Raw genomic sequence first — 114,650 nt, forward strand, 5'->3', positions numbered from 1 at the left:
AAGATGGCGTACCGCCACAGCGGCTTCCCGGGCGGTCTCCGCTCGGTCCGCTACGACGACCTCCTGGACAAGAACCCGGAGAAGGCCGTCGAGAAGGCCATCAAGGGCATGATCCCCAAGAACAGCCTGGGCCGCCAGATGCTCTCCAAGCTGAAGGTCTACTCGGGCGACCAGCACCCGCACGCTGCGCAGCAGCCGGTGCCGTTCGAGATCACCCAGGTCGCGCAGTAATTCCGGCCACCAAGCCCCATCACTGAGAAGCTGAGGAACACCGTGGCCGAGACTGCCATCGAGAACACCCTTGAGGTCGACTTCGACGAGACCGTCGAAGAGTTCACCTCCGAGGAGAGCTACACCTCCGAGTCGCTGGCCGGCCGCTTCGGCGAGGCCATCCCCGGCGCCGGCCTCGGCCGTCGCAAGGAGGCCATTGCCCGCGTCCGGATCGTTCCGGGCACCGGCAAGTGGAAGATCAACGGTCGCACCCTGGAGAACTACTTCCCCAACAAGGTGCACCAGCAGACCGTGAACGAGCCCTTCAAGCTCCTTGAGCTCGACGGCCGTTACGACGTTGTCGCCCGCATCTCGGGTGGCGGCGTCTCCGGTCAGGCCTACGCGCTGCGCCTCGGCGTCGCCCGTGCGCTGAACGAGGCGGACGTGGACAACAACCGCGCCGCGCTCAAGAAGGCCGGCTTCCTCATGCGTGACGCGCGTGCCGTCGAGCGCAAGAAGGCCGGTCTCAAGAAGGCCCGTAAGGCCCCGCAGTACAGCAAGCGCTAAGCACCTCCACCGGGGGGCGTACCATCTCGATGGTTCGCACCCCCGGGGTGTGCTTGGACACCCCGGAGCACCCCGTGTGCTCCGGGGTGTCTTGTTTTTCTCTCCCCGTACGCCTGTGCGGAGACCGGGGAGTCGCGAGAGATTTCTTGCCTGTGGAACGGCGACGGAGGACGGAAACAGTGGGACGACTCTTCGGTACGGACGGCGTGCGCGGTGTGGCCAACCAGACCCTGACGGCCGAGCTGGCGCTCGGGCTGTCGGTGGCCGCGGCCCATGTGCTCGGTGACGCGGGGGCCTTCGACGGCCACCGACCGGTCGCCGTGGTCGGGCGCGACCCCCGGGCCTCCGGGGAGTTCCTGGAGGCCGCCGTGATCGCCGGCCTGGCCAGCGCGGGCGTGGACGTACTGCGGGTCGGCGTGCTGCCCACCCCCGCTGTGGCGTACCTCACCGGTGCGCTCGGCGCGGACTTCGGCGTGATGCTGTCGGCCAGTCACAACGCGATGCCCGACAACGGCATCAAGTTCCTGGCCCGCGGCGGGCACAAGCTGGACGACGCGATCGAGGACGCGATCGAGGCGCACTACCACCGCTACGGCGTCGGCTCGGACGAGAACTGGCAGCGCCCGACGGGTGCCGCGGTCGGCCGGGTCCGGCAGTACACCGAGGGCTTCGACAAGTACGTCGCGCACCTGATCGCCGTGCTGCCGAACCGCCTCGACGGCGTGAAGGTCGTCATCGACGGCGCGCACGGCGCGGCCGCCCGGGTCGCCCCCGAGGCGTTCGCCCGGGCCGGGGCCGAGGTGGTCTACACGCTCGGCGCCGAGCCGAACGGCCTGAACATCAACGACGGCGTCGGCTCGACCCACCTGGACAAGCTCCAGGTCGCGATGCGCGAGCACAAGGCCGACCTGGGCATCGCCCTGGACGGCGACGCCGACCGCTGCCTGGCCGCCGACGCGGACGGCAACGAGGTGGACGGCGACCAGATCCTGGCCATCCTGGCCGTCGCCATGAAGGAGGCCGGCACGCTGCGCCGGGGGACCGCGGTGGCCACCGTGATGTCCAACCTCGGCTTCAAGCTGGCGATGGAGCGCGAGGGCATCGAGCTGGTGCAGACCGCGGTCGGCGACCGGTACGTGCTGGAGGAGATGAAGCAGCACGGCTTCGCGCTCGGCGGCGAGCAGTCGGGGCACGTGATCCTGCTGGACCACGCGACCACCGGCGACGGCACGCTGACCGGCCTGATGCTCGGTGCCCGGCTGGCCGCCACCAAGCAGCCGCTGGCCGACCTGGCCTCGGTGATGACCCGGCTGCCGCAGCTGCTGATCAACGTCAAGGGCGTCGACAAGAGCCGGGTGAACACCTCGCCCGAGCTGGCCGCCGCCGTCGCCGAGGCCGAGGCCGAACTCGGCGCCACCGGCCGGGTGCTGCTGCGCTCCTCGGGCACCGAGCCGCTGGTCCGGGTGATGGTCGAGGCCGCCGACCAGGTGCAGGCGCAGGCCGTCTGCGAGCGGCTGGCCACGGCCGTCCGTACGCACCTGGGCTGAGCGCGCGGGCCGAGCACACGGGCTTGAATACACGTCAGGCGTCCCTCGTCGAGGGGCGCCTGACGTGTATTCAGAGCTTGCGCAGCAGTGCCCGGCGGACCTTGTGGTCGGCGCCCTTCTGCAGCACCAGGGTGGCCCGGCCCCGGGTGGGGAGCACGTTCTCCACCAGGTTGGGCTTGTTGATGGTGCGCCAGACCTGGCGGCCGTACTCCATCGCCTCCTCCTCCGGCACCTCGGTGAACCGGCGGAAGTAGGAGTTCGGGTCCTGGAAGGCGGTGTCCCGGAGCTTCTTGAACCGGGACAGGTACCAGCTCTCGATGTCGTCGGTGCGGGCGTCGACGTAGATCGAGAAGTCGAAGTAGTCGGCGACCGCGAGCCGGGTGCGGCCGTCGGTGCCGGGCAGCGCGGGCTGCAGCACGTTCAGGCCCTCGACGATCAGGATGTCGGGGCGCTCCACGGTGAGGCGCTCGTCCGGCACGATGTCGTAGACCAGGTGCGAGTAGACCGGGGCGGTGACCCGGTCCTTGCCCGCCTTCACGTCCGCCACGAAGCGCATCAGCGCCCGGCGGTCGTACGACTCGGGGAAGCCCTTGCGGGCCATCAGGCCCCGGCGGCGCAGTTCGGCGTTGGGGAGCAGGAAACCGTCGGTGGTGACCAGCTCGACCCGGGGGTGTTCCGGCCAGCGGGCCAGCAGGGCCTTCAGCAGGCGGGCGGTGGTGGACTTGCCGACCGCCACCGAGCCGGCCACGCCGATCACGAACGGGGTGCGGGTGCGCTCGGTGTCGGGGGTGTCCAGGAACGTCCCGACGGTGCTGCGCAGCTCGTGGGTGGCGTGGATGTAGAGGTTCAGCAGCCGGGACAGCGGCAGGTAGACGTCCCGCACCTCGTCCAGGTCGAGGGCGGTGCCCAGGCCGCGCAGCTTCTCCACCTCCTCGGCGGTCAGCGGCATCGGGGTGCGCTCGCGCAGCGCACTCCACTCGGCCCGGTCCAGATCCACGTACGGGGAGGGGGTGGGCGTCGCGGGGGCGCCCCTCGTACAGAGTTCGGTCAGCACATGGTCCATTGTGGGCCGTTCCGGGGGTTCGGGGTGCTGTGGTGTCGGTCACCAGGGGGTGGCGAGGGGTCCGGGGGTGCGCCGTTATCCTGGCGCGATGTGCGGAATCGTAGGTTATGTGGGCTCTCTTGAGGCCCAGAATGTAGTGATCGAAGGTCTGCGACGGCTTGAGTACCGGGGTTACGACTCCGCCGGTGTGGCCGTCCAGACGCGAGGCGCCGACGGGCAGTGGAGCCTCGCCACGGACAAGCGCGCGGGCAAGCTGGTCAACCTGGAGAAGGCCCTCGCGGAAACCCCTCTTCCCGGTGGCACCAGCGGCATCGGGCACACCCGTTGGGCCACCCACGGTGGTCCGACCGACGCGAACGCCCACCCTCACCTGGACGACGCGCGGCGGGTCGCGGTGGTGCACAACGGCATCATCGAGAACTTCGCGCAGCTGCGGGCCGAGCTCGCCGAGCGGGGCCACACGCTCCGTTCGGAGACCGACACCGAGGTGGTCGCCCACCTGCTGGGCGAGGCGTTCGACGGTGACCTGGCCGAGGCGATGCGGGTGGTGTGCCGTCAGCTGGACGGGGCGTTCACCCTGGTCGCGGTGCACGCGGACCAGCCCGGTGTGGTGGTCGGCGCGCGGCGGAACTCGCCGCTGGTGGTCGGGCGCGGCGAGGGCGAGAACTTCCTCGCCTCGGACGTGGCGGCGTTCATCGCCCACACCCGGGAGGCGGTCGAGCTCGGCCAGGACCAGGTGGTCGAGCTGCGGGCGGAGTCGGTGACCGTCACCGACTTCGACGGGCGGCCCGCCGAGGTCCGCGAGTACCACGTGGACTGGGACGCGTCGGCTGCCGAGAAGGGTGGTTACGACTACTTCATGCTGAAGGAGATCGCCGAGCAGCCGAAGGCGGTGGCGGACACGCTGCTGGGGCGGATCGGCGCGGACGGTCAGCTGACGCTGGATGAGCTGCGGATCTCGGACGCGCAGTTGCGGCAGGTGGACAAGGTGGTGATCGTCGCGTGCGGCACCGCGTTCCACGCGGGGATGATCGCGAAGTACGCGATCGAGCACTGGACGCGGATCCCGTGCGAGGTGGAGGTGGCGTCGGAGTTCCGTTACCGGGACCCGATCCTGGACGACCGGACGCTGGTGATCGCGATCTCGCAGTCCGGCGAGACCATGGACACCCTGATGGCGCTGCGGCACGCGCGGGAGCAGGGCGCGAAGGTGCTGGCGATCTGCAACACCAACGGGTCGACGATTCCTCGTGAGTCCGACGCGGTGCTGTACACGCACGCCGGGCCTGAGGTCGCGGTCGCCTCGACCAAGGCGTTCCTGACCCAGCTGGTGGCCTGCTACCTGGTCGCGCTGTACCTGGGCCAGGTGCGCGGCACCAAGTGGGGCGACGAGATCCAGAGCGTGATCCAGGAGCTCCGCGAGGCCCCCAAGCAGGTCGAGCAGGTGCTGCTGACCATGGAGCCAGTCCGTGAGCTGGCCCGTTCGCTGGCGGACGCCAAGTCGGTGCTGTTCCTCGGCCGGCACGTCGGTTACCCGGTGGCCCTGGAGGGTGCGCTCAAGCTCAAGGAGCTGGCGTACATGCACGCCGAGGGCTTCGCGGCGGGCGAGCTCAAGCACGGCCCGATCGCGCTGATCGAGGAGGGCCTGCCGGTGGTCGTGGTGGTGCCTTCGCCGCGCGGCCGGTCGATCCTGCACGACAAGATCGTCTCCAACATCCAGGAGATCCGCGCCCGTGGCGCCCGGACCATCGTGATCGCGGAGGAGGGTGACGAGGCGGTCGCCCCGTACGCCGACCACCTGATCCGGATCCCGGTCACGCCGGTGCTGCTGCAGCCGCTGGTGTCGACGGTGCCGCTGCAGGTCTTCGCCTGCGAGCTGGCCACCGCCAAGGGCCACGAGGTGGACCAGCCGCGGAACCTGGCGAAGTCCGTGACGGTGGAGTAGTCGGAAGATGCTTTGCTGCTCCCCTGCGGTGTGTGCCTGCCGCAGGGGAGCAGTGCTGTTTCGGGAGAGGAGCAGGTCGCGGTGATTGTCGGGGTCGGGATCGACGTGGCGGAGATCGAGCGGTTCGGGGCGGCGTTGGAGCGGACGCCCGGGATGGCGGAGCGGTTGTTCACGGCGGGGGAGTTGCTGTTGCCCAGTGGGGAGCGGCGGGGGGTGGCTTCGTTGGCGGCGCGGTTCGCGGCGAAGGAGGCGCTGGCCAAGGCGCTCGGGGCACCCGGGGGGATGCACTGGACGGATGCCGAGGTGGAGGTCGGGGAGTCCGGGCGGCCGTTGCTGACGGTGCGTGGGACGGTGGCGGCGCGGGCGGCCGAACTGGGCGTCCGGTCGTGGCATGTGTCGCTGAGTCATGATGCGGGCGTAGCGTCGGCCGTGGTGATCGCGGAAGGCTGAGCCCGGAGGTTGTCGCATGCGGTACGCCCATACGGTGGAACAGGTACGTGCGGCGGAGGCCGCGGCGATGGCCCGGCTGCCCGAGGGGACGTTGATGCAGCGGGCGGCCCACGGTCTGGCCGCCGTCTGCGGGCGGCTGCTGGGCCGGGTGTACGGCAGCCGGGTGCTGGTGCTGGCCGGGAGCGGCGACAACGGGGGCGACGCGCTGTACGCGGGTGCGCTGCTGGCCCGGCGGGGGGCCCGGGTGCGGGCGTTGCTGCTGTCGCCGGAGCGGGTGCACGCGGGCGGACTGGCGGCGCTGCGGGCGGCCGGCGGGCGGGTGACGGACGATCAGCGCGAGTTCGCTGCCGCCGACCTGGTGCTGGACGGGATCGTCGGGATCGGCGGCCGGGGCGGGCTGCGGCCCGAGGCAGCCGGGTTCGCCGGGATGGCGCGGCGGGGCACGGTGGTCGCGGTGGACGTCCCGAGCGGGGTGGTCGCCGGGACGGGCGAGGTCGCCGGGGCGGCGTTGCGGGCCGATGTGACGGTCTGTTTCGGTACGTACAAGCCGGGGCTGCTGGTCGATCCGGGCGCCTCGTACGCCGGGGTGGTGCACCTGGTGGAGATCGGGATCGAGCTGCCGGAGGCGGCGGTGACGGCCCTTCAGGAGGCCGACGTACGGCGGCTGCTGCCGGTGCCGGACGTGGAGAGCGACAAGTACCGGCGGGGTGTGGTCGGCATCGCGGCCGGGTCGGCGAAGTACCCCGGTGCGGCGGTGCTCTCGGTGGCGGGGGCGCTGCGGGGTGGGGCCGGGCTGATCCGGTACGTCGGGTCGGCGGCGGCCGAGGTGGTGCGACGGTTCCCCGAGGTGGTGGTCAGCGACGCGGGGTTGGCGGCGGCCGGGCGGGTGCAGTCCTGGGTGGTCGGGCCCGGCGGCGGGGACGGCGTGGGTGAGGTGCTGGACCAGGCCCTCGGGGCGGGCGTGCCAGTGCTGGTCGACGCGGACGGGCTGACGGAGCTGGCGCGGCGGGGGCCGGTGGCCGGCGCTTCGCTGGTGCTCACGCCGCACACGGGGGAGGCGGCCCGGCTGCTCGCCGGGGCGACCGGGCAGGCGCCGCCGGACGCGGCCGGGCTCGCGGCCTCGCGGCTGGCCACGGCGCGGCGGCTGGCGGAGCTGTACGGGGCGACGGTCCTGCTCAAGGGTTCCACCACGGTGGTCGCCGACCCCGACGGCCGCTGCCGGGTCAACCCGACCGGCACCCCGTGGCTGGCCACGGCGGGCAGCGGCGACGTGCTGGCCGGGCTGCTCGGGTCCCTGCTGGCGGCTGGGCTCGCGCCGTTCGACGCCGCCTCGGTCGCTGCGTATCTGCACGGTCTCGCGGGGCGGCACGCCGCGGAGCGGGGGACCCCGATCACGGCCATGGACGTGGCGACGGCGGTGAACCACCAGGGGCTCGGGGAACTGCGACGCCCGCCCCGGGACGGGAGCTAAGTGCGGGAGTGGTCAACCCCGGGCGTGGCTGAGGGTGCCTGGTGTGCGGGTTCAGGCGAAAGTGCCTGGCCATTTACGCGGTGATCACGTTTTCTGAGGTTGGCGTCGCCGTTCCCCGAGCCCCTGTCTTCCTAACCATGTGCCGAATGCAGAGGCTTATGGGCTGGTCTGGGAGACTGATACGCGATGACGACTGCGAACACGACCGGGACGGCCCTGCTCACCGACGGGGTCCGCGCCGAGGCGACCATCGATCTGGCCGCCCTGCGCGGGAACCTTGCTGCGCTGCGCGAGCGCACCCGCGGCCCCGAGCTGATGGCAGTGGTCAAGGCGGACGCCTACGGCCACGGTGCGGTCAGTTGTGCCCGGGAGGCGGTTGCGGCCGGTGCCCGGTGGCTGGGGACGGCGACGCCGGAGGAGGCGCTCGGGTTGCGGGCGGCGGGGATCGGGGCGGAGCAGGCCCGGATTCTCTGCTGGCTCTGGACTCCCGGCGGGCCGTGGGCGCAGGCGCTGCGCGCGGAGATCGACATTTCGGTGAGCGGGCAGTGGGCGATGGACGAGTTGCTCGCCGCCGTCCGGGAGACCGGCGTCCAGGGCCGGGTGCACCTGAAGGCCGACACCGGTCTGGGCCGGAACGGCTGCCAGCCCCGGGACTGGCCCGCGCTGGTGGCGGCGGCCAGGGCCGCCGAGGCGGAGGGGCTGATCAAGGTGGCCGGTCTCTGGTCGCACTTCGCCGCCGCCGACGAGCCGGGCCACCCCTCGATCCGGCTGCAGCTGGACGGTTTCGCCGAGGCGGTGGCCACCGCCGAGCGGGCCGGGCTGCGCCCGGAGGTTCGGCACCTGGCGAACTCGCCCGCGACCCTGCTGCTCCCGGAGTCGTACTACGACCTGGTCCGCCCCGGTCTGGCGATGTACGGGCTCTCGCCGGTGCCCGAGGTCGGCGGCCCGGCGGACTTCGGGCTCCGTCCGGTGATGGCGCTGACCGCCCGGCTGGCCCTGGTGAAGCACGTGCCGGGCGGACACGGCGTCAGCTACGGGCACCACTACACGACTTCGGGCGAGACCACGCTCGGCCTGGTGCCGATCGGCTACGCGGACGGCATCCCCCGGCACGCCAGCGGCACCGGCCCGGTGCAGGTCGGCGGCAAGTGGTACACGGTGGCCGGCCGGGTGGCGATGGACCAGTTCGTGATCGACCTGGGCGGGGAGACCGCCCAGGTCGGTGACGAGGTGCGGCTGTTCGGCAATGGTGAGCACGGTGAGCCGACCGCCGAGGACTGGGGCCGGGCCTGCGGCACCATCTCGTACGAGATCGTCACCCGGATCGGCGGCCGGGTGCCGCGCCGCTACCTGGGGGCGTCGTCGTGACCGAGAAGACGCCGGGGGTGGGCCGGGCCGCCGGGCTGATCGGGATCTCGGTCGGTCTGCTGGCCGCGGGTGCGGCGGCGGGCGTGGCGGTGGAGCGGCTGACGGTGGGCCGGGCCACCCGGCGCCGGGCGCGCGAGGAGCTGGACGCCGCCGCCCCGTACGGGTCGCTGCGCGGCCGTCCGGTGACGGTGGCGGCGGCCGACGGGACGGAGCTGTACGTCGAGCTGGACGGGGTCGAGGACGCGCCGGTCACGGTGGTGTTCAGCCACGGGTACTGCCTGAACCAGGACAGCTGGCACTTCCAGCGGGCGGCGCTGCGCGGCAGCGCCCGGCTGGTGTTCTGGGACCAGCGCAGCCACGGCCGGTCCGAGCGCTCGCGCTCGTACCTGGCGGGGGAGGCGGCCGGCATCGACCTGCTCGGCGCCGACCTGAAGGCGGTGCTGGACGCCGTCGCGCCGACCGGGCCGCTGGTGCTGGCCGGGCACTCGATGGGCGGGATGACCGTGATGGCGCTGGCCGAGCGGGAGCCGGAGCTGTTCCGGGACCGGGTGGCCGGGGTGGCGCTGGTCGGCACCCTGGCGGCGGGCTGGGACGCGGTCCCGCTGGGTCTGCCCACCGCCCTGGTGAAGCCGGTGAAGTGGATGGCGCCCGGAGTGGTGAAGCTGCTGGGTCGTCAGGCCGGCCTGGTGGAGGCGACCCGGAAGCTCGGCGCGGACGTGACGGCGGTGCTGTACCGGCGCTACTCGTTCGGGAGCGCGGACATCGACCCCGGGGTGTCCCGGTTCGTCGAACAGATGCTGGACGCCACCCCGTTCGACGTGGTGGCCGAGTTCTACCCGGTGTTCGGCGCGCACGACAAGCTGGCCGCGCTGGCGGCGATGGCCGGGCGGCCCGCCCTGGTGCTGGCCGGGACGAAGGACCTGCTGGCCCCGCCCGAGTACAGCGAGGCGATCGCCGCCGCGCTGCCCGGCTCGGACCTGGTGCTGGTGCCGGACGCGGGGCACCTGGTGATGTTGGAGCGGCCGGAGCTGGTGGACCGTCACCTGACGGAGCTGCTGGCCGCCGCCGGAGCGAAGGAGTGACCGCGGTGATCACAGTGGAGACCCCCGAACGGATGAACCGGCTCGGGCGGGCGCTGGCGGGCGTGCTGCGCCCCGGCGACCTGGTGCTGCTCTCCGGCGAGCTGGGCGCGGGCAAGACCACGCTGACCCGGGGGCTCGGCGAGGGCCTCGGGGTGCGCGGCGCGGTCACCTCGCCGACCTTCGTGATCGCCCGGGTGCACCCCTCGCTGACCGGGGGGCCGGCGCTGGTGCACGTGGACGCGTACCGGCTGGGCGGCGGCCTGGACGAGATGGAGGACCTCGATCTCGACGTCTCGCTGCCGGAGTCGGTGGTGGTGGTCGAGTGGGGTGAAGGCAAGGTCGAGCAGTTGACGGACGATCGGCTGGAGGTCCGGATCGAACGGGCGATCGGCGCCGAGGCCGAGGACGACGCGGACCCGCGCCAGGTCCGGCTGACCGGGATCGGCCCGCGCTGGGCCGGAGTCGACCTGGCGGGGCTCGGTACGGTCTGAGTTTCCGACGGAGTGTCGGCAAGGTGTTGTCGGTGGGCCGTCGGATGTGGTGGGATGGGCTCTGCGGTTAGGTGTGCCTAACTAGGGAGACACATCATGTCCAGCACGAAGCCAGCTCCGACGCCGGATCCGCAGGCCCCGATGCGGGCGCTGCTCGCCGCCGCCGCGGCCGCCCGCGCGGTCTCCACGCCGCCGAAGGCCCCGGCCATTGAGCCCGAGGCCAAGAAGGCCGCTTAGGGGATCACCACGACCTTGGTCCCGTTCGGCGCGAAGTCCCAGAGGGTCTGGCTGTCGGCCCGGCCGGAGCGGATGCCGCCGGTCTTGGTCTTCGGATCGGCCGGCGGGGTGGCCCCGTCCAGGGCGGCGCTGAAGCCGAAGACCACGGTGTTCTGCTGGGTGAACCGGACCACGTGCTCGATCTGGCGGCCGTCGGTGCCCATGCCGGTGGCCGTCCGGCTGTAGACCGTGTAGCTGCCGGGCGCGGGCTCGACCGAGCCCGGGGTGACCGGGAAGGCGGACTGGGTCGGTGGGGTCTTCTTCGGGTCGACCAGCCAGACGTAGTGGCTGCCCGCCGAGTAGACCACCCGTCGGCCGGTGCCGGAGGAGGCGGGCAGGGCGGGCGCCGTGGGGGTGGCGGAGACGCTCGGGGTCGGGGTGGCGGAGGCGCTCGCGGAGGGCTTGGCCTCGGTGGTCCTGGTGGCCGCGCCGTTGGCCTGGAAGGCCAGCAGGCCGACCGCCGCCAGCGCCGCCAGGGTCAGACCGGTGACCACCACTCCAGGACGTGACACGTCTGCTCCTGCCAGGCTCGTACCCGCTCGTGCTGTCCGCCCATGGTGCCAGGTCCGGTGCGCCCGTCCGGACCGTCGTGGCCGTGTGTTCCGGCCCGGTATGAAATACCGACCCCGGCGCACCCCTTAACCTTGACCCCGTGCTGCTGCTTGCGTTCGACACCGCCACCCCCGCCGTCACGGCCGCCGTCCACGACGGCACCAAGGTGCTGGCCGAGGCCCACCAGGTGGATGCCCGACGGCACGGGGAACTGCTGATGCCCTCGATCGACCGGGTGCTGCGGGAGGCGGGTGTCGACAAGCACGCGCTGACCGGCATCGCGGTCGGCGTCGGCCCGGGCCCGTACACCGGCCTGCGGGTCGGTCTGGTCACCGCGGCCACCCTCGGCCACGCGCTCGGCCTGCCGGTGCACGGCGTCTGCACGCTGGACGCGATCGCGCACCAGGCCGAGGTGACCGGACCGTTCACGGTGGCCACCGACGCCCGCCGCAAGGAGGTCTACTGGGCCTCGTACGACGCGGACAAGCGCCGGACGGCGGGCCCCGAGGTGGGCCGGGCCGCCGAGCTGACCGCCGAGGCGGTCGCGGTCGGCGCGGGTGCGCTGCTGTACCCCGAGAGCTTCCCGCAGGTGACCGGGCCCGAGCACGTGTCGGCCGGCTGGCTGGCCGACTTCGCGGCCCGGGAGCTGGCCGCCGGGCGGGAGCTGCTGCCCTGCGTGCCGCTCTACCTGCGCCGCCCGGACGCCCAGGTGCCCGCCGGCTACAAGGCGGTGCTCCCGGCATGACCGCCGCCCGGCTGCGGCCGATGCGCTGGTGGGACATCGAGCCGGTGATGGAACTGGAGCTCCGGCTCTTCCCCGAGGACGCCTGGTCGCGCGGCATGTACTGGTCCGAACTGGCCGACACCGGCCCCGGCGGCACCCGGCACTACACGGTCGCGGTCGACGGGGACGGCGCCGTCGTCGGCTACGCCGGGCTGATGGCCGTCGGCGCCGAGGGCGACGTGCAGACCATCGCGGTCGCCGAGGACCAGCAGGGCGCCGGGCTCGGTGCCCGGCTGCTCGCCGACCTGGTGGCTGAGGCCGCCCGGCGGCAGTGCGCCGAACTGCTGCTGGAGGTGCGGATGGACAACCCGCGCGCCCAGCGGCTGTACGAGCGCTTCGGCTTCGAGCCGGTCGGCATCCGCCGCGGCTACTACCAACCCGCCAACGTGGACGCTCTGGTGATGCGTCTGGACAACCCCAAGGAGCCGGCCGATGGCTGACGAACCGTTGGTCCTCGGTATCGAGACCTCCTGCGACGAGACCGGTGTCGGCATCGTCCGGGGCACCACCCTGCTGGCCGACGCCGTCGCCTCCAGCGTCAACGACCACGCCCGGTTCGGTGGCGTGGTGCCGGAGATCGCCAGCCGGGCGCACCTGGAGGCGATGGTCCCGACCATCCAGCGCGCGCTGGACACCGCCGGGATCAAGGGCTCCGACCTGGACGGCATCGCCGTCACGGCCGGCCCGGGCCTGGCCGGTGCGCTGCTGGTCGGCGTCTCGGCGGCGAAGGCGTACGCCTGGGCGCTGGACAAGCCGCTGTACGGGGTGAACCACCTGGCCTCGCACATCTGCGTGGACCAGCTGGAGCACGGCCGGCTGCCGCAGCCCACCATGGCGCTGCTGGTCTCCGGCGGGCACTCCTCGCTGCTGCTCAGCGAGGACATCACCACCGACGTCCGCCCGCTCGGCTCGACCATCGACGACGCGGCCGGCGAGGCCTTCGACAAGATCGCCCGGGTGCTCGGGCTCGGCTTCCCCGGTGGTCCGGTGGTGGACCGGATGGCCAGGGACGGCGACCCGAAGGCGATCAAGTTCCCGCGCGGGCTGAGCGGCCCGAAGGACCCGGAGTACGACTTCTCGTTCTCCGGCCTGAAGACCGCGGTGGCCCGCTGGGTCGAGGCCAAGCGGCGCGCGGGCGAGACGGTGCCGATCGCCGACGTGGCGGCCTCCTTCCAGGAGGCGGTCACCGACGTGCTGACCCGCAAGGCGGTCAAGGCCTGCAAGGCCAACGGCGTCGACCACCTGATGATCGGCGGCGGGGTGGCGGCCAACTCCCGGCTGCGCGAGATGGCCCAGCAGCGCTGCGACAAGGCGGGCATCGTGCTCCGGGTGCCGCGCCCCGGCCTGTGCACCGACAACGGCGCGATGGTGGCGGCGCTCGGCTCCGAGATGGTCTGGCGGGACCGCGCGCCCTCCTCCTTCGACCTGTCGGCCGACTCCTCGCTGCCGGTCACCGAGGTCTCCGTCCCGCACACCGACCTGCACGCGGCCGCGCACGAGGCGCTGCGGTGACCCTGGCGCAGATGTGGGAGGCCCGGGCCGCCGCCGGCCGGGCCGCCGAACTCTCCGACTGGGTACGGGAGTTCGTGCTGCCCGTGCTGCGCGGCTCGGCCGGGCTGGTGCGGACCGAGCTGTTCGCGGCCGCCGGTGACCGGGTGCTGCTGATCACCTGGTGGGAGGGCGAGCCGCTGCTGGTCGCCGACCCGCCGGCCGTGCTGCTGGCGCGCCCCGTCCATCGGTGGGGGTTCACCAGCGAGCACGTCGAGTAGCCTTCCTGGGAGTTCGCTGAACGACGGGGAGCACGGTGAAGAAGACGTACGTCCTGGTGGCCGTGGCCATGGCCCTGGTGGCCGGATGCAGCGCAGGGGCGGCGCAGACCCCGGCCAGTCCGCCGGTGCCGACCTCCTCGGGCGGCAAGGCCGCTGAGTCACCGTCAGCCGTCGCGAGCCCGGCGTCCCCGGCGTCCGACAAGTGGGCCAAGTGGGGGCTGACGGCGCTTCCGCCGGCCCCCGCCGCACCGGCCGACAAGCCGGTCAAGCTCACCGCCACCGGCCCGGTGCCGGTCTTCAGCGAGGTGCCGACCAAGGACAAGGTGGTCTTCGTGACCATCGACGACGGGGCCGAGAAGGACCCGAAGTTCGTCGAGATGATCACCGACCTGAAGATCCCGATCTCGATGTTCCTGACCCGGGACATCGTCAAGGACAACTACGGCTACTTCAAGCCACTCCAGGCGCTCGGCAACCAGGTGCACAACCACACCACCGACCACGCCCAGCTCAGCAAGGTCTCGGCGGAGAAGCAGAAGTCCGAGGTCTGCGACGCCCAGACCGCGCTCACCCAGCAGTACGGCAAGGCCCCGCTGCTGTTCCGCCCGCCGTACGGCGACGGCGCGCACACCCCGCAGCTGAACACCTCGGTGCAGCAGTGCGGCCCGCGCGCGATCGTGCTGTGGCGCGAGTCGATGCAGATCCACGACATGCAGTACCAGGCCGCCGACAAGAAGCTCAAGGCGGGCGACATCGTGCTGGCGCACTTCCGGGGACCCAAGGACCTCAAGGGCGAGACGATGACCGAGATGTTCGCCGAGATGCTGCGCCGGATCCAGGAGCAGGGCTTCGCGGTGGCCCGGCTGGAGGACTACATCCAGGCCGGCTGACCCGGCGTCACCGGCTGACCCAGCATCATCAGCGGGCCCCGGTCGGTCCGGCAGAGGATCACCGTGACGGTGTTCGGCCCGCTGGGCTTGAGCTGCTTCCGCAGGTCCTCGGGGGTGATCGCGATGCCGCGCTTCTTGATCACCACGGTGCCGACCCGCCGTTCCTTCAGGAGTGCCTTGAGCTTCTTGATGTGGAACGGCAGCACGTCGGTCAGCTCGTACGCGTGCGCGTACGGCGTCGCGACCAGCCGGTCCGAGGTCAGGTAGGCGATCATCGGGTCGATCAGCCGGCCGTCCACCTGCGCGGCCACCTCGGCCACCTGGTGGGCCCGGATCACCGCGCCGTCCGGCTCGTACAGGTAGCGCCCGACCGGTCCGGCCGCCGGGTCGGGGAGGTGACCGCCCGTCAGGGTGTGCGGGCCCGGCAGCAGGGTGGCCCGGTGCGGCTCGGTGGCCCCGGTGCCGAACCAGAGCACCGCCTCCTTGACCTCCCCGTGGTCCGACACCCACTCCGCCTCGGCGCCGTCCGGCACCAGCGCGTGCGGGATGCCGGGCGCCACCTTGAGCGCCCCGTACGGAGTGCGGCGGGCCGCCTCGATCGCCCAGGAGAGCGGCGGGGAGTACGCCTCCGGGTCGAAGACCCGCCCGCGCGCCGTCCGGCGCGCCGGGTCGGTGAAGACCGCGTCGTAGCCGGTGACGTCCACCTCGGTGACGTCCGCCTGCCGGACCTCGATCAGCTCGCCCAGGCCCAGCGCGGCGGCGTTCGCCGCGGCCACCGCGCAGGTCAGCTCGTCCCGGTCCACCGCCAGCACGGCGATCCCGGCCCGGGCCAGCGCGATCGCGTCGCCGCCGATCCCGCAGCACAGGTCGGCCAGCCGCTTCACGCCGAGCGCGGCGAACCGCTGCGCCCGCCACTCGGCCACGCTGCGGCGGGTGGCCTGCTCGACCCCGTTCGGGGTGAAGTACAGCGCGTCGGCGTCCACGCCGAACTTCGCCCTGGCCCGCTGCCGCAGCCCCGCCTGCGCGAGCGCCGCGCTGACCAGCTCGGCCGGGTGCTCCTTGCGCAGCCGGGTGGCCAGCGCGAGCTCCTCGCCGGGCTTGAACTCCCGCAGTTCGGCGAGCAGTGCCTGCCCCTGGTCGGTCAGCAGGGCCCGGAACGATTCGATCTCCACGGGCCCATTCTGCCGCTCCGGATCAGTTGCACCGGCCGCTGCGGCTGCGGCGGGCCTGCTGGGTCGAGGCAGCGGTTCGGGCTTGCGGTCGTAGTACGGCTGCTCGGTTCCGGCGGTTCTCCGGGCCACGCCGTTGGCACTCTGGTTGACTGAGTGCTAACGGCCGCCTATGGTCGTTCCTGGCACTCCCCACCGGGTGAGTGCTAACGCGATGAAGCGAGTCTGACCCCCGCGACGGCAGACCCGTTCCCATCGCCACCTACCTGAAGAACAACCCCGTAATCTCCGAAGGGGAGCTCGGACGTGACCGCCAGCAGCAAGGTTGCCATCAAGCCGCTCGAGGACCGCATCGTGGTCCAGCCGCTCGACGCCGAGACCACCACGGCCTCCGGCCTGGTCATCCCGGACACGGCGAAGGAGAAGCCCCAGGAGGGCGTCGTCCTGGCCGTCGGCCCGGGTCGCTTCGAGGACGGCCAGCGTCTCCCGCTGGACGTCGCCGTCGGCGACATCGTCCTGTACTCGAAGTACGGCGGCACCGAGGTCAAGTACCAGGGTGAGGAATACCTGGTTCTCTCGGCGCGCGACGTTCTCGCCATCATCGAGAAGTAAGACGTACCAGCCCGCCCCGGATTCTTGTCACCAGTGACAGGGGCCCGGGGCGCGGTTGTTGGCTCACGTCGTCAGTAGACCCCTTTAGGAAACGGAATCATGCCGAAGATCCTGCAGTTCGACGAGGACGCCCGCCGCTCGCTCGAGCGTGGCGTGAACAAGCTGGCCGACACCGTCAAGGTGACCATCGGTCCCAAGGGCCGCAACGTCGTCATCGACAAGAAGTTCGGCGCCCCGACCATCACGAACGACGGCGTCACCATCGCCCGTGAGATCGAGCTGGACGACCCGTACGAGAACCTTGGCGCGCAGCTCGTCAAGGAGGTCGCCACCAAGACCAACGACGTCGCGGGTGACGGCACCACCACCGCCACCGTGCTGGCTCAGGCCCTGGTCAACGAGGGTCTGCGGAACGTCGCCGCGGGCGCCGGCCCGGCCGCCCTGAAGAAGGGCATCGACAAGGCCGTCGCCGCCGTCTCCGCGCACCTGCTCGCCAGCGCCCGGGAGATCGAGGGCAAGGAGGACGTGGCCGCCGTCGCGTCCCTGTCCGCCCAGGACCAGCAGGTCGGCGACCTGATCGCCGAGGCGATCGACAAGGTCGGCAAGGACGGTGTCATCACCGTCGAGGAGTCGAACACCTTCGGCGTGGAGCTCGACTTCACCGAGGGTATGCAGTTCGACAAGGGCTACCTGTCGCCGTACTTCGTCACCGACGCCGAGCGTCAGGAAGCGGTCCTCGAGGACCCGTACATCCTGATCAACCAGGGCAAGATCTCCAGCATCCAGGAGCTCCTCCCGCTGCTCGAGAAGATCCTGCAGGGCGGCACCTCCAAGCCGCTGCTGATCATCGCCGAGGACGTGGACGGCGAGGCGCTCTCCACCCTCGTGGTCAACAAGATCCGTGGCACCTTCAACGCCGTCGCGGTGAAGGCCCCCGGCTTCGGCGACCGCCGCAAGGCCATCCTCGGCGACCTGGCCACCCTCACCGGTGCCACCGTCATCTCCGAGGAGGTCGGCCTCAAGCTCGACCAGGCCGGTCTGGACGTGCTCGGCACCGCCCGCCGCATCACCATCACCAAGGACGACACCACGGTCGTCGACGGTGCCGGTGACACGGACGCCGTCGCCGGTCGCGTGAACCAGATCAAGGCCGAGATCGCCAACACCGACTCGGACTGGGACCGCGAGAAGCTGCAGGAGCGCCTGGCCAAGCTGGCCGGTGGCGTCTGCGTGATCAAGGTCGGCGCGGCCACCGAGGTCGAGCTCAAGGAGCGCAAGCACCGTCTCGAGGACGCCATCTCGGCGACCCGCGCGGCGGTCGAGGAGGGCATCGTCGCCGGTGGCGGCGCCTCCCTCGTGCACGCCCAGAAGGTGCTCGACGGCGGCCTCGGCCTGACCGGCGACGAGGCGACCGGTGTCGCCGTGGTCCGCAAGGCGCTCGCCGAGCCGCTGCGCTGGATCGCCCAGAACGCCGGCCTCGAGGGCTACGTCATCACCCACAAGGTCGCGGAGCTCGAGAACGGTCACGGCTTCAACGCCGCCACCGGCGAGTACGGCGACCTGCTGAAGGCCGGCGTCATCGACCCGGTCAAGGTCACCCGCTCCGCCCTGGAGAACGCGGCCTCCATCGCGTCCCTGCTGCTCACCACCGAGACCCTCGTGGTCGAGAAGCCGGCCGACGAGGAGCCCGCCAGCCACGGCGGCCACGGCCACTCGCACTGACGCCTGATCAGTCACCCGCGGGCCCGGTTCACTTCGGTGAGCCGGGCCCGCGGCATTTGCTCAGCCGTCTACGGTCAGGGGCTCGGGGAACTGCGACGCCGACCTCGGAAATGGTGATCCGTGCGTAGAAGGTCAGGCACTTTCGCAGTGACCCCGGCGCCAGACCTCCTCGCAGTTCCCCGAGCCCCTGGAAAGTGCAACCGGAGCTTTGCTTTATAACTGAAGCATGATCGAGGCCCGCCATCTCCGTGTCCTGCGCGCCGTCGCCCGCAGCGGTTCGTTCTCCGCCGCCGCCCGGGAGCTGGGCTGTACGCAGCCCGCGGTGAGCCAGCAGATGAAGGCGCTGGAGAAGTCGGTGGCCACCCCGCTGGTGGCCCGGTCGGGCAAGGGGATGCAGCTGACCGAGGCGGGTCAGGTGCTGTTGAAGCACGCGAACGGCATCCTCTCCGGCCTGTCGGCCGCCGAGGAGGAGGTGGCCGCGATCACGGGGCTGCGGGCCGGGCGGGTGCGGTTGGTGTCGTTCCCGACCGCGAGTTCCACCCTGGTGCCGCCGGCGGTCGCCCGTCTGCGGGGCGCCCGTCCGGGGGTCCGCGTGTCGCTGGTGGAGGCGGAGCCGCCGGAGTCGCTGGCGATGCTGCGGGGCGGCGAGTGCGAGGTGGCGTTGGCGTTCCGGTACCCGGACTCGCACGGCGGGGCCACGCTGCCCGCCCCGCACACCACGGCCCGGGAGGCGCGGGCCGAGGCGACCCTGGAGGCGGCCGCCAGCCAGGCCGCGAACGACTGGTCGGACCTGGTGGTCCGGCCGCTGCTGGACGACCCGCTGATCGGCCTGCTCCCGATCGGCCACCCGTTGGCGGGCCGGGACGAGAGCAGGCCGGTGGACCTGGCGGAGCTGGCGGCCGAGCAGTGGATCGCGGGCTGTCCGCAGTGTCGGGGGCATCTGGTGGAGCTGTGTGCGGGGGCGGGCTTCGAGCCGCGGATCGACTTCGCCACCGACGACTACCCGGCGGTGGTCGGCCTGGTGGCGGCCGGGCTCGGGGTCGCGGTGCTGCCGGGCCTCGCGCTGGAGGCGGTGCGGCACTCGGGGGTGGCCGCCGTACCGGTGCGGGCCGCCTCGGGTGCCCCGGCGGTGCGGCAGGTGGTCGCACTGACCCTGCCGGATCTGGCGGAGGTCCCGGCCGTGGCGCTGATGCTGGATCAGCTCGCCGGGGCGGCCGCCGGCCGGTAGCCGGGGCAGGGTTCGTTGATGAAACGTTTCTTCGCTGCCTGACGCAGGGTCAGCGCCTGATGGTGGCCGGCAGGGTGAGCGGCACCTCGACCAGCCTGTTGCGCGAACGGCCCATCAGTTCCTCGCGCTCGTCCTCGGTCAGTCCGCCCCACACGCCGTACGGCTCGCGGACCGCCAGCGCGTGCGCCGCGCACTCGGTCCGGACCGGGCAGCGCATGCAGACCTCCTTGGCGCTTGCCTCGCGCGAACTGCGCGCGGCCCCGCGCTCGCCCTCCGGGTGGAAGAAGAGCGAACTGTCCACGCCGCGGCAGGCGGCGGAGAGCTGCCAGTCCCAGAGGTCTGCGTTGGGGCCGGGGAGGCGGGAGAAGTCTGCCATGGCTCTTGTATCCCTTCATGGACCGGTATGCACACCTGGAAATATGACTTACGGCAACCACTGGGACAAGTCACTCACACAGCCACACAACAGTCAATGACCGTACAGAAGCTATAAAACCGGACAAAGAGGGCATGACGTTTGGCGGGTACCGGCGTGGCATTCGGGTGGCGCCGGGGGCGCGGGGGGATGCTCGGAAGCGCCGGTGGTGCGCGGCATGCGTGTGATCAGCACAAATGCGCGGCGTGTGCACCGCGATGCGGCTGATCGGTAACGGGTCGGCCACGTACAGTGGTGGAGATGGCCCTGAAAGCCGTAACTCATTCGAGTGACGGTCGTTGGAAGTGCGGAGGCGGTTAGCGGGCGCTGGACGTCGGGAACGACCACGGGAGACCGTCGGTCGGATCGGAGTCCTTCGTCATCCGGCCGTGTCGGAGAGATTCGTACCAGCCAGGAGGCTCAACGTGACGCGGATCAGCTGCGGAGGACGGTCATGACATCCGTACTCGTCTGCGACGATTCCCCCCTCGCCCGGGAGGCGCTTCGCCGCGCGGTGGCGACGGTCCCCGGTGTCGACCGGGTGACCACGGCGACGAACGGTGAGGAGGTCCTCCGCCGTTGGGTGGCCGACCGCTCCGATCTCGTCCTGATGGATGTCCGGATGCCCGGCCTGGGTGGGGTGGAGACGGTCCGTCGGCTGCTCTCGGCCGACCCGGGGGCCCGGATCATCATGCTCACGGTGGCCGAGGACCTGGACGGGGTCGCGCTCGCGGTCGCCGCCGGGGCGCGCGGTTACCTGCACAAGGACGCCTCGCGCGCCGAGCTGCGGGCCACCGTCACCCAGGCCCTGGCCGACCCGACCTGGCGGCTCGCCCCGCGCCGGCTGCGCAGCCCCGACATGGGCGCCGCACCGACTCTGACGGCGCGTGAGATCCAGGTGCTCGAAGGGATGAGCCACGGCCGGAGCAACGCCGAGATCGGGCGCGAGCTGTTCCTCTCCGAGGACACCGTGAAGACGCACGCCAGGCGGCTGTTCAAGAAGCTCGGCGCCTCGGACCGCGCGCACGCCGTGGCGCTCGGTTTCCGCTGGGGCCTGGTCCGCTGACCGGCCTTCACCGGCCGACGGGTTCTCATGCTCGCTCAGACGTATGACGTTACGGTCCCGAGGCTGCACCATGGAGTAGTGGAGCACCTCGGGGACCAGCGGGCGGAGGCGGCGGTGGGGGAGACGCATAACGTTCCGATGCACAACTCCGGACGCGGTGCCATGTTTTCCGCTCCGACCAGGCACCATGGACCGATGCGCGACGACGAATCCACCCACGCCGGCGGTTCGCGCTCGGCATCGGTGGCCTCGATCGAGTTGAGCGCTCTGGTCACGGCGGCGGTGGCGGGCGAAGGCCCGGCCATCGAGGCGCTGTTGGCGTACGTCCATCCGCTGGCGCTGCGGTACTGCCGCGGCCGGCTGGTCCGGCTGCCGGGCGGCGCCAGGCACCATGTGGACGACGTGGCCCAGGAAGTCTGTGTGGCGGTGCTCTGCGCACTGCCCAGGTACAAGGACGAGGGCCGCCCGTTCGAGGCCTTCGTCTACGGGATCGCCGCGCACAAGGTGGCCGATCTGCAGCGGGCCGCGATGCGTGGCCCCGGTTCGACCGTGATCCCGCCGGACGACATGCCCGAGCTGCCGGACGACGCGCTCGGCCCCGAGGAGCGGGCGCTGCTGAGCAGCGACGCGGCCTGGGCCAAGGAGCTGCTCTCCAACCTGCCGGCCCGCCAGCGCGAGCTGGTGCTGCTCCGGGTCGCCGCCGGGCTGTCGGCGGAGGAGACCGGGGAGGTGCTCGGGATGTCGCCGGGCGCGGTCCGGGTGGCCCAGCACCGGGCGCTCAGTCGGCTGCGCGCGCTGGCCGAGCTGACCGAGGAACCTTCCTGACCTGGAAGGGATCGGGCCCTCGCGGCGTTGTCAAGGGGGCGCGAGTTCGGCATTCGGGTTGCCAGTACCATGGGGTATCGGCGCCTGGGCAGGTCGCCAAAGTTTCGCGGGTGCGCGAGGGGTTCCGTTGGAGGTTCCTCCAGGGCCCCGGGTGTCTTGGCGGTCTTAGCTGGTGCCGGTTCGAGAGCAGCGTGCCCGGCACCCTCACCGGGCGCGGGATCAGATCGACGGCCGCCACGGAAGGTCCCCACTCATGTCCTACAACGCCGCAGGCGTACCCGAGAAGTTCGCGATGCTCGGACTGACCTACGACGATGTCCTGCTGCTGCCCGGTGCCTCCGAGGTGCTCCCGAACCAGGTGGACACCTCCTCCCGGGTCTCCCGCAACGTCCGCGTGAACATCCCGCTGCTCTCGGCCGCGATGGACAAGGTGACCGAGTCCCGGATGGCGATCGCGATGGCCCGGCAGGGCGGCGTCGGCGTGCTGCACCGCAACCTCTCGATCGAGGACCAGGCCAACCAGGTCGACCTGGTCAAGCGCTCCGAGTCCGGCATGGTGACCGACCCGATCACGGTCGGCCCGGAGACCACGCTGGGCGACGCGGACGCGCTCTGTGCGAAGTTCCGGATCTCCGGCGTGCCGATCGCGGACGAGGCGGGCAAGCTGCTCGGCATCGTCACCAACCGCGACATGGCCTTCGAGTCGGACCGCAACCGCAAGGTCCGCGAGATCATGACCCCGATGCCGCTGATCACCGGCAAGGTCGGCATCTCCGGCGAGGACGCGATGGCGCTGCTCCGCCGTCACAAGATCGAGAAGCTCCCGCTGGTCGACGACGAGGGCCGGATCAAGGGCCTGATCACGGTCAAGGACTTCGTCAAGGCCGAGAAGTACCCGAACGCCGCCAAGGACGCCGAGGGCCGCCTGCTGGTCGGTGCCGCCGTCGGCGCCTCCGCCGAGGCCTTCGACCGGGCCCAGGCCCTGGTCGCGGCGGGCGTGGACTTCCTGGTGGTGGACACCTCGCACGGCCACAGCCACAACGCGCTGTCCTGGATCGCCAAGATCAAGGCGGCCGTGGCGGTCGACGTGGTCGGCGGCAACGTGGCCACCCGGGACGGCGCCCAGGCACTGATCGACGCGGGCGTGGACGGCGTGAAGGTCGGCGTCGGCCCGGGCTCGATCTGCACCACCCGCGTGGTGGCCGGCATCGGCGTCCCGCAGGTGACGGCGATCTACGAGGCCGCGGTGGCCTGCCAGGCGGCCGGCGTGCCGGTGATCGGTGACGGCGGCCTGCAGTACTCCGGCGACATCGGCAAGGCGCTGGCCGCCGGTGCCGACACCGTGATGCTCGGTTCGCTGCTGGCGGGCTGCGAGGAGTCGCCGGGTGAGCTGATGTTCATCAACGGCAAGCAGTTCAAGTCGTACCGGGGCATGGGCTCGCTGGGCGCCATGCAGTCGCGCGGCCAGGGCCGCTCGTACTCCAAGGACCGCTACTTCCAGGCCGAGGTCTCCTCGGACGACAAGCTGGTGCCCGAGGGCATCGAGGGCCAGGTGCCGTACCGCGGCCCGCTGTCGGCGGTGCTGCACCAGCTGGTCGGCGGTCTGCGGCAGACCATGGGCTACGTCGGCGCGGCCACCGTCGCCGAGATGGAGTCCAAGGGCCGGTTCGTCCGGATCACCTCGGCGGGGCTCAAGGAGAGCCACCCGCACGACATCCAGATGACGGTCGAGGCGCCGAACTACCACGGGCGCTAGACACCTGCGTGAGCGGTTGACCAGGGGCGCGGGGACCGAGCGAATCGGTCGCCCGCGCCTCCGGCGTGTCCGCCCGGGCGAGAACGTGCGGGATACTTGGGGCGACCAGCAAGCAGCAGGAAGGGCTCGAAGTGACTGAGATCGAGATCGGGCGAGGCAAGCGCGGCCGCCGGGCGTACTCCTTCGACGACATCGCCGTCGTCCCCAGCCGCCGTACCCGCGACCCGAAGGAGGTCTCGATCGCCTGGCAGATCGACGCCTACCGGTTCGAGCTGCCGTTCCTGGCGGCGCCGATGGACAGCGTGGTCTCGCCCGCGCAGGCGATCGCGATCGGCCAGCTCGGCGGGCTCGGGGTGCTCAACCTGGAGGGTCTGTGGACCCGGTACGAGGACCCGCAGCCGCTGCTGGACGAGATCGCCACCATCTCCGACGAGGCGCTGGCCACCCGCCGGCTGCAGGAGATCTACTCGGCGCCGATCGACCCGGAGCTGATCAAGCAGCGGATCAAGGAGGTGCGTGACTCCGGTGTGGTCACCGCCGCCGCGCTCTCGCCGCAGCGGACCGCCGAGTTCTCCAAGGCCGTGGTCGACGCGGGCGTGGACGTCTTCGTGATCCGGGGCACCACGGTCTCCGCCGAGCACGTCTCGGGTGCGGCCGAGCCGCTGAACCTGAAGCAGTTCATCTACGAGCTGGACGTCCCGGTGATCGTCGGTGGCTGCGCCACCTACACCGCCGCGCTGCACCTGATGCGGACCGGCGCCGCCGGTGTGCTGGTCGGCTTCGGCGGCGGCGCCGCGCACACCACCCGCAACGTGCTGGGCATCCAGGTGCCGATGGCCACCGCCGTCGCCGATGTCGCGGCCGCCCGCCGGGACTACATGGACGAGTCCGGCGGCCGGTACGTGCACGTGATCGCGGACGGCGGGGTCGGCTACAGCGGCGACCTGGCCAAGGCGATCGCCTGTGGCGCGGACGCGGTGATGATCGGTGCCGCGCTGGCCCGTGGCACCGACGCCCCCGGCAAGGGCTTCCACTGGGGCATGGAGGCCGTGCACGAGGAGCTGCCGCGCGGAAAGCGGGTGAACCTCGGCACCGTGGGCAGCACGGCCGAGATCCTCACCGGTCCGTCGCACACCCCCGACGGCACCATGAACCTGTTCGGCGCGCTGCGCCGGGCGATGGCCACCACCGGCTACTCGGAGCTCAAGGAGTTCCAGCGCGTCGAGGTGACGGTCAACCCCGCGCAGCCCCGCTGACGCCGGGTCACATGCCGAAGGCCCCCGCTGCGTGCAGCGGGGGCCTTCGGCATGTGCGGTCAGGACGAGGCGAACTTGGCGGTGTAGGTGTAGCCGAAGTACACCGCGATGCCGTAGAACAGCAGGTCCATGAAGTCACGGGCGGACTTCCAGACCTCGAAGGTGAGGTCCAGCTGGCTGGTCAGCAGGTCGACGACGGAGAGACCGGTCTCCTCGTGGCCGAACAGCGCCGTGGTGAACAGCTGACCGAAGAACAGGCCGAAGACGGTCAGCACCGCGCTGACCACCGGCAGCACCGGGTTCCGGCCGCCGAGCCTGCCCAGCGTGAAGGTGACGGCGGCGGCGATGCCGATCACGGCCCAGCCGATCTCGCGCTCGATGGCCTTGGCGATGAAGCCGTACGCCAGACCGGCGACGATCGCGGCGCCGACGGCGGCGAGGACGGCGATGCCCGCTGCCTTCGGGGCCTCCGGGGCCGGGGCGGGGGCTACCGGCGGTGCGGGGAGGGCGGGGCCGGGCAGGTCGGTGCTCATGATGGGGGTTCCCTGGGGAGAAGAAGTGAACGACGGCGAACGCTAGCAGCGTCGAAGTGGCCGGGAACAGTCATTTCCGATCACGGGTCGAGTACGAACTCCGTTCTGTCCGGGGGTGGCTGACGCGCGGTCGGGGTGACACGACATGATGGGGGCTTGGCCGACCGCACTATGGGGGACGTGGCGATGACCGAGACCGGCGGACGTCTGTTGGGCGGGCGTTACCGGCTGACCGGGGTGCTGGGGCGCGGTGGCATGGGCACCGTCTGGCGGGCCGAGGACGAGATGCTCGGCCGGACGGTCGCGGTCAAGGAACTCCGGATGCACGACGGCGTCGACGAGCAGGACCGCCACCGTCTGGTGGTCCGGACCCTGCGCGAGGCCAAGGCGACCGCCCGGATCAGGCACACGGCGGCGGTGACGGTCTTCGACGTGGTCGAGGAGGACGACCGGCCGTGGATCGTGATGGAGCTGGTCGGCGGCCGCTCGTTGGCCGAGGTGATCAAGGAGGACGGCCCGCTGTCGCCGGTCCGGGCCGCCGAGATCGCCCTCGAGGTGCTCGGAGTGCTGTGCGAGGCCCACGAGTTGGGCATCCTGCACCGGGACGTGAAGCCGTCCAACGTGCTGATCGGGGACGACGGCCGGGTGGTGTTGACCGACTTCGGCATCGCCAGCGTGGAGGGCGACACCTCGGTCACCTCCACCGGCATGCTGGTCGGCGCGCCCTCGTACATCTCGCCGGAGCGGGCCCGGGGCCAGAAGCCCGGACCGCCGGCCGACCTGTGGTCGCTGGGCGGCACGCTGTACGCGATGGTCGAGGGCCGGCCCCCGTACGACCGGGGCTCCGCGCTGGCCACCCTGACGGCCGTGATGACCGAGCCGCTGACGCCGCCGGTGAACGCCGGGCGGCTGCTGGCGCCGCTGATCGAAGGACTGCTGGAGAAGGACCCGTCGCTGCGGGTGGACGCGGCGGCGGCCCGGCCGCTGCTGCGCCGGGTGATGGCCGAGGGCACCGTGCGGGCGGAGTCGACCACCGAGGTGGCCGCGATACCGGCGGCGGCGCCGTCCCGGCGGACGCTGCTGACGGTGGCGGCGGTACTGGTGGTCGCCGTGCTGGTGGCGGGGGTGCTGATGATGTGGCAGCCGTGGAAGAAGAAGGCGGCGGCGGGCTCGGCGGACGCCGCGAAGTCGCCCGCGGCCAGCGCCCCGGCCGTGCCCGGCCCGGCGGCTTCGAGCCCGGCGGCCAGTCCGGCGGCGTCGACGGCTCCGTCCCCGAGTCCCACGCCGACGCCGCAGCTGACGGGCTATCGGGAGGTGCGTGGCGCCCAGGGCTTCACGATCAAGCTGCCGGACTGGCTCAAGGAGGACGGGGTCCGCAACAACGGCAGCCAGTACGTCTACCGGGGCAACGGCAGCACGATGATCGTGGACTGGACGGACGCCCCGGGGTCGAGCGCGCTGAAGGAGTGGCAGGAGCGCGACCGGGAGGGCAAGTTCTCCGGTTACAAGAGCCTGGGCACCCGGCAGGTCAGCTACCGCTCCTGGACCAATGCGGCCGACTGGGAGTGGACGTACGACAAGGACGGCACCCGGTTGCACGCGCTCAACCGCGCCGTGGTGACCGGCAAGTACGGCTACGCGATCTACTGGACCAGCCCGGACGCGACCTGGACGTCGGCCGACCTGGTGCAGGCCCGGCAGGTGTCCTTCGACAGCTTCCAGCCCGCGCCGTAGCTCAGCCCTGGAGCAGCCTGGTCTTGGCGAGGGCGAACTCCGCGTCGGTGAGGGCGCCCGCGGTGTGCAGGGCGGCGAGCCGCTCCAGCTGGTCGAGCAGGTCGGCGGCGGGGGCCGCCGGGGCGCGGTGGCGGTCGCGGGCGGTCCGGGCGGTGCCGCGGAGCTGTTCGGCGAAGAACTCGGCCTTGTCGACCTCCTCGAAGCGGTGGGCGCCGGTGAGGGCGACCACCTTGAGGATCTCGCCGTTCAGGCGGCTCCTGGTGACGGTCACGTCGGTGACGCCCTCCAGCGGAACCGGCAGCGGGGGCTTCCCGTCCTTCAGGAAGACCAGGCGGTGGGTGGTGAGGACCAGTGCGCCCTTGCGGAAGTGGTCGGGGTGGCGGCCGGCCGTGGCGGCGACCGGCAGTTCGTCGGGCCGGGCGGCCTGCTGCACCGAGTGCAGGGCCGAGCTCTTGTTGCTGTCGCTGCCCAGGGCGTCGAAGGCCACGTCGATCAGATCGGTCCAGTCCATGCTTTCGAGGGTAGCCCGCGTACTGTGACACCCCTAGGGAGGGACGACGCATGCTGGCCCCGGGGCAGGTGGTGGGCGGGCGGTACCGGGTGACGGACCGTCCGATCGGTGCTGCGGTGCGGGTGGTGGAGCTGCACAGCGGGGAGCAGACCCGGCTGGCCGCGCTCGACCTGCCGGAGCTGCTGAACCAGGACGACTGGGACGCCGAGCCGTGGACCGGGCTGGCCGAGCGGCTGGCGGCCGGTCTCGCGACGGTGCCGGCGCATCCGCGGCTGCTGCGGGGTTTCGGGGCGTTCGTCGAGGGGCGGCGGCTCTGGGTGGCCGAGGAGCTGCCCGCCGGGGTGCCGCTGGCGGAGCTGGCCGAGCGGCCGTGGTCGCCTTACCGGGTGGCGGAGTTGGCGGCGGACCTGGCGGGTGCGCTGGGCGCGCTGCACCGGGCCGGGCTGGTGCACGGGAACGTCTCGATGGAGTCGGTGCTGGTCGGTGAGGACGGCGCGGCGCTGCTCGGCGGGCTGCTGGCCGGGGCGGCGGAGGAGGGGTACTGCGCCGCGCTGGGCGGTCCGGTGCCACGCCGGGTGTACGAGGCGCGGGCGGTGCTGCTCGGGGTGCGGGCCGAACGGTGGGCGCCGGTCGGCGGGGCGGCCGGGGACGGCTGGGCGCTCGGGGTGCTGATGTACCGGCTGCTGACCGGTCACCCGCCGTACCCGGAGCGGGAGTTGGGGGAGCTGCTGGCGGCGGTCCGGGACGGGCGGTCGGCTCCGGCGGACGGCTGCGGTCCGCTCCGTCCGGTGGTGGAGGGGCTGCTGGCCGGCGGTCTGACGCTGGGACAGCTGCGGTCCTGGCTGGCCGCGTTCCTGGCCGCGGCGCCGGAGCCGTTCGAGCGGGTCACCCCGTTGCTGCCGGTGGTGCGGCCGCGCGGTCCGGTGGTGCGCAGGCCGCGGGCGAAGACCCCGGTGGTGACGGCGGGTCGGGCCGGACGGCGGGTCAGCCCGTTGCTGCTGGGGCCGTTGCTGGTCGGCGGGGTGCTGGTGCTGCTGGCAGCGGCCCTGGCGGCGGTGGTCGCGTTCGGGGGCTGATCTAACCTGTGCAGGGAACGTGATTCGAACGCCTGGTACGGGGGAGCAGCCACTGTGGACGCAGGGGAGGGTCAGCGGCTGCTGGCCGGCAGATACGCGCTGGGCGAGCGGCTCGGCCGGGGCGGGATGGGCACGGTCTGGCAGGCCAGGGACGAGCTCCTGGACCGCGAGGTGGCGGTCAAGGAACTGACGGTCAGCCACCTGCCGGAGGAGGAACTGGAGATCCTCCAGTCCCGGATGAAGCGCGAGGCCAGAGCCGCCGCCCGGATCAAGCACCCCGGCGTGATCACCATCCACGACGTGCTGGAGCAGGACGGCCGGCCGTGGATCGTGATGGAGCTGATCGACGGCCGTTCGCTGGCCGATGTGATCAGCCAGGACGGCACCCTGACGCCCCGGGAGGCGGCCGGGGTCGGCACCCAGGTGCTGGCCGCGCTGCACCGGGGACACCAACTCGGCGTGCTGCACCGGGATGTGAAGCCCGCCAACGTCCTGCTGGAGCACGGCACCGGACGGGTGGTGCTGCTGGACTTCGGGATCGCCACCTTCGAGGGCTCGACCGAGCTGACCAGGCCGGGGGACCTGGTCGGATCGCCGGACTACCTGGCGCCGGAGCGGGCCCAGGGCGAGCGTCCCGGACCGGCCTCGGACCTGTGGGGTCTGGGCGCGACGCTGTACGCGGCGGTGGAGGGCGAGTCGCCGTTCAAGCGCAGCTCGCCGATCACCACGCTGGCCGCCGTGGTCGGGGAGCCGCTGCCGGAGCCGCGCCGGGCGGGTGCGCTCGGCCCGGTGCTGGCGGCGCTGATGGCCAAGGACCCGGCCGACCGGCCCGGTGCCGACCAGGCGCTGCGGATGCTGGCGGAGGTGACGGCCGGTCACACCCTGGAGATCAAGGCCGCGCCCGCGCCCCGGCCGCAGGTGGAGCCGACCCAGTCCGTCCCGGTGGTGGACCGGTCCGGGCCGGACGGACCGGACGGGTCGAACGGGCCGGTGGCCGCGCCGGAGCCGCCGACCGCGCGGCTGACCCGCCGTCGGTTCTGGCCCCGGGTGCTGGTGGCCGGGGTGGTCACCGCGCTGCTGGCCGGGGGCGCCACGTACGCGATGACCGGCAAGTCGTCCGAGGACCCGAACCCGCCGGTGTCGCAGAGCTCGCCCGCGCCGATGCCGGCTCCGAAGGGCTACCGCTGGACGGACGACCCGGGTGGGTTCCGCTTCCTGCTGCCGACCGAGGGCGGCACCTGGGTGCGGTCGGTGGAGAACACCCAGATCTACTACTCGCCGGACAACCGGCAGCGCTACCTGCAGTTCGCGGTGGCGGTCGGGCAGCCGCTGGAGCCGATCGCGCACTTCCGGGAGCTGGAGACCACGGTCAAGTCCGGCAAGGACTACCGGCAGGTGGCTTTGACCAAGGTGGACGTGAACGGGGCCGAGGGCGCGGTCTGGGAGTTCACCTACACCAAGGACGGCATCCGACGGCACGTCAAGGACGTGGAGTTCCGGGACGCCAAGGGCACCTCGTACACCCTGCTGGTGGCCACGCCCGACAACGACAAGGACTGGGTCGTCGGGCAGCGGATCCTGACCACGGTACTGAACGAGTTCGTCCCGACCAGATAAAGATCGGCCACAGATACTTTTCTGTTACCGACGGGTACCGTTCGGGTCGTCGAGCGCCTAGGCTGCGCCCCATGACGGACACCACGGCAGTCGGACAGACCACCGGACGCAACCCCGCCGCCCCGGGCGCGGCCCGGACGGTCGCCTCGGCCGTCCCGGCGGCCCTGGTCGCCCGGCTCGCCCAGGGCGTCACCGCGACCGGCGAGCCCGAGCTGGTGCACACCACCGCGCCGCTCACCGGCGAGCGGCTGGCCACCCTGCCGCAGTCCACCCCGGCCGACGTCGAGGTGGCGTACCAGCTGGCCAGGCGGGCCCAGAAGGCGTGGGCCGCGCTGCCGGTCCGCCGCCGGGCCGGGGTGCTGCTGCGCTTCCACGACCTGCTGCTGAAGCGGCAGGACGAGGTGCTGGACCTGATCCAGGCCGAGACCGGCAAGGCCAGGCTGCACGCCTTCGAGGAGGTGCTCGGCGCCGCGCTGGCAGCCCGGCACTACGGTCGCAAGGCCCCGTCCTACCTGCGCGACCGCCGTCGCGGCGGCGCCATGCCGGTGCTCACGCACGCGATCGAGGCCCGCCGCCCGAAGGGCGTGATCGGTCAGATCTCGCCGTGGAACTACCCGCTGGAGCTCTCGGTCGGCGACGCGCTGCCCGCGTTCGTGGCCGGCAACGCGGTGGTCAACAAGCCGGACACGCAGACCGCGCTGACCGCGCTCTGGGCCCGGGAGCTGCTGATCGAGGCCGGGCTGCCCGCCGACCTCTGGCAGATCGTGATCGGCGACGGGCCGGTGATCGGCCCGGCCGTGGTCGAGCACGCCGACTACGTCTCGTTCACCGGCTCCACCAGGACCGGCCGCGAGGTCGCCCAGCGCGCCGCCGCCCGGCTGGTCGGCGCCTCGCTCGAACTCGGCGGCAAGAACGCCCTGTTGGTGCTCGCCGACGCCGACCTGGACAAGGCCGCCGAAGGTGCCGTCCGGGCCTGCTTCTCCTCCGCCGGGCAGCTCTGCATCTCGATCGAGCGGCTCTACGTGCACCGCTCGGTAGCCGAGGAGTTCCTCCGCCGGTTCGCCGAGCGGACCAGCGCGCTGCGGCTCGGCGGCGGTCTGGCGTACGGGGCGGACATGGGATCACTGGTCTCCGACCGGCAGTTGGAGACCGTCACCCGGCACGTCGAGGAGGCCGTGAAGGCGGGCGCCACCGTGCTGGCGGGCGGTCAGGCCCGCCCCGACCTCGGCCCGCTGTTCTTCGAGCCGACCATCCTGGACGGGGTCACCCCCGGCATGGCGGTCTGCGGCGAGGAGACCTTCGGCCCGGTGGTCTCGGTCTACCGCTTCGACACCGAGGACGAGGCCGTCGAGGCGGCCAACTCGACCACGTACGGCCTGAATTCGAGCGTCTGGACCAAGGACGCCCGGCGCGGCCGGGCGATCGCGGCCCGGCTGCACACCGGCACCGTGAACGTGAACGAGGCGTACGCCGCGGCCTACGGCTCGGTGGCCGCGCCGATGGGCGGCATGGGCGACTCCGGGCTCGGCCGCCGGCACGGCTCGGACGGCATCCTGCGCTACACCGAGGCGCAGACCATCGCCACCCAGCGGATGCTGCCGATCGCGCCCTCGCTCGGCCTGGACGACGAGAAGTTCGCCGCGCTGTTCACCACCAGCCTGAAGGCGTTGAAGGTCCTGCGGTTCAAGTAGACGTGGTTCTCTAGGAGTTGCAGCTCATGACGCAGGACACTTTCGACTACGACGTGGTCGTGGTCGGCTCGGGTTTCGGTGGGTCGGTGGCCGCGCTGCGGCTGACCGAGAAGGGCTACCGGGTCGCGGTGCTGGAGGCCGGGCGGCGGTACGGCCCGGACGAGCTGCCGAAGAACTCCTGGGACACCAAGAACTACCTCTGGGCCCCCGCCCTCGGCCTGTACGGCATCCAGCGGATCCACCTGCTGGCCAACGTCCTGGTGCTGGGCGGGGCCGGGGTCGGCGGCGGCTCGCTGAACTACGCCAACACCCTGTACGTGCCGCCGAAGCCGTTCTTCGAGGACCGGCAGTGGCAGCACATCACCGACTGGCAGGAGGAGTTGGGCCCGTTCTACGACCAGGCCCAGCGGATGCTCGGGGTACGCACCAACCCGACCATCACCCCCTCCGACGTCCACCTGAAGGCCGCCGCCGAGAAGATGGGCGTCGCCGACACCTTCCACCTGGCGCCGGTCGGGGTCTTCTTCGGCGACGGCCGGGACGGTGACGGGGAGGCGAAGGTCGCGCCGGGCACCGAGGTGGAGGACCCGTACTTCGGCGGGGCCGGGCCGAAGCGGAAGTCCTGCATCGAGTGCGGCGAGTGCATGACCGGCTGCCGGCACGGGGCCAAGAACACCCTGACCGAGAACTACCTCTACCTGGCCGAGCGGAACGGCGCCGAGATCCACCCGCTCACCACCGTCGAGCGGCTGCGCCAGATCGAGGGCGCCAACGGGGAATGTGGCTATGCGGTCGACGTCCGGCGCACCAACTCCCGCTCCAAGGACCGGGAGAAGGCCGGGGCCAGGACCGTCACCGCCGCCAAGGTGGTGGTCGCGGCCGGCACCTACGGCACCCAGACCCTGCTGCACAGGATGCGCGACAACGGCTTCCTGCCCGCCATCTCGGCCAAGCTCGGCGAGCTGACCCGGACCAACTCCGAGGCGCTGGTGGGGGCTTCCACCACCGACCGGCGGTACGGCGAGAAGGTGGACTTCACCAAGGGGGTGGCGATCACCTCCTCGATCCACCCGGACGAGAACACCCACATCGAGCCGGTCCGCTACGGCCGGGGCTCCAACGCGATGGGCGCGCTCAGCGTGCAGCAGGTGCCAGGCGTCGGCCGCGGGCCGCGCTGGCTGCGGTACGCCGTCACGGCGGCCAGTCACCCGGTGATCTTCGCGCGGTCGATGAACCAGCACCGCTGGTCGGAGAAGACCATCATCGGCCTGGTGATGCAGTCGCTGGACAACTCGATCACGGTCTCGCTGAAGAAGTCCGGCCTCGGCAAGGGCAAGCTGACCTCCCGTCAGGGCCACGGCGCGCCGAACCCGACGTACATCCCGGCCGCCGAGGCGGGCGCCCGGGCGCTGGCCGAGTCGATCAACGGCTTCGCCGGCAGCACGGTCGGCGAGATCTTCGACATCCCGATGACCGCCCACTTCCTCGGCGGCTGCCCGATCTCCGACAGTCCCGAGAACGGTGTGGTCGACCCGTACCAGCGGCTCTACGGCTACCCCGGGATCAGCGTGGTGGACGGCTCCGCCATCTCCGCCAACCTCGGCGTCAATCCCTCGCTCACCATCACCGCCCAGGCCGAGCGGGCGATGTCGATGTGGCCCAACAAGGGTGAGGCGGACGCCCGTCCGGAGCAGGGCGAGGAGTACCGCCGGGTGGCCGCGGTCTCCCCGCAGGCCCCGGCGGTCCCGAAGGGGGCCTTCGGCGAGCTGCTGCTCCCGGTGCCGAAGGTGCCGAAGAAGCTCGGTTGACACCCTCTCGACACCGGTGGGATAAACAGCCCCTGACGAGGGGGGCACATGGCGATCTGCGATGACTGCGGGGCGGCGTCGGCCGAAGGGGCGACGCGCTGCGCGGCGTGCGGGCGGTCGTTCGCGATCGGTGAGGTCGAGTTCGGCAGCGGTGGTCTCGATCTGCCGCGGGAGAAGGGCAGTTGGGGAGCCGGGGTGGAGGTCGAGCCCCGGCACCGGCCCGCCGCCGTGCGCTGGTTCACCGAAGCGGACTGGCGCCCGGCGCTGAGAGCGGTGGCCGCGCCGACCGGTCTGCTGCTGGCGGCCGCCCTGCTGCTGACGATCACTCTGGACTCCGAGCACACATCGCTTGCTTTCGGCACTCGCTTCGGCGTCGCGCTCGCGGTCGTCCTGGCCGCTTTCGGCGGCCCGGTCGGCAGTCGCTCCCAGGTCGGTGGCGAGGGGTCTCCGGAGCTGGTCAACCAGATCTGGGTGCTGCCGATGACGGTCACCGTGCTCTGGGCCGTGCTGTTCGCGTACGGCCTCCGGGCGGCTCGGCGGCGCCTGGCACCGGAGCCGACCATTCGCCGGCTGCTGGCCGAGGCCGGTCGCCCGGTGCTGCTGGCGGTGGCGGTCACCGCCGGGCTCGGCCTGCTCGCCGGGGTCGATCACCGCCCGGCTGGCAATCGGGAGGAACTGGGCGGGCCGTTGGGCTGGCTGTTCCAGTTCGGCTTCGCCGACCATGTGACGGTGTCGGCCGGCACGGCCTGGTCGACCCTCGGCTCGGCCCTCCTGGCCACAGCGCTGGCCGCGGGGGTGTTCGGCGCGGACAGGCTGCGCGGGACCTACGGCGACTGGACGGCGAGTGCGGCGGCCGCCGCCCGGGCGCTGTCGCTGACGGTCGCGGTGGCCACCGTGGTGGCGCTGGTTCTGACGGCTTCGCGGCTGTCGGCGGAGGTGACCCTGCTGGGACTCGTGGCGCTGCCCAACCTCGGGCTGAACCTGCTCGGTTTCGGCTCGGGCGCCACGGTGGGGATGTGGGAGCAGCGCAGCGCGCCCCCGGCCGGGATCGACCTGCGCGACGAACTGGACCACGACTTCTCGATCTTCGACCTGGCCGACCTGACCGGCCACTGGCGGTGGACCGTGCTGCTCGCGCTGGCGTCCGCCCTGGTGCTCGGCTGGGCGGTGCGGCGGTTCGACCTGGTCGGCCGGATCCGGGCGGCGGGCTTCCACTGGGTCGGCGCGAGCCTGCTGATGCTGCTCTCCGGGATGACCCAGTGGAGCGGCTTCGACCTGCGCGCAACGGCCGGTGAGGAGTTCGGGCTCGACTCGGGGGACCCCGTGGGTGCCGAGGTCTCGGTCGGCCTGGCGCTGTTCTCCGTCCTGGCGGCCAACCTGGTGTGGACGGCGGTCGGCGCGTTCGCGGTGCCGCTGCTGTTCCGCCGCGCGCCGGTGCCAACGGTGCCGGTGCTGCCGGTGGTGCCGCCCGTGCTCCCGCCGCGGCCCAGCCATGTCCCGTTCACCGGCGAAGTACTGGACTCGCACACGCCCGAACCGTAGCCGGACGGGCAAAGGGCCCCGCGGGGGAACGGGGCCCTTTGTCGTTCAGCACACGGCGTCAGGGCGGCGCCGGTGCTGCGGTTGACGGCGCCGGGGGATGAGCGCCGTCCGGAAGGATGGTCCGGGCGCGGGGCGGCCCTTAACGGAGCGTGATGTTCAGGCTGACGGCAGGTCAACCCCGCATCCAGCATCGTGCTGGACGGAGCCCCGGGTCTGCAACCGGTTCGACGCAGTTCGGTACAGTCCGACTCCCACGGGGCCGGAGCGGCGTACCCTGTCCGACGGTTCGGAGACGAGCGAATCAGACCGGAAGGTCGACTACGCTCCGTAGTAGTGGCTAGTTGGGGACGGGTCGAGAGGTCCAGAGGTACGGCGACCGGAGCCCGGCGTCCCGGACGCAGGCCGCCGTACCTCTTTCACTGGTTCAGTCGTGCCCGGGCGGCTGTCCCCTGCCGATCCGGTCACACCACCCGCGCACGGTCCCACGGCGGGCCGTCCCCGACAGGGGAGCGGCGGCGCCACGCGCGCCGGTGGACTGAGAGATCCACGCGCATGGGTCGGGTTCGACCGCCCGGCCGGCCTCGCGCCTGGCGGGCGCGACCCGGAAGGTGCGGTCGTCAGGAGCAACGATCCTGCGTGGCGCCGGTCACGCCGGGCGGCTCGGGCATGCGGGTGAAACAGCGCTGGTGTGTCGGCCGGTAGAATCGCAGTGACACCCCCACCCGCCGCCCGCCACCACCCTTCCAAGGTCGCGCTGCGCGCGGCACCTCCGTTTCGCTGCCGGAAGGCCGTCCGTGTCCTCTGCTACTCCCGACCAGTCCGCTCCCGAGCTCGACACCGTACTGGTGGTCGACTTCGGCGCCCAGTACGCCCAGCTCATCGCCCGTCGGGTGCGTGAGGCCCGGGTCTACAGCGAGATCGTCCCGAGCACCATGCCGGTGGCCGAGATGCTCGCCAAGAACCCGAAGGCGATCATCCTGTCCGGTGGCCCCTCCTCGGTCTACGAGGACGGCGCGCCCCGCCTGGACCGCGCGATCTTCGAGGCCGGGGTGCCGGTCTTCGGCATGTGCTACGGCTTCCAGCTGATGGCGATCACGCTCGGCGGCACCGTCGACAACTCCGGCGCCCGCGAGTACGGCCGCACCGGCCTGCACGTCAGCAAGTCCGGCTCCACCCTGTTCGAGGGCACCCCGGCCGAGCAGTCGGTCTGGATGTCGCACGGCGACGCCTGCTCGGCCGCCCCCGAGGGCTTCACCGTCACCGCGTCCACCGACGTGGTGCCGGTCGCCGCCTTCGAGAACGACGAGAAGAAGCTCTACGGGGTCCAGTACCACCCCGAGGTGCTGCACTCGACGCACGGCCAGCAGATCCTGGAGCACTTCCTCTACCGGGGTGCCGGGATCGCGCCGAACTGGACCACCGTCAACGTGGTCGACGAGCAGGTCGCGCTGATCCGCGAGCAGGTCGGCAGCAAGCGCGCCATCTGCGGCCTCTCCGGTGGCGTGGACTCCGCCGTCGCCGCCGCGCTGGTGCAGCGGGCCATCGGCTCGCAGCTCACCTGCGTCTACGTCGACCACGGTCTGATGCGCAAGGGCGAGACCGAGCAGGTCGAGAAGGACTTCGTCGCCGCCACCGGCATCCAGCTCAAGGTGGTCGACGCCGAGGAGCGCTTCCTGACCGCGCTGGCCGGGGTCAGCGACCCCGAGGAGAAGCGCAAGATCATCGGCCGGGAGTTCATCCGGGTCTTCGAGCAGGCCCAGGCCGAGATCGTGGCCGAGGCCGGCGAGCACGGCGAAGAGGTCGAGTTCCTGGTCCAGGGCACCCTGTACCCGGACGTGGTGGAGTCCGGTGGCGGCACCGGCACCGCCAACATCAAGTCGCACCACAACGTCGGCGGACTGCCCGAGGACCTGCAGTTCAAGCTGATCGAGCCGCTGCGCAAGCTGTTCAAGGACGAGGTCCGGATGGTCGGCCAGGAGCTCGGCCTGCCGGAGGAGATCGTCCAGCGCCAGCCGTTCCCGGGCCCCGGCCTGGGCATCCGGATCGTCGGTGAGGTCACCAAGGAGCGGCTGGACCTGCTCCGCGAGGCCGACGCGATCGCCCGCGAGGAGCTCACCCTCGCCGGTCTGGACCGCGAGATCTGGCAGTGCCCGGTGGTCCTGCTGGCGGACGTCCGCAGCGTCGGCGTGCAGGGCGACGGCCGCACCTACGGTCACCCGATCGTGCTGCGCCCGGTCTCCTCCGAGGACGCCATGACGGCCGACTGGTCCCGCCTGCCGTACGAGGCGCTGGCGAAGATCTCGACCCGGATCACCAACGAGGTCAAGGACGTCAACCGGGTGGTGCTGGACGTCACCAGCAAGCCCCCGGGCACCATCGAGTGGGAGTAATCCCACCGTGTGATGAACGGCCGCGCCGCCGCCCCCGTACTTGTGGGGGCGGCGGCGCGGCCGTCTCGGTAGGGGGCCGTGCCACCGAAACAGCGGTGCAACGGGCAGAATCGGACCGGACCTGTCAGCAGTTGACGGGCAGTGAGCGAAGGGTGTCGGCGCATGGCGGTGGGGCATGGTGGGCCGGAACAGTCGGGAAGAGCGGAACGAGCGGCGCAGCGGCGGGAGTTGGGCACCCGGTACGCACTGCTGCCGCTCCGGCTGTTCCTCGGGCTGACCTTCGTCTACGCCGCCTTCGACAAGCTCGCGGACTCGCACTACCTGGCCGGGGCCGGTGACGCGGCCTCCTTCGTCTCGCAGACCACCGCCGTCAAGCCGCACAGCCCGATCGGCTGGGCGCTCGGTCCGGCGCTGGACTACCCGACCTTCTTCGCGCTGGCGATCGCCTTCGGCGAGCTGGCGGTCGGCCTCGGCACCCTGTTCGGCCTCTGGGGCCGGATCGCGGCCACCGGCGGCACCCTGATCAGCCTCAGCCTCTGGCTGACCGTCAGCTGGAACGTCTCCCCGTACTACCTCGGCAACGACCTGGTCTACCTGATGGCCTGGCTGCCGCTGGTGCTGGCGGGCACGCCGTACCTGTCGGTGGACGGCTACCTGGCCGAGCGCTCCGGCAAGGACCGCGGGCGCGGGCTGGCCGAGGACCAGGTCCGCCGCCGGGCGCTGGTGGACGGCGGCATCGCGGCCGTCGCGCTGGGCGGCGCCGGGCTGCTGGCCGGGTCGCTGACCGCCACCTTCGGGCGGGACGAGAAGACCACCACCGCCGCTCCGGGTCCGACGCCCACGCCGGGCGCCGTTCCGTCGGGTGTGCCGTCGGGCAGCGGTGCGGCGAAGGTCTCGGTCGCCGCGGCGAGTGTCCCGGTCGGGGGATCGGCCCAGGTGAAGGACCCGGCCTCCGGCGACGCGGTCTACATCGTGCAGCCCAAGGCCGGGCAGTACTGCGGCTTCTCCTCGGTCTGCACCCACTCCGGCTGCGCCGTGGACGCCCCGAAGAACAACCAGATGTACTGCCCCTGCCACGGCTCGAAGTTCGACGCCACCACCGGCGCGGTGATCAACGGACCGGCCACCAAGCCGCTGCCCAAGTACACCGTCACCAAGAACGGCGACCAGCTGGACCTGGGCGCGGTGCAGTCCTAGGGCGTGTCTTTCGGGTCGGTCGGCAGCTCCGCCGGCCGGCCGCGCCGGGTCATCGCGGCCACCGCGCCGGCCAGGCCGGCCGTGCCGAGCACGATGAAGGTGACCGGGAGCACGATCCGGCCGTTCACCGCGCGGTCGTTCAGTGAGGCGACCAGGTAGAGCACCGCGACCACGGTGAACAGGGTGCCCGCGATCAGGGAGAAGACGTCCAGCCGGTGCTTCCTCATGACTGCACCACCATCAGGTCGCCGAGGCCGAGCGTGAGGGTGAGGTCGAGCGTCCCCTTGGACGGCTGACCGTTGGTCGGATGCAACTGGTACTCCACGTTGTTGCCCGCCCCCGAGGACAGGTTGCGGTCGGCGACCCGGATGTCGCCCAGGGCGCTGTGCAGGGTCAGTCGGACTTCCACGTTGTTGGGGACGGTCACTCGCAGATCACCCGCGCCGACCTTGACCGCCGTGGTGACGGTGCCGCCCGCCGGGTCGATCCCGCTCAGGTCGAGGGTGGCGTCACCGGCGCCGAGCCGGTACTCGGTCCGCACCTCGGCGACCGAGGCCGGTGCCCACACCCGGTCGCCGAAACTTCCCTCCAGGGTGATGTTCGAGCCCGAGATCCCGGACAGCGCGATGGTCAGCAGCACCGCGAGCACGGTCAGCCCGCGGGCCCGGCCGTACCGGGTGCCCAGCAGGATCACCACCCCGAGCGCGAGCAGGGCGGCCGCCAGCACGGTGGCGAGGTGCGCCGTGCCGTCCTGACTCCGCGTCAGCCACCAGGCCAGCGAGCCCGCGCCGCCGGCCAGCAGCAGCCCGGCCGGGCCGAGGAACGACCGCTCCCGGTGCCGCACCACCGCCTGCGGCCGCGGCGGCGGCAGCGGGGTGGACGGGGGGTTCTTGCGCAGCGGGTCGCCCGTCGGCAGGTCGGTGCGCTGCCACCAGGGCAGGGCCTCGTGCGGCGGGCGCGGCGGCTGGGGAGCCTGCGGCGGCTGTCCGGCGTACGGGTTGCGCTCCGGGTGCCGCGGGTCCCAGAGGTAGCCGGAGGGACCCGGCGGCGGGGTGTCGGCCGGTACGGTGCCCGCCGACCGCTCCCGGGCGTGCTGCTCGGCCGCCCGCGCCCGCCAGTCGGCCGGGGCGCCGCCGAGGTCGTACGGGTGGCCGCCGTCGTCGACCGGCCGGTCGTACGGACCGGCCGGGCCGTCCTGCGGGTGGAAGTGCCGGCCCCGGCGGCGCCGCTCGGGGTCGTACCGGACGGCCAGCAGGATCAGGCCGCCGAGCAGCAGGATCGGGAACAGCTGCCCGCCGTCGCCCATCGAGGAGAAGAACACCCCGGTGCCGATCACGGTCAGCAGCACCGCGCCGATCGACTGCCCGTCCACCCGGCCGGTCAGCACGCGCTGGAGCTCGGTCCGGCCCTGGCGGCCGTCGGCGGCCGGCTCGCGCGGCACGATCAGCCAGGCCAGGCCGTACAGGAAGAGGCCGAGGCCGCCGGAGAGGCAGAGCACCGCGATCACCACCCGGAACACCACCGGGTCGATGTCCAGGTGCCGCCCGAGACCGCCGCAGACCCCGGCCACCACCCGGTGCCGTTCGCTGCGGTTCAGCGGCGGGCGCTGCCGCTCGGGGTCGGCCGGCGTGCCCGTCGGGCCCGGCGCGGTGATCTGGTCATCCGTCATGCCCCCATCCTGCTGGTCCGGCCGCTCGTGCCCAACCTTCCGGTGCCCGGTACGGACCCTGATCTCTCCCTGAGAAGGATCGGGGGTGTCACCCTGATGCGCCGGGGGTCGCGGACGTGTGACCATCGGTGGCGTGGCAGCACCAGGCACCGATCCCAGACCCCTCGCAGCCGAGGGACCGCGCACCCCTGACGCGCCGTCAGGCGACCTCGGGGTGGCGTCGCCGCCGTACCGTCGGCTCTACCGCAGCCCGCACGGCCGGATGCTCGGCGGCGTGGCGCACGGCCTGGCCCTGCACCTCGGCCTGCCGGTCACCTGGGTCCGGGTCGCCTTCGTGCTGCTGTTCTTCGCGCAGGGGATCGGGGTGCTGCTGTACGCGGCGTTCTGGTTCGTGGTGCCGATCGGCATCGGCGAGCCCGCGCCGGGCGCCGGGCCGCGCTGGGCGTACGTCAACGGCGGGTTCGTGCCCGCCGACGCGGTGGTCGGCGGCGCCGAACTGCGCAAGGGCCGCCCGCGCCGGATCGGCCGGCTGCGCGAGCTGCTGCAGCGCACCTTCCACGGCGAGACGGCGGTGGCCGGCGAGGCCGTCACGGACTCCCGGCCGGCCAAGGGCGGGCTCGGCCAGCTGCTCGCCCTGCTGCTGCTGGTGGTCGGGATCATGGCGCTGCTCAGCGCCCTGCACATCCAGACCGCCAAGCCGTACATGTGGCCGCTGCTCACCGTCGGGGTCGGCGTCGCACTGGTCTGGCGGCAGGCCGACGACTCGCGCTGGCAGCGCTGGTTCGGGCTCGAGGAGGGCACCAAGCGGCGGGCCGCGTACACCAGGGTCGGCGCCGGGGTGCTGCTGGTGGTCGCGGGCACCGTCGGCTTCCTGATCCTGCAGGGCGGCGACTCCACGGTGTCCTCGGTGATCGAGGCCGCGCTCGCGGTGCTGGCCGGCGTGCTGGTGCTGGTCGGCCCGTACGCGCTGCGGATGTGGCAGGACCTCGGCACCGAACGGACCGCCAGGATCCGGGCCCAGGAGCGGGCCGAGATCGCCGCCCACGTGCACGACTCGGTGCTGCACACCCTGACGCTGATTCAGCGCAACGCCGACGACGCCAAGGAGGTGCTCCGGCTCGCCCGTGCCCAGGAACGGGAGTTGAGGCTCTGGCTGTACCGCCCCGAGGCCGCCGCCGAGGCCGCCCCGGACACCCTGGCCGAGCGGATCCGCTCGGTGGTGGCCGAGGTGGAGGACCTGCACGGGGTGGCCGTCGAGCTGGTCTGCGTCGGCGACTGCCCGATGGACGACCGGATCGCGGCCCAGATCCAGGCCGCGAGGGAGGCGACGGTCAACGCCGCCAAGTACGGTGGCGGGGGACCGGTCCAGGTCTACGCCGAGGTGGAGGGGCGGACGGTGTCGGTGTTCGTCCGCGATCACGGGCCCGGCTTCGACCCCGACAGCGTGCCGGAGGACCGGATGGGCGTACGGGAGTCGATCATCGGCCGGATGAAGCGCAACGGCGGCACCGCGAGGGTGCGGCCCGCGCCGGACGGCGGGACCGAGGTCGAGCTGGAGATGGAGAGAGCACATGACTGACGCTGTGTCAGGGGCCGCTGGGACTGGGGCCGGGCCGGAACGGGTTGCCCGGGTGGTGCTGGTGGACGACCACCGGATGTTTCGGACCGGGGTGCGGGCCGAGATCGGGCGGACCGAGCTCACCGGCATCGACGTGGTCGGGGAGGCCGACGACGTCGAGTCGGCGGTCCAGGTGGTGGCCGAGACCCGGCCCGACGTGGTGCTGCTCGACGTCCACCTGCCCGGCGGGGGTGGGGTCGAAGTGCTGCGCCGCTCCGCCCCGCTGATGTCCGACCCGAACGGGGTGCGGTTCCTCGCGCTGTCGGTCTCCGACGCCGCCGAGGACGTGATCGGCGTGATCCGGGGAGGTGCCCGGGGCTACGTCACCAAGACCATCACCGGTACCGACCTGGTCAACGCGATCTTCCGGATCTCCGACGGCGACGCGGTCTTCTCGCCGCGGCTGGCCGGCTTCGTGCTGGACGCCTTCGCCGCCACCGACACCCCGCCGGTCGACGAGGACCTCGACCGCCTCACCCAGCGCGAGCGCGAGGTGCTCCGGCTGATCGCGCGCGGGTACGCGTACAAGGAGATCGCCAAGCAGCTCTTCATCTCGGTGAAGACGGTGGAGTCGCACGTGTCGGCGGTGCTGCGCAAGCTGCAGCTGAGCAACCGGCACGAGCTGACCCGGTGGGCGACGGCGCGTCGGCTGGTCTGACGGTCCGGCCGCTCCGTCGACCTGCCGTCACCGGGTGGTCGCGGAGCGGTCCGGTGTCCGGCGGAGTGGGCCGTTTCCTTCGGGGCTGTCGGTGCGGGCCCATAGACTCGTAGGGCCATGACTAGCCTCTTTGACGATCTTCCGCTCCCCGGCTTCGAGCTTCCGTCCTCGGCCAGGTCGCAGCAGCAGCCGCCCGCAGACGAGCCCCCCTACGAGGAGGAGCCGCCGCCGTACGACTCCTATGACTCGTACGAGGAGGCGGTGCCGGACGGGCTGTTCCAGACCGACCACGCGGCGCAGGCCGAGCGGGACGCGTTCTACCGGAACGGCGCGGCGCGGCCGGTGATCGATCCGGCGCAGCTGCTGGAGGGGATGAACGACCCGCAGCGGGAGGCCGTGGTCCACTCCGGCGGGCCGCTGCTGCTGGTGGCCGGGGCCGGGTCGGGGAAGACCCGGGTGCTGACGCACCGGATCGCGTACCTGCTCGGGGCGCGGGGGGTGCAGCCGGGGGAGATCCTGGCGATCACCTTCACCAACAAGGCCGCCGGGGAGATGCGGGAGCGGGTCGAGGCGCTGGTCGGGCCGCGGGCGCGGGCGATGTGGGTGTCGACCTTCCACAGCGCGTGTGTGCGGATCCTGCGGCGGGAGAGCAAGGTGCTCGGCTTCACGTCGAGCTTCTCGATCTACGACTCGGCGGATTCGCAGCGGCTGATGGCGCTGGTCTGCCGGGATCTGGACCTGGACCCGAAGCAGTTCCCGCCGAAGTCGTTCACCTCGAAGATCAGCAACCTGAAGAACGAGCTGATCGACGAGGAGACGTACGCCGCCCAGGCGGCCAACCCGATGGAGCGCAAGCTCGCGGAGGCGTACCACCTCTACCAGCGGCGGCTGCGGGAGGCCAACGCGCTGGACTTCGACGACATCATCATGACCACGGTGAACCTGCTGCAGGCGTTCCCGGACGTGGCCGAGCACTACCGGCGGCGGTTCCGGCACATCCTGGTGGACGAGTACCAGGACACCAACCACGCCCAGTACATGTTGGTCCGCGAGTTGAGCGGTGGTGCGGTGGCCGCGCAGCCGAAGCGGACGGTGGACGGGGACTACGTGAACCCGGCGGCCGGGCGGCTGTCGGAGGTGCCGCCGGCCGAGCTGTGCGTGGTGGGTGACGCGGACCAGTCGATCTACGCGTTCCGTGGCGCGACGATCCGGAACATCCTCCAGTTCGAGGAGGACTACCCGAACGCGACCACGATTCTGTTGGAGCAGAACTACCGTTCCACGCAGACGATTCTGAGTGCCGCGAACTCGGTGATCGAGCGGAACACCGGGCGCCGGGAGAAGAAGCTCTGGACCGCGGGCGAGCACGGCGAGAAGGTCATCGGCTACGTCGCGGACGACGAGCACGGCGAGGCGCAGTACATCGCCGACGAGATCGACCGGCTGACGGACGCCGGGGACGCCCGGCCCGGTGACGTGGCGATCTTCTACCGGACGAACGCGCAGTCCCGGGTGTTCGAGGAGGTGTTCATCCGGGTCGGCCTGCCGTACAAGGTGGTCGGCGGGGTGCGCTTCTACGAGCGCAAGGAGGTCCGGGACGTGCTCGCGTACCTGCGGGTGCTGTCCAACCCCGAGGACACCGTGCCGCTGCGGCGGATCCTGAACGTGCCCAAGCGCGGGATCGGCGACCGCGCGGAGGCGATGATCGACGCGCTCTCGCAGCGCGAGCGGATCAGCTTCGCGCAGGCGCTGGTGCGGGTGGACGAGGCGTACGGGATGGCTGCCCGGTCGGCCAACGCGGTGCGCAAGTTCAACGAACTGATGGCCGGGCTGCGGCAGATCGTCGAGTCGGGCGCGGGCCCGGCGGCGGTGCTGGAAGCCGTGCTGGAGGAGACCGGCTACCTGGCGGAGCTCCAGGCCTCCACCGACCCGCAGGACGAGACCCGGGTGGAGAACCTCCAGGAGCTCGCCTCGGTGGCGCTGGAGTACGAGCAGGACCCGGGCGAGCGGCCGGAGGGCGACGACGAAGGCACGCCGCCGGTCGGCTCGTTGGCGGACTTCCTGGAGCGGGTCGCGCTGGTCGCGGACTCGGACCAGATCCCCGACGACGAGGACGGCGCGGGTGTCATCACGATGATGACGCTGCACACCGCCAAGGGCCTGGAGTTCCCGGTGGTGTTCCTGACCGGCATGGAGGACGGGATCTTCCCGCACATGCGGGCGCTCAACCAGGTCAAGGAGCTGGAGGAGGAGCGGCGGCTCGCGTACGTCGGCCTGACCCGGGCCCGCGAGCGGCTGTACCTGACCAGGTCGGTGCTGCGCAGTGCGTGGGGGCAGCCCTCGTACAACCCGGCCTCGCGGTTCCTGGAGGAGATCCCGGTCGAGCTGGTGGAGTGGAAGCGTACGGGTGCTTCGGCGGTGCCGGCCTCGCGCGGGTTCTCCTCCTCGTCCGGCTCCGGTGGATCGGGTGCGGGCTCCAGGAAGTCGGCGGGGGCGGCGAGTTCGCCGAAGGCGGGCTGGGGTCAGTCGGCCCGGCGGGTCACCGAGCGGGAGGCCGTCGCGCTGGCGGTCGGCGACCGGGTCACCCACGACAGCTTCGGGCTCGGCACCGTGGTGGCGACCTCGGGCGTCGGGGACAAGGCGCAGGCCACGGTGGACTTCGGGGCCACCGGGCGCAAGCAGCTGCTGCTGCGGTACGCGCCGGTCGAGAAGCTCTGACGCGCTTCGGCCGGACGGCTTCGAGTGGTGCCGGGGCCCGTGGATGTTGTGATTTTCCCCTCCTCTGGGGAGGGGAATCCGTCAACGGGCCCCAGGAGCGCTAACCTCCCCTCAGATTCTTCGTTATCGGTGGTTAACCACGTGCGCCCGATCAGGTCGGCCGCCAGTGGTGGGACGACGTGGTCCAGGAGGCAGTCATGGGTGTGTCAGGGCCGATCCGTGTGGTCGTCGCAAAGCCGGGGCTTGACGGCCACGACCGGGGCGCGAAGGTGATCGCGCGCGCCCTGCGGGACGCCGGTATGGAGGTCATCTACACCGGCCTGCACCAGACGCCCGAGCAGGTCGTCGACACCGCGATCCAGGAGGACGCGGACGGCATCGGCCTGTCCATCCTGTCGGGCGCTCACATGACGCTCTGCGCCCGGGTGATCGAGCTGCTCAAGGAGCGGGACGCGGCGGACATCAAGGTCTTCTGCGGCGGGATCATCCCGGAGGCCGACATCATCGAGCTCAAGCGGATCGGCGTCGCGGACATCTTCACCCCGGGCACCCCGACCCGCGACGTGGTCGCCTGGGTCGAGGCGAACCTCCGCGTCGCCAGCTGATCGGTCGTCGGTCAGCCCGCCAGCTCGGCGAGCATGACGGCCCTGAACCGGAGCGTCTCGGCGAGCCGGGCCAGGGTGTCCGCCCAGGCCGAGTTCGGCGTCGCGTCGGCGGCCAGGGCGGCGACCGCGGGTGCGGTCTCGGGCGCGAGGGCGCGCTCGGTCATGCCGAGCACCCCGCTGTGACTCCACGGGTATGCCCCCGAGGCGGCGGCCCGCTCCAGCGCCGCGACGACGGCGGTGCTCAGCGGCGGGGTCCAGGGCGTGGCGCAGGCGCCGAGCAGCTGGAACGCCTCGCCGAGCCCGTGGGTCTGGATGAACGCAGCCGTCCAGGCGGCCCGTTCGGACTCCGGCAGGACGGCGAGCAGCCGGGCCGGTGCGCCCGCCGCAGGCGTGTCCGCCGTACGTACCTGCCGACTGCCGCCGCGGTGGGGCGCCGGACCGAGCAGGGCGCGGGCCCAGCCGACGTGCTGCTGACGGACCGCCGCGCGGGCCCACGCCTCGTGCAGGTCCTCGGTCCAGTCCGGACCGCCCGGGTCCACGTCGCTGACGGGCAGTCGGAGCAGCTGCTCCGGGGTGAGCCCGGTCTCCGCCGTCCAGTGCGCGAGCGGCGCGGCGGCGATCACCTCACCGAACCACCAGGCCCGCTGCCCGCGGCCGGTGGGCGACTTGAGCGGTATGCCGTCCCGCTGCATGCCGGCGTCGCACTCCACGGGCGGGCTGACGGTCAGTCGGCTGCCGTCCGCCTCCAAGCGCACGGCGTCCTGGGCACGCTCCGCCATCCGGACGGCCAGGGCCGACTCCGGCAGGGTGGAGAGCAGCTCGGCGGCGGTGGCCCGGACGTTCTTGCTCCGATCGGTGAGCGCCGCCTCCAGGAAGCTCTCGTCGGCGAGGGACAGGCCCTCGTGCAGGGCGTCTAGGAAGAGCAGCCGGTCCTCGGCGCGCTCGGTGGACCAGGTGCCGCTCAGCAACTCCAGCGCGGCGGTCGGCTCGGTCCGGCGCAGCCGGGAGATCAGGGTGACCCGCTCGGCGAACAGGCCCTCCAGCCAGAGCTGTTCGTCCGGCTCGGCGGCCGGCTGCTCGGTGGCGGTGCGGTGGACGTACTTCCAGTCCGGATTCTGCCCCGCGAGCCAGCGGCCGAGCGGACCGGCGAGGGCCACCACGTCCGGGCGCAGCTCGCTGCGCGCGCGGGCGGCGTCCAGCAGGGCCGGGACGGCCGCCGCCGGGGCCCGGTAGTCGTACCGGCGGGCGGCGGCGAGCCACTGGGGGAGCAGCTCGCCCAGGTTGGCGGTGCCGGTGTGATGGCCGCCGAGCAGCACGGTCAGCCGGCGTACCGCCGCTGACGGCGGCTCAGGGCGGGGGTCCCCGGCGGCCGGCGCGGGCGGCTGGACCGCCGGCTCGGGACGGGCTCCGGCGCGGCGGCGGACGGTCTCCAGCGCGGCCAGGTCGAGCAGCGCGGTGGCCGGGTCGGACCGGTCCACCTCGGCGGCCGGGCCGGTGGGGGTGGGCGGCAGGGGGCGGCGGTCGGTGCCGAGCAGGGCGGTGGTGTGCAGCTCCTGCCAGGGGTCGGTGAGCGTCATCGAGGACTCCGTAGAACTTTGGGGCACACGGGCTGGTGGCACACGCCAGGGGCCCGGGGCTCTGCTGATGTGCGGCTCCGCCGCGTGGGCGACGCCAGCCCCGGGGCGGGGGCAAAGTGCGGGTGTGGTCAACCCCGGGCGCGGTTGACCTTTGCCTGGCGTGCGGGTTCAGGCGAAAGTGCCTGGCCATTTACGCGGCGATCACGTTGCAGAGGTCGGCGTCGCAGTTCCCCGAGCCCCTGTCTGCCGAACCGCCGTTGTCTAAGTGAGCGGCGTGGCAGGGCCGTTGGTGGGCCAGGCGGTGATGGGGGCGAAGCCGCGGTGGCCGGATTCGCCGAAGACGGTGAGGGGGTGGCCCGCCGAGACGGCGGCGAGGCGCCAGAGGGCGGGCTCGGGGCAGCTGCCGGTGCGGACGGGGAGGCTGTGCTGGCCGTCCGTCAGGCGCCAGCCGTCGCTGCCGAGTACGGGGACGACGCCGGTGAGCACGGTGGGCCAGGACTCCGCCCAGGGGTCCTCGGCGACCGCCCGGCCGTACTCGGCCACCGCCTCCCCGACCGTCACGCCGTCGGGGACCGCGGCGTCCGGCTCCGGCTCGCCGTACCTGGTGCCGAGCACGGCCCGCAACGGCCGGGCGCCGGGGTGGAAGGCGAGCTCAGCCTCCAGCAGGCGGCCGACGGGGAGGGCGAGTTCGGGGGCCCGGCCGGGGCCGCCGAAGGCGAGCAGCACGGCGGGGCGGCCGGTCTTGGCACCGCGGAGCCAGATCCGGCGGGTGGTGAGCCGGTCGTCGGCGGTGTCCCGGGAGCCGAGCACCAGCCAGCGGTCCCGGACCGTCGGCCCGGCCAGCAGCTCGGCGGTGTCGGCGGGGACCCCGACCCGGTTGCGGACGGTGGCGGCGAGCTCCTCGGGCAGCTGGTCGGCCCGGCCGACCGCGCCCGCCAGCAGGTGCAGCAGCGCGTACTCGGCCAGCCGCTCCTGGCTCGGCAGGTAGCTCAACTCCCGTACCTGGGCGGCGAGCCGGGGGGCCTGGGCGTCGACCATCCGGGCGGCCACCTCGTCCCAGTCGCCGGGCGGTTCGTCGGCCAGGCCGTGCCGGACCCGGTCGGCCAGCCGGAGCCGGAGCTCGGCCGCGCCGGCCGCGATCCGGGTGGTGCGGCGGGCGGCCCGACGGGCGGCGGCGACCGGATCGGCCGGGGCGGTGGTGGTGGCCGCGGCCCGGCGCTCCACCGTCTGCTGACGGCTGCTCAGCCACTCGGCGACCCAGTCGGGCGGTTCGGTCGCGGTGATCGCCAGGAGGTCGCCGCTCCAGAGCAGCAGCAGGCCCAGCGCGTGCTTGCACGGGAACTTCCGGCTGGGGCAACTGCACTTGTAGGCGGGCGTGGTGAGCTCGACGACCGTTCGGTACGGCGTGCTCCCGCTGCCCTTGCACAGGCCCCAGAGCGTGCCCTCGCCCTGGCCGGTCGCGGACCAGGGGGTGGGGGCGGACAGCTTGCCCGCCGCCTTGCGGGACGGCTGGTCGGGGGCGAGGGACAGGACGTGTTCGGTGCTCCAGCGTTCCTCCATGCCGATGACGCTAGGAGGGGGCACTGACAACGGAGCGGTCCGTTCACTCGAACTGATGATCTGTCACTCCAGGGTCTCGAATTGTCAGTCCCGGGGTGCATGGTTGTTCTCGCAGCCCGGGAACGGATGTCCGAATCCGGGGCCTGTCCTCACTGGTAAGACGCCTGCGCCCAGTCACCCCCGACCTCTCCGTCCCCTGCCACAGCTCTGCCCTCAGCCTGCCGTCGAGCCTGCCCGCGGCCGATCCGAAGGAGCCCTGATGACCACTCGCACGAGTGCCCCCGAGACCAGCGAGGTGCTCCGCGAGCACGCCGAGGACGCCTTCGCCGCCGAGCTCGCCGCGCTCGCCGCGCAGGACGACCGGCCGCGCCCCGAGCGCTGGCGGCTCTCGCCCTGGGCGGTGGCCACCTACCTGCTCGGCGGCACCCTGCCGGACGGCACGGTGATCACGCCCAAGTACGTCGGCCCGCGCCGGATCGTCGAGGTCGCCGTCACCACGCTGGCCACCGACCGCGCGCTGCTCCTGCTCGGTGTCCCCGGCACCGCCAAGACCTGGGTGTCCGAGCACCTCGCCGCCGCCGTCAGCGGCGACTCCACCCTGCTGGTGCAGGGCACCGCCGGCACCCCCGAGGAGGCGGTCCGGTACGGGTGGAACTACGCCCAGCTGTTGGCCAACGGCCCCAGCCGGGCCGCCCTGGTGCCGTCCCCGATCATGCGGGCGATGGCGGACGGCCAGATCGCCCGGGTCGAGGAGCTGACCCGGATCCCGGCCGACGTGCAGGACAGCCTGATCACCATCCTCTCGGAGAAGACCCTGCCGATCCCCGAGCTCGGCCTGGAGACCCAGGCCGTCCGCGGCTTCAACCTGATCGCCACCGCGAACGACCGCGACCGGGGGGTCAACGAGCTCTCCAGCGCGCTGCGCCGCCGGTTCAACACGGTGGTGCTGCCGCTGCCGGGCTCGCTGGAGGAGGAGGTCGACATCGTCACCCGCCGGGTCGGCCAGCTCGGCCGCTCGCTCGACCTGCCCGCCCTGCCCGAGGGCGCGGAGGAGATCCGCCGGGTGGTCACCGTCTTCCGCGAGCTCCGGGACGGCGTGACCACCGACGGCCGGACGAAGGTGAAGACGCCCAGCGGCACCCTCTCCACCGCCGAGGCGATATCGGTGGTCACCAACGGCCTGGCGCTGGCCGCCCACTTCGGCGACGGCGTGCTCCGCGCGAGCGACGTGGTCTCCGGCGTCGCGGGCGCCGTGCTGCGCGACCCGGCCACCGACCGGGTGATCTGGCAGGAGTACGTCGAGGGCGTGCTCCGCGAGCGGGACGGCTGGAAGGACTTCTACCGCGCCAGCCGGGAGAACTCCCGCTGACCACCGCCTGGTTGACCCGCAGGCAGTAGACGACTCGTTCGAGGGGAGCACGGTATGAGCGACGCAGCGGTGACGTTGCTGGGCATCCGGCACCACGGCCCGGGCTCGGCCCGGGCGGTGGCCGCCGCACTGGAGCGGCTGCGGCCGGATGTGGTGCTGATCGAGGGCCCGCCCGAGGCGGACGCCGTGGTCGGGCTGGCGGCCGAGCCCGGTATGGTGCCGCCGGTCGCCCTGCTGGCCCACGCGGTGGACGACCCGGCGCAGGCGGCGTTCTGGCCGTTCGCGGCCTTCTCCCCGGAGTGGGTGGCGATCCGGTACGCCCTCGACCAGGGCGTGCCCGTCCGGTTCATCGACCTGCCGGCGGCGTACGGCCTGGCGTCGGGTGCGGAAGTGCCGGGGGGCACTTCCGCACCCGACGGGCCCGGGCCCGAAAACCCCGGCGCCGAGGGCGAGTTCCCGTACGACCCGATCGGGCAGCTGGCCGCCGCGGCCGGTCACGCCGACTCCGAGAGCTGGTGGGAGGACGTGGTCGAGCACCGCGCCCCGTCCGCCGACCCGGCGGCCGACGCGCCGGCCCCGTTCGCCGCCGTCGCCGAAGCGATGACGGCGCTGCGCGAGCGCGCCGCCACCAGTCGCCGGGACGAGCTCCGCGAGGCGTACATGCGGCAGGCGGTCCGGGCCGCCCGGCGCGCCAAGTACGCCCGGATCGCGGTGGTCTGCGGCGCCTGGCACGTCCCGGCCCTGAGCAGCATGCCGACCGTCGCGCACGACCGCGCACTGCTGGCCGGGCTGCCGAAGAAGGTGAAGACCGAGATCACCTGGGTGCCCTGGACACACCGCAGGCTCTCCCAGCACACCGGCTACGGCGCGGGCATCGACTCGCCCGGCTGGTACCACCACCTGTTCACCAACGGCGCTCCGGGGGAGGGGAGTTCGAGCGGCCGATCGCGGGCACTGGCGTACTGGATGACCAGGGTCGCCGAGCTGCTGCGGGCCGAGGACCACCCGGTCTCCTCGGCCCATGTGATCGAGGCGGTCCGGCTGGCCGAGACGCTCGCGGCGATGCGCGGCCGCCCGCTGGCCGGGCTGGCCGAGACGCTGGACGCCGTCCGGTCGGTGATGTGCGACGGCTCCGAGGTCGCCCTCGCACTCGTGCAGGACAGGCTGGTGGTCGGCGACGCGCTCGGCGAGGTCCCGGAGTCGGCGCCGACGGTGCCGCTGCAACGGGATCTGAGCAGGCTTCAGCGCAGCCTGCGGCTCAAACCCGAGCCGGAGCAGCGCGAGCTCGACCTCGACCTGCGGAAGGAGAACGACACCGCCCGTTCGCTGCTGCTGCACCGGCTGCGGCTGCTCGGCATCGACTGGGGCAGCCCGGCCCGATCCACCGTCAACTCGACCGGCACCTTCCGGGAGAGCTGGCGGCTGCGCTGGCAGCCGGAGTTCGCGGTCCGGATCGCGGTGGCCGCCCAGTGGGGCACCACGGTAGAGGCGGCCGCCACCGGCCGCGCGGTCGAGCGGGCCGCCCGGGCGACCGCCCTGCCGCAGCTCACCGAGCTGGTCGAGCACTGCCTGCTGGCCGGGCTGCCCGCCGCGCTGCCCGCCGTGATGCGGGCGCTCGCCGACCGGGCCGCCCTGGACACCGACGTGGCCCAGCTCGCCGAGGCGCTCCCGGCCCTGGTCCGGGCGCTGCGGTACGGCGACGTCCGGGGGACCGACAGCGCCGCCCTGGAGGGCGTCGCCCGGGGCCTCGCCGACCGGATCTGCGTCGGGCTGCCACCGGCCTGCGTCGGGCTGGACGCGGAGCAGGCGGGTGTCCTGCGCGGCCACCTGGAGAGCGTGCACGCCGCGATCGGCCTGCTGGAGGCGGACGAACCGGCCCGGGCGGCGGAGCCCGCCGAGTCGTCCGCAGACGAGCTCGGCGAGCGCTGGGCCGCCACCCTGCGCTCGCTGGCGCGGCGTCAGCCCCAGGCCGGGTCCGGGGCCGGCGTGCCCGGGCTGCTCCGGGGCCGGGCCACCCGGCTGCTGCTGGACGGCGGGCGGATCGACTCCGAGGAGGCCGGGCAGCGGCTCGGCCTGGCCCTCTCGCACGGCAACCAGCCGGCCGACACGGCGGGCTGGGTGGAGGGCTTCCTGGCGGGCAGCGGCGTCCTGCTGCTGCACGACCCGGCGCTGCTCGGCCTGCTCGACCGTTGGCTGAGCGGGGTGCCCGCCGAGTCGTTCACCGACGTCCTGCCGCTGCTGCGGCGGACGTTCGCCGCCCTGGAGGCCGGGGTCCGCCGCACCGTCGGCGAGCGGGTCGCGGCCGGAGCCCTGGACGGCACTGCAGCGGGGGCCTCGGCCGAGCCGCCCGCCGAGCTGGACGTCGAACGCGCCGACGCCGCCCTGCCGGTGCTCACCCTGCTGCTGGGCCTGGGCAGCGCCCCGGCCACCGGCACGGCCACCACCGTGGCCCGGATCCCCCGTCAGACCGACCGCAGGAGTGCCGGATGACCACCACTCAGTTCGCCCCAGGCCCCGAAACCCCCGAGCAGGAGCGGCTCCGCCGCTGGCGCCTGGTGCTCGGCGGCGACTCCGACGGCACCGGCTGCGCCCTCACCGGCCGGGACGCCGCGATGGACGGCGCCCTCGCCGCCCTCTACCGGGGCACCGAGACGGCCGGCCCCGGCGGCCGGTCCGGCGCGACCCGGACGGCCGGCCTCGGCGGCTCCGCCCCGCAGGTGGCCCGCTGGCTGGGCGACATCCGGGAGTACTTCCCGACCTCGGTGGTGCAGGTGATGCAGCAGGACGCGATCACCCGCCTCGGTCTTGAGCGGCTGCTGCTGGAGCCGGAGATGCTGGAGGCCGTCGAGCCGGACGTGCACCTGGTCGGCACCCTGCTCTCGCTCCGGCACGCCCTGCCCGAGACCACCAGGGAGACCGCCCGGGCGGTGGTCGGCAAGGTGGTCGCCGACCTGGAGCGCCGGCTCGCCGACCGGACCAGGACCACCCTCGGCGGCGCCCTCGACCGCAGCGCCAAGGTCAACCGCCCCCGGCACCAGGACATCGACTGGGGCCGCACCATCCGGGCCAATCTGACCAACTACCTGCCCGAGTACCGCACGGTGGTGCCCGAGCGGCTGGTCGGCTACGCCCGGGCGCAGCGCGCGGTGAAGAAGGAGGTGATCCTCTGCGTCGACCAGTCGGGCTCGATGGCCCCCTCGGTGGTGCACTCGGCGGTGTTCGGCGCGGTGCTGGCCTCGATGAAGAGCCTGTCCACCCGACTGGTGGTCTTCGACACCTCGGTGGTGGACCTGACCGAGCAGCTCACCGACCCGGTGGACGTGCTGTTCGCCACCCAGCTCGGCGGCGGCACCGACATCAACCGGGCGCTGGCCTACTGCCAGTCCCGGATCACCCGGCCGGCCGACACCGTGGTGGTGCTGATCAGCGACCTCTACGAGGGCGGCATCCGGGACGAGATGCTCAAGCGGGTGGCGGCGATGAAGGCGTCGGGTGTCCAGTTCGTCGCGCTGCTCGCACTCTCCGACGAGGGGGCCCCGGCCTACGACCACGCGCACGCCGCCGCGCTGGCCGCGCTCGGTGCGCCCGCCTTCGCCTGCACGCCGGACGTCTTCCCGGAGATCATGGCCGCCGCGATCGAGCGCCGTCCGCTGCCGATCCCGGAGAGCTGACGGCAGCTGGGCGGCACGGGCGGCATGGGTGGCAGAGAGCTGACGGAGTGTTGAGACCGATTCACCCGGACGTGCGACGGCCGGGCCGACCTGCCGACGGCCTCACCGGGCCCGCGTACTGGTGGTGAGCTGGGCGGGCGGCACGCCCGGAGACACTCGTTGTGACGGTTCTCACCAAAGCCGACCGGGCCCCGGGCGAAACACGCCCGTCCTCCGGGGATAACCTGCCACACGGACGTGACGCGCGTGTTGATTGACGTGTGCGCCCGTGGCTGTGTGGGCCGCAAGGCCGTATCTCTGCGTACCCGCCCAGCCTCGACGACCCGCAGCGAAGATCCTGCCGTGGCACGCTCGTAGAGACACAATCCGCGACCACGAACAAGGACGAACACACGTGGACCTGTTCGAGTACCAGGCGAGGGACCTCTTCGCCAAGCACGGTGTACCCGTGCTTGACGGGGACGTCATCGAGACCCCCGAAGCCGCTCGCGCCATCGCCGAGCGTTTCGGCGGACGCGCCGTCGTCAAGGCTCAGGTGAAGGTCGGTGGCCGAGGCAAGGCCGGCGGCGTCAAGCTCGCCGCCGACCCGGCCGACGCGGTCGCCAAGGCCGAGGCGATCCTCGGTATGGACATCAAGGGCCACACCGTCAACAAGGTGATGCTGGCTCAGACCGCGGACATCAAGGAGGAGTACTACGTCTCCTTCCTGCTGGACCGCACCAACCGCACCTTCCTGGCCATGGCCAGCGTCGAGGGCGGCGTGGAGATCGAGGTCGTCGCGGAGGAGAACCCCGACGCGCTCGCCAAGATCCCCGTCGACGCCAACGAGGGCTGCACCCCGGAGAAGGCCGCCGAGATCGTCGCCGCGGCCAAGTTCCCGGCCGAGATCGCCGACCAGGTCGCCGATGTGCTGGTGAAGCTCTGGAAGGTCTTCATCGCCGAGGACGCGCTCCTCGTCGAGGTCAACCCGCTGATCAAGTCCGGTGACGGCAAGATCATCGCGCTCGACGGCAAGGTCTCGCTGGACGAGAACGCCGAGTTCCGTCAGCCGCACCACGCCGAGCTCGAGGACAAGGCCGCCGCCAACCCGCTCGAGGCGGCGGCGAAGGCCAAGGGCCTCAACTACGTCAAGCTCGACGGCGAGGTCGGCATCATCGGCAACGGCGCGGGTCTCGTCATGAGCACCCTCGACGTGGTCGCGTACGCCGGTGAGGAGCACGGTGGCGTCAAGCCCGCCAACTTCCTCGACATCGGTGGTGGCGCCTCCGCCGAGGTGATGGCGAACGGCCTGGAGATCATCCTGGGCGACACCGACGTCAAGTCGGTCTTCGTCAACGTCTTCGGCGGCATCACCGCGTGCGACGCGGTCGCCAACGGCATCGTGCAGGCGCTCGCGCTGCTCGAGGAGAAGGGCGAGGCGGTCACCAAGCCGCTGGTCGTCCGCCTCGACGGCAACAACGCCGAGCTGGGTCGCAAGATCCTGACCGACGCCAACCACCCGCTGGTGCAGCAGGTGGACACCATGGACGGCGCGGCTGCCCGCGCCGCCGAGCTGGCCAACAAGTAAGGAAGAGGACTACATCATGGCTATCTTCCTCACGAAGGACAGCAAGGTCATCGTCCAGGGCATGACCGGCTCCGAGGGTATGAAGCACACCCGCCGGATGCTCGCCTCGGGCACCCAGATCGTCGGTGGCGTGAACCCGCGCAAGGCCGGCACCACGGTCGACGTCGACGGCACCGAGGTGCCCGTCTTCGGCACCGTCGCCGAGGCCATGGAGAAGACCGGTGCCGATGTCACCGTCATCTTCGTGCCGCCGAAGTTCACCAAGGACGCCGTCGTCGAGGCGATCGACGCCGAGATCGGCCTCGCGGTCGTCATCACCGAGGGTGTCCCGGTCCACGACTCGGCCGCCTTCTGGGCGTACGCCGGTGCCAAGGGCAACAAGACCCGGATCATCGGCCCGAACTGCCCCGGCCTGATCTCCCCCGGACAGTCCAACGCGGGCATCATCCCGGCGGACATCACCACCACCGGTCCGATCGGCCTGGTCTCCAAGTCGGGCACCCTGACCTACCAGCTCATGTACGAGCTGCGGGACCTCGGCTTCTCCTCGGCCGTGGGCATCGGCGGCGACCCGGTCATCGGCACCACCCACATCGACGCCCTCGCGGCGTTCGAGGCGGACCCGGAGACCAAGATCATCGTCATGATCGGTGAGATCGGCGGCGACGCCGAGGAGCGTGCGGCGGCCTACATCGCCGAGCACGTCACCAAGCCGGTCGTCGGCTACGTCGCGGGCTTCACCGCCCCCGAGGGCAAGACCATGGGCCACGCCGGCGCCATCGTCTCGGGCTCCTCGGGCACCGCCCAGGCGAAGAAGGAGGCCCTCGAGGCCGCCGGCGTCAAGGTCGGCAAGACGCCGTCCGAGACCGCCCGCCTGGCCCGTGAGCTGATCGCCAAGTAAGGCTCGCACGCGCCACGGAGGCCCCCCACCCGATCCCGGGTGGGGGGCCTCCGGCGTTGCCCCAGGCGCTGTCGGCTTCAGTGGACCGTCAGCTCCACGCCGAGCGCGGCGGACGCCGCCGGTGTGCTCGGGCAGAGCCGCAGGGCGGGACAGGGCGCGGCCGGGACGGCGACCGGCAGCGGCGGCAGGGGCGGCGCGGCAGGCGGCGCCGCCGCCGGCCTGAAGCCCTTGCCGGCCGGCCGGGCGGCCACAGCAGCAGCGCCCGGGGCGGCCGGAGCGTCCGGTGCGGCGGGCACGGCCGGAGCGGGGCCGTTGGGTACGGGCCGCCCGGGGGTGGGGCCGCACCAGTGACTGCGCAGCCCGGGCCCGCCTCCGGCGCCGGCGTCCGGTGCGGCGGGACCCGCGCTGCCGCTGGTGGCGGTCGAGCAGACCTGGCCGGGGCCCAGCACGGCGGGGCGGAACAGTTCTGACGGACCGTTGCCGGTCAGGGTCGCCACGATCGCGGCCGTCATCGCCAGGGTGACCGCTCCGGCGGCCGCGGTGGCCAGGCCGGTCCTGGCCCGGCCCCGGACTTTGAGCAGCCGGGCGGACGGCGGCCGGGGCGCGGGGCAGCCATGCACCGCCGCCTGGTGCAGCAGCGCACCGAGCCGGGCGCCGAACTCGGGGTCGGCCGGGTCGGACCCGACCAGGGCCGGGACCGCCCGGGCCAGCGCGGCCCGGGCGCTGAGGACCCGTCCGGTCGCCGCGGCGGTGCTGGACTGCACCTCGAAGGCCACCCGGTCGGCGGGCAGCCCGAGCGCGTCGTGCAGCACCAGTGCCCGGCGCTGCGGCCGGGTCAGCCGCTTGAGGGCCTTGAGCAGATCGCGGTCACGTGGCGTCAGCCGGTCCTGGTCGGGGTGCGGCGGCAGGTCGGGCAGCGGGTGCACCCGGATCTGACGGTGCGACAGCCGGAGCAGGTGGGCCCGGCGCGGCCCGCCCCGGTGCCAGACCGCCTGCGCGGTCTCGAAGGCGTGCTCCCGGACCCAGCCCTCCGGGTCCGGCAGCGTCGACACCTCGGGCCAGCGGCGCCCGGCGGCCGCCAGGGCCAGCCGTACCGCGTGCACGGCGCGGTGGTGGCAGGCGGTCAGCAGGAAGGTCTGCTGGACCAGCCGGGTGTGGGTGAGCGAGCAGAGTTCCTCGAAGCTCGTGGGGCGGGGCTCGGTCACGGCCACGGCCACGGCAACCGAAGCAGCAGCAGGGGCGCTCACCGGCGGCGGCGCGACGAGGGCGCTGGCCTCCCCGCGGGTGCGTACGCCGAGCTTGCGCATCGCCCGGTGCAGGTGGGTGCGGGCGGTGCCGGGGGAGATGCCGAGCTGTTCGGCGATGGCCCGGGTGTCCAGGCCGGTGGCCAGCAGGGCGAGGGCCTGGGTCTCACGAGGTGTCAGCAGCCGCAGCAGTTGGGCGGGGTCGGCATGCGGGCGGGTGGGTGCGGGTGAGGGTGGGGTCACCGCACCGCCCGGGGCAGGCGGGCTGAAAGTAGACACATAAACAGATAATCCGGGACACGGCGGAGCTTCGCCTCTTCACGGGGCACAACGGGTGATCTTGGGACGATGAGGCCCATGACTCAGCTGATGGGCCGTCCGATCCTGGGCCTGCCGGGCGAACTGGGAGTCCGCCCGTTCCTCGCCGACCTGCTCACCGGTGTCCGGGCCGCGCTGCTCACCCTGGCGGTGATGGCCGTCCCGGTGCTCGCCCTCTGGGTGCTCACCCCGTACGCGGACGACACCGCCGCCGGCGCCGGACGGCTGGCCTGTGCGCTCTGGCTGCTCGGCCACGGCGCCCCGCTGACCAGGGGGGCGACCCAGGCGCCGGTGACGTTGACCCCGCTGCTGCTCACGCTGTTCAGCGTGGTGCTGCTGGTTCGGACCGGCCGGCGCCTCGGCGGGCGCGAACGCCTGCACTGGCGCGCGCCCTTGGCGGTGTGCGCCGGGTACCTGGCGGTCGCGCTGGGCGCGGTCGCCGAGTGCTCCGGCGCGGGCGCGCTGCGGGCCGTCCCGCTGCTCGACCTGGTGGCGGTCGCGCTGCTGGTGACCGGTTCGGTCGGGGCGGGTCTCTGGTCGGCGGTCGGCGGGGCCCCGGCGCTGCCCGGGCGGTGGCTGGACCGGGCGCCGGCGTGGCTCGGGCCGCCCGGCTGGGCCAGGGTCCCCGACTGGGCCCGGCCGGCCGGCGGTGGCCCGGTGGCGGGCCGGGCAGCGGCCGCCGGCGGGTTCGGTCTGGTGGCGGCGGGCGGGGTGGTGCTGGCCGTGACCGCGCTGCTCGGCCTGGGCGCGGCCGGCCGGTCGGCGACCGGGTTCGGCGGCGGGCCCGCCGCGGTCGGCGGGCTGGCCCTGGCCTGCCTGCTGCTGGTGCCCAACGCGGTGCTCTGGGCGGCCTCGTACGCGCTCGGCCCCGGCTTCGCGGTGGGCAGCGGGACGGTGGTGGCACCGACCGGTGCCCGGGTCGGTCCGGTGCCGGACTTCCCGCTGTTCGCGCTGCTCCCGGAGACCGGCTCGGCGCCCTGGTGGCCGGTGGCCTGCGCGCTGCCGCTGCTGGCCGGACTGGTCCCGGCGCTGCTGCTCGGCCGGGCAGCGGCGGAGGCCCGCTGGCATCCGGTGGCCACCGCCGTGTCGGCCGTGGGCAGTTCGGTGCTGGCCGGGCTCGGCGCGGGCGCCTGCGCCTGGCTCGCGGGCGGCGCGCTGGCCGGAGCCAGGATGGCCGAGCTGGGCCCGGTGCCGTGGCTGGTCGCCCCGGCGGCGGCGGCCTGGCTGGCCCTGGTCACCGTGCCGGGGGCGCTGCTGGCCCGCTGCTGGGTGGCCCCGCCGTCCTGGTGGGACGACCTGACCGGCCGTCAGCTCTGCCGGGCCCGCCGGGCCGCCGAGCAGGGCCTGACCTGGGTGGCGGACCACCTGCCGCCCCGTCGCAAGGACCGCTGAACGGCAGCTGACCAGCGGCCGCCCGGGTCAGCGGTTCTGGTTGTACAGGTTGACCAGGAAGTCCGGGGCGAGGTTGTCGCAGCTGTCCCGGGCCTGGGTGGTGAGGGCCTCGCTGACACAGCTCACGTAGTCCTGGTAGTACAGCGTGACGCCGAGCGAGGCGAGCACGAACAGGATGGTGACACCGCCCGTCACCAGCCCGCCGATCGCGGCCGGGGTCTGCGGCCGGACCGGCTGCGGGCCGTGCTGGGGGTTGTGCTGCGGGCCGGGCTGGGCGGCGCTGCCCTCGGCGGAGTTCGACCGGGGCGAGCGCAGCGCGCTGATCCCCCAGTACGCGGCCAGCGCGCCGAGCAGCAGGGCGACGTACGGGATGCCGAGCACCACGCAGAACAGGCCGCCCATGCCGGCGCTCAGCGCGTACCGCGAGCGGCGCTGGACCGGGTCGTTCGGGTCGAACTTCGGTGCGGCGGGCTGCGGCTGGGGCGACCAGCCGCCCTGGTAGCCGGGGCTCCACGGGTGCGGCGGCGGCACCTGCGGGCGGTCGTCCCGCTCCGACGACCCGTCAGCGGAGTCGCCGGAGCCGCCGGGTTCACCGGAGCCGTCGGAGGAGCCGTTCGGCTGCTGGGGGGCGCGCGGCTGCCAGGGCTGGTCGGGGGCATCCGCCGGCGGCGGCGCGAAGGGGTTGCGCTCGCCGGTGTTGTCGCCGCTGCTCATCGGTCAGCCAATCCTTCGTCGAGTGGTCGGGCCTGTTCGGTGGTCGGGCCTGCTCAATGATCCCGCAGGGGTGTACGAGATTCACACGGGTATCGCGAACCGGGATCACGTGGCGTTCCGGGGGTGGGTCGCGGCGCGTGCCAGGGCCCGGGTGTGGCCCACGCCTCAACTACGCGCGTAGCGTTGCCATCGGGTTACAGGGGGCCTCCGACCAGCCGTTATCGTGGTGACGGTCAGCAGTTCGGAGCAGCCCCACCGCCTCCCGGCTCGACCTGGCGCCGCCCGTAGTGGCCCCACCGACGGTGGACGTACCAGCGGGCACGACGACGTACGGAGAATCGCGCAGTGGCCGCTGCTTCCCCCCAGTCCGCCCACACCCACGTCTTCCCGCCGCGCACCCCGGGCCCGGCCCGGCTGGTGGTGCTGGTCTCCGGCTCGGGCACCAATCTGCAGGCCCTGATCGACGCCGTCGCCGACCCGGCCTTCGGGGCCGAGATCGTCGCGGTGGGCGCCGACCGGGACAGCATCGCTGGGCTGGACCGGGCCGAGCGGGCCGGGCTGCCGACCTTCGTGCACCGGGTCAAGGACCACGCCGACCGCGCCGCCTGGGACACCGCGCTGACCGCCGCGGTCGCCGGCCACCGGCCCGACCTGGTGGTCACCGCCGGGTTCATGAAGATCCTCGGCCCGGAGTTCATCGCCGCCTTCGCCGGACGGATCGTCAACACCCACCCCGCGCTGCTGCCGGCCTTCCCCGGCGCGCACGGCGTGGCCGACGCGCTGGCGTACGGGGTGAAGGTGACCGGCTGCACCGTCCATCTGGTGGACGGCGGCGTGGACACCGGGCCGATCATCGCGCAGGGTGTGGTCGCGGTCGAGGAGACCGACCACGCCGACGGCGGTGCCGCGCTGCACGAGCGCATCAAGACTGTCGAGCGTCAGTTGCTCGTCGACGTCGTGGGCCGACTGGCTCGCGAGGGTCACCGTATCGAGGACCGAAAGGTATGGATTCCGGCATGAGTGCCAGCTCCACCACGCCCCCCGTCTCGGAGAATGTACGCCCGATCCGCCGCGCGCTGATCAGCGTGTACGACAAGACCGGTCTGGAGGAGCTGGCCCAGGGCCTGCACGCCGCCGGGGTCACCATCGTCTCCACCGGCTCGACGGCCGGCCGGATCGCCGCCGCCGGCGTCCCGGTCACCGAGGTCTCCGAGCTGACCGGCTTCCCGGAGTGCCTGGACGGGCGCGTGAAGACGCTGCACCCCCGCGTGCACGCCGGTGTGCTGGCCGACCTGCGCCTCGAGTCGCACCGCGCGCAGCTGGCCGAGCTGGAGATCGAGCCCTTCGACCTGGTGGTGGTGAACCTCTACCCCTTCACCGCCACGGTCGCCTCCGGCGCCACCCCCGACGAGTGCGTCGAGCAGATCGACATCGGCGGTCCGTCGATGGTCCGCGCCGCGGCCAAGAACCACCCCTCGGTCGCCGTCGTGGTCGACCCGGCCCGCTACGCGGACGTGCTGACGGCGGTTCAGGGCGGCGGCTTCGACCTGCTCACCCGCAAGCGGCTGGCCGGTGCGGCGTTCGCGCACACCGCCGCCTACGACGTGGCGGTCGCCTCCTGGTTCGAGGGCTCGGGCTACACCGAGAACACCGAGTCTTTCCCGGCCTTCCTGGGCGCCACCTACGAGCGCGAGAACGTGCTCCGCTACGGCGAGAACCCGCACCAGCAGGCCGCGCTCTACACCGACGGCACGGGCGGCCTGGCCGGCGCCGAGCAGCTGCACGGCAAGGAGATGTCGTACAACAACTACGTGGACACCGACGCCGCCCGCCGGGCCGCGTACGACCACGCCGACCCGGCCGTCGCGATCATCAAGCACGCCAACCCGTGCGGCATCGCCACCGGTGCGGACGTCGCCGAGGCGCACCGCAAGGCGCACGCCTGTGACCCGCTGTCGGCGTTCGGCGGCGTGATCGCGGTCAACCGCGCGGTCACCGTCGAGCTGGCCGAGCAGATCGCCGAGATCTTCACCGAGGTCGTGGTGGCCCCGGCGTACGAGGACGGCGCGGTCGAGGTGCTGGCCCGGAAGAAGAACATCCGGGTGCTGCGCGCCCCCGAGGCCCCGGCCAACCGGGTCGAGGTCCGTCCGATCTCCGGCGGCGCCCTGCTGCAGCAGGTGGACCGGATCGACGCGGCCGGCGACGACCCGGCGAGCTGGACGCTGGCCACCGGCGACGCGCTCTCCGCCGACGAGCTGGCCGAGCTGTCCTTCGCCTGGCGGGCCTGCCGGGCCGTCAAGTCCAACGCGATCCTGCTCGCCAAGGGCAGCGCCTCGGTCGGCGTCGGCATGGGCCAGGTCAACCGGGTCGACTCGGCCAAGCTCGCGGTCGAGCGGGCCGGCGAGCGGGCCCAGGGCTCGTACGCGGCCTCGGACGCGTTCTTCCCGTTCCCCGACGGTCTGCAGGTGCTGCTCGACGGCGGCGTCAAGGCCGTGGTGCAGCCAGGCGGTTCGGTCCGGGACGACGAGGTGATCGCGGCGGCGAAGGCGGCCGGCGTGACGATGTACCTGACCGGGACGCGGCACTTCTTCCACTGAGTGGGAAACCGGCCCGGAACGGCAGATGCCCCGCACACCCTCGGGTGTGCGGGGCATCTGCCGTACGGTCAGCTGGACTTGACGACCACGGTGCCGACGATCTTGTCCGACAGGGTCTGCTTCTTGGCGTCCCAGAGCGGCCACAGGAAGCCGAGGCAGCAGACCAGCTCGTCGACGATGTGGCAGAGCTGGCGGACGAAGGCCATACCGAAGCCGATCGGCTGGCCGTCGGACTCCCGGACCACCCGGATGTTGACCATCTTGCGGCCGGGGGTCTGGCCGGTCTTGCCGAGCTGGTAGAGCAGCCAGAACTGGCCGATCACGGCGATCAGCCAGCCGAGGCCCGCGATTGCCATGCCGGCGCCGGAGATGCCGCCGCCGGTGCAGACCGACGAGTAGCGGGTGGTGCTGCAGACCGGGGCCTCGTAGCCGACCGCGAAGCCGATGCCGTAGAGGATGGCGGCCGGGATGCCGAAGATCAGGCCGTCGACCAGGACGGCGGCGACCCGGGAGCCCCAGCTCGCGTAGAAGTTCTGCACCTGACCCGCGTTGGGGTAACCGCCGGGCTGGCCGTAGCCCTGCTGCGGCGGGATGCCGTAACCCTGCTGCGGGGGCTGCTGCGGGTAGCCGTAGCCCGGCGCGCCCTGCGGGGGGCCCTGCTGCGGGTAGCCGTAACCGGGCTGCGGCTGCTGCGGGGGCTGCGGCGGCTGGTTGTACGGGTTGTTCGGGTCGGGCGGGTAGCTCATCAATGCCTCCGGGCAGGATGGTGAGGTGTGGGACGGGACAGGAAACCCCTGGGACGGACAGGCAGTTGAGTTGCCGACCGGGTGGGACATTAGCGGAACGCGGTGACACCGCGAAGGGCAGTTACCGTCAGAAAACGGCAGGCTCAGGGCAGTACGACGCCGAAGCGGTGCAACTGCCAGAGCCAGGACACCGTTAAAGCGGTACCGATCAGGACATTCCGGTGGAGGTTGGGGAGTTGCCACCACCAGCGCCCCGGGCCGAGCGGCGCGACCAGCAGGCCGAGCCCGACCACCACGGTCACCGGGTTGGCCAACAGCGCGGCGCCGAAGGCCCCGTGGCCGGCCTCGATGAAGACCGTGGTGCTCCCGCAGCCGGGGCAGGGGATGCCGGTGAACCGGCGCAGCGGGCAGAGCGCGCCGGGATCGTGCACGTCGTGCAGCGCGGCGACCGCCAGCGCGACCACCGCCGCACCGGCCCCGCGCGCGGCCATCCGCAGCACGCCGCCCAGCGGCGTACCGGCCGTGCCCGTCCAGCGAGCCGTCAACTGCTGCATCACGGCACGTAGTTCTCGGTGACGGTCGAGTAGAAGACCACGCCGGCGATGCCGATCAGGATCCCGAGCACGGAGAGCACCACGCCGCCGATCGCCTGCGAACGGCCGATACCGGTCTGCCCGGCCTTGCTCAGGCCCGCGATGCCGAGACCCAGACCGACCGGGCCGAGCAGCGCGCCGTAGAAGCAGATCAGGATGCTCAGGAAACCCAGCGCCAGCGAGGCGATGGCCAGGCTGTTCTGCGGGGCCGCGGGCGCGGCCATCGGCGGCTGCGGGTAGCCGTACCCGGGCTGCGGGTACGACGGCGGCTGGTGCTGAGGCTGCTGGTACTGCGGCGCGCTGTACGGCTGCGGCGGCTGCCCGTACGACCCGTACGGATCGGGCGGCGGCTGCTGTTGGTACGGATTGCTCACTGTTCTTCGGTCCCCCCGAGCTGTGTATCTCCCCCGTGCTGCACCGACGGGCCGTCACCGGCCGACCGGGGCATGGTCGTCCCGGTCATATCGTGGGTGGGTGCCCCCGGGGCTGTCCAGCGGCGATCGGTACCCGGACCGAACTGTGGCGCAACCGCAACCAGGGTGGCACGTGCCGAGCACGGGACCCGATCCGGGAGAATGGTGCCATGACTGCCCAGATTCTCGATGGCAAGGCCACCGCGGCCGCGATCAAGTCCGAACTCGCCGTCCGCGTGGCGGCCCTCAAGGAGCGGGGCATCGTCCCCGGCCTCGGCACCGTTCTGGTCGGCGACGACCCGGGCAGCCGCTGGTACGTCAACGGCAAGCACAAGGACTGCGCCGAGGTCGGTATCGCCTCGATCCAGCGCGAGCTCCCGGCCACCGCCACCCAGCAGCAGGTCGAGGACGTCGTCCGCGAGCTCAACGCCGACCCGACCTGCACCGGCTACATCGTCCAGCTCCCGCTGCCCAAGGGCCTGGACCAGAACCCGGTCCTGGAGCTGATGGACCCGGACAAGGACGCCGACGGCCTGCACCCCACCTCCCTCGGCCGGCTCGCGCTCGGCATCGAGGGCCCGCTGCCCTGCACCCCGTACGGCATCGTCGAGCTGCTCCGCCGGCACGACGTCAAGCTGGACGGCGCCGAGGTCGTGGTGGTCGGCCGTGGCGTCACGGTCGGCCGCTCGATCGGTCTGCTGCTGACCCGCCGGTCCGAGAACGCCACCGTGACGCTCTGTCACACCGGCACCGTGGACCTGGCCAAGCACCTGCGCCAGGCCGACATCATCGTGGCCGCCGCCGGTGTCGGGCACCTGATCAAGGCTCAGGACGTCAAGCCCGGCGCGGCCGTGCTGGACGTCGGTGTCAGCCGGGACGGCGAGGGCAAGATCCAGGGCGACGTGGAGCCCGCGGTCGCCGAGGTGGCCGGCTGGATCTCCCCGAACCCGGGCGGGGTCGGCCCGATGACCCGCGCGATGCTGCTCAACAACATCGTGGTGGCGGCCGAGCGCCGCGCCAACGGCTGACGCCGGTGGCGGCCAAGTCGCGCCGACGGCCGGTGAAGACCACCGGCACGCTGCCGCCGGAGGGTTCGGCGGCGGCGCTGGACCGCAGCCACCCGCTGCCGGCCCGGCAGTGGCCGATAACGATGGTGCTGTCCCTGGTCGCGGCCGGGCTCGGCATCACCTGGTTCGGTGACTTCAAGTACGGCCTGCTGACCGTCGGCGGGGCGGTGCTGATCGGAGCGGTGCTCCGGCTGGTGCTGCCCGAGGTCGGGATGCTGGCGGTGCGCAGCCGCTTCACCGACGTGACGGTGCTGACCTTCCTCGGCGGGGCGATCGTGCTGCTCACCCTGATCGCCCAGCCCGACCCGTGGCTGCGGCTCTCCGTGCTGGACAACATCGGGCAGTTCATCGGCCGCCAGCGCCGCTGACCCGTCACAGCCGGCCCCCGTCCGCACCCGGGCGGGGGCCGTTGTGACGTATCAGCCAGTGCGGTGGGCGTCCCCGACGGCGGGCTTGCGATAACCTGACGCCGGATCTCTCGACGTCGAGAGATCGTCCTCGGCTCCAGCGCGTCGGGCGCGCGTGGGGCGTGGCTGGCGATCGCTGGAGTAGACAGAAAATGACTCGCACCCCCGTCAACGTCACCGTCACCGGCGCGGCCGGCCAGATCGGCTACGCGCTGCTGTTCCGCATCGCCTCCGGCCACCTGCTCGGCGCCGACGTGCCGGTGAACCTGCGCCTCCTGGAGATCCCGCAGGGCCTCAAGGCCGCCGAGGGCACCGCGATGGAGCTGGACGACTGCGCCTTCCCGCTGCTCCGCGACATCACCATCACGGACCAGCCCTCGGTCGCCTTCGACGGCGCCAACGTGGCCCTCCTGGTCGGCGCCCGTCCGCGCACCGCGGGCATGGAGCGCGGCGACCTGCTGTCCGCCAACGGCGGCATCTTCGGCCCGCAGGGCAAGGCCATCAACGACCACGCCGCAGACGACATCAAGGTCCTGGTGGTCGGCAACCCGGCCAACACCAACGCCCTGATCGCCCAGCGCAACGCCCCGGACGTGCCGGCCGAGCGCTTCACCGCGATGACCCGGCTGGACCACAACCGCGCGGTCGCCCAGCTCGCCAAGAAGCTCGGTGTCACCGTCAACGACATCCAGCGGCTCACCATCTGGGGCAACCACTCGGCCACCCAGTACCCGGACATCTTCCAGGCGCTGGTCAACGGCAAGAACGCCGCCGAGGCCGTCAACGACGAGGCGTGGCTGGCCGACACCTTCATCCCGACCGTCGCCAAGCGCGGCGCGGCCATCATCGAGGCCCGCGGCGCCTCCTCGGCCGCCTCGGCCGCGAACGCCGCGATCGACCACGTGTACACCTGGGTGAACGGCACCGCCGAGGGCGACTGGACCTCGATGGGCATCGTCTCCGACGGCTCGTACGGCGTCGAGCCGGGCATCATCTCCTCCTTCCCGGTCACCACCAAGGACGGCGAGTTCGAGATCGTCCAGGGCCTGGAGATCTCCGACTTCTCCCGCGCCCGGATCGACGCCTCGGTGGCCGAGCTGGTCGAGGAGCGCGACGCGGTGCAGGCCCTCGGCCTGATCTGAGTCCCGATCCGAGTCCGAGTCTGACCTCGGCTCACCCGAACGGCCGGGTCGCCCCCATCGGGGCGGCCCGGCCGTCGCCGTACACTGACCCCCCGTGACCCTCGCCCTGCTCCTGCTGCTCACCGCCGCCGCGGCCGAACTGCTCCGCCCGCTGAGCCGACTGCTCGGCTACGCCCGAGGTCTGCGCGAGGCGCCCGCGATCAGCTCCGAGGAGCTCCGCGGCCTGGTCGCCGCCAACACCGAACTCGGCCACGACGAGCGGGAGTTGATCGCCGACGTGTTCTCGGCGGGGGAGCGGCAGCTGCGCGAGGTGATGGTCCCCAGGACCGAGGTCACCTTCCTGGACGCCGACCGCCCGCTGGCCGAGGTACGCACCGAGACCAGCCGCTCGCCGCACTCCCGCTACCCCGTGGTGGAGGGCTCCTACGACTCGGTGGCCGGCTTCGTGCACGTCCGCGACCTGTACGGGGCGCGCGGCGAGCACGCCCTGCGGGTCCGCGAGCTGACCCGCCCGGTCAAGCTGCTGCCGGCCACCAAACGGGTGCTGGCGGCGATGGGCGAGATGCGCAGGGAGGGCCACCACCTGGCGATCGTGGTGGACGAGTACGGCGGCACCGCCGGCATCGTCACCCTGGAGGACCTGGTCGAGGAGGTGATCGGCGAGATCCGGGACGAGTACGACGCCCTGGACACCACCGCGACCCGTCGGCTGGCCGGCGGCGGGATGGAGCTCGACGGGCTGCTCAACCTGGCCGACTTCGCCGAGGAGACCGGCGTCACCCTCCCCGAAGGGCCGTACGAGACGGTGGCCGGATACCTGGTCAGCGAGCTGGGCAAGCTGCCCAGCACCGGCGACCAGGTGGCCACCGGGGCCGGCCTGCGGCTCGCGGTGGCCAAACTGGACGGCCGCCGGATCGAACGGATCCGGGTGAGTGCGGTCACACTGTCGGAACCTCCAGGGGCTGAGGTTTCCTGAGCGGTCGGTGAAGCTGGAACAATGGCGCCCATGGTCAACGCAGCGATCACCGGTCCGACGCCGGACCGTCCCCGGGTCCTCTCCGGCATCCAGCCCACCTCGGGCTCCTTCCACCTCGGGAACTACCTCGGCGCGGTGCGCCAGTGGGTGGACCTGCAGGAGGCCAACGACGCCTTCTACATGGTGGTCGACCTGCACGCGATCACCGTCGAGCAGGACCCGGCCACCCTCCGGGAGAACACCCGGATCTCCGCCGCCCAGCTGCTCGGCGCGGGCCTGGACCCCGAGCGCTGCACCCTCTTCATCCAGTCGCACGTACCCGAGCACGCCCAGCTCGGCTGGATCATGAACTGCCTCACCGGCTTCGGCGAGGCCGCCCGGATGACCCAGTTCAAGGACAAGTCCGCGAAGCAGGGCAGCGACCGCACCTCGGTCGGCCTGTTCACCTACCCGATCCTGCAGATCGCCGACATCCTGCTCTACCAGGCCGACGCCGTCCCGGTCGGCGAGGACCAGCGCCAGCACCTGGAGCTCACCCGCGACCTCGCGGAGCGCTTCAACACCCGCTACGCGCCCACCTTCACCGTCCCGAAGCCGTACATCCTCAAGGAGACGGCCAAGATCCTGGACCTGCAGGACCCGACCGCCAAGATGAGCAAGTCGGCCTCCTCGCCCAAGGGCCTGGTGAACCTGCTGGACGAGCCCAAGGTCAGCGCCAAGAAGTTCAAGAGCGCCGTCACCGACACCGGCACCGTGGTCTCCTACGACGAGGAGAACAAGGCCGGCGTCTCCAACCTGCTGCGGATCCACTCCGCGCTCAGCGGCCAGTCGGTCGAGCAGCTGGTCGAGCACTTCGACGGCAAGATGTACGGCGCGCTGAAGACCGAGCTGGCCGAGCTGTTCACCGACTGGGTCGGCCCGTTCCAGCAGCGCACCCAGGCCTACCTGGACGACCCGGCCGAGCTGGACCGGGTGCTCGGCCTGGGCGCGGAGAAGGCCCGTTCGGTCGCCTCCGAGACGCTGGCCACCGTGTACGACCGCATCGGCTTCCTGCCCCCCAAGCGCTGATGTCGACCGCCGTGCCCGCCCCCGTCGGTGACGGCCTCCCCGAGGCCGTCACCATCGGCGTGTCCATACACGTCCCGGAGCCGTACGGTTCCGCGATCCAGGACGCCCGGGCCGGGCACGGCGACCCGCTGGCCCGCTCGATACCGACCCACGTCACGCTGCTGCCGCCGACCGAGATCCCGGTCGGCCGGCTCGCCGAGGTGGAGACCCACCTGCGGGAGGTGGCGGCCGGGCACACCCCGTTCCCGATGCTGCTGCAGGGCAGCGGCACCTTCCGGCCGGTCTCGCCGGTGGTCTTCGTCCGAGTCGAGGAGGGCGCCCAGGAGTGCCGGGCGCTGGAGGCCGCCGTCCGCTCGGGGCCGCTGGCCCGCGAGCTGGCCTTCCCGTACCACCCGCACGTCACGGTCGCGCACGGCCTCTCCGAGGCGGCGCTGGACCGGGCGCACACCGAGGCCCGCGGCTTCCACGCGGTCTTCCCGGTGCCCGGCTTCGTGCTCTCCCGGTTCGGCGCGGACGAGGTCTGGCGCCCCTGGCGGAGCTACGCCTTCGGCGCGCTCTGACGCCGGGTCAGGGATCGACGGGCCGTCAGCAGCGTCAGGCAGAACGGCGCGACGAACAGCGGCCCGACCATGTAGCGGTACAGCGGCGCCGGGTTGGCCGCCAGCACCGTCAGCTGAAAGCCGATCAGCACCCCGGCCAGCAGGTGGGCCGACCGCATCCGGCGGCCGCGGGCGAACAGCAGGACGGCGGCGTAGCCCAGGTAGCACCAGGTGGCGCCCCGGAACAGCAGCCAGTCCAGCTGCGGTGTCCTGGCCAGGTGGTACCAGAACCGGGCGCCTGCTTGCAGCAGTTGGGAGCGGGGACGGCTGTACAGGGCGAACCGGGCCGGGTGCTCGGCCAGCGGGGTGCCGGGCGCGGCCAGCCCGTACAGGTCCGCCGGGGTCGGGCCTGGGCGGCCGACCCACGTGAAGGCCTGCTGGGCGACCGGGCCGGGGAACGGCGCCCAGGCGATGTGACCGCGGCAGATCCGGGCGCCCGCCACCAGGTCGGGGCGCTCGGTCAGCAGGCGCTGCCAGATGTCGATCAGCCGGGCGTTGAGCCGGTCGGCGGCCGCGCGGTCGAACGCGCTCGTGAAGAGCTGGTCCGAGACCCAGCAGTTGGCGCCCGCCCTGGCCCACTCGCCGACCGGGGCGACCTGGGCCAGGAGGGCGAGGTCGGCTGCGGTGAGGACGGTCGGCTGGGCCGCGTACGCCACCGCGATGTCGTGGTAGTGCAGGCTGTGCACCGAGCTGACCCGGGGCGGCACGATGCCGGCCGCCGGGTACAGCACCAGCTGGCAGAGCAGCGAGAAGCCGACGGCCGCGGCGGTCAGCAGGGCGAGTACGGCCCGGCGCCCGGCCAGCCCCAGGGTCAGCGCCAGGCCCGCCACCAGGGCCACCCCGAGGCCGTTGTTGCGGAACAGGCCGAGGCCGGTCAGGGCGGCGGCCAGCACCAGCCAGTCGGCCCTGGCCGCCGTCCGGGCGAGCAGCCGGGCCGAGGCCGCGAAGACCAGCAGCGCGCAGAGCGTGAACGGGACGTCCTTCCAGAGGAAGACCACGAACGCGCCGGTGGGCGGGGCGATCGCGAGCAGCACCGCCACCGTGCCCGACCGGCGGCCCCGGACCCCGAGCCCGCGCAGCGCCACGCAGGTGTAGGCCAGCGCACCGGCCGTCGCCACGGTCTGGGCCAGCGTCAGGGCCGCGATCCGGCCGGGGGTCCGCAGGGCCAGCCAGACCAGCGCGTCATAGGCGACCGAGTGGTCCGAGGACCAGACCGCGGAGACCGCGGTGGTGACGTAGGCGGCCGAGTCGTAGCTGGTCAGGGCGGGGTAGCAGGCGGCCCACCAGAGCAGCAGCACCAGCTCCGTACCGGCGAACACCGTGACCGGCAGCCGGAGTTCGGGCGGTAGGCGGCGGGCCCGGCCGGTGAGCTGGGTGGCCGGGCGGCGCGGGGGAGCGAGGGTCGGTGCGGTCGGCATCTCAGCCGCCCAGTTCGAGCAGGCGGTCCACCACCCGGGCGGCGGCCCGGCCGTCGTCCAGGTGGCAGTGGGTGGCCCGGAACCTGCGGTAGGCGTCCGTGTGCCGGTCGGTGAGCGTGCTGCCGGTGGTCAACGAGCGCAGTGCGCCGATCAGTTCGGCGGAGTCGGCCAGCAGCGGCCCGGGTGCCTCGCGTTCGAAGTCGAAGTAGAAGCCGCGCAGGGCGTCCCGGTAGTACTCCAGGTCGTAGGTGAAGAACAGGATCGGCCGCCCGGTGATGGCGAAGTCGAACATGATCGAGGAGTAGTCGGTGACCAACACGTCGGCGGCCAGCAGGAGTTCCTGCACATCGGGGTAGTCGCCGACGTCCAGGACGAAGCCGTCGCCGTCGCCCGGCAGCGGCTCGGCCACGTGCGCGTGCGGGCGGACCAGCAGGACGTGGTCCGCGCCGAGCGCGGCCCGGGCGGCGGTCAGGTCCAGCCGGAGGTCGAGCCGGTAGCCGTCGCCGTTGGCCCGCTGCTGGTCCTCCCGCCAGGTGGGGGCGTACAGCACGATCCGCTTCCCGTCCGGGATGCCGAGCCGGCGGCGGATTGCCGAGGCGTCGGCCCGGCGCGCCAGCAGGTCGTTCCTGGGGTAGCCGGACTCCAGGATCTCGCCGGGGTAGCGGAACGCGCGGCGCAGGATCGGGGTGGCGAAGGCGCTGGGGGAGAGCAACAGGCTCCACTGCGGGACCTCGCGGTCCAGCGCGGCCAGGTAACCGGCCCTGGCCAGCAGGGGGTTGGCGACGTCGTGGGCGATCCGTTTCAGCAGTGAGCCGTGCCAGGTCTGCAGCACCACCTGGCCGGGCCTGCGGTCGAGGAAGGCCGGCAGGTGGGTGTTGCCGACCAGGTAGCGCGAGGTGGCCAGCGCCTCGTACCAGTCGGGGCTGTGGCTGCGGATCGGCCGGACCCCGGCCGGGACCACCGCCTGGGCGTCGTCCACCACCCAGAGGTGCTCCAACGGGAGCTCCCGCCGGGCGAGTTCGGCGTGCACGGCGCGCGGTGAGTCGGCGTAGCCGCGCCCGCCGAACACGTCGTAGAGCACGGCGGGGCGGAGCGGGCGGCGCCGGGCGGCGGGGTAGTCGACGGTGCGCAGCCGCCGCTGGGCGTAGCGGCTGCGCTCGGCGGGTGCCAGGACGGGCGTGGAGTCCAGGATCAGGGTGTTGTGCCAGCGGCTCTGCAGGACGGCCTGCTTGGCGCCCCCGGCGACCACCCCTTCGGTGGCGCCGAGCCCTACCGCGCACGGGAGTTGGGCCAGGGCCCGCTGGCTGAGCAGCAGTGGCTGTTCGGCCTCGGCCCGCCCGGCCGGGCGCAGCCGCAGTTCCCAGACGCCGCGCCGGAGCGGGCGCCGGCTGAGGTCGGGAGCGGTGGCGCTGGTGGGGACGGTCAGTTCGGCCGGGACGCCGCGCTCGACCTCGACCGGGCGGCGGATCTCGCGGGTGCCGTTGCAGTGCCGGAGGACCAGTTCCAACGGTCCGTCACCGGGCAGCACGGCGTGCGTGGTGAGCCGGAAGCCGTCCCGCTCGGGGGCGATCCGGTCGACCAGGACGGCGCCGGGCTGGACGCAGAACTGCGGGTAGCCGTCCGCGAGTTGACGGACCAGCAGGGCGTCGCCCGCCGGTCGGGCGAGCACCGTCCCGCCGGGCCAGGGGCGCTCGTCCAGCACCGGCCGTTCGGTGGAGCCGTCCGGCCGGAGCAGTTCGCCGAACCAGTACGCGGTGGCCTCCCCGGCGGCGCCGAACGCCTCGAACGGCAGCCGGACGGTGAAGTCCCGGCCGGTGGCGGCGACCGGGTGCCGGCTCTCGGCGCCGGCCCAGCGCTGCCACAGCCGGAACACCGTGCCGGGCGGCAGGTCGTGGGCCCAGCCGGTGAGTTCGAGGCCGCCGTCCACCGGGCGCAGGCCGGTGAGCCGGCTCCACACCCGGTGCACCTTGAGCCGCAGGCGCTGGTCGGTGAAGTACGGCAGCACCCGGACGTTCTGTTCCACCCAGTGCGCGGGCGGGTACTCGCCCGAGCCGCACCAGTACGGCCGGAGCGGGCCGTGTTCGCGCCGTACGCCGGTCAGCCGGAGGGTGCGCAGCAGTCCGGCCCTGACCTCCCACTCGGCGTCCGGCCAGCCGCCGTCGGTCCGCAGCCGTTCGGGGTCGACCGTGACGGTGAAGGCGGCCCAGTCGTGGTTGTGGTCGCTCTGCGCGCTGTCCTCGGTGACCTCGGGCAGCCGGAGCGGCCGGGTGCGGAACCGGATCGGCCGGTGGCCGGGCCTGGCGAGTTCCAGCACGGTGAAGGAGCTGCGGACCTTGCCGCTGTCCCGGTCGTCCCGGCGGGCGAAGCCGGTCAGTTCCAGCCGGCCGTCGGTCCACCGGGCGGAGCGCAGCCCGAGCGCCGGTGCGGCGGCCGGTGCGGCGGTGGCGGCGCCGACGGCCGCCGGCGCGGCCGTTCGGGGGGACGGCAGGACGAGGCGGGAGCGGGTCGTGGACATCGTGAGCGTCATGACATACCCGGTGGACCCGCAGGTCAACCGGTATGCCGAGGCTGCCCCCGAGGACGACCCGATCGGGGACACCATGCTCGAACCGGCGTCCGGAGCACCCGGACGCCGGTTCGACGGCGGTCAGTCGAGACGACGGTCAGCCGAGCAGTGCGTCGACCACCCGGGCCGAGGCCTGGCCGTCGTCCAGGTCGCAGTACTTCTGCCGGAACGCCGCGTACTTGTCGGCGTGCTCCGCCGCCACCGCGTCGACCCGGCCGAGCGCCTCGACCAGCTCGGCCGAGGTCTCCAGCAGCGGGCCGGGGGCGTCCGCCTCGAAGTCGAGGCTGAAGCCGCGCAGGTTGTCCCGGTAGTGCTCCAGGTCGTACGTGAAGAACAGGATCGGCTTGCCGGTGTTCGCGAAGTCGAAGGTGGCCGACGAGTAGTCGGTCACCAGCACGTCGGCGACCAGCAGCAGGTCGGCCATGTCGGGGTAGGTGCCGACGTCCCAGACGTAACCGTTGCCCGCGCTCGGGACCTGACCGCACATCACCTCGTGCGCCCGGACCAGCAGCACCTGGTCCTCGCCCAGCGCGGCCTGGGCCGCCGCCAGGTCGATCCGCAGGTCGAGCTGGTAGCCGCCCTGCGGACGGCGCCGGTCCTCCCGGAAGGTCGGCGCGTACAGCACCACCTTCTTGCCCTCGGGCAGGCCGAGCCGCTCGCGGACCTGCTCGGCGGTCTTCTCCCGGTCGGGGGCGAGCAGCACGTCGTTGCGCGGGTAGCCGGACTCCAGGATCTGCCCCTGGTACTTGAAGGCCCGCCGCAGCACCCCGGTGGAGAAGGTGTTGCCGGAGACCAGCAGGCTCCACTGGGCGACCTCGCGGTCGAGCGTCTTGAGGTACTCCGAGTCGGTGAACCAGACCTTCTCGAAGTCGTGGCCGATCCGCTTCAGCGGGGTGCCGTGCCAGGTCTGCAGGACCACCTGGCCGGGCCGGCGGACGAAGAAGTCGGGCAGATGGGTGCTGGTCACCACGTACTTGGCGGTGGCCAGGTGCTCGTACCACTCGGGGCTCCACTGCCGGACCGGCTCGGCGCTCTGCGGCAGGTCGGCCTGCATGTCGTCGCTGGTCCAGACGTGCCGCAGCGCGGTGCCCCGGCGGACCAGCTCCTCGTGCACGGCCCGCGGCGAGCCCGCGTACTGGCCGCCCAGCGCGACGTTGTAGAGCACCGTGTCGGTCAGCGGCGCGCGCTGGGCCTCGGCGAAGCCGTTACGGAGCCGGCGCTGGCGGTAGCCGCTGCGCTCCTCCGGCAGCAGGTCGGAGTGCGACTCCAGCGAGAGGCTGTCGTACGTGCGGCGCTCCAGCACCACCCGGCGGCCGCGGGCCTCGACCTCCAGCGGCAGCTCGCCGTGGCTGGTGGAGGCCAGCAGCGCGCTCGGCCAGAGGCTGCCGGGCTCGGCGCCGACCGGGCGGAACTCCACGTCCCAGGTGCCGCGGTGCAGCGGGACCTGCCCGGCGAACGAGGCGGTCGGCACGGCGGGGAGCGCGGCGCGGAACCGGCCGTCGGTGATCTCGACCGGGTAGCGGTGCTCCTCCTCCCGCCAGTTGTGCCGGATCACCAGCTCGTAGTGGTGGCTCCCGGGCAGCGGGAAGCTGCCGCTGAGCAGGAAGCCCTCGGTGTCCTTGGCCCGGACGATGTCGTCCACCACCGGCTGCAGCACCTGGTCGGTGAACTGCAGGTACCCGCTCGGCGAGGGCTTGGAGAACAGCGCCCGAGTGCCGTTCAGGATCGGCAGGTTGAGCTGCTCGGGGGCCCGGCGGTCGTCTATCACCACCGGCACCGTGGTGCCGTCGGCGAGCAGCAGCTCGGTGGCCCAGCGGTCCCGCAGCCGCTCCTCGGCGGCCGGGTCCAGCGCGTCCCAGGCCTCCCGGACGGCGGTCAGCTCGGCGATCGGGAAGCTCGCGCTGAACGGCACGTCGCGGCCGACCGGGGTGCCGAGCTCGACCGGGTACAGCAGCTCGCGGTCGGACTCGGTGTGCAGCAGGCGCAGCTGGACCCCGGCCAGGTCGGTGCCGGAGCGGGCCTGCCCGGTGAAGGTGATCTCGCCACCCTGCTCACCGACCGTCAGGGCCCGCACCCGGACCCGCTCGACCCGCAGGTAGACGTGGTTGTTCTTGAGCCAGGGCACGATCCGGACGTCGTCCTCGACCCACTGCACCGGCGGGTACTCGGCGGTGTCGCTCCAGCCGCCGGAGATCCGGCCCTTGTAGACGCCGCCCTTGCCGATGCCGGCGATCAGCACCCGCCAGGAGCCGTCCCGCCACTGGCCCCGGTGCTTGAGCCGCTTGGGGTCGATGACGGCGGAGAAGCCCGCCCAGTCGCAGTTGTACAGGTCGTGCGGCGAGGAGGCGGTGGCCTCCGGGCTGTACATCGCCTTGGTCTGCACGGCCAGCACCCGGCGGCCCTTGGCCTCCCGGAGCACCAGCACCTTGACCATGTCGTGCCGGTTCTCGGCGCCCAGGTGCTCGGGGAAGGCGTGCCCGGTGATCTTGAGCTTGCCGTCCTCCCAGGCCGAGTCGTACAGCCGGCTGCGCATCACCAGCGCGTTGTCCAGCCGCAGCACGTCGGCGGGCACGCTCTTCCGGCCGCCGCGCAGGAACGGGTAGTCGGCGTACGGACGGAGCAGGCCGCGGGCCGGGGCGGCGCCGTTGCTGTCCTTCTCGAACTCCATCTGGTCGACGAACTCGGACATCCGGTTCTGCAGCGTCAGGTGGTACTTGAGCCGCAGCGGCGCGCGCAGCTTGCGGACCTGCTCGGGGCCGATCGCCCGGAGCAGCCGGCTGACGTTCACCTGGTAGGCGTCCCGGTAGTCCTGGTCGCCCTCCAGGACGGACCAGAAGAACATCGGGATCTCCTCGACGAGGTTGTTCTCGTCGTAGGAGCGCAGGTACTCCTTGAACTCCGGCTCGGGGCGGGCCAGCAGCCAGGCCCGGACCAGCTCCATCGACTTGACCCGGTCGATCAACCCCTTGGGGTTGGTGCGCATCTGAGTGATCGACATCTCGCCGACCTCGCGCTCGCGCCAGTGGTAGATCGGCTCGGAGAGCACGTCCACGCTCTTCGCCAGGTAGTGGTGCGGCACGCTGACCGGGGCGTCCTCGTACAGGATGCCCTCGGGGTACAGCACGCCCGCGGCGTCGAAGAACGAGCGGCGGTAGACCTTGTTCCACGCCGTCCGGTCGGTGACCAGGCTGGGCAGCTCGGTGACGTGGGTCTTCAGCCGGGTCTCGGCGAACGGCTTGCGGTGTCCGCCGGACGGGTAGTACCCGACCGCCCGGAAGCGCAGCACGTTGCCGGTGACGAAGTCCGAGCCGGTCTCCTCCAGCGTGCCGATCATCAGCTCGTAGGCGCTGGGCGGCAGGGTGTCGTCGCTGTCGACGAAGTTCAGGAACTCGGAGTCGGGCGAGATGTGCCGGTAGCCGGTGTTGCGGGCCGCACCGAGGCCCTTGTTCACCTGCTTGACCAGGCGGAAGCGCGGGTCCTTGGCGGCATAGGCCTCGGCGATCGCCGCGCTGCCGTCCTTGGAACCGTCGTCGACCATCACACACTCAAGGTCACCGAACGTCTGGGCGGCGATCGAGTCCAGGCACTCCTCGAGGTAGCGCTCGACGTTGTAGATCGGGACGACGACGGAGAGACGGGGGGCCATCGGCTGCGCGGGCCTTTCATCGGGGACGTGCGACCAGCTGTGCCCGGTCATTGCCGACCGGGCACAGGTCTCCCGCGATCCTACCGTCCGGCCCGCCCTCTCCTGCGGCGCCGCAACCCGTCAGGGGACGATGCCGACCAGGATGTACTCGTTGTACTTGAAGACCTTTCCGGCCGCCTCGGGCAGCGGGAAGGAGTAGCTGCGCTCGATCTGCAGCCCGGCCTGCTCGGCGTACTCGCGCAGCGCGGCGAAGTCGACGAACCGCACGTGGGTGGGGTCCGAGCGGTAGCCGGCGGGCTGAGGGGTGATCAGAACGACCTTGCCGCCGGAGCGGATGCTCGGCAGGTAGCTCTTCAGCAGGGCCTGGCAGGTCTCCAGGTCCAGGTGCTCCAGCACGTGGGCGACCAGCATGCTGTCGAAGGCACCGGGCCGGCTGAGCTCCGGGTCGGCCTCGAACTCGGCCGCCGTGTACGCCTCCAGGCCGCGCGCCCGGGCGGTCGCCACCGAGGTCTCGTTGTGGTCCACGCCGACGCTGCCGGGCTCGCAGTTCTGCAGGTTGCGGCCGACGCCGCAGCCGATGTCCAGGGTCCGGCCGAGCTGGAGCCGCTTGAGGTTCCAGCGGTACGGCGCCTGAGTGGGCAGCAGCCGCTTGATGCCGGACTGCTCCAGGGTTACCAGCCGCTCCGTGTAGGAGGCGTCGGCGGTCGCACCGCCGGTCGGCGAACCGGGCGTCTGCGGGTCGCGGGCTTCGGGCATAGCAGGGCCTCTCCAGGCTCTCCGGGGGTACGGCTTGGTGAGAGGAGACTAGAGGTACAGGGGGGCATCGCGCTTCCCCCTGGTGTCACCCGATCGTACGACGGGTGCCCCGGTCGCGTCGGCGCGGTGGGTGGCCGGGATGGGACAAGGGTGGTCGGGCGCGCCCTAGAATAAGCCGCAAATGCCCCGCTTCAGTGTGATCGTTCCGGTGTACCAGGTCGAGGAGTACCTGGCCGAGTGCCTCGACTCGGTGCTCACCCAGTCCTGTCCGGACCTCGAGCTGATCGCGGTTGACGACCGCTCGCCCGACGGCTGCGGCGCCCTGCTGGACGAGGCCGCCCGCCGCGACCAGCGGCTCCGGGTGCTCCACCTCCCCGCCAACGTCGGCCTCGGCCGGGCCAGGAACGCCGGGCTGGAGGTCGCCACCGGCGACTACGTGATCTTCCTGGACAGCGACGACACGCTGACCCCCGGCCTGCTCCAGGCGGTCGAGGACCGGCTGAAGTCCACCGCCGACCCGGATCTGCTGGTCTACGACTACGCCCGCGCGTACTGGGACGGCCGGGTGGTCCGCTCCGCCTCCGCCCCGGTCTTCGCCCGCCCCGGCCCCGAGGTCTTCGACCTGGACCTGCGCCCCGACCTGCTCGACCTGCTGATGGTGGTCTGGAACAAGGCCTACCGCCGGGACTACCTCGCCGAGCAGGGCCTGACCTTCCCGGCCGGGTACTACGAGGACACCCCGTGGACCTTCCCGGCGCTGCTGGCCGCCGGGCGGATCACCCTGCTCGACCTGGTCGGCGTGCACTACCGCCAGCGGCGCGAGGGCGGCAACATCCTGGCCACCGCGACCCGCAGGCACTTCGACGTCTTCGACCAGTACGACCGGGTCTTCGCCTTCCTGGACGCCCGTCCCGACCTGGCCCGCTGGCGCCCGGTGGTCTACGGCCGGATGCTGCACCACCTCGACACGGTGGTCTCCAAGCCCGGCCGGATCCCGCCCGGCGACCGCCGCGAGTACTTCCGCCGGGCCGCCGAGCACTGCGCCCGGCTGCGCCCGGCCGACTACCGGCCGGCCCCCGGCGCGGAGGGCCTGCGCACCGAACTGCTCAGCCACGGGCGCTATCTGACGTACCAGGGGATCCGCGCGCTGGCCCGTGGCCGGACCGTCGCCGGGCGGCTGGTCCGCTAGCTCTTCCGGTGGCTTCCTCTTTCGAAGGAACCGGAGTGACCCGGCCGGGTGAGGGGTCGTTACGCCGGTTGCAGTACCGGAGGACTGCCCGGTGCCGCCGGGTGGGGTTCCGGTCCGACCCCACCGGAAGCGAAACACCATGCCGGACACCGCCCTCGGGACAGCCGCGCTGCCCACCCAGGCCACCCCGGTCGATCCGCTGCCACCGCAGCGGCCGTCGCCCGCCCGCCCGTACCGCCTGCTCCTGATCGCCGCCGAGGCCGCCGTCGCGCTGGGCGTCGGAATCGGTTTCATGCTCTGGGCCCGCAACATCCACGTGAACCCGATGATCCGGATCGGCCAGGTCAGCGGCCTCGGCCGGCTCCAGTTCCGGGCCGCGCTGGTCGCGCTGCCGGTGCTCGGCGTGCTGCTGTACGCCGCCCACCGGTGGGACTCGGACCGCTTCCGGCTGCTGCTGCGGTTCGGCTGCGCCGCGCTGGCCGGTCTGGGCACCGGCATCGTCGCGGGCGGCATCGCGGTCGCCCTGCGCGGCACGCCCTGGGGGCTCGGCGGCCAGGACGGCGACCCCGGCACACTGCAGGGGTACGCGATGTCCTTGCTGCGCGGCGAAGGTCTGCCCGACCTCTACCCGCCGGGCTTCATCATGCTGCTGGCCGGCTGGACCAAGTTCCTCCGGCACGACCACGTCGGCTTCGCCCTGAAGGACCTTCAGCTGCTGTTCGGCGCCGTCTTCGGACCGTTCTGCTACCTGGCCTGGCGCAGCCTGCTCCGGCCGGCCTGGGCACTCGCGGTGGCACTGCCCGCCGCGATCCTGTTCCTCGACCCGATCCGCCCGTACAGCCACCTGGTGATGGTGATGCTGCTCCCGCTGGTCGGCCGGCTGCTGACCGAGCTGACCCGGGCGGCCGGACGGCCGGTCCGCGCGCTGCTGCTGCGCGGGGCCGGGCTCGGCGCGCTGTTCGGCACGCTGTACCTGCTGTACTCGGGCTGGTTCGTCTGGTCCACCCCCGGCGTGCTGGTGGCGGTGCTCGCGCTCACCCCCTGGCGACGCGGCCGGGCGGCGCTCGGCCGGGCCGCCGTGCTGCTCGGCGCCACCGCGCTGGCCACCGTCGCGGTGGCCTGGCCCTCGCTCTACCGGATGGCCACCAACGGCACCGCCACGGTGGACCGTTACGCCTACTTCGACGTCTACGTGGACCCGGCGTACGTGGTCGGCTGGCGCTCCGACCGGCCGGGACTGGCCGACTGGGCCTCCTGGCCGCCGCCCGGCGACCTGGCAGGACAGAGCGGCTTCACCCTGGTGCTGCTGGCCGGGGTGGCGCTGGCGCTGGCGCTCGGGCTGCGCCGTCCGGCGGTGGTGGCCGCGCTGGCCTGCCTGGTCAGCGCCTGGGTGCTGAGGTTCTGGTTCGCCGGGCACATGCAGCGCGACCAGGCGGTGATGCTGTACCCCAGGACCACCTGGCTGATCCTGTACACGCTGTTCACCCTGCTGGTGCTCTCGGTGCTGCTGTCCGCCGAGGGCGTCGGGTCGCTGTGGCGGCGGCTGACGGCGGACCGGCCGGTCCGGCTGCCCCGCTACCTCGGGCGGCGGCTGACGGCGGGTTCGCTCTGCGGGCTGGCCCTGTTCGCGGCGATGGCCGGGTCCTGGGCGGCCAACCGCTACCTGCCGACCGACCCGGAGCGGCACAGCATGGGCACCGATGCCTGGCGCGCGCACACCCTGCAACGGGCCGACGGCAGCTGCCCGTTGTACGCGCCGATGGGTAACTGCGGGGCGCCGCACGGGTACTGGCGGCCGAAGGACAGCCTGGACGTGACCATCTGGTGCGGCAACGTCGCGTGGACCAACTGGACGGCCTACTGCGGCGGTCGGCCCCCGGCCGGGTGACGCCGGGCGGGTGACGCCGGTCAACCGCCCGTACCGAAGCTCACCCGGTACGGGCGGTCACCCGGACGGCGCCGGGTCGTTTCTCCGGTTGGGCCGTCCGTGGCGGTCGGCCGTGCAGCTGTGAGGAGTACCCGATGACCGGAAGCACCGCGACCACCGAGAACGCCGGAATCGCCGAACCGGCGGTGCTGAGCGACGTGCGGGGCTGGTTCTGGGATCTGGACCGGCATGCCTTCGAGTGGTTCCTGAGGAGCCAGCAGCAGGCGAGGGTCGGCGGGGACCTGTTGGAACTGGGCGCCTACCTGGGCCGCAGCGCGATCGTGATGGGCAATCACCTCCAGCCCGGCGAGAAGTTCACGGTCTGCGACCTGTTCGACTCGGAGGCCATGGAGGAGGAGAACTCGGCCGAGATGGCGCGGTCGTACCGCAAGACCCTCACCCGGGAGGCCTTCGAGGTGAACTACCTCGCCTTCCACGACCGGCTCCCCGAGCTGGTCCAGGCCCCCACCTCGGTGCTGGCCGACGGCCGGATCCCGGCGGGCAGCTGCCGCTTCGCGCACGTGGACGCCTCGCACGTGTACGAGCACGTGGCCGGGGACATCAAGGTGGCCCGGGCCGCGCTGGCCGAGGACGGCGTGCTGGTGCTGGACGACTACCGCTCCGCGCACACCCCGGGCGTGGCGGCCGCCACCTGGGAGGCGGTGTTCACCCTCGGGCTGAAGCCGATCGTGCTGACGGACTGCAAGTTCTACGGCACCTGGGGCGACCCGGAGCCCGCCCAGGAGCTGCTGCTGGCCGCTTCCGGCGGCGCCCCCGGCTGCTGGGTGCACCCCGAGACCATCGCCGGCCGCCAGGTGCTCCGGATGGGCGGTACCCCGGAGAAGATCGCCGACTTCCCGGTCTCCCGGCACCACGACCGGCTGGTGAAGGAGGCCGCCGCCCGGGCCCAGCGCGAGGGCACTGTCCGCGCCGCCGAGCTGCTGGCCGTCCGCCGCGCCGCGGCCGCCGCCGCCCGCCGTCCGGTCGCGGTGGCCAAGCGGATGGCCGCCGACCTGCTCCCGCCGGTGGTCACCTCGGCCGTCCGCCGGGCCCGCCGCTCGAAGTGAGGCACCGTCAGCCGGAGCGTTGAGTACCCGGCTCGCGCTCCGGCCGGTATACAGGACCGGACGCTCCGGACCCCGACCGGCAAGGTGACCGTGGAATTCCTGACCAAACTCCCGGTGATCGGCCCGCTCGCCGCCCGGGTCCTCCGCAGCAGGCCCTGGCTGGTGTACGCCCACTTCACCGAGGTCCAGGGCAACCGGCTGGCCGGGGCGGTCACCTTCTTCGCCTTCCTGGCCCTCTTCCCGCTGCTCACGGTGGCGCTGGCGATCGCGGTGGCCACCCTCTCGGACAGCCGGGTGGACAAGATCCAGCAGGACATCGCCGACCAGCTGCCCGGCCTCTCCGACTCGCTCGACCTGCCCTCGCTGGTCGCCAACGCGGGCACGGTCGGGCTGATCAGCGGCGTCCTGCTGCTGATCTCCGGCCTCGGCTGGGTGGCGACCATGCGCGGCTCGGTCCGGGAGATGTGGGAACTGCCCGTCGACGAGGGCAACCCGGTGATCGGCAAGCTCTGGGACTGCGCGGTGCTGCTCGGCCTCGGCCTGGTCTCGGCGGTCTCGCTGGGCGCCTCGGCGCTGGCCACCAGGCTGGCCCGGCAGGCCGCCGAGTGGCTCGGAGTCGGCGGTGTGGGCTGGCTGTTGAGCCTGGTCGGGTTCCTGATCGCGGTCGCCGCCGACCTGGTGCTGTTCGCCTACCTGCTCGGCCCGTTCCCCCGGATCACCGAGGAGCAGCGCCGCCGCGCCCTGCTCCAGGGAGCCCTGATCGGCGCGGTCGGCTTCGAGCTGCTCAAGCTGCTGCTCTCCTCCTACCTCGGCTCGGTCGCGGGAAAGAGCCTGTACGGCGCCTTCGGCGTGCCGGTCGCGCTGCTGCTCTGGATCAACTTCGTCTGCCGGCTGCTGCTGTTCTGCGCCTCCTGGACCGCGCTGGCCGACCCGGTCGCAGCCCGGGCCAGGACCAGGGCGCGGGCCGAGGAGATGCTGGAGAGCGCGGCGGAGCCGACGGCCGACGGGGGTGGCGCCTCGCCCGTGGCCCGCTGACGCCGGGTCAGCGGGTCGGCCGCCGCCTGACCCAGTGCACGGCGCCGACCACGGCGGCCGCGCAGAGCCCGGCGGCCAGCCAGCCGGGCCAGCCGACCCCACCGGCCGCGGGCGCGGGTGGTGCCGCCTGATCCTGCTGCTCCACCGGTACGGCCTGTGGCGGCTCGGTGGGGCCGGCGGGGGTGGGCGGCAGGTCAGCCAGCCGGCCGACCGGGGTGACCTTCCCGGCCGCGGCGAAGCCCCAGTCCAGCAGGGCCGCCGTCTCGTCGTAGACCTGCTGGTACCCGGCCGGGCGCATCACCGTGACCAGCAGCGTGCGGCCGCCCCGTTCGGCCGCGCCGGTGAAGGTGGCCCCGGCGTTGGTGGTGTAGCCGTTCTTCACCCCGATCAGGCCCTGGTACTTGCCGAGCAGCCGGTCGGTGTTGGCGATGCCGAAGCTGCCGCGCTGCCCGGTGGTCTTGTCGACCAGGCCGGGGAACTGCGCGTCCCGGGTGGCGCAGTAGACGCGGAAGTCCGGGTTGCGCAGGCCGGACCGGGCGAACAGCGTCAGGTCGTACGCCGAGGAGAGCTGCCCGTCCGTGTCGTACCCGTCCGGGGTCACCACCTTGGTGTCCAGCGCCCCCAAGGCCTGGGCCCTGGCCTGCATCTGAGCCACCGTCTGGGCGATCCCGCCGTTCATGTGGGCCAGCACCCGGACCGCGTCGTTGCCCGAGCTGAGGAACACCCCGCGCCACAGGTCGTCCACCCGGTAGTCCAGGTTCTCCTTGATCCCGACCATGCTGCTGCCGTGCCCCATCCCGGCCAGCTCGGCGTCGGTCACCCGGTGCACGGTGTTCTTGTCGAGCCGGGGCAGCACGGTGTCGGCGAACAGCATCTTCAGCGTGCTCGCGGGCGGCAGTCGCAGGTGCGCGTTGTTCGCGGCCAGCACCTCGCCGCTGCCCGCGTCCGCCACCAGCCAGGACTGCCCGGTCAGGTTCACGGGCAGCGGCGGCGCACCGGCCGACGGCGCCAGCTGCACCCCCGGCTGCCCGAGCCGCTCGCCGCCCACCGCGGACGCCCCGGGCGGCGGCTCCTGCCAGAGCGCCCCGGCGGAGCAGAGCGAGACGGCCGCGGCCACCGCGGCGCACCGGTACACGAAGTGACGGAGTGTGGGCACCCACGGACCGTACCCGGGGGCCGTGCCACCGGCCCGCCGCGCCGGATTCGTCGCCCGAACGAGTACCGCCGGTTCGCCCACCCGGCCCACTCCGCATACTGGACCGGACAGCTCCGCCCCCGCCCGCTAGGACCTCCCATGAAGCTCGGCCGCCGCACCTCCTGGTTCCTCACCGCCTTCGGCGTCTGGTCGGTGATCATCTGGACCACCTTCCTGAAGAACCTCTGGAAGGACTCCGGCGGCCAGGCCTTCACCGACGGTGACCACGGCCGCCCCACCGCCTTCTTCTGGGTCCACCTGCTCCTCGCTGTCACCTCCCTGCTCCTCGGCCTGGTGGTCGGCGGCATCGGCGTCCGCAGCCTGCGCACCCTCCGCCGGAGCTAATTGCATTGCCCCCACCCGGCGGGAATGCCAGGATCCCCGCCGGGGGCGTACACGACGCACCCCCTTTTCCTCTTCAGGGGTGGGTTATCCCGATGTACTCCGCACGGCTGCTGACCTCCGCCGCCACGGTCGCGCTCGCGGCCGGTCTGCTGACCGCGCCCGCCGCGACCGCGGTCGGCGCCGCCGTCACCGACCCGCACGCCGTCCCCGCACCCGGCTTCGCCTCCACCGGAGCCCGTACGGACGCCTGCGACGACACCACGGCCCCGGGCTTCGTCCCGACCGCCGCCCCGGTCCTGACCGCCCGCACCACCGGCACCGAGGCCCGCTATGCCCTCTGGGACGAGACCACTGGCACCAAGCTCTTCGACCAGACCGTCCCCGCCCTCGACGGCCTGCTCTCCGCCACCCCCACCGGCCTGACGGACGGTCACACCTACGCCTGGCGCTACTGGCCTGCGGGCGGCGGCAAGCCCACCCCCAAGTGCCACTTCCGGGTGGACGTCACCGCACCCGCGGCCGTCGCCGTCTCCTCCACCGACTTCCCGGAGTCCGGCAGCGGCCAGACCCCGCAGAAGTACGCGGGCCAGCTCGGCAGCTTCACCTTCAAGGCCGACGGCGCCACCTGCTACCAGTACGTCCTGAACGGCACCCTGAGCGTCGGCTCGCCCTGCCAGACCCCGGCTGGCCCGGACGGCACCCTCACCGTGCAGCTCAAGCCCAAGCAGTGGGGCACCAACACCCTCACCGTCCAGGCCACGGACGACGCGGGCAACGTCGCCCAGCCGGTGAGCTACAGCTTCTATGCACCGTGGAATCCCAACCCGGCGAGCGCTCCGGGTGACGTGGACGGCGACGCCGTCGCGGACATCCTGCTGCCGGACCAGGCGGGCAACCTCCAGGTGATCAGCACGGGTGGGAACGACACCACCCCGTCCTCCGTCATCGCGGCCCAGCTCTCGCCGTCCGGGGCGAGCTGGGCGGGTACGGAGATCGTGAGCCGGGGGTACCAGAACCACGACCCGGTGAGCGATCTGCAGGTGCTGTCCCCCGGGAACGGGTATCTGTACACGTACCCGAATTTCGACCTGGGTGAGTTCCGGGGCGGGGCCGCGCTGTTCTTCGGGACCAGGCCGGCCGGGACACCCGGGATGGAGCCGGACTGGAGCCGGGCCACTCAGCTGGTCGGTCTCGGCGTGCTCGGTCAGGGGACCATCTCGTCGCTGCTCAGCGTCGAGGACGGAGACCTCTGGCTGTTCACCAACCCGAGGAACATGTACCGCTACCGGACCGCCACACAGCTGAGCACCGGCGGCGCCTGGGCCGGCTACCAGGTGATCGAGCCGGCCGTCGCCGCCGACGGTTCGCTCACCCTGCGGTCCCGCGAGCTGGCGACCGGTCAGCTCCGGGAGTACGCCGTCCCGAAGGGCGCCGACGGTACGTACGACTTCGCCGCCCTGGCCGCCCCGGCGGCGGGCACCGTGGTCGGGACCTTCCCGGTCGCCGACTACCCCACCCTGGACAGCAGTGCCGACGGCAACCTCTACGCCGTCACCGCTTCCCGGCACCTGGTCACCTTCACCGGTCTGACCCACCCGAAGGACCGCGGTCTGCTGAAGTAGAACGACTGAGGGCCCGTCCGGCACAACCGGACGGGCCCTCAGGAGCAGGCGGAGCCTAGAAGCGGCGGGTCACCAGGGCCCGCTTCACTTCCTGGATCGCCTTGGTGACCTCGATGCCGCGGGGGCAGGCCTCGGAGCAGTTGAAGGTGGTGCGGCAGCGCCACACGCCCTCGCGGTCGTTCAGGATCTCCAGGCGCTGCTCGGCACCCTCGTCGCGCGAGTCGAAGATGAAGCGGTGCGCGTTGACGATGGCGGCCGGGCCGAAGTACTGGCCGTCGTTCCAGAACACCGGGCAGGACGAGGTGCACGCGGCGCACAGGATGCACTTGGTGGTGTCGTCGAAGCGCTCGCGGTCCTCGGCGGTCTGCAGGCGCTCGCGGGTCGGCTCGTTCCCGTTGGTGATCAGGAACGGCATGACGTCCTTGTACGCCTGGAAGAACGGGTCCATGTCCACGATCAGGTCCTTGAGGACCGTGAGGCCCTTGATGGCCTCGATCGTGATCGGCTTCTCCGGGTTGACGTCCTTGAGCAGGGTCTTGCACGCCAGCCGGTTGCGGCCGTTGATCCGCATCGCGTCGGAGCCGCAGATGCCGTGCGCGCAGGAACGGCGGTAGGTGAGGGTGCCGTCCTGCTCCCACTTGATCTTGTTGAGGGCGTCGAGGACGCGCTCCTTCGGATCCATCTCCAGCTGGTAGTCGACCCACACCGGGTCCGGCAGCTCCTCCGGGTTGAACCGGCGGATCCGGATGGTGACGGTGATCAGCTTGATGCCACCGGCCTCGGCCGCGTCCAGAGCGGCCGAGTGCTTCTCCACGGTCGGAGTGCTCATCAGTACTTACGCTCCATCGGCTGGTAGCGGGTCGTGACGACCGGCTTGTAGTCGAGGCGGATCGAGGTGGTGCCGTCCGCGGCGACCTCCTGGTACGCCATGGTGTGCTGCATGAACTTCACGTCGTCACGGGTCGGGAAGTCCTCGCGGTAGTGACCGCCGCGCGACTCCTCGCGGGCGAGCGCGGAGACGGCCAGCACCTCGGCCAGGTCGAGCAGGTTGCCCAGCTCGACGGCCTCCAGCAGGTCCGTGTTGTAGCGCTGGCCCTTGTCCTGGATCGCGACGTTCTTGTACCGCTCGCGCAGCCCCGCGATGTCGGAGACGGCCTGCTTCAGGGTCTCGCCGGTGCGGTAGACCATGGCGTTGGTGTCCATGGTCTCCTGCAGCTCCTTGCGGATCTGCGCGACCGACTCGGTGCCCTCGGACTCGCGGAGGCCCTCGATGATCGCCACGACCTTCTCGGCCGGGTTCTCGGGGAGCTCGGTGAAGTCGACCTTCGACGAGTAGTCGGCGGCGGCGATACCGGCCCGCTTGCCGAACACGTTGATGTCGAGCAGCGAGTTGGTGCCCAGGCGGTTGGCGCCGTGCACCGAGACGCAGGCGACCTCGCCGGCCGCGTAGAGGCCGGGCACCACGTCGGTGTTGTTGCGCAGCACCTCACCCTCGACGTTGGTCGGGATGCCGCCCATCGCGTAGTGCGCGGTGGGCTGGATCGGGATCGGGTCCGTGTAGGGCTCGATGCCGAGGTAGGTCCGCGCGAACTCGGTGATGTCCGGGAGCTTGGCGTCCAGCTGCTCCGGCGGAAGGTGCGTCAGGTCCAGGTAGACGTGGTCGCCGTCCGGGCCACAGCCGCGACCCTCGCGGATCTCGGTGTAGATCGCGCGCGAGCAGACGTCACGGGACGCGAGGTCCTTCATGACCGGGGCGTAGCGCTCCATGAAGCGCTCGCCGTCCTTGTTGCGCAGGATGCCGCCCTCGCCGCGGGCGCCCTCGGTGAGCAGGATGCCCATCCGCCAGATGCCCGTCGGGTGGAACTGGAAGAACTCCATGTCCTCGAGCGGCAGGCCGCGCCGGTAGACCAGCGCCTGGCCGTCACCGGTCAGGGTGTGCGCGTTGGAGGTCACCTTGAAGAACTTGCCGGTGCCGCCGGAGGCGAAGACCACCGACTTGGCCTGGAAGACGTGGATCTCGCCGGTGGCCAGCTCGTAGGCGACGACGCCCGCGGTCTTGCCGTCGTTGATCAGCAGGTCCAGGACGTAGAACTCGTTGAAGAACTCGACGCCGTGCTTGACGCAGTTCTGGAACAGCGTCTGCAGGATCATGTGACCGGTGCGGTCGGCCGCGTAGCAGGAGCGGCGGACCGCCGCCTCGCCGTGGTTGCGGGTGTGGCCGCCGAAGCGGCGCTGGTCGATCCGGCCCTGCTCGGTCCGGGAGAAGGGGAGACCCATCTTCTCCAGGTCGAGAACGGCGTCGATCGCCTCCTTGCACATGATCTCGGCGGCGTCCTGGTCGACCAGGTAGTCACCACCCTTGATCGTGTCGAAGGTGTGCCACTCCCAGTTGTCCTCCTCGACGTTGGCGAGGGCGGCGCACATGCCGCCCTGCGCCGCGCCGGTGTGGGAGCGGGTCGGGTACAGCTTGGTCAGCACGGCGGTGCGGCTGCGCTGGGTCGACTCGATGGCCGCGCGCATGCCCGCGCCACCGGCGCCGACGATGACGGTGTCGTACTTGTGAATCTGCATGGGGTCTACGTCGCCTCTGGCTGGCCGATTAGATGTTCGGGTCGAAGGTGAAGATCACCAGGGTGCCGAGCAGGACCGTGAACACGGTCGCGGCGCCCATCAGGGTCTTCAGCCACAGCCTGGTGGAGTCCTTCTCCGCGTAGTCGTTGATGACCGTGCGCATGCCGTTGCTGCCGTGCAGCATGGCGAGCCACAGCATCAGCAGGTCCCAGCCCTGCCAGAACGGCGAGGCCCAGCGACCCGCCACGAAGGCGAAGTTGATCTTCGACACGCCGCCGTCGAGCACCAGCATGATCAGCAGGTGACCGAGGATCAGCACGACCAGCAGGACACCCGACAGGCGCATGAACAGCCAGGCGAGCATCTCGAAGTTGGTGCGGGTACGCCGAGGGGTCTTCTTGGTACGCGCACGCGGGGGCTCGACGACGAAGGCGTCGGCGGGGTTCCCGGTACCCAGGCCCTGGCCCGTGTGGGCCTGGAGGGAGGGGACCACAAGGGTCTCGTTGGTGTCAGCAGCCATCGTCGATCACTTCCCGAACCAGGAGAGGAGGGTGTGCTCGAGGATCGGGTAGAAGGCGCCCGCCATCAGCACGACCCAGATACCGACGACGGTCCACAGCATCTGCTTCTGCAGGCGCGGACCCCTCGACCAGAAGTCCACCGCGATGACCCGGAGGCCGTTCAGGGCGTGGAACAGGATGGCGGCGGTGAGGCCGTACTCCATCAGGTTCACGGGCCAGGTCTTGTACGTCGCGATGACGGTGTCGTACGACTCGGGTGACACCCGCACGAGAGCGGTGTCGAGAACATGGGCGAACAGGAAGAAGAAAATGAGGACGCCGGTGACTCGATGAGCCACCCAGCTCCACATGCCTTCCCGGCCGCGGTACAGCGTTCCAGCCGGCACGGAAAACCCTCCGGAAGCGATTGGGGGCTCGGCCGGCTTCGGTGTCGGTCAGCCCGGCCGGTACGGTCCTCCGGCCGCCAGCATCCTATCGACGCGCTGTGGCGAACCGCCTCCGGGGGTGTCAGGTGTGATCAAACAGGCACGCACGGCCTAATCGACCCCTCGAATGTGACGCTCAGTGACGAACTTTCCGCGCTGCGGTGGCCGACTCTGACGCCGGATCAGCCCCTGGGAGCCGTTCGGCGGGAAGACCGGCCACCGCACTCACCCTGACGGATGAAATCCCGCGACTCAGTCCCGGGTCGCGACGTAGCCCCGGGCGACCAGGGCCGCGCCGATCTCGTCGTAGTCGGCCGGGTCCGCCGGGAGGATCGCGTCGAGGCCGTCGACGTAGCGGTTGAACATGCAGAACGCCGCCGCGATCAGCACCGCGTCGTGGATCGCCTCGTCGTCCGCGCCGGCCGCCCGGGCCGCCGCGACGTCCTGCTCGGTGACGTTCCGGGCGTCGCCCTGGACCTTGGCGGCGATCGCCAGCAGCGCCCGGGTCCGCTCGTCGATCGGTGCGGTGGCCGGGTCCTTCTTGACGGCGTCGACCAACTCGTAGTCCCCGCCCAGGGCGTGGGCGGCCGCCGCGCTGTGCGAACCGGTGCAGTAGCGGGTCCGGTTGAGGTCGGACACGTAGGCGGCGATCAGCTCCCGCTCGCCCACGCTGAGCGGGGAGTCGCCCCGGAGCAGCTGCTGGGCGAGCTCGTTGAGCTTGCGGCCGGAGGCGGGCTTGCTGGCCATCAGGCCACGGATGCCCGGGGTCTGGCCCGGGATCGCGATGTGCGGCATGGGATCGGTTCTCCTCCGACGGTCAGTTGTTGAACCACGGGGTGGTGGTCGGGTCGGTGCTGAACTGGTTGAGCATCAGGTTGGCCACCTTCTGCTCGCCGGTGGGCCCGGGGTGCACCCGGTCGCTCTCCAGGTCGGAGCACAGCCACTCCAGGCCGTCGCTGCGTCCCGGAACGCCGCCGGCCACGCCGTCCGAGCCCAGGCCGTCCGCCCACATGTACGGCCCCCAGGAGAGCCAGGGCGCGACGCCGCCGGTCCCGTACGACAGGGTGGTGTCGCCGTTGATCTGGTCCTGGATCAGCTTCTTGACCGCGAAGCCCTGCTGGTAGGCGCCCGCGCTGCGGAGCGGGTTGTAGGTGTAGATCCGGCTGGCCAGGTAACCGACGGCCAGGTTCGGGTACTTGGCCCGGCCGTTCCGGACGATGTTGGCCAGCGCGTTCCGCAGGTTGTCCGCCCCGGCCGGGAAGGCGCCGAGGTTGTCGCCGACGAACTGCTCCTTCAGCCAGACCGCCTGCACCTGGGTGGCCGTCACGCCGGCGGCGGAGAGCCGGGTGGCGAGCACCGACCAGGTCGCGTCGGCCGGGTTCGCCCAGCTGGAGGCGTCCTTGCCGCCCTGGGCGCCGTCGACCAGCACCAGGTGGGAGTTGAGGTTGGCGTACCCGGCGGTGGTCTGGATGAACTTCTGGAACTCCTGGGTGGTGTTGGACATGCCGATCGAGATCAGCACCACCTTTCCGTTCACCAGGTCGACCTGGCCGGCCGCGTTCCGCGGCAGCACCTGGTTCTGCGCGAGGTTCACCCCGGCCGAATTGTGCGCGCTGGGGCGGGAGTTGCTGCCGCCCGGGTACAGGCCGCCCATCACGCCCTGGTAGCTGCCGGTGCCCAGGTCGTTCAGCGGCACCAGGCCGCTGTGGGTGTACGTGCAGTCCGTCGGCGGGGCGGCCGGGGCCGGCTGCGGGACGAGGGCCACGGCCAGGGCGGTGGCGGCGGTGGTCAGGGTGGCGGTCACGGTACGTCGGAAGCCCACGGTTCCTCTTCATGGTCGGGGATATCCCGGGTCATCCTGGTGGCGTGCCGATCGGCCGGACCTCTTCCAAATTGCCGTCAACTCACGCTGGAAAACCGCCACTTCGAGGTTTTCCGGAGATCGGCACGATGGAAGAAGCCGGGCTCCGCCGAGGCCCCCGACTGTGTTCCCCGGCCGCCCGGCCCAACCGTCGCAGACACCCTCGGGAGCACCTCATGCCACACCGACCGGACCATCGCTCGGTCTCCGCCACCGTGGTGGGCAACTTCGTCGAGGCCTTCGACTGGCTGGCGTACGGACTCTTCGCCCCGCTCTTCGCGGTCCGGTTCTTCCCGTCCGCCAACCCGGTCACCGCGCTGCTCGGGGCGTTCGCGGTGCTCGGCATCGGGGTGCTGGCCCGGCCGCTGGGCGGCGTGCTGCTCGGGCGCTTCGCCGACCGCCGGGGCCGCCGTCCGGCGCTGATGCTGTCGATCGGTCTGATGACCGGCGGGTCGGTGCTGATCGGCGTCGCCCCGACGTACCAGCAGGTCGGGATGGTCGCGCCGGCCGTCCTGCTGCTCGGCCGGGTCGCCCAGGGCGTCTCGCACGGCGGCGAGTGGCCGAGCGCGGTCGCCTACCTGATGGAGCTGGCGCCCCGGCAGCGGCGCTGCTTCTACGGGAGCCTGTTCGCGCTCAGCACGGTGGCCGGCGCGTTCACCGCCTCGCTGCTGGGCGGCGGGCTGACTGCGGCGCTCGGCGCCGGGGCGATGGCCGACTGGGGCTGGCGGGTGCCGTTCCTGGTCGGCGGGGTGTTCGGGCTGGTCCTGCTGCTGCTCCGGAACCGCCTCACCGAGACCGAGGTGTTCCGCCGGGAGGTGCTCGGCCACGCGGCGCGCGGTTCGTTGCGGCTGCTGTTCGGCGGTCACCGGCGCCGGGTGCTGCGCTCGGTGCTGTTCGTCGCGGGCGTGGGCGCGGTGGGCAACACCTGGACCGCCGTGATCCCGGCGATGGGCCAGCGGCTCGCCGCGCCGGGCACGATGTACTGGGTGGTGGTCTGCGTCACCGGCACGATGATGCTGGCGGCGGTGCCGCTCGGGCTGCTCGCGGACCGGATCGGCGCGGTGCGGCTGCTGGTCGGGGCCAGCTGCGGCTTCGCGGTGGCCGGCTCCTGGACCTACCTGCACCTGACCGGCGGGTTCCTCAGCCTGGTGCTCACCTACGGCAGCGGCCTGGTCTACCTGATGTGCGTCACCACGGTGCTGCCCAAGATCCTCTCCGAGTCGTTCCCCCCGGAGGTCAGGGCGCTGGGCATCGGTCTGCCGTACGCCCTGACGACGGCGCTGCTCGGCGCGGCCGGACCGGCCTCGGCGACCTGGCTGGCCGAGCGCGGAGCCTCCGGCTGGTTCGTCGGGGGCATGGCGGTGGCAGTCCTGCTGGCCCTGCCGGCCGCCGCGTCGGCCGGGGCCGGGCAGCCGCCGGCCGGCCCCCCGGAGATCCGGGGAGCCGAGCCGGGCGACGGTGCCGTGCTGCCGCTGCGGGCCCGGTCGACGGCCTGAGGCCGCCGGTCAGGTGCCCGTCCGGGTGGCGGTGGCCGAGGCGACCAGGTGCTCCAGCCGGGTCAGCGCGATCCGGCGGAGCTCGTCGGCCGCGATCAGCCGCTCCTCGTCCGGGTCGTTGGCCAGCCTGGTGCGGACGGACGTGAGCACGGTGTCGAGCATCTCCTCCGGTTCGATCCCGTCCAGGCAGACCACGAAGACGTGGCCGAACCGCGCCTCGTACGCGGCATGGGCGGCCCGCAGCGCGGTGTGCGCCGCCTGGCTGCCGGGTGCGCGCATGCCGAGCAGCGGCTGCGGCATCCAGCTCTCGTCGGCCAGCGCCTCAGCCAGATCGGCCGGGCGCAGGTCGTAGGAAGCCTCGCTGGCGGCGGCCAACAGGGACTCTATGTCGGGGTAGGGGCGGTGGGCGGTCAGCCGAAGCGCCCAGCGATGACTGCCGCAGCAGGCCAGCAGGGCCTCCTCGGCAGCGCCGGGGTCGGCCTCGTTGAAACGGTGAAGCCCGAGCAGGGACGGCACCAGCAGCGGCAGGTCGAACCGTTGCGGCGGGATGTCACTGGACAGCGGGTCCTCCTCGTGAGGGCGGGAAGGGGAGATGCTCCAGAGACGAAACGTAGGTGGTCAGCGGTTGCGCGGAGGACCGATCGGCCGGGCCCGGGACCAGGCATCTTGTGGACCGCCCAGGCAGCGGCACCACGGTAGTTGAGGGTTCGTCAGTTGAGGAAGGGTCACGCCGAATTCACTCGATCGAGCTATCAAGTCGTGACGTTGTCATGTTCGTTGAGATGGCGCTGCGTCGGGGCGGCCGCCCGCCCCGACGACGGAGCGTGGTCAGCCCCGGTGCACCTTGTGGTTGGCCGCCTGCGCACGCGGCCGGACCACCAGTAGGTCGATGTTGACGTGCGGCGGCCGGGTGACCGCCCAGGAGACGGTGTCGGCGACGTCCTCGGAGGTGAGCGGCTCGGCCACGCCCGCGTAGACCGCCGCCGCCTTCTCCTCGTCCCCCCGGAAGCGGGTGACCGCGAAGCCCTCGGACTTCACCATGCCGGGGGCGATCTCGATCACCCGGATCGGCTCGCCGCACAGCTCCAGCCGGAGGGTCCCCGCGATGGTGTGCGCGGCGGCCTTGGCCGCCACGTACCCGCCGCCGCCCTCGTACGTGGCCAGCGCGGCGGTCGAGCTGAGCACCAGCACGGTGCCGTCGCCGCTCGCCCGCAGAGCCGGCAGCAGGGCCTGGGTGACGTGCAGCACGCCGAGCACGTTCACCTGGTACATCGCCAGCCAGTCGGCCGGGTCGCCGGTCTCGACGGACTCCGCGCCGATCGCGCCGCCCGCGTTGTTCACCAGCACGTCGACCGGGCCGACCTCGGCGGCGAACGCGTCCACCGCGGCCCGGTCGGTCACGTCCACGGTGTAGGCCCGGCCGCCGATCTCCTTCGCCAGCGCCTCGATCCGCTCGGTCCGGCGGGCCGTGACCACCACCTCGAAGCCGTCCGCGGCCAGCCGCCGGGCCGTCGCCGCACCGATGCCGCTGCTGGCACCGGTGACCACGGCCACCTTCCGCTCGGTCATTTCCACTCCCCAGGTTCGTCCGGTCGTTGGCACCGATCATCGCAGGGAGTGTCCGGCGGACGGGGTACGGACCGCTCTGTGAGCAAGGTCCCAGCCGTGGCCTCTGTCTGTTCCCGGTCACGCCCGACTACATTGCGTAGCTCCAGCTGAGTGTTCATCAGCGTTAACTTCCCGCATCCCTCATCCTGCGGAGGAACCCCCATGGCAGCCGAGCCCCGTCGCACTGAGTCGGGCCTCCCGATCGAGCCGCTGTACGGTCCGGAGACCCTCGCCGACTGGAGCCCGGAGGCCAAGCTCGGCCGGCCCGGCGAGTACCCGTACACCCGTGGTGTCTACCCCTCCATGTACACCGGCCGGCCGTGGACCATGCGCCAGTACGCGGGCTTCGGCACCGCGGCGGAGTCCAACGCCCGGTACAAGCAGCTGATCGCCAACGGCACCATGGGCCTCTCGGTCGCCTTCGACCTGCCGACCCAGATGGGCTACGACTCGGACGCCCCGATCTCGGCCGGCGAGGTCGGCAAGGTCGGTGTGGCGATCGACAGCGTCGACGACATGAGCGTGCTGTTCGGCGGCATCCCGCTGGGCGAGGTGTCCACCTCGATGACCATCAACGCGCCCGGCTCGCTGCTCCTGCTGCTGTACCAACTGGTCGGCGAGGCCCAGGGCGTGGCCTCCAACAAGCTGACCGGCACGATCCAGAACGACGTGCTCAAGGAGTACATCGCGCGCGGGACGTACATCTTCCCGCCGAAGCCGAGCCTGCGGCTGATCGCCGACGTGTTCCAGTACTGCCGGGCCGAGATCCCGAAGTGGAACACCATCTCGATCTCCGGCTACCACATGGCCGAGGCCGGGGCGAACCCCGCGCAGGAGATCGCCTTCACGCTGGCCAACGGCATCGAGTACGTCCGCACCGCGGTCGCGGCCGGGATGGACGTGGACGACTTCGCACCGCGGCTGTCCTTCTTCTTCGTCTCCCGCACCACGCTGCTCGAAGAGGTGGCCAAGTTCCGTGCCGCGCGCCGGATCTGGGCCCGGGTGATGCGCGAGGAGTTCAACGCGAAGAACCCGAAGTCGCAGATGCTGCGCTTCCACACCCAGACCGCGGGCGTCCAACTCACCGCCCAGCAGCCCGAGGTGAACCTGGTCCGGGTCTCGGTCCAGGCGCTCGCGGCGGTGTTCGGCGGCACCCAGTCGCTGCACACCAACAGCTTCGACGAGGCCATCGCGCTGCCCACCGAGAAGTCCGCCCGGCTGGCGCTGCGCACCCAGCAGGTGCTGGCGTACGAGACCGACATCACCGCCACGGTGGACCCGTTCGCCGGCTCCTACGTGGTCGAGCAGATGACCGACGAGGTCGAGGCCGCCGCGCTGGAACTCATGCACAAGGTGGAGGAGATGGGCGGTTCGGTGGCCGCCATCGAGCAGGGCTACCAGAAGGGCGAGATCGAGCGGACCGCCTACCGGATCCAGCAGGAGCAGGACTCCGGCGAGCGCACCGTGGTCGGCGTCAACCGCTTCCAGCTGGACACCGAGGACCCGTACGAGCCGCTCCGGGTGGACCCGGCGATCGAGGCCCAGCAGGCCGAGCGGCTGGCCAGGCTCCGTGCGGAGCGCGACAGTTCGGCGGTGGACCGCTCGCTGACCGCGCTGCGCAAGGCGGCCGAGGGCAGCGACAACGTGCTCTACCCGATGAAGGAGGCGCTGGCCGCCCGGGCCACCGTCGGTGAGGTCTGCAACGCGCTGCGGGAGATCTGGGGCACCTACACCCCGGTCGACCGGTTCTGAGCGGACGTCAGTCCGATTGTCTGTCGGGGTCCGGGGCGCGCGCTCCGGGCCCCGCGCCGTGTCCTGCTCCCGAACCGCTCGTTGCACAGGTCAGCGAGCACGGGAAGGCGGACGAAACGGTATGTCATACCCAGCTGCGGGGCCGGTATGCACCCATCCGGGGACCACTTCGGCGGAAGTCGGGCCAAAACCCCACCACCGGCCTAGTCTTGTTGAGGTGAACGATCCTCAGCCCGCCGCTCAGGCCACCCTCACCCCCGCCCGCCCCGGTTCCGACCTGCGCGCACGGGTGCGGGCCTACCAGGCGGAGTTGATCGCCTTCCGCCGCGACCTGCACCGGCACCCGGAGTTGGGGCGGCAGGAGTTCCGCACCACCCGGCTGATCCGCGAGCGGCTGCTGGCCGCCGGCCTGTCGCCCAAGCTGCTGCCGGGCGGCACCGGGATGACGGTCGACATCGTGCCGGCCGACCACAAGCCGGGCACCCCGTTCCTGGCCTTCCGGGCGGACATCGACGCGCTGCCGATCGACGACGCCAAGACCGAGGCCCCGTACCGCTCCACGCTGCCGGGCCGGGCGCACGCCTGCGGCCACGACGTGCACACCTCGGTGGTGCTCGGCACCGCGCTGGTGCTGGCCCAGGCGGCCCGGGCGGGGGAGCTGAAGCAGCCGGTGCGGCTGATCTTCCAGCCCGCCGAGGAGGTGATGCCCGGCGGTGCGCTGGACGTCATCGAGGCCGGCGGGATGGCCGACGTGGGCCGGATCTTCGCGGTGCACTGCGACCCGAAGGTCCAGGTCGGCCGGATCGGCCTCAAGGTCGGCGCGATCACCTCGGCCTGCGACCGGCTGGTGCTGCACCTGGACGGGCCCGGCGGCCACACCGCCCGGCCGCACCTGACCACCGATCTGGTCACCGCGGTGGCCCGGCTGGCCTCCGACCTGCCGCCCGCGCTGGCCCGCCGGATGGACCCGCGCTGGGGCGTCAGCCTGGTCTGGGGCCGGATCGCCTCGGGCTCGGCCTCGAACGTGATCCCGCAGCACGCCGAGCTGGAGGGCACCGTCCGCTGCCTGGAGCTGGCCGGCTGGCGCGAGGCGCCGGACGCGCTGCACGAGCTGACCGCCAAGCTGGCCGAGCTGTACCGGGCCAAGTGGACGCTGGACTACCACCGGGGAGTGCCGCCGGTGGTGAACGAGCACGGCTCGATCAACCAGCTCGAGGCGGCGATGACGGGCCGGTTCGCGGCCGGGGCGGGCCCGGTGGTCGAGGACACCGAGCAGAGCCTCGGCGGCGAGGACTTCTCCTGGTACCTGGAGCACGCCCCCGGCGCGCTCGCCCGGCTGGGCGTCCGGAGCCCGCACGACAGCACGGTCCGCGACCTCCACCAGGGCCGTTTCGACGTGGACGAGCGGGCGATCGCGATCGGGGTGGAGCTGTTCGCGGCACTCGCGCTGGAGTACGGCCGAGTCTGAGGTGTTCGGGGCCGGATCGGCGTAGAGTGGCGGAGCACTACCAGGGAGTAGTGACATTCAGGTGCGGCAAGCGTGGTTATATGTCCGGTTCGTCCCGACGTAGCACCACGTTTTGATAACAACCCGAATGCCCTTCCTGCCCGTAACACAACCGTGTTCTACGCGCGTTACGGTGGCGCTCGACCACGCCATACGGGTGTGTGAGAAGGAGATACTCCCTTGCGCCGTTCAATGAAGCTCGCCGCGGTTGTGCTCTCGGGTTCCCTGGGCATCGCCTCGCTCGCCGCTTGCGGCGCAAAGAGCACCGACAACAGCAGCACTCCCGCCGCCGGTGCCTCGGGCATCAAGGTCGGCATGGCGTACGACATCGGCGGCCGTGGCGACCAGTCGTTCAACGACTCCGCCGCCCGTGGGCTGGACAAGGCCAAGGCCGACCTCGGCGTGCAGGTCACCGAGGCCGAGGCCAAGACCGGTGAGGCCGAGGCCGACAAGGAGACCCGCCTCAAGACGCTGGTGACCGGTGGTTACAACCCGATCATCGCCGTCGGCTTCGTCTACCAGGCCGCCGTCGAGAAGGTCGCCAAGGACAACCCGACCGTCAAGTTCGCGATCATCGACTCCGGTTCCTCCACCCAGCCGAGCAACGTCACCTCGCTGACCTTCTCGGAGCAGGAGGGCTCGTACCTGGCCGGCGTCGCCGCCGCCTCGAAGAGCACCCAGAAGCACATCGGCTTCATCGGTGGCGTGCAGTCCGAGCTGATCAAGAAGTTCGAGGCCGGTTACGTCGCGGGCGCCAAGTCGGTCACCCCGGACATCAAGATCGAGACCACCTACCTCACCACCCCGCCGGACTTCTCGGGCTTCAACGACCCGGGCAAGGGCAAGGACGCCGCGCAGGGTCAGCTCGACAAGGGCGCGGACGTCATCTACTCCGCCGCCGGCTCCTCCGGCAACGGCGCCATCGAGGCCGTCTTCAACGCGAAGAAGTGGGCCATCGGCGTCGACTCGGACCAGGCCGCCCAGCCGGCCCTGTCCAAGTACAAGGAGCGCATCCTCACCTCGATGGTGAAGAACGTCGACACCGCGGTGTTCTCCTACGTGGACGCCATCAAGAAGGGCGCCCCGATCACGGGCACCAAGAACTTCGACCTGAAGGAGAAGGGCGTCTCGCTGGCCACCACCGGCGGCTTCATCTCCGACATCCAGAAGAAGCTGGACGACGCCACCACGGCGATCACCTCGGGCGCCACCAAGATCCCGACCACCACCGGCTGACGCTTGCTCAGCCTGCCGCTGACCTTCGCGGTCAGCGCGCATGATTGACACAGCATCAGGGCGGGGCCCGGCTGGGTGCGCATGACGCACGCCACCGGGCCTCGTCCGTTCCCCCCAAGCCTTCTCCAGCGCAACGACGCGCCCTGTGACCACCAGGAGATCGCCATCACCGCTTCCGAACCCGCCCCGACCCCCACGGGCGGCAACCCCAGCGCGGGGACGGCGACACCGGCCGTCGAACTGCGCGGCATCACCAAGCGCTTCCCCGGCGTCGTGGCCAACCACGACATCGACATCACCGTGGCCCCCGGCACCGTGCACGCCCTGATGGGTGAGAACGGCGCCGGCAAGTCGACCCTGATGAAGATCCTCTACGGCATGCAGAAGCCGGACGAGGGCACCATCGCCATCAACGGCGAGCAGGTCGAGTTCAACACTCCCGGGGACGCCATCGCGCGCGGCATCGGCATGGTGCACCAGCACTTCATGCTGGCCGACTACCTGACGGTGTGGGAGAACGTCGTCCTGGGCGGCGAGAAGCTCTACGGGATAGGAGCCAAGGCCAAGGCGAAGATCCGCGAGATCTCCGACCAGTACGGCCTGGGCATCCGCCCGGACGCGCTGGTCGAGGACCTCGGCGTGGCGGACCGCCAGCGGGTGGAGATCCTCAAGGTGCTCTACCGGGGCGCCAAGATCCTCATCCTGGACGAGCCCACCGCCGTGCTGGTGCCGCAGGAGGTGGACGCGCTCTTCGGCAACCTGCGGGAGCTCAAGGCCGAGGGCGTCACCGTCATCTTCATCTCGCACAAGCTGCACGAGGTGCTCTCGGTGGCCGACGCGATCAGCGTGATCCGCCGTGGCACCACGGTCGGCGACGCCGACCCGCGCACCGTGACGGCCCGTCAGCTGGCCGAGCTCATGGTCGGCGCCGAGCTGCCCTCCCCGGAGAGCCGCGAGTCCACCGTCACCGAGACCGAGATGCTCAGGGTCGACGCCCTGCGGATCGCCAAGGCGGACGCCGAGGGCATCGAGCGCGTGGTGCTGGACGACATCTCGCTGCGGATCCGCAAGGGCGAGATCCTCGGCATCGCCGGCGTCGAGGGCAACGGCCAGGCCGAGCTGGTCGAGGCCATCATGGGCATGCTGCCGCTGGACGGCGGCACCGTCACGCTGGACGGCAACGACCTGACCGGGACGCTGACCCGGGCCCGCCGCGAGGCCGGCATCGGCTACATCCCCGAGGACCGGCACAAGCACGGCCTGCTGCTGGAGGCCCCGCTCTGGGAGAACCGGATCCTCGGTCACGTCACCGAGGAGCCCAACTCCAAGGGCCTGCTGCTGGACCCGGCCGGGGCCCGTAGGGACACCCGGCGGATCGTCGAGGAGTACGACGTCCGTACGCCCGGCATCGAGGTCACCGCGGCCTCGCTCTCCGGTGGCAACCAGCAGAAGCTGATCATCGGCCGCGAGATGAGCCACAATCCGAAGCTGCTGATCGCCTCGCACCCCACCCGTGGCGTGGACGTCGGCGCGCAGGCGCAGATCTGGGAGCAGATCCGCTCCGCGCAGCGCGAGGGCCTGGCGGTGCTGCTGATCTCCGCCGACCTGGACGAGCTGATCGGCCTCTCCGACGCCATCCGGGTGATCTACCGCGGCCGCCTGGTCGCCGACGCCGACCCGGCCACCGTGACGGCCGAGGACCTGGGCACCGCGATGACGGGTGCGGCCACCGGCCACATCGAGTCGGACCCGGAGGCGGTCGCCGAGGCTCAGGCCTTCGTGGCCGAGATCACCGAGCCCGAGCGGCCCACCAACGACACCGCCACCGACGCGCAGGCGGGGGAGTAACCCACATGACCAGTCCCAACCCCGCCGCCACCGAACCGGTGGCGAAGAAGCGGTTCGACACCGAGAAGATCGTGCTCGGCCTGGCCGCGCCGGTGCTCGCGGTGCTGCTCTCGCTGGTGATCTGCAGCGTGCTGCTGGCGGTCTCCGGCAAGGAGCCGTTCAAGGCCTTCGACGTGCTGTTCACGTACGGCACCGCCTCGGACGGCCAGGTGGGCATCCTCAACCGGGCCACCACGTACTACCTCGCCGGTGCCGCCGCCGCGTTCGGCTTCCGGATGAACCTCTTCAACATCGGCGTCGACGGCCAGTACAAGCTGGGCGTGCTGTTCGCCGCCTTCGTCGGCAGCCAGGTGGACCTGCCCGCGATCCTGCAGATCCCGCTGCTGCTGCTGACCGCCATGGCGGTCGGTGGCCTGTGGGCGAGCATCGCCGGTCTGCTCAAGGTCTACCGGGGCGTCAGCGAGGTCATCTCGACCATCATGCTGAACGCCATCGCGAGCGCCGTGGTGACGCTGCTGTTGGTCCCCGGCATCTTCGCGCCGGAGAAGGGCACCACCACCAACAGCATCCAGACGGACCCGATCTCCGCCTCCAGCCACTTCTTCACGCTGGAGACCGCCGGTGGCACCCTCTGGGGCTTCCTGGTGATCGCGGTCCTGGTCGGCATCGTCTTCCAGTTCACCCTGAGCCGGACCCGGTTCGGCTTCGACCTGCGCGCCACCGGCCGCTCGGAGAGCGCCGCCACCGCGTCGGGTGTGAACGTCAAGCGCATGGTGATCACCTCGATGGTGGTCTCCGGTGGGATCGCCGGTCTGATCGGTCTGCCCGAACTGATGTCCAGCTCTTACTACTTCGGGCAGAACATCCAGCCGGGCCTCGGCTTCATCGGTATCTCGGTCGCCCTGCTGGGCCGTAACTCGCCGATCGGCATCGCGTTCTCGGCGCTGCTGTTCGCCTTCCTCGACGTGGCGGGCACCCAGTTGCCGCTCCAGGGTGACTACCCGCAGGAGATCGTCAACGTCATGCAGGGCACCATCGTCATCTGTGTCGTCGTCGCCTACGAGCTGGTGCGCCGCTACGGCCTCAAGCGCCAGCAGCAGAAGGTCGGCGCCGAGCTGGCCGCTCAGGCCGCCGCCGCTGCCAAGAAGGAGGTGGCCGCATGAGCACCGCCACTGCCACCCGGCCGAAGTCGCCGGGTGCGCCCGCCAAGAAGCGCAAGCTGACCGTCCCGGTCGTGCTGCTGCTGATCGCCGGCGCGCTGTTGCTGTTCTCCGCCGTGGGCGCGGCCACCGGTAACCACGGGCTGACCTCCTCGGGTCAGGTCACCGCCGCGCTGGGCGCCTCGGTGCCGATCGCGATGGCCGGTCTCGGCGGCCTCTGGGCCGAGCGGGCCGGTGTCGTCAACATCGGCCTCGAAGGCATGATGGTCGCCGGCACCTTCTGCGGCGCCTGGGCCGGCTACCTGGTCAACCCCTGGGTCGGCCTGCTGGCCGGCATGGCGGGCGGCGCGCTCGGCGGTCTGCTGCACGCGCTGGTCACGGTCACCTTCGGCGTCGACCACATCGTCTCCGGTGTCGGCATCAACCTGCTGATCCCCGGTATCTGCGCCTACGTCAACCGGATCTACTACCGCGACTACGTGGCCTTCGGCGCCGGGGCGAACCAGTCCCCGCCGGCCGATCCGCTGCCGTACATCACGATCCCGGGCCTGGCCGACTGGCTGGACAAGATCGAGGACCACCACTGGTTCCTGGTCTCCGACGTCGCGGGCATCCTCGGCGGCATGGTCTCCAACCTCTCGGTGGTCGTGGTGATCGCCGCGGTGTTCATCGTGGCCAGCTACTTCGTGCTCTGGCGGACGGTCTTCGGCCTGCGGCTGCGCTCCTGCGGCGAGAACCCGACCGCCGCCGAGTCGCTGGGCGTCAACGTCTACAAGTACAAGTACCTCGCGGTGATCACCTCGGGCGCGTTCGCCGGCCTGGCCGGTGCGTACCTCTCGCTGGTCGCGGCGCACTTCTACAAGGACGGCATGACCCAGGGCCGAGGCTTCATCGGTCTGGCCGCGATGATCTTCGGCAACTGGATGCCGGGCGGTCTGGCGATGGGTGCCGGTCTGTTCGGCTTCACCGACAGCCTCCAGCTGCGTGACCCGGACTCGGTGCACGTGCTGCTGCTGACCGTCTCGATCGCGATGGCGCTGCTGGCGCTCTGGAAGCTGTACCGGCGTCAGTTCCGGGGTGCTGCGATCAGCTTCGTGGTCGCTGCCGGTCTGGCGACCTGGTTCGTCACCACCGACACGGTGCCGCGCGCGCTGGTCGCGGCCACCCCGTACGTGATCACCCTGGTGGTGCTCGCGCTGGCTTCGCAGCGACTGCGGATGCCGAAGGCGGACGGTCAGATCTACCGACGCGGGCAGGGCAAGTGACGACCGCTCAGGCCGATCGGGCCGATCAGCCGGTCGACTGGGAGCAGCTGCGGACCGCCGCTCGGGACGCGATGGGGCACGCCTACGCCCCGTACAGCAAGTTCCCGGTCGGCGCCGCGGCGCTGGTCGACGACGGCCGGGTGGTCACCGGCTGCAACGTGGAGAACGCCTCGTACGGCCTCGCGCTGTGCGCCGAGTGCGGGCTGGTCTCGGCGTTGCACGCGAGCGGTGGCGGCCGGCTGGTGGCGTTCACCTGTGTGGACGGCGCGGGCGAGTTGCTGATGCCGTGCGGGCGCTGCCGCCAGCTGCTGTACGAGCACGGCGGGCCCGAGCTGATGGTCGATCTGCCGTCAGGCCTGCGGCCGATGAGCGAGGTCCTGCCGGACGCGTTCGGCCCGGAACACCTCGGATAACCGACCCGGAGCGGCTCTGGCACCTCGGTTAGTTACGCGCGTAGAGTGTCGCGGGGGATCAGCTCCCTCGCGGCACTCTTCGCATTTCCCTTCTTCGAACCTCCTGGAGAACCCTCATGGACGCCCCCTCCGTCATCAGGACCAAGCGCGACCGCGGCGAGCTGACCGATCCTCAGATCGACTGGGTGATCGACGCCTACACCCGCGGCGAGGTCGCCGACGAGCAGATGTCCGCGCTGGCCATGGCGATCCTGCTGAACGGCATGAACCTGCGCGAGATCAGCCGCTGGACCGACGCGATGATCCGCTCCGGCGTCCGGATGGACTTCTCCGCGCTCGGCGTGCCGACCTCCGACAAGCACTCCACCGGCGGTGTCGGCGACAAGATCACCCTCCCGCTGGCCCCGCTGGTCGCCGCCTGCGGCGCGGCCGTCCCGCAGCTCTCCGGCCGCGGCCTCGGCCACACCGGCGGCACCCTGGACAAGCTGGAGTCCATCCCCGGCTGGCGGGCGCTGCTCTCCAACGAGGAGATGATGTCGGTGCTGCGCGACGCCGGCGCGGTGATCTGCGCCGCCGGTGACGGCCTGGCCCCGGCCGACAAGAAGCTCTACGCGCTGCGCGACGTCACCGGCACGGTCGAGGCGATCCCGCTGATCGCCTCCTCGATCATGTCCAAGAAGATCGCCGAGGGCACCGGCGCGCTGGTGCTGGACGTCAAGGTCGGCTCCGGCGCCTTCATGAAGAACCTGGCCGACGCCCAGGAGCTGGCCCGCACCATGGTCGGCCTGGGCAAGGCGGCCGGGGTCAACACCGTCGCGCTGCTCACCGACATGTCCACCCCGCTCGGCCTCACCGCGGGCAACGCGCTGGAGGTCCGTGAGTCGGTCGAGGTGCTGGCCGGCGGCGGCCCCGCCGACGTGGTCGAGCTGACCCTGGCGCTGGCCCGCGAGATGCTCGCGGCGGCCGGCGTGCACGGCAAGGACCCGGCCGACGCGCTGCGGGACGGCTCCGCGATGGACCACTGGCGCCGGATGATCTCCGCCCAGGGCGGCGACGTGGACGCCCCGCTGCCGGTCGCCCGCGAGCAGCACGTGATCACCGCCTCCTCGACCGGCGTGCTGACCGGTCTGGACGCCTACGCGGTCGGCGTCTGCGCCTGGCGCCTGGGCGCCGGCCGGGCCCGCAAGGAGGACCCGGTGCAGGCCGGTGCCGGCGTCGAGATGCACGCCAAGCCGGGCGACCGGGTGACGGCGGGTCAGCCGCTGCTGACCCTGCACACCGACACCCCCGAGCGCTACGACTACGCCCTCGAGGCGCTGGCCGGCGGCGTCACCATCGCGCCCGAGGGCACCGCGTTCACGCCGAACCCGATCATTCTCGACCGGATCGCGTAACTTGCCCCGTTCTGACGCCTGGTGAGCGGGCGTCAGGGCGGTATCCCGTTGGTGGCGGGTCCGTGGCCCCTGATAGTTGTTTGCTGCACACTTGCGAACGATCATCGGGGGCCTCTGCCTTGTCGTCCATACGCCGCCGCCGACTTGGGGCCGCCACCTTCACCACCGCCGGGATCCTGAGCCTGGGTCTGCCCGCCCCGGCGACCGCCGCCGAGGAGCCCTCGGTCCTGCGGGTCGAGAACCGCGCGGCGGCCAACTGCTCGGACAGCGGCTCCGGTTCGATCGCCCAGCCGTACTGCACCATTCAGGCGGCGGTGAACGCGGCCAAGCCTGGGCAGACCGTGCTGGTGGTCAACGGCCGCTACGGCGAAAAGGTCACCGTGACCCGCTCGGGCGAGCCGGGCCGGCCGATCACCATCAAGTCGGGGACCGGCGTCAAGCCGCGCGTCGGCGTCACCACCCCGGACCTTGTGGACCACGCCTTCGTGCTGACCAACGTTCACGACGTGACGGTTCAGGGTTTCCGAACGGTGCCCACCCTCGCCGAGAGCGTGCTGGTGAGCGGATCGCAGCGGATCGTTGTCGATCAGCTCGAGCTCCAGTCGCCCGAGGGTTCCGCCGCCCCGGCGATCCGGGTCACCGGTGCCTCCGGGGCGGTGACCGTCAGCCGAAACCGGATCGGAGGCTGGAACGGGGGTGGCGTGGCGGTCGACGCCGGTGTCACCGGTGCGGTGGTGACCACCAATGCGATCACCTTCGGCCGCACGGCCGGGATCCTGGTGACGGACGCTCCCGGCACCGTGATCACGGGAAACACGGTGGTTGCCCAGTTCGCCCCCGGCATCTCCCTGGCGGGCGCTTCCTCCGGTTCGGTCGTCCGGAACAACATCATTGCCGATGGTGACAGCTACAACGCCGCCGTCAACGCCGAGGCGGAGCAGACGGTCGAGCTGTCGGTCTCGGCCGGCTCGGTGCCGGGCACCACGGCGGACCACAACAGCCTCTGGAGCCACGGCGAAAGCCCGGCGTACTCCTGGGGCGGCCAGAAGTACCGCGCTCCCGCCGAGTTCGCGGCCGCCAGCGGGCAGGGTAAGGCCGACCTGCTGGAGCGTCCGGCGTTCCAGCTCGAACCCGGGCCGTACATGTCGGTCGTACCGACTGCTGCGTCCGGCTCGACCGACGCGGCCGATCTGACCGGCATCACCGTGCCGGACACCGACAGCGAGGGCAGGCTCCGGGTGGACCACCCGGGTGTGGCCAACTCCGCCGGTGGGTTCGTGGACCGGGGCGCGGCCGAGTTCCAGGCGTACTCGAGGCTGGCCGCCACGCTCGACGTCAGCCAGGGGCCGTACCCGCTCAAGGTCAAGGCGACCGCGACGGCGTTCCCCAACTGGCCGGACAGCACGACGGCCTACCGCTACGACTTCGGTGACGGCAGCGAACCGGTCGTCAGCACCGAGCCGACGGCCTCGCACACCTACACGGCCAAGGGCGACCACCTGGTGCGGGTGAGCGTGGCGGGGGCCGACCCCAACACGGCGCTCAAGGCCGGGGCCGTCGCGGTGAAGGTCAACGAACCCGGCGAGTTGGTGAACGTTCTGACGGTCACCCCGGTCGCGCCGAGCCAGAACCAAGGGCCGCTGGCTCACTGGTTCGACCTGAGCGCCAGCACCAGCCCCTGGCGGATTCTGCGCTACCAGGTCGACTTCGGTGACGGCAGCGCGAAGGCCGACCAGACCTGGGGCTCCACCACGCACGACTACGCGCAGCCCGGCGTCTACACCGTGACGGCCACTCTGACCGACGAGGGCGGCCGGACCAGCACGGTGACCCGCCAGCTCAAGGTGGCCTATGCCGCCGCAGGGTTCACCGCCATCACCCCGACCCGGTTGCTCGACACCCGACTTCCCGGAATGTGGGGCCTGAGGCGGCTCGGCCCCGGCGAGTCGATCGACGTTTCGCTGCTCAAGCCGAGTGCCGAGGCGACGGTGCTGAACGTCACCGCCGTCGACCCCGGCCAAGGCGGCTTCTTGAGCGTCTACCCGGGCGGCGCGCCCGTACCGGGCACGTCGAGCCTGAACTTCCTGGCCGGGCAGACCGTTTCGAATCTCGTGACCGTCCCTGGTGGGGTCTACGGCAGGGTCACCGTCCGGAACGGCTCCGGTGGTCCGGTCGACGTGCTGGTCGATCAGGTCGGTTACTACCAGGAGGGCAGCGGCGACCGGTTCGGGGCGCTGGCGCCGAGCCGGGTGCTCGACACCCGCGCCGTGGGTGGGGCGGTCGTGCCGGACGGGACGGTGTCGTTCCAGGTGCGCGGGGCGGGTGGGGTGCCGGCCGACGCGAAGTCGGTGGTGCTCAACCTGACGGTGACCGAGCCGAGTTCGGGTGGGTTCCTGACGGCGTACGCGAGCGGAACCGAGCAGCCGGGGACGTCGAGCCTGAACTTCTCGGCCGGTCAGACCCTGGCGAACCAGGTGGTGGTGCCGATCGGCGAGGACGGCAAGGTCACTGTCGCCAACCGGGCGGGCCGCTCCCACGTGGTGGCCGATGTCTTCGGGTACTACGGGCCGAGCGGCGACTCGCTGTTCACCCCGGTGGTGCCGCGCCGTCTGGTGGACACCCGGGAGGGCACGGGCCCGGTCGGGGCGAACGCCTTCCTGAAGGTGGCGTCCGGGGCTCCGGCCGGGGCGACCGGGGCGGTGCTGAACGTGACGGCGGTGACGCCGAGTTCGGGCGGCTACCTGACGGTGTGGGCGGACGGCGCGGCGCGTCCGGGGACCTCGAACCTCAACTTCCTGCCGGGGCAGGTGGTTCCGAACCACGTGACCACGCCGCTCAGTGCGGCGGGCGCCTTCGACGTGTACAACCCGGCGGGCCGGACCGACGTGGTCGCCGACCTGTTCGGCTACTTCACCAAGTGATCAGTTCTGGGGGAACCTTCTTGTCATCCACACAGCACAGACTCGGCATCGCGGCCCTCGCCGCGACCGGACTGCTGGGGGCGGCCCTGACCGTCCCGGCGGCCGCGGCCGAGGTGCCTGCGACGCTGTACGTCAACAACGCCCGGAAGTCCAACTGCGCGGACGGCGGCCAGGGTTCGAAGACGCAGCCGTACTGCACGATCCAGGCGGCGGTGAACGTGGCCGGTCCTGGGCAGACGGTCGAGGTGGCGATCGGGCAGTACCGGGAGCAGGTGACGGTCAACCGCTCGGGTGAGCCGGGGCGGCCCATCGTCATCAGGAGTGCCCGGGGCGGGAGCGATGCGGCCCTGGTGGGTGGCAACGTGTCGCCGACCACCCACAACTTCCTGCTGAAGAACGTTCACGACGTGACGGTGCGGGACTTCATCACGAAGTACAGCGCCGCCGAAGGCGTGCTGGTGGAGGAGTCGCAGCGGGTCGTGGTCGACTCCCTCGACATGCTCTTCAGCTCCGCCGACCACGCCCCGAAGGCCGGGGTGCGGATCACCGGGACCAGTTCCGAGGTGACGGTCAGTCGGAATCGGATCGGTGGTTCGTTCGGCCCCGGCATCGTGGTGGACCCGGGAGTGACCGGGGCGGTGCTGACCACCAACGCGCTCACCTCGAACCACCAGGGCGGCATCCGGGTCACCGGCGCGCCCGGGACGGTCGTGACCTCCAACTCCCTTGCCGCCAACAAGGACCGGGGGATCGTGCTGGACGGCGGCTCGTCCGGCTCGACGGTCAAGAACAACATCGTGGCCTGCTCCGACCAGCACTACGACGGCAACCCGGTCGACCCGGTCGAGATCACGGTGTCGGCCGACTCCGCACCCGGTACGAAGGCGGACCACAACAGCCTGGCCACCTGCGCCGGCGGCACGGTGTACTCCTGGGCCGGTCAGAAGTACGCCACTCAGGCCGCCTTCGCGGCCGCCACCGGGCAGGGCACGGCCGACCTGATCGAGCTGCCGGGCTTCTCCCGCAGCTGGGGCAACAACAGCTCGGTGGTGCCGACGGAGCTCTCCGGTTCGACCGACTCCGCCGACCAGTCCGCACCTGGCCTGCTGCCCACCGACCTGTTCGGCAGGCAGCGTGCGGACCACCCGGACGCCGCCAACTCGGCCGGTGGGTACGCCGATCGGGGTGCGGCGGAGTTCCAGGCGTTCGCCGTACTGAGTGCGTGGCCCGACTTCCGGCGGGGCCCGGGGCCGCTGACGGTGACCGTGACCGCGCAGGCCGGCAAGCAGTGGCCGGGCACCGCCACGTACACCTTCGACTTCGGCGACGGCAGCGCGCCGCTGGTCACCACCGAGCCGAAGGCCGTATACACCTACCCGACCAAGGGGACGTTCCCGCTGACCGTGTCGGCGGCCGTCCCCGGGGCGGGTGCCTCGATCACGGACGAGCCGCAGCAGATCTCCGTCACAGAGCCCGGTGACCTGGTACCCCAGCTGAAGGTGACCCCGGCCCTGGGCTGGGACGACGAAGGCGCGCTCGGCTACGCCTTCGACCTCGGCGCGAGCATCAGCCCCTGGCGGATCACCGACTACGACATCGACTTCGGCGACGGCTCGACCCACGGCACCTGGAGCGGGCAGACCCACACCTACAACCAGCCCGGCAGCTACACCGTGACGGCCAAGCTGAAGGACCAGGTCGGCCGGACGGCCACGGTCTCCCAGCGGCTCGAAGTTGCTTACGCCGCATCGGGGTTCACCGCGATACCGCCGACCCGGCTGCTCGACACCCGGACCGTCGCCGTGCCGTGGGGCCGGATCCCGGCCGGTGAGTCGCGGTACTTCAAGGTCAAGGGGGACGCCACCGAGGCCGTCGTCCTGAACGTCACCGCGGTCGATCCGGAGCAGGCGGGCTTCCTGACCGTCCAGCCGAACGGTGCCCCGCGCCCGGCGACCTCGAACGTCAACTTCGGGGCCCGGCAGAACGTCTCCAACCTGGTCACCGTCCCCGGCGGACAGGGCAACGAGGTCCTCGTCCACAACAGCTCCGGCGGCCAGGTCGACGTGGTCGTCGACCAGGTCGGCTACTACCAGGCCGGTGCCGGTGACCGCTTCGGGGCGCTGGCGCCGAGCCGGGCGCTGGACACCCGGGCGGCGGGCGGTGCGCTCGGCCCGGACGGGACGGCCTCGTTCCAGGTCCGTGGCGTGGGCGGGGTGCCGGCCGGTGCCAAGTCGGTGGTGCTCAACCTGACGGTCACCGAGCCGAGTTCGGGTGGGTTCCTGACGGCGTACGCGAGCGGCACGGAGCGTCCGGGGACCTCGAACCTGAACTTCTCGGCCGGTCAGACCCTCGCCAACCAGGCGATCGTGCCGATCGGCGCCGACGGCAAGGTGACGGTCCTCAACAAGGGCGGCAACACCCACGTGGTGGCCGACGTCTTCGGCTACTACGGGGCGGGCGGCGACTCGCTGTTCACCCCGACGGTGCCGACCCGCCTGGTGGACACCCGCAACGGTCCGGGCGCGATCGGTCCGGGCGCGTTCCTCAAGGTGGCGTCCGGTGCCCCGGCGGGCGCGACCGGTTCGGTGCTGAACGTGACGGCGGTGACGCCGAGTTCGGGCGGCTACCTGACCGTCTGGGCCGACGGCGCACCCCGCCCGGGCACGTCGAACCTCAACTTCCTCGCCGGCCAGGTGGTCCCGAACCACGTGACCACCCCGCTCAGCGCGGCAGGCGCCTTCGACATCTACAACCCGGCCGGCCAGACCCACGTGGTCGCCGACCAGTTCGGCTACTTCACCAAGTAGGACCTGCGTCGACCGAAGCCCCGGCAGCTCGCTGCCGGGGCTTCGCGCTGCTCAGCGGGCGCGCAGCCGGAGGTACGTCCCCACCGTCCCGACCAGCCCGGCGACGGCGATCACCCCGCACCCCACCTGCCGCAACCCGGGCCCGACCGACACCACGGCGGCCAGCCCGGCCAGCAGCAGGGTGACCAGCAGCATGGCGAGTACGCCGGCGGCGAAGCCGATGAACGCGTCGAGTTCGGCGGTACGGTCCGGATCCCTGTGCACGGCGAGTGAGCCCAACTCTCGGGGAGACGACACCTGTTGCCCTACCCGTGGTGACCCGATCGAATCGAGCGGGATTCAGGCGTAGGTGAGCAGCCCGCTGGTGTCGATGGTCCAGGGACCGACCGGGACGGTGTCGCCGAAGGCGAACTTCTCCCGGGACGCGTAGCCGGGTTGGGAGTGCACGATGCCGGTGCCGTCGCGGGGGTCGACCAGCAGGTAGTGCGGGATGCCCATGGCGGCGTAGTCGTGGACCTTGTTCTCGTAGTCGTTCTCGGGGTTGGACGTGGAGACGACCTCGACCACCAGCACCACCTCGTGGGGGAGCAGCGCAGGCGCGGCGCTCTCCAGTGCCGCCTCCGCGAAGACCATCATCGTCATGGTGATCATGCCGTTCGCGATCTCCACCTTGCTGATGCCGGGTACGGCCGGAAGCCGAGAGGCGATCTCGCGAAGCCGGGCGTACGTGGCCGGATCGGTGCTCATGCCCGGAGTGTACGGACGGCCGTGGCCCGGCGGGTGGCGACGGCCTTGCGGGTGGCGTACAGGGTGACGCCGGCGGCCAGGGTCATCGCGGTGAGGCCGACGGTGGCGGTGCCGGGCCAGCCGGTGGCGTGGTAGGCGTCGGCGCCGAGGGTGCCGCCGAGGCTGTTGCCGAGGTAGTAGGCGATCAGGTAGAGGGCGGAGGCCTGGGCGCGGCCTTCGGTGGCGGTGCGGCCGACGGAGGAGGAGGCGGTGGCGTGGCCGGCGAAGAAGCCGGCGGTGATCAGGGTGAGGCCGAGCAGGACGCCGGGCAGGGTGTCGGAGAGGGAGAGCAGCAGGCCGGTGGTGGTGGTGCCGATGGCGACGTAGAGGGTGCCGCGTCGGCCGAGGCGGCCGACCAGGCGGCCGGCGCAGGCGGAGGAGAGGGTGCCGACCAGGTAGACCACGAAGATCGAGGCGGCCACCGACTCGGGGAGGTCGAACGGGGCGGCGACCAGCCGGTAGCCGACGGTGTTGTAGACCGCGCCGAAGACGGCCATGAAGAGCAGGCCGAGCCCGTAGAGCCGGAGCAGCAGCGGGTTGCGCAGGTGGCCGGTGACGGTGCGGGCCAGGGCGCGGGCGTCCAGCGGGGTGCGCCGGAACTGCCGGGCGGCGGGGATCAGCAGGCGGAAGGCGAGGGCGGCAGCCAGCGCGAGGACGGCCGAGACGGCCAGACCCCAGCGCCAGCCCCAGGCGGCGCCCGCCCAGCCGGAGGCGAGCCGGCCGCCCATGCCGCCGATGCTGTTGCCGGCCACGTACAGGCCCATCGCGGAGGCCAGCGCGCTCGGGTGGATCTCCTCGGCCAGGTACGCCATCGCGGTGGCGGGCAGTCCGGCGAGGGCGGCGCCCTGGACGGCGCGCAGGATCACCAGGGTGGTGAGGTTCGGCGCGAACGGCAGGGCCAGCGCGATCCCGGCGGCGGCCAGCATCGAGGCGGTCATCACCGCGGTCCGCCCGTACCGGTCGGACAGCGCGCTGGCCGGGAGCAGTGCCAGGGCGAGCCCGAGGGTGGCCACCGAGGCGGTCCAGCTGGCCTGACCGGGCGTCAGGCCGAGGTCGGCGGAGAGCAGCGGCAGCAGGCCCTGGGTGGAGTACAGCAGGACGAAGGTGGCGATCCCGGCGGCGAACAGCGCCAGGTTCGCGCGCCGGAAGGCGCGGTCACCGGGGCGGTGCCGGGTGTCGGCCGAAGTGGCGGCGGGGGACGGCGAGGGAAGGGCACCCGGCAGCTCGGCTGCGGATGCCCCGGTACTGGCAGGCGGCATGGAAGTGAAGTTAGGGCGTCGGCCACTGATGCGTCCAATACATGAATCGTCGATAATTCATGCCATGTCGCATGAGAGCAGCTCACCGCCGCCGACCCTGGCCGACCTCGGCCCGGAGACCGATCTCGCCCTGCTCGCGCCGCAGTTGGCGCAGTTCGCGGCGGTGGCCCGGCTGGAGCACGTGACCCAGGCGGCGCAGTTGCTGGGGATGCCGCAGCCGACGCTGTCCCGTTCGGTGGCCCGGCTGGAGGCGGAGCTCGGGGTGCGGCTGCTGGCCCGTCAGGGGCGGACGGTGCGGCTGACCCGGGCCGGGCGGATGCTGCTCGGTTCGGTCGAGCGGGCGCTGGCCGAGCTGGAGCGCGGGGCGGAGGCGGCCAGGGCGGAGGCCGATCCGACGGTCGGCCGGGTGGCGTTCGGGTTCCTGCACACGATGGGGTCGGACGCCGTCCCGGCGCTGCTGCGCGGCTTCCGGGTGGGGCATCCGCAGGTCCGGTTCCAGCTGGTGCAGGACTACGTCGGGGCGATGCTGGAGCGGCTGCGGGCGGGCGAGCTGGACCTCTGCCTGGTCTCGCCGTTGCCGGACGCCGCCGACCTGACGGCCCGTCCGCTGGACGAACAGCGGCTGCACCTGACCGTCCCGGCCGACCACCGGCTGGCCGGGCGGCGGCGGATCCGGCTGGCGGAGGTGGCCGAGGAGCCGTTCGTCGCGGTCGAGGAGGGGTACGGCCTGCGGGTGATCACCGACGGCTTCTGCGCGGAGGCGGGCTTCTCGCCTCGGATCGCGTTCGAGGGGGAGGAGGCGGAGACCCTGCGCGGGCTGGTCGCGGCGGGCCTCGGGGTGGCGCTGCTGCCGCCGGCCCTGGTGCCCCGGCCCGGCGTGGTGGAGCTGGAGGTGACCTCGCCCCGGACCCGCCGGGCGATCGGGCTGGCCTGGGTGACGGGCCGTCCGCTCACCCCGCCGGTGGCGGCCTTCCGGGACTTCGTCCTGTCCCGCCGGGGCCGCCTGCTCGACCACGACTGAGCCGGGCCGGGCGGGCCCGGCCCGGCCGAGGGCGAGGGGTCAGACGCCGATCGCTATCGCCAGCAGGGTGACGACGATCAGGTAGGCCAGCCCGGCGCCGGCGATGACGCCCACCATGGCCAGGGCCTTCGCCGGGGTGGCGAGCGGCTTGCGGGCGATCTTGGTGTTGATGAAGAAGGCGCCGGCACCCAGCGCGCCGCCGATGGCGCCGCCCACCACGAGGAGGGCGAT

At 72.2% G+C, this 114,650-nt stretch carries 98 protein-coding genes (2 of these 98 only partly in view); 66 read left to right on the forward strand and 32 right to left on the reverse strand.

The annotated features are described in order from the left end of the window. The 3 genes from rplM to glmM all read left to right on the forward strand — a co-directional run. Nucleotides 1-231: the 3' portion of a 50S ribosomal protein L13 gene (rplM, locus tag F4556_RS21475; RefSeq protein WP_184918591.1), read on the forward strand. 213 nt of this gene lie to the left of the window's left edge; the window shows 231 of its 444 coding nt (coding positions 214-444); the start codon falls outside the window, past its left edge; the stop codon is at nt 229-231. A 30-nt stretch (nt 232-261) separates the two neighbouring features. Beyond that, a complete protein-coding gene (rpsI, locus tag F4556_RS21480) occupies nt 262-777 on the forward strand; it encodes a 30S ribosomal protein S9 (RefSeq protein ID WP_221504372.1) in 516 nt (171 codons plus the stop codon). Nucleotides 778-956: 179 nt separating this feature from the next. Further along, nucleotides 957-2,324: a phosphoglucosamine mutase gene (glmM, locus tag F4556_RS21485; protein WP_184918595.1), complete on the forward strand. Its 1,368-nt coding sequence runs from the start codon at nt 957-959 to the stop codon at nt 2,322-2,324. Nucleotides 2,325-2,394: 70 nt separating this feature from the next. Here the strand turns inward: glmM and coaA are convergent, their stop codons facing one another. Then, nucleotides 2,395-3,387 carry a type I pantothenate kinase gene (gene coaA, locus F4556_RS21490; protein ID WP_184918597.1) on the reverse strand — a complete coding sequence of 331 codons (993 nt, stop codon included), beginning with the start codon at nt 3,385-3,387 and terminating at the stop codon, nt 2,395-2,397. 88 nt (nt 3,388-3,475) lie between these two features. Here coaA and glmS point away from each other — a divergent pair, with 88 nt between their 5' ends. The 7 genes from glmS (at nt 3,476) to F4556_RS21525 (ending at nt 10,431) form a co-directional block, all read left to right on the forward strand. Further along, complete coding sequence (gene glmS, locus F4556_RS21495; protein WP_184918599.1) at nt 3,476-5,332, forward strand: glutamine--fructose-6-phosphate transaminase (isomerizing); 1,857 nt, start codon at nt 3,476-3,478, stop codon at nt 5,330-5,332. Nucleotides 5,333-5,413: 81 nt separating this feature from the next. After that, nucleotides 5,414-5,782, forward strand: a complete 369-nt coding sequence (locus F4556_RS21500) for a holo-ACP synthase (protein ID WP_184918601.1) — start codon at nt 5,414-5,416, stop codon at nt 5,780-5,782. 16 nt (nt 5,783-5,798) lie between these two features. Beyond that, nucleotides 5,799-7,253 carry an NAD(P)H-hydrate dehydratase gene (locus F4556_RS21505; RefSeq protein ID WP_184918603.1) on the forward strand — a complete coding sequence of 485 codons (1,455 nt, stop codon included), beginning with the start codon at nt 5,799-5,801 and terminating at the stop codon, nt 7,251-7,253. Nucleotides 7,254-7,439: 186 nt separating this feature from the next. Beyond that, nucleotides 7,440-8,621 carry an alanine racemase gene (gene alr, locus F4556_RS21510; protein ID WP_184918605.1) on the forward strand — a complete coding sequence of 394 codons (1,182 nt, stop codon included), beginning with the start codon at nt 7,440-7,442 and terminating at the stop codon, nt 8,619-8,621. Next, the gene (locus F4556_RS21515; protein ID WP_184918607.1) at nt 8,618-9,703 is read left to right on the forward strand and encodes an alpha/beta fold hydrolase; all 1,086 of its coding nucleotides are present in this window, start codon (nt 8,618-8,620) and stop codon (nt 9,701-9,703) included. The genes alr and F4556_RS21515 overlap by 4 nt, the downstream gene beginning before the upstream one ends. Next, a complete protein-coding gene (tsaE, locus tag F4556_RS21520; protein WP_313068454.1) occupies nt 9,700-10,194 on the forward strand; it encodes a tRNA (adenosine(37)-N6)-threonylcarbamoyltransferase complex ATPase subunit type 1 TsaE in 495 nt (164 codons plus the stop codon). Before F4556_RS21515 ends, tsaE begins: the two co-directional genes overlap by 4 nt. Nucleotides 10,195-10,290: 96 nt before the next feature. Then, the gene (locus F4556_RS21525; RefSeq protein WP_184918609.1) at nt 10,291-10,431 is read left to right on the forward strand and encodes a hypothetical protein; all 141 of its coding nucleotides are present in this window, start codon (nt 10,291-10,293) and stop codon (nt 10,429-10,431) included. Here F4556_RS21525 and F4556_RS21530 read toward each other — a convergent pair. Further along, nucleotides 10,428-10,982 carry a hypothetical protein gene (locus F4556_RS21530; RefSeq protein ID WP_184918611.1) on the reverse strand — a complete coding sequence of 185 codons (555 nt, stop codon included), beginning with the start codon at nt 10,980-10,982 and terminating at the stop codon, nt 10,428-10,430. The genes F4556_RS21525 and F4556_RS21530 overlap by 4 nt on opposite strands. A gap of 140 nt (nt 10,983-11,122) precedes the next feature. On the opposite strand from F4556_RS21530, the gene tsaB reads away from it, so the two are divergent. From tsaB to F4556_RS21555, 5 genes are read left to right on the forward strand one after another with little or no spacing between them, the layout of a single operon-like run. After that, nucleotides 11,123-11,767 carry a tRNA (adenosine(37)-N6)-threonylcarbamoyltransferase complex dimerization subunit type 1 TsaB gene (gene tsaB, locus F4556_RS21535; protein ID WP_184918613.1) on the forward strand — a complete coding sequence of 215 codons (645 nt, stop codon included), beginning with the start codon at nt 11,123-11,125 and terminating at the stop codon, nt 11,765-11,767. After that, on the forward strand, nt 11,764-12,246 hold the full coding sequence (rimI, locus tag F4556_RS21540; protein ID WP_184918615.1) for a ribosomal protein S18-alanine N-acetyltransferase: 483 nt from the start codon (nt 11,764-11,766) through the stop codon (nt 12,244-12,246). Before tsaB ends, rimI begins: the two co-directional genes overlap by 4 nt. Then, a complete protein-coding gene (gene tsaD, locus F4556_RS21545) occupies nt 12,239-13,318 on the forward strand; it encodes a tRNA (adenosine(37)-N6)-threonylcarbamoyltransferase complex transferase subunit TsaD (protein WP_184918617.1) in 1,080 nt (359 codons plus the stop codon). The genes rimI and tsaD overlap by 8 nt, the downstream gene beginning before the upstream one ends. Continuing rightward, the gene (locus tag F4556_RS21550; RefSeq protein ID WP_184918619.1) at nt 13,315-13,575 is read left to right on the forward strand and encodes a hypothetical protein; all 261 of its coding nucleotides are present in this window, start codon (nt 13,315-13,317) and stop codon (nt 13,573-13,575) included. The genes tsaD and F4556_RS21550 overlap by 4 nt, the downstream gene beginning before the upstream one ends. A gap of 35 nt (nt 13,576-13,610) precedes the next feature. Beyond that, complete coding sequence (locus F4556_RS21555) at nt 13,611-14,465, forward strand: polysaccharide deacetylase family protein (protein ID WP_313068456.1); 855 nt, start codon at nt 13,611-13,613, stop codon at nt 14,463-14,465. Here F4556_RS21555 and F4556_RS21560 read toward each other — a convergent pair. Continuing rightward, nucleotides 14,447-15,637 carry a class I SAM-dependent methyltransferase gene (locus F4556_RS21560; RefSeq protein ID WP_184918621.1) on the reverse strand — a complete coding sequence of 397 codons (1,191 nt, stop codon included), beginning with the start codon at nt 15,635-15,637 and terminating at the stop codon, nt 14,447-14,449. The two genes, F4556_RS21555 and F4556_RS21560, sit on opposite strands and share 19 nt — an antisense overlap. Nucleotides 15,638-15,940: 303 nt before the next feature. Between F4556_RS21560 and groES the strand changes: the two genes are divergently transcribed. From groES to F4556_RS21575, 3 genes are all read left to right on the forward strand, one after another. Continuing rightward, the gene (gene groES, locus F4556_RS21565) at nt 15,941-16,246 is read left to right on the forward strand and encodes a co-chaperone GroES (protein WP_057231242.1); all 306 of its coding nucleotides are present in this window, start codon (nt 15,941-15,943) and stop codon (nt 16,244-16,246) included. A 99-nt stretch (nt 16,247-16,345) separates the two neighbouring features. Further along, entirely contained in the window at nt 16,346-17,968 is a 1,623-nt protein-coding gene (gene groL, locus F4556_RS21570; protein WP_184918623.1) for a chaperonin GroEL, read from the forward strand. A 226-nt stretch (nt 17,969-18,194) separates the two neighbouring features. After that, entirely contained in the window at nt 18,195-19,196 is a 1,002-nt protein-coding gene (locus tag F4556_RS21575) for a LysR family transcriptional regulator (RefSeq protein WP_184918625.1), read from the forward strand. Between the two features lie 49 nt (nt 19,197-19,245). Here the strand turns inward: F4556_RS21575 and F4556_RS21580 are convergent, their stop codons facing one another. Beyond that, nucleotides 19,246-19,572, reverse strand: coding sequence for a WhiB family transcriptional regulator (locus F4556_RS21580; RefSeq protein WP_057231235.1), 327 nt, complete (start codon nt 19,570-19,572; stop codon nt 19,246-19,248). 493 nt (nt 19,573-20,065) lie between these two features. On the opposite strand from F4556_RS21580, the gene F4556_RS21585 reads away from it, so the two are divergent. The 4 genes from F4556_RS21585 to F4556_RS21600 all read left to right on the forward strand — a co-directional run bounded on the left by F4556_RS21585 (nt 20,066) and on the right by F4556_RS21600 (nt 24,514). Beyond that, the gene (locus tag F4556_RS21585) at nt 20,066-20,677 is read left to right on the forward strand and encodes a response regulator transcription factor (protein ID WP_014136228.1); all 612 of its coding nucleotides are present in this window, start codon (nt 20,066-20,068) and stop codon (nt 20,675-20,677) included. Nucleotides 20,678-20,872: 195 nt separating this feature from the next. Beyond that, nucleotides 20,873-21,502 carry an RNA polymerase sigma factor ShbA gene (shbA, locus tag F4556_RS21590; protein WP_281403658.1) on the forward strand — a complete coding sequence of 210 codons (630 nt, stop codon included), beginning with the start codon at nt 20,873-20,875 and terminating at the stop codon, nt 21,500-21,502. 253 nt (nt 21,503-21,755) lie between these two features. Continuing rightward, nucleotides 21,756-23,258 carry an IMP dehydrogenase gene (gene guaB / locus F4556_RS21595; RefSeq protein ID WP_184918629.1) on the forward strand — a complete coding sequence of 501 codons (1,503 nt, stop codon included), beginning with the start codon at nt 21,756-21,758 and terminating at the stop codon, nt 23,256-23,258. Between the two features lie 131 nt (nt 23,259-23,389). Further along, a complete protein-coding gene (locus F4556_RS21600; protein ID WP_184918631.1) occupies nt 23,390-24,514 on the forward strand; it encodes a GuaB3 family IMP dehydrogenase-related protein in 1,125 nt (374 codons plus the stop codon). A 59-nt stretch (nt 24,515-24,573) separates the two neighbouring features. Here the strand turns inward: F4556_RS21600 and F4556_RS21605 are convergent, their stop codons facing one another. Further along, a complete protein-coding gene (locus tag F4556_RS21605; RefSeq protein WP_184918634.1) occupies nt 24,574-25,047 on the reverse strand; it encodes a hypothetical protein in 474 nt (157 codons plus the stop codon). A 171-nt stretch (nt 25,048-25,218) separates the two neighbouring features. Here F4556_RS21605 and F4556_RS21610 point away from each other — a divergent pair, with 171 nt between their 5' ends. Next, nucleotides 25,219-26,781, forward strand: a complete 1,563-nt coding sequence (locus tag F4556_RS21610; protein ID WP_184924925.1) for a serine/threonine-protein kinase — start codon at nt 25,219-25,221, stop codon at nt 26,779-26,781. A 1-nt stretch (nt 26,782) separates the two neighbouring features. Here the strand turns inward: F4556_RS21610 and F4556_RS21615 are convergent, their stop codons facing one another. Further along, nucleotides 26,783-27,292: an SHOCT domain-containing protein gene (locus F4556_RS21615; protein WP_184918636.1), complete on the reverse strand. Its 510-nt coding sequence runs from the start codon at nt 27,290-27,292 to the stop codon at nt 26,783-26,785. Nucleotides 27,293-27,342: 50 nt separating this feature from the next. On the opposite strand from F4556_RS21615, the gene F4556_RS21620 reads away from it, so the two are divergent. The 7 genes from F4556_RS21620 to F4556_RS39515 all read left to right on the forward strand — a co-directional run bounded on the left by F4556_RS21620 (nt 27,343) and on the right by F4556_RS39515 (nt 38,613). Continuing rightward, nucleotides 27,343-28,368: a protein kinase gene (locus tag F4556_RS21620; RefSeq protein ID WP_184918638.1), complete on the forward strand. Its 1,026-nt coding sequence runs from the start codon at nt 27,343-27,345 to the stop codon at nt 28,366-28,368. A 54-nt stretch (nt 28,369-28,422) separates the two neighbouring features. Beyond that, the gene (locus F4556_RS21625) at nt 28,423-29,985 is read left to right on the forward strand and encodes a serine/threonine-protein kinase (RefSeq protein ID WP_184918640.1); all 1,563 of its coding nucleotides are present in this window, start codon (nt 28,423-28,425) and stop codon (nt 29,983-29,985) included. A 71-nt stretch (nt 29,986-30,056) separates the two neighbouring features. Continuing rightward, nucleotides 30,057-31,676 carry a succinic semialdehyde dehydrogenase gene (locus tag F4556_RS21630; RefSeq protein WP_184918642.1) on the forward strand — a complete coding sequence of 540 codons (1,620 nt, stop codon included), beginning with the start codon at nt 30,057-30,059 and terminating at the stop codon, nt 31,674-31,676. Between the two features lie 26 nt (nt 31,677-31,702). Further along, a complete protein-coding gene (locus F4556_RS21635) occupies nt 31,703-33,484 on the forward strand; it encodes a GMC oxidoreductase (RefSeq protein WP_184918643.1) in 1,782 nt (593 codons plus the stop codon). A 48-nt stretch (nt 33,485-33,532) separates the two neighbouring features. Further along, the gene (locus F4556_RS21640; protein ID WP_184918645.1) at nt 33,533-35,026 is read left to right on the forward strand and encodes a hypothetical protein; all 1,494 of its coding nucleotides are present in this window, start codon (nt 33,533-33,535) and stop codon (nt 35,024-35,026) included. Nucleotides 35,027-35,820: 794 nt separating this feature from the next. Next, on the forward strand, nt 35,821-37,416 hold the full coding sequence (gene guaA, locus F4556_RS21645; RefSeq protein WP_184918647.1) for a glutamine-hydrolyzing GMP synthase: 1,596 nt from the start codon (nt 35,821-35,823) through the stop codon (nt 37,414-37,416). 228 nt (nt 37,417-37,644) lie between these two features. Beyond that, nucleotides 37,645-38,613, forward strand: a complete 969-nt coding sequence (locus F4556_RS39515) for a Rieske 2Fe-2S domain-containing protein (protein WP_313068461.1) — start codon at nt 37,645-37,647, stop codon at nt 38,611-38,613. Here F4556_RS39515 and F4556_RS21655 read toward each other — a convergent pair. Together F4556_RS21655 and F4556_RS21660 are read right to left on the reverse strand one after the other, a co-directional pair. Beyond that, complete coding sequence (locus tag F4556_RS21655; protein WP_184918651.1) at nt 38,610-38,840, reverse strand: hypothetical protein; 231 nt, start codon at nt 38,838-38,840, stop codon at nt 38,610-38,612. The two genes, F4556_RS39515 and F4556_RS21655, sit on opposite strands and share 4 nt — an antisense overlap. Further along, nucleotides 38,837-40,282 (reverse strand): PspC domain-containing protein, encoded by a 1,446-nt coding sequence (locus tag F4556_RS21660; RefSeq protein ID WP_184918653.1) that lies wholly within the window; start codon nt 40,280-40,282, stop codon nt 38,837-38,839. Before F4556_RS21660 ends, F4556_RS21655 begins: the two co-directional genes overlap by 4 nt. 214 nt (nt 40,283-40,496) lie before the next feature. On the opposite strand from F4556_RS21660, the gene F4556_RS21665 reads away from it, so the two are divergent. From F4556_RS21665 to icmB, 4 genes are all read left to right on the forward strand, one after another. Further along, nucleotides 40,497-41,861, forward strand: a complete 1,365-nt coding sequence (locus F4556_RS21665; RefSeq protein WP_313069234.1) for an ATP-binding protein — start codon at nt 40,497-40,499, stop codon at nt 41,859-41,861. Continuing rightward, on the forward strand, nt 41,854-42,558 hold the full coding sequence (locus tag F4556_RS21670) for a LuxR C-terminal-related transcriptional regulator (RefSeq protein WP_184918655.1): 705 nt from the start codon (nt 41,854-41,856) through the stop codon (nt 42,556-42,558). The genes F4556_RS21665 and F4556_RS21670 overlap by 8 nt, the downstream gene beginning before the upstream one ends. A gap of 117 nt (nt 42,559-42,675) precedes the next feature. Beyond that, nucleotides 42,676-45,276, forward strand: coding sequence for a DNA helicase PcrA (gene pcrA / locus F4556_RS21675; RefSeq protein ID WP_246511058.1), 2,601 nt, complete (start codon nt 42,676-42,678; stop codon nt 45,274-45,276). Nucleotides 45,277-45,473: 197 nt separating this feature from the next. Then, nucleotides 45,474-45,881: a coenzyme B12-dependent isobutyryl CoA mutase small subunit gene (icmB, locus tag F4556_RS21680; RefSeq protein ID WP_057231203.1), complete on the forward strand. Its 408-nt coding sequence runs from the start codon at nt 45,474-45,476 to the stop codon at nt 45,879-45,881. Nucleotides 45,882-45,892: 11 nt separating this feature from the next. On the opposite strand, the gene F4556_RS21685 is transcribed toward icmB, so the two are convergent. Continuing rightward, complete coding sequence (locus F4556_RS21685) at nt 45,893-47,458, reverse strand: DUF5691 domain-containing protein (protein WP_184918657.1); 1,566 nt, start codon at nt 47,456-47,458, stop codon at nt 45,893-45,895. A gap of 261 nt (nt 47,459-47,719) precedes the next feature. Then, nucleotides 47,720-49,018 (reverse strand): SWIM zinc finger family protein, encoded by a 1,299-nt coding sequence (locus tag F4556_RS21690; protein ID WP_184918659.1) that lies wholly within the window; start codon nt 49,016-49,018, stop codon nt 47,720-47,722. A gap of 259 nt (nt 49,019-49,277) precedes the next feature. Between F4556_RS21690 and F4556_RS21695 the strand changes: the two genes are divergently transcribed. The 5 genes from F4556_RS21695 to sucD all read left to right on the forward strand — a co-directional run bounded on the left by F4556_RS21695 (nt 49,278) and on the right by sucD (nt 56,526). Beyond that, on the forward strand, nt 49,278-50,387 hold the full coding sequence (locus F4556_RS21695) for an ATP-binding protein (RefSeq protein WP_057231199.1): 1,110 nt from the start codon (nt 49,278-49,280) through the stop codon (nt 50,385-50,387). Between the two features lie 54 nt (nt 50,388-50,441). Further along, entirely contained in the window at nt 50,442-52,877 is a 2,436-nt protein-coding gene (locus F4556_RS21700) for a DUF5682 family protein (RefSeq protein WP_184918661.1), read from the forward strand. After that, nucleotides 52,874-54,058: a VWA domain-containing protein gene (locus F4556_RS21705; protein ID WP_184918663.1), complete on the forward strand. Its 1,185-nt coding sequence runs from the start codon at nt 52,874-52,876 to the stop codon at nt 54,056-54,058. Before F4556_RS21700 ends, F4556_RS21705 begins: the two co-directional genes overlap by 4 nt. 394 nt (nt 54,059-54,452) lie before the next feature. After that, on the forward strand, nt 54,453-55,625 hold the full coding sequence (gene sucC, locus F4556_RS21710; RefSeq protein ID WP_184918665.1) for an ADP-forming succinate--CoA ligase subunit beta: 1,173 nt from the start codon (nt 54,453-54,455) through the stop codon (nt 55,623-55,625). A 16-nt stretch (nt 55,626-55,641) separates the two neighbouring features. Next, on the forward strand, nt 55,642-56,526 hold the full coding sequence (sucD, locus tag F4556_RS21715; RefSeq protein WP_184918667.1) for a succinate--CoA ligase subunit alpha: 885 nt from the start codon (nt 55,642-55,644) through the stop codon (nt 56,524-56,526). 77 nt (nt 56,527-56,603) lie between these two features. Here the strand turns inward: sucD and F4556_RS21720 are convergent, their stop codons facing one another. Continuing rightward, nucleotides 56,604-58,013, reverse strand: coding sequence for a sigma factor-like helix-turn-helix DNA-binding protein (locus tag F4556_RS21720; RefSeq protein ID WP_184918669.1), 1,410 nt, complete (start codon nt 58,011-58,013; stop codon nt 56,604-56,606). A gap of 114 nt (nt 58,014-58,127) precedes the next feature. Here F4556_RS21720 and F4556_RS21725 point away from each other — a divergent pair, with 114 nt between their 5' ends. Then, the gene (locus F4556_RS21725; RefSeq protein WP_184918671.1) at nt 58,128-59,480 is read left to right on the forward strand and encodes a cell division protein PerM; all 1,353 of its coding nucleotides are present in this window, start codon (nt 58,128-58,130) and stop codon (nt 59,478-59,480) included. A gap of 27 nt (nt 59,481-59,507) precedes the next feature. Here F4556_RS21725 and F4556_RS21730 read toward each other — a convergent pair whose 3' ends face one another. Next, entirely contained in the window at nt 59,508-60,194 is a 687-nt protein-coding gene (locus F4556_RS21730) for a hypothetical protein (RefSeq protein ID WP_184918673.1), read from the reverse strand. A gap of 345 nt (nt 60,195-60,539) precedes the next feature. Between F4556_RS21730 and purN the strand changes: the two genes are divergently transcribed. Beyond that, nucleotides 60,540-61,214, forward strand: a complete 675-nt coding sequence (purN, locus tag F4556_RS21735) for a phosphoribosylglycinamide formyltransferase (RefSeq protein ID WP_184918676.1) — start codon at nt 60,540-60,542, stop codon at nt 61,212-61,214. After that, nucleotides 61,211-62,791, forward strand: a complete 1,581-nt coding sequence (purH, locus tag F4556_RS21740) for a bifunctional phosphoribosylaminoimidazolecarboxamide formyltransferase/IMP cyclohydrolase (RefSeq protein ID WP_184918678.1) — start codon at nt 61,211-61,213, stop codon at nt 62,789-62,791. Before purN ends, purH begins: the two co-directional genes overlap by 4 nt. Before the next feature lie 68 nt (nt 62,792-62,859). Here the strand turns inward: purH and F4556_RS21745 are convergent, their stop codons facing one another. From F4556_RS21745 to F4556_RS21755, 3 genes are all read right to left on the reverse strand, one after another. Further along, a complete protein-coding gene (locus F4556_RS21745; RefSeq protein WP_184918680.1) occupies nt 62,860-63,537 on the reverse strand; it encodes an RDD family protein in 678 nt (225 codons plus the stop codon). 143 nt (nt 63,538-63,680) lie between these two features. Beyond that, on the reverse strand, nt 63,681-64,091 hold the full coding sequence (locus F4556_RS21750) for a DUF2752 domain-containing protein (protein ID WP_246511707.1): 411 nt from the start codon (nt 64,089-64,091) through the stop codon (nt 63,681-63,683). Beyond that, nucleotides 64,091-64,504, reverse strand: a complete 414-nt coding sequence (locus tag F4556_RS21755; protein ID WP_184918682.1) for a hypothetical protein — start codon at nt 64,502-64,504, stop codon at nt 64,091-64,093. The genes F4556_RS21750 and F4556_RS21755 overlap by 1 nt, the downstream gene beginning before the upstream one ends. A 209-nt stretch (nt 64,505-64,713) precedes the next feature. Between F4556_RS21755 and F4556_RS21760 the strand changes: the two genes are divergently transcribed. The 6 genes from F4556_RS21760 (at nt 64,714) to F4556_RS21785 (ending at nt 69,763) form a co-directional block, all read left to right on the forward strand. Continuing rightward, nucleotides 64,714-65,571 carry a bifunctional methylenetetrahydrofolate dehydrogenase/methenyltetrahydrofolate cyclohydrolase gene (locus tag F4556_RS21760; RefSeq protein WP_184918684.1) on the forward strand — a complete coding sequence of 286 codons (858 nt, stop codon included), beginning with the start codon at nt 64,714-64,716 and terminating at the stop codon, nt 65,569-65,571. A gap of 5 nt (nt 65,572-65,576) precedes the next feature. Further along, complete coding sequence (locus F4556_RS21765) at nt 65,577-65,978, forward strand: DUF3017 domain-containing protein (RefSeq protein ID WP_184918686.1); 402 nt, start codon at nt 65,577-65,579, stop codon at nt 65,976-65,978. A gap of 191 nt (nt 65,979-66,169) precedes the next feature. Continuing rightward, the gene (locus F4556_RS21770; RefSeq protein WP_184918688.1) at nt 66,170-67,159 is read left to right on the forward strand and encodes a malate dehydrogenase; all 990 of its coding nucleotides are present in this window, start codon (nt 66,170-66,172) and stop codon (nt 67,157-67,159) included. A gap of 94 nt (nt 67,160-67,253) precedes the next feature. After that, on the forward strand, nt 67,254-68,135 hold the full coding sequence (locus F4556_RS21775; protein ID WP_313068467.1) for a hemolysin family protein: 882 nt from the start codon (nt 67,254-67,256) through the stop codon (nt 68,133-68,135). A 30-nt stretch (nt 68,136-68,165) separates the two neighbouring features. Beyond that, nucleotides 68,166-69,203: a tryptophan--tRNA ligase gene (trpS, locus tag F4556_RS21780; protein WP_184918690.1), complete on the forward strand. Its 1,038-nt coding sequence runs from the start codon at nt 68,166-68,168 to the stop codon at nt 69,201-69,203. Continuing rightward, a complete protein-coding gene (locus F4556_RS21785) occupies nt 69,203-69,763 on the forward strand; it encodes a 2'-5' RNA ligase family protein (protein ID WP_184918692.1) in 561 nt (186 codons plus the stop codon). The genes trpS and F4556_RS21785 overlap by 1 nt, the downstream gene beginning before the upstream one ends. Here F4556_RS21785 and F4556_RS21790 read toward each other — a convergent pair. The 4 genes from F4556_RS21790 to F4556_RS21805 form a co-directional block, all read right to left on the reverse strand. Beyond that, nucleotides 69,742-71,220, reverse strand: a complete 1,479-nt coding sequence (locus F4556_RS21790; protein ID WP_184918694.1) for a hypothetical protein — start codon at nt 71,218-71,220, stop codon at nt 69,742-69,744. The two genes, F4556_RS21785 and F4556_RS21790, sit on opposite strands and share 22 nt — an antisense overlap. A gap of 1 nt (nt 71,221) precedes the next feature. Next, nucleotides 71,222-73,735, reverse strand: coding sequence for a CDP-glycerol glycerophosphotransferase family protein (locus F4556_RS21795; RefSeq protein ID WP_184918696.1), 2,514 nt, complete (start codon nt 73,733-73,735; stop codon nt 71,222-71,224). A 148-nt stretch (nt 73,736-73,883) separates the two neighbouring features. Further along, nucleotides 73,884-77,432: a bifunctional glycosyltransferase/CDP-glycerol:glycerophosphate glycerophosphotransferase gene (locus tag F4556_RS21800; protein ID WP_184918698.1), complete on the reverse strand. Its 3,549-nt coding sequence runs from the start codon at nt 77,430-77,432 to the stop codon at nt 73,884-73,886. 120 nt (nt 77,433-77,552) lie between these two features. After that, on the reverse strand, nt 77,553-78,188 hold the full coding sequence (locus F4556_RS21805) for a class I SAM-dependent methyltransferase (RefSeq protein WP_184918700.1): 636 nt from the start codon (nt 78,186-78,188) through the stop codon (nt 77,553-77,555). A gap of 181 nt (nt 78,189-78,369) precedes the next feature. On the opposite strand from F4556_RS21805, the gene F4556_RS21810 reads away from it, so the two are divergent. From F4556_RS21810 to F4556_RS21825, 4 genes are all read left to right on the forward strand, one after another. Then, on the forward strand, nt 78,370-79,377 hold the full coding sequence (locus tag F4556_RS21810; protein ID WP_184918703.1) for a glycosyltransferase family 2 protein: 1,008 nt from the start codon (nt 78,370-78,372) through the stop codon (nt 79,375-79,377). A gap of 139 nt (nt 79,378-79,516) precedes the next feature. Then, nucleotides 79,517-81,265, forward strand: a complete 1,749-nt coding sequence (locus F4556_RS21815) for a GumC domain-containing protein (RefSeq protein WP_184918705.1) — start codon at nt 79,517-79,519, stop codon at nt 81,263-81,265. Nucleotides 81,266-81,399: 134 nt separating this feature from the next. Continuing rightward, nucleotides 81,400-82,371, forward strand: a complete 972-nt coding sequence (locus F4556_RS21820) for a class I SAM-dependent methyltransferase (RefSeq protein ID WP_184918707.1) — start codon at nt 81,400-81,402, stop codon at nt 82,369-82,371. A 90-nt stretch (nt 82,372-82,461) separates the two neighbouring features. Next, nucleotides 82,462-83,406, forward strand: a complete 945-nt coding sequence (locus F4556_RS21825; RefSeq protein ID WP_184918709.1) for a YihY/virulence factor BrkB family protein — start codon at nt 82,462-82,464, stop codon at nt 83,404-83,406. 7 nt (nt 83,407-83,413) lie between these two features. On the opposite strand, the gene F4556_RS21830 is transcribed toward F4556_RS21825, so the two are convergent. Continuing rightward, on the reverse strand, nt 83,414-84,562 hold the full coding sequence (locus F4556_RS21830; RefSeq protein WP_376775733.1) for a D-alanyl-D-alanine carboxypeptidase family protein: 1,149 nt from the start codon (nt 84,560-84,562) through the stop codon (nt 83,414-83,416). Between the two features lie 138 nt (nt 84,563-84,700). Between F4556_RS21830 and F4556_RS21835 the strand changes: the two genes are divergently transcribed. Both F4556_RS21835 and F4556_RS21840 read left to right on the forward strand, forming a co-directional pair. Next, nucleotides 84,701-84,946: an SCO4848 family membrane protein gene (locus tag F4556_RS21835; protein WP_184918711.1), complete on the forward strand. Its 246-nt coding sequence runs from the start codon at nt 84,701-84,703 to the stop codon at nt 84,944-84,946. A gap of 92 nt (nt 84,947-85,038) precedes the next feature. Further along, nucleotides 85,039-86,568: a hypothetical protein gene (locus tag F4556_RS21840; RefSeq protein WP_184918713.1), complete on the forward strand. Its 1,530-nt coding sequence runs from the start codon at nt 85,039-85,041 to the stop codon at nt 86,566-86,568. A gap of 55 nt (nt 86,569-86,623) precedes the next feature. Here F4556_RS21840 and F4556_RS21845 read toward each other — a convergent pair whose 3' ends face one another. The 6 genes from F4556_RS21845 to F4556_RS21870 form a co-directional block, all read right to left on the reverse strand. Continuing rightward, nucleotides 86,624-87,397 (reverse strand): succinate dehydrogenase iron-sulfur subunit, encoded by a 774-nt coding sequence (locus tag F4556_RS21845; protein WP_184918715.1) that lies wholly within the window; start codon nt 87,395-87,397, stop codon nt 86,624-86,626. Then, nucleotides 87,397-89,139 (reverse strand): succinate dehydrogenase flavoprotein subunit, encoded by a 1,743-nt coding sequence (sdhA, locus tag F4556_RS21850; protein WP_184918717.1) that lies wholly within the window; start codon nt 89,137-89,139, stop codon nt 87,397-87,399. Before sdhA ends, F4556_RS21845 begins: the two co-directional genes overlap by 1 nt. 28 nt (nt 89,140-89,167) lie before the next feature. Then, entirely contained in the window at nt 89,168-89,659 is a 492-nt protein-coding gene (sdhD, locus tag F4556_RS21855; protein WP_184918719.1) for a succinate dehydrogenase, hydrophobic membrane anchor protein, read from the reverse strand. A 6-nt stretch (nt 89,660-89,665) separates the two neighbouring features. Next, a complete protein-coding gene (sdhC, locus tag F4556_RS21860; protein WP_184918721.1) occupies nt 89,666-90,046 on the reverse strand; it encodes a succinate dehydrogenase, cytochrome b556 subunit in 381 nt (126 codons plus the stop codon). A 291-nt stretch (nt 90,047-90,337) separates the two neighbouring features. Then, nucleotides 90,338-90,880 (reverse strand): carboxymuconolactone decarboxylase family protein, encoded by a 543-nt coding sequence (locus F4556_RS21865; protein WP_184918723.1) that lies wholly within the window; start codon nt 90,878-90,880, stop codon nt 90,338-90,340. Nucleotides 90,881-90,902: 22 nt separating this feature from the next. Further along, entirely contained in the window at nt 90,903-91,907 is a 1,005-nt protein-coding gene (locus F4556_RS21870) for a hypothetical protein (protein WP_184918725.1), read from the reverse strand. A gap of 215 nt (nt 91,908-92,122) precedes the next feature. On the opposite strand from F4556_RS21870, the gene F4556_RS21875 reads away from it, so the two are divergent. Further along, nucleotides 92,123-93,442, forward strand: coding sequence for an MFS transporter (locus F4556_RS21875; RefSeq protein ID WP_184918727.1), 1,320 nt, complete (start codon nt 92,123-92,125; stop codon nt 93,440-93,442). 9 nt (nt 93,443-93,451) lie between these two features. On the opposite strand, the gene F4556_RS21880 is transcribed toward F4556_RS21875, so the two are convergent. Next, entirely contained in the window at nt 93,452-93,958 is a 507-nt protein-coding gene (locus F4556_RS21880) for a 2-oxo-4-hydroxy-4-carboxy-5-ureidoimidazoline decarboxylase (RefSeq protein ID WP_376775734.1), read from the reverse strand. Nucleotides 93,959-94,270: 312 nt separating this feature from the next. Beyond that, nucleotides 94,271-95,011, reverse strand: coding sequence for an SDR family oxidoreductase (locus F4556_RS21885; RefSeq protein ID WP_184918729.1), 741 nt, complete (start codon nt 95,009-95,011; stop codon nt 94,271-94,273). 201 nt (nt 95,012-95,212) lie between these two features. On the opposite strand from F4556_RS21885, the gene F4556_RS21890 reads away from it, so the two are divergent. The 10 genes from F4556_RS21890 (at nt 95,213) to F4556_RS21930 (ending at nt 111,353) form a co-directional block, all read left to right on the forward strand. After that, nucleotides 95,213-96,802 (forward strand): acyl-CoA mutase large subunit family protein, encoded by a 1,590-nt coding sequence (locus F4556_RS21890; RefSeq protein WP_184918731.1) that lies wholly within the window; start codon nt 95,213-95,215, stop codon nt 96,800-96,802. Nucleotides 96,803-97,019: 217 nt separating this feature from the next. Then, nucleotides 97,020-98,270, forward strand: coding sequence for an amidohydrolase (locus tag F4556_RS21895; protein ID WP_376775735.1), 1,251 nt, complete (start codon nt 97,020-97,022; stop codon nt 98,268-98,270). A 219-nt stretch (nt 98,271-98,489) separates the two neighbouring features. After that, nucleotides 98,490-99,545, forward strand: a complete 1,056-nt coding sequence (locus tag F4556_RS21900; protein WP_184918735.1) for a BMP family lipoprotein — start codon at nt 98,490-98,492, stop codon at nt 99,543-99,545. A gap of 81 nt (nt 99,546-99,626) precedes the next feature. Then, on the forward strand, nt 99,627-101,393 hold the full coding sequence (locus F4556_RS21905; RefSeq protein ID WP_246511059.1) for an ABC transporter ATP-binding protein: 1,767 nt from the start codon (nt 99,627-99,629) through the stop codon (nt 101,391-101,393). A gap of 5 nt (nt 101,394-101,398) precedes the next feature. Continuing rightward, nucleotides 101,399-102,556, forward strand: coding sequence for an ABC transporter permease (locus F4556_RS21910; RefSeq protein ID WP_184918737.1), 1,158 nt, complete (start codon nt 101,399-101,401; stop codon nt 102,554-102,556). Further along, on the forward strand, nt 102,553-103,818 hold the full coding sequence (locus F4556_RS38420; RefSeq protein ID WP_246511060.1) for an ABC transporter permease: 1,266 nt from the start codon (nt 102,553-102,555) through the stop codon (nt 103,816-103,818). Before F4556_RS21910 ends, F4556_RS38420 begins: the two co-directional genes overlap by 4 nt. Then, nucleotides 103,815-104,231, forward strand: coding sequence for a cytidine deaminase (locus F4556_RS21915; protein ID WP_313068471.1), 417 nt, complete (start codon nt 103,815-103,817; stop codon nt 104,229-104,231). The genes F4556_RS38420 and F4556_RS21915 overlap by 4 nt, the downstream gene beginning before the upstream one ends. Before the next feature lie 116 nt (nt 104,232-104,347). Continuing rightward, the gene (locus F4556_RS21920) at nt 104,348-105,625 is read left to right on the forward strand and encodes a thymidine phosphorylase (RefSeq protein WP_184918739.1); all 1,278 of its coding nucleotides are present in this window, start codon (nt 104,348-104,350) and stop codon (nt 105,623-105,625) included. A 119-nt stretch (nt 105,626-105,744) separates the two neighbouring features. Continuing rightward, entirely contained in the window at nt 105,745-108,546 is a 2,802-nt protein-coding gene (locus F4556_RS21925; protein WP_184918741.1) for a PKD domain-containing protein, read from the forward strand. Nucleotides 108,547-108,566: 20 nt separating this feature from the next. Continuing rightward, nucleotides 108,567-111,353, forward strand: a complete 2,787-nt coding sequence (locus F4556_RS21930) for a PKD domain-containing protein (RefSeq protein ID WP_184918743.1) — start codon at nt 108,567-108,569, stop codon at nt 111,351-111,353. Between the two features lie 51 nt (nt 111,354-111,404). Here F4556_RS21930 and F4556_RS21935 read toward each other — a convergent pair whose 3' ends face one another. The 3 genes from F4556_RS21935 to F4556_RS21945 are packed head-to-tail and all read right to left on the reverse strand — an operon-like array spanning nt 111,405 to nt 113,398. Next, the gene (locus F4556_RS21935; RefSeq protein ID WP_184918745.1) at nt 111,405-111,650 is read right to left on the reverse strand and encodes a hypothetical protein; all 246 of its coding nucleotides are present in this window, start codon (nt 111,648-111,650) and stop codon (nt 111,405-111,407) included. 42 nt (nt 111,651-111,692) lie between these two features. Beyond that, a complete protein-coding gene (locus tag F4556_RS21940) occupies nt 111,693-112,100 on the reverse strand; it encodes a Uma2 family endonuclease (RefSeq protein WP_184918747.1) in 408 nt (135 codons plus the stop codon). Then, on the reverse strand, nt 112,097-113,398 hold the full coding sequence (locus F4556_RS21945; RefSeq protein WP_184918748.1) for an MFS transporter: 1,302 nt from the start codon (nt 113,396-113,398) through the stop codon (nt 112,097-112,099). Before F4556_RS21945 ends, F4556_RS21940 begins: the two co-directional genes overlap by 4 nt. Before the next feature lie 64 nt (nt 113,399-113,462). Here F4556_RS21945 and F4556_RS21950 point away from each other — a divergent pair, with 64 nt between their 5' ends. Continuing rightward, on the forward strand, nt 113,463-114,419 hold the full coding sequence (locus F4556_RS21950; protein WP_184918750.1) for a LysR family transcriptional regulator: 957 nt from the start codon (nt 113,463-113,465) through the stop codon (nt 114,417-114,419). Between the two features lie 39 nt (nt 114,420-114,458). Here F4556_RS21950 and F4556_RS21955 read toward each other — a convergent pair whose 3' ends face one another. Next, nucleotides 114,459-114,650, reverse strand: the 3' portion of a protein-coding gene (locus F4556_RS21955) for a hypothetical protein (protein WP_184918752.1). It continues 96 nt past the right edge of the window; the window shows 192 of its 288 coding nt (coding positions 97-288); its start codon lies off the right edge, out of view; its stop codon occupies nt 114,459-114,461.

Source organism: Kitasatospora gansuensis (assembly GCF_014203705.1).
Classification (GTDB): Bacteria; Actinomycetota; Actinomycetes; order Streptomycetales; family Streptomycetaceae; genus Kitasatospora; species Kitasatospora gansuensis.

What these genes read in the sequence shown, in the direction of transcription:
- F4556_RS21920 (WP_184918739.1), top strand. Translation starts at nt 104,348, where the DNA reads ATGGACGCCCCCTCCGTCATCAGGACCAAGCGCGACCGCGGCGAGCTG.
- F4556_RS21685 (WP_184918657.1), bottom strand. Translation starts at nt 47,458, where the DNA reads ATGACGCTCACCGACCCCTGGCAGGAGCTGCACACCACCGCCCTGCTC.
- F4556_RS21815 (WP_184918705.1), top strand. Translation starts at nt 79,517, where the DNA reads ATGCCGGACACCGCCCTCGGGACAGCCGCGCTGCCCACCCAGGCCACC.
- F4556_RS21660 (WP_184918653.1), bottom strand. Translation starts at nt 40,282, where the DNA reads ATGACGGATGACCAGATCACCGCGCCGGGCCCGACGGGCACGCCGGCC.
- F4556_RS21840 (WP_184918713.1), top strand. Translation starts at nt 85,039, where the DNA reads ATGTACTCCGCACGGCTGCTGACCTCCGCCGCCACGGTCGCGCTCGCG.
- sdhD (WP_184918719.1), bottom strand. Translation starts at nt 89,659, where the DNA reads ATGGCTGCTGACACCAACGAGACCCTTGTGGTCCCCTCCCTCCAGGCC.
- F4556_RS21865 (WP_184918723.1), bottom strand. Translation starts at nt 90,880, where the DNA reads ATGCCGCACATCGCGATCCCGGGCCAGACCCCGGGCATCCGTGGCCTG.
- F4556_RS21575 (WP_184918625.1), top strand. Translation starts at nt 18,195, where the DNA reads ATGATCGAGGCCCGCCATCTCCGTGTCCTGCGCGCCGTCGCCCGCAGC.
- F4556_RS21905 (WP_246511059.1), top strand. Translation starts at nt 99,627, where the DNA reads ATGACGCACGCCACCGGGCCTCGTCCGTTCCCCCCAAGCCTTCTCCAG.
- F4556_RS21805 (WP_184918700.1), bottom strand. Translation starts at nt 78,188, where the DNA reads ATGCCCGAAGCCCGCGACCCGCAGACGCCCGGTTCGCCGACCGGCGGT.
- F4556_RS21690 (WP_184918659.1), bottom strand. Translation starts at nt 49,018, where the DNA reads ATGGAGGAACGCTGGAGCACCGAACACGTCCTGTCCCTCGCCCCCGAC.
- F4556_RS21890 (WP_184918731.1), top strand. Translation starts at nt 95,213, where the DNA reads ATGGCAGCCGAGCCCCGTCGCACTGAGTCGGGCCTCCCGATCGAGCCG.
- F4556_RS21610 (WP_184924925.1), top strand. Translation starts at nt 25,219, where the DNA reads ATGGGGGACGTGGCGATGACCGAGACCGGCGGACGTCTGTTGGGCGGG.
- sdhA (WP_184918717.1), bottom strand. Translation starts at nt 89,139, where the DNA reads ATGCAGATTCACAAGTACGACACCGTCATCGTCGGCGCCGGTGGCGCG.
- groL (WP_184918623.1), top strand. Translation starts at nt 16,346, where the DNA reads ATGCCGAAGATCCTGCAGTTCGACGAGGACGCCCGCCGCTCGCTCGAG.
- F4556_RS21810 (WP_184918703.1), top strand. Translation starts at nt 78,370, where the DNA reads ATGCCCCGCTTCAGTGTGATCGTTCCGGTGTACCAGGTCGAGGAGTAC.
- F4556_RS21580 (WP_057231235.1), bottom strand. Translation starts at nt 19,572, where the DNA reads ATGGCAGACTTCTCCCGCCTCCCCGGCCCCAACGCAGACCTCTGGGAC.
- F4556_RS21875 (WP_184918727.1), top strand. Translation starts at nt 92,123, where the DNA reads ATGCCACACCGACCGGACCATCGCTCGGTCTCCGCCACCGTGGTGGGC.
- F4556_RS21695 (WP_057231199.1), top strand. Translation starts at nt 49,278, where the DNA reads ATGACCACTCGCACGAGTGCCCCCGAGACCAGCGAGGTGCTCCGCGAG.
- F4556_RS21750 (WP_246511707.1), bottom strand. Translation starts at nt 64,091, where the DNA reads ATGCAGCAGTTGACGGCTCGCTGGACGGGCACGGCCGGTACGCCGCTG.
- F4556_RS21525 (WP_184918609.1), top strand. Translation starts at nt 10,291, where the DNA reads ATGTCCAGCACGAAGCCAGCTCCGACGCCGGATCCGCAGGCCCCGATG.
- F4556_RS21505 (WP_184918603.1), top strand. Translation starts at nt 5,799, where the DNA reads ATGCGGTACGCCCATACGGTGGAACAGGTACGTGCGGCGGAGGCCGCG.
- F4556_RS21835 (WP_184918711.1), top strand. Translation starts at nt 84,701, where the DNA reads ATGAAGCTCGGCCGCCGCACCTCCTGGTTCCTCACCGCCTTCGGCGTC.
- F4556_RS21605 (WP_184918634.1), bottom strand. Translation starts at nt 25,047, where the DNA reads ATGAGCACCGACCTGCCCGGCCCCGCCCTCCCCGCACCGCCGGTAGCC.
- F4556_RS21635 (WP_184918643.1), top strand. Translation starts at nt 31,703, where the DNA reads ATGACGCAGGACACTTTCGACTACGACGTGGTCGTGGTCGGCTCGGGT.
- F4556_RS21800 (WP_184918698.1), bottom strand. Translation starts at nt 77,432, where the DNA reads ATGGCCCCCCGTCTCTCCGTCGTCGTCCCGATCTACAACGTCGAGCGC.
- F4556_RS21885 (WP_184918729.1), bottom strand. Translation starts at nt 95,011, where the DNA reads ATGACCGAGCGGAAGGTGGCCGTGGTCACCGGTGCCAGCAGCGGCATC.
- sucD (WP_184918667.1), top strand. Translation starts at nt 55,642, where the DNA reads ATGGCTATCTTCCTCACGAAGGACAGCAAGGTCATCGTCCAGGGCATG.
- F4556_RS21620 (WP_184918638.1), top strand. Translation starts at nt 27,343, where the DNA reads ATGCTGGCCCCGGGGCAGGTGGTGGGCGGGCGGTACCGGGTGACGGAC.
- purH (WP_184918678.1), top strand. Translation starts at nt 61,211, where the DNA reads ATGAGTGCCAGCTCCACCACGCCCCCCGTCTCGGAGAATGTACGCCCG.
- F4556_RS21655 (WP_184918651.1), bottom strand. Translation starts at nt 38,840, where the DNA reads ATGAGGAAGCACCGGCTGGACGTCTTCTCCCTGATCGCGGGCACCCTG.
- F4556_RS21950 (WP_184918750.1), top strand. Translation starts at nt 113,463, where the DNA reads ATGTCGCATGAGAGCAGCTCACCGCCGCCGACCCTGGCCGACCTCGGC.
- pcrA (WP_246511058.1), top strand. Translation starts at nt 42,676, where the DNA reads ATGACTAGCCTCTTTGACGATCTTCCGCTCCCCGGCTTCGAGCTTCCG.
- F4556_RS21785 (WP_184918692.1), top strand. Translation starts at nt 69,203, where the DNA reads ATGTCGACCGCCGTGCCCGCCCCCGTCGGTGACGGCCTCCCCGAGGCC.
- F4556_RS21725 (WP_184918671.1), top strand. Translation starts at nt 58,128, where the DNA reads ATGACTCAGCTGATGGGCCGTCCGATCCTGGGCCTGCCGGGCGAACTG.
- F4556_RS21770 (WP_184918688.1), top strand. Translation starts at nt 66,170, where the DNA reads ATGACTCGCACCCCCGTCAACGTCACCGTCACCGGCGCGGCCGGCCAG.
- F4556_RS21640 (WP_184918645.1), top strand. Translation starts at nt 33,533, where the DNA reads ATGGCGATCTGCGATGACTGCGGGGCGGCGTCGGCCGAAGGGGCGACG.
- F4556_RS21845 (WP_184918715.1), bottom strand. Translation starts at nt 87,397, where the DNA reads ATGAGCACTCCGACCGTGGAGAAGCACTCGGCCGCTCTGGACGCGGCC.
- F4556_RS21795 (WP_184918696.1), bottom strand. Translation starts at nt 73,735, where the DNA reads ATGTCCACGACCCGCTCCCGCCTCGTCCTGCCGTCCCCCCGAACGGCC.
- F4556_RS21730 (WP_184918673.1), bottom strand. Translation starts at nt 60,194, where the DNA reads ATGAGCAGCGGCGACAACACCGGCGAGCGCAACCCCTTCGCGCCGCCG.
- F4556_RS21745 (WP_184918680.1), bottom strand. Translation starts at nt 63,537, where the DNA reads ATGAGCTACCCGCCCGACCCGAACAACCCGTACAACCAGCCGCCGCAG.
- F4556_RS21700 (WP_184918661.1), top strand. Translation starts at nt 50,442, where the DNA reads ATGAGCGACGCAGCGGTGACGTTGCTGGGCATCCGGCACCACGGCCCG.
- F4556_RS21790 (WP_184918694.1), bottom strand. Translation starts at nt 71,220, where the DNA reads ATGCCGACCGCACCGACCCTCGCTCCCCCGCGCCGCCCGGCCACCCAG.
- F4556_RS21630 (WP_184918642.1), top strand. Translation starts at nt 30,057, where the DNA reads ATGACGGACACCACGGCAGTCGGACAGACCACCGGACGCAACCCCGCC.
- F4556_RS21760 (WP_184918684.1), top strand. Translation starts at nt 64,714, where the DNA reads ATGACTGCCCAGATTCTCGATGGCAAGGCCACCGCGGCCGCGATCAAG.
- F4556_RS38420 (WP_246511060.1), top strand. Translation starts at nt 102,553, where the DNA reads ATGAGCACCGCCACTGCCACCCGGCCGAAGTCGCCGGGTGCGCCCGCC.
- F4556_RS21945 (WP_184918748.1), bottom strand. Translation starts at nt 113,398, where the DNA reads ATGCCGCCTGCCAGTACCGGGGCATCCGCAGCCGAGCTGCCGGGTGCC.
- trpS (WP_184918690.1), top strand. Translation starts at nt 68,166, where the DNA reads ATGGTCAACGCAGCGATCACCGGTCCGACGCCGGACCGTCCCCGGGTC.
- shbA (WP_281403658.1), top strand. Translation starts at nt 20,873, where the DNA reads ATGCGCGACGACGAATCCACCCACGCCGGCGGTTCGCGCTCGGCATCG.
- guaB (WP_184918629.1), top strand. Translation starts at nt 21,756, where the DNA reads ATGTCCTACAACGCCGCAGGCGTACCCGAGAAGTTCGCGATGCTCGGA.
- rimI (WP_184918615.1), top strand. Translation starts at nt 11,764, where the DNA reads ATGACCGCCGCCCGGCTGCGGCCGATGCGCTGGTGGGACATCGAGCCG.
- F4556_RS21615 (WP_184918636.1), bottom strand. Translation starts at nt 27,292, where the DNA reads ATGGACTGGACCGATCTGATCGACGTGGCCTTCGACGCCCTGGGCAGC.
- F4556_RS21705 (WP_184918663.1), top strand. Translation starts at nt 52,874, where the DNA reads ATGACCACCACTCAGTTCGCCCCAGGCCCCGAAACCCCCGAGCAGGAG.
- F4556_RS21910 (WP_184918737.1), top strand. Translation starts at nt 101,399, where the DNA reads ATGACCAGTCCCAACCCCGCCGCCACCGAACCGGTGGCGAAGAAGCGG.
- glmS (WP_184918599.1), top strand. Translation starts at nt 3,476, where the DNA reads ATGTGCGGAATCGTAGGTTATGTGGGCTCTCTTGAGGCCCAGAATGTA.
- icmB (WP_057231203.1), top strand. Translation starts at nt 45,474, where the DNA reads ATGGGTGTGTCAGGGCCGATCCGTGTGGTCGTCGCAAAGCCGGGGCTT.
- coaA (WP_184918597.1), bottom strand. Translation starts at nt 3,387, where the DNA reads ATGGACCATGTGCTGACCGAACTCTGTACGAGGGGCGCCCCCGCGACG.
- tsaD (WP_184918617.1), top strand. Translation starts at nt 12,239, where the DNA reads ATGGCTGACGAACCGTTGGTCCTCGGTATCGAGACCTCCTGCGACGAG.
- F4556_RS21670 (WP_184918655.1), top strand. Translation starts at nt 41,854, where the DNA reads ATGACTGACGCTGTGTCAGGGGCCGCTGGGACTGGGGCCGGGCCGGAA.
- F4556_RS21585 (WP_014136228.1), top strand. Translation starts at nt 20,066, where the DNA reads ATGACATCCGTACTCGTCTGCGACGATTCCCCCCTCGCCCGGGAGGCG.
- F4556_RS21820 (WP_184918707.1), top strand. Translation starts at nt 81,400, where the DNA reads ATGACCGGAAGCACCGCGACCACCGAGAACGCCGGAATCGCCGAACCG.
- alr (WP_184918605.1), top strand. Translation starts at nt 7,440, where the DNA reads ATGACGACTGCGAACACGACCGGGACGGCCCTGCTCACCGACGGGGTC.
- F4556_RS21940 (WP_184918747.1), bottom strand. Translation starts at nt 112,100, where the DNA reads ATGAGCACCGATCCGGCCACGTACGCCCGGCTTCGCGAGATCGCCTCT.